The 113,174-nt window shown below is 71.8% G+C and carries 101 protein-coding genes and 4 pseudogenes (1 of these 105 running past the window's edge); 47 read left to right on the forward strand and 58 right to left on the reverse strand.

The genetic code is table 11. The features are described 5' to 3' along the window. Window positions 1-41: 41 nt before the first annotated feature. A complete protein-coding gene (locus ACFXI4_RS18710) occupies window positions 42-1,022 on the reverse strand; it encodes a TauD/TfdA family dioxygenase (RefSeq protein WP_266637744.1) in 981 nt (326 codons plus the stop codon). 371 nt (window positions 1,023-1,393) lie between these two features. Here ACFXI4_RS18710 and ACFXI4_RS18715 point away from each other — a divergent pair, with 371 nt between their 5' ends. The 9 genes from ACFXI4_RS18715 (at window position 1,394) to ACFXI4_RS18755 (ending at window position 13,186) form a co-directional block, all read left to right on the forward strand. Continuing rightward, complete coding sequence (locus tag ACFXI4_RS18715) at window positions 1,394-3,256, forward strand: amino acid adenylation domain-containing protein (protein ID WP_384991997.1); 1,863 nt, start codon at window positions 1,394-1,396, stop codon at window positions 3,254-3,256. Further along, a complete protein-coding gene (locus ACFXI4_RS18720) occupies window positions 3,253-4,548 on the forward strand; it encodes a cytochrome P450 (RefSeq protein ID WP_384992000.1) in 1,296 nt (431 codons plus the stop codon). The genes ACFXI4_RS18715 and ACFXI4_RS18720 overlap by 4 nt, the downstream gene beginning before the upstream one ends. A gap of 49 nt (window positions 4,549-4,597) precedes the next feature. Next, a complete protein-coding gene (locus tag ACFXI4_RS18725) occupies window positions 4,598-5,380 on the forward strand; it encodes a thioesterase II family protein (RefSeq protein WP_384992005.1) in 783 nt (260 codons plus the stop codon). Continuing rightward, window positions 5,374-6,948 carry a carbamoyltransferase C-terminal domain-containing protein gene (locus ACFXI4_RS18730; RefSeq protein WP_384992008.1) on the forward strand — a complete coding sequence of 525 codons (1,575 nt, stop codon included), beginning with the start codon at window positions 5,374-5,376 and terminating at the stop codon, window positions 6,946-6,948. The genes ACFXI4_RS18725 and ACFXI4_RS18730 overlap by 7 nt, the downstream gene beginning before the upstream one ends. Before the next feature lie 72 nt (window positions 6,949-7,020). Further along, window positions 7,021-7,857, forward strand: a complete 837-nt coding sequence (locus ACFXI4_RS18735) for a hypothetical protein (protein ID WP_384992011.1) — start codon at window positions 7,021-7,023, stop codon at window positions 7,855-7,857. Window positions 7,858-8,011: 154 nt separating this feature from the next. Beyond that, window positions 8,012-9,394, forward strand: a complete 1,383-nt coding sequence (locus ACFXI4_RS18740; protein ID WP_384992014.1) for a cytochrome P450 — start codon at window positions 8,012-8,014, stop codon at window positions 9,392-9,394. Window positions 9,395-9,740: 346 nt separating this feature from the next. Continuing rightward, window positions 9,741-10,856 (forward strand): AMP-binding protein, encoded by a 1,116-nt coding sequence (locus ACFXI4_RS18745; protein ID WP_384992016.1) that lies wholly within the window; start codon window positions 9,741-9,743, stop codon window positions 10,854-10,856. 38 nt (window positions 10,857-10,894) lie between these two features. Then, window positions 10,895-11,674, forward strand: a complete 780-nt coding sequence (locus ACFXI4_RS18750) for a thioesterase II family protein (protein WP_384992018.1) — start codon at window positions 10,895-10,897, stop codon at window positions 11,672-11,674. Between the two features lie 147 nt (window positions 11,675-11,821). Continuing rightward, on the forward strand, window positions 11,822-13,186 hold the full coding sequence (locus ACFXI4_RS18755; protein ID WP_384992392.1) for an FAD-dependent oxidoreductase: 1,365 nt from the start codon (window positions 11,822-11,824) through the stop codon (window positions 13,184-13,186). A gap of 10 nt (window positions 13,187-13,196) precedes the next feature. On the opposite strand, the pseudogene ACFXI4_RS18760 reads toward ACFXI4_RS18755, so the two are convergent. Further along, a pseudogene (locus ACFXI4_RS18760) lies at window positions 13,197-13,696 on the reverse strand (transposase); the annotation flags it as partial. Between the two features lie 190 nt (window positions 13,697-13,886). Here ACFXI4_RS18760 and ACFXI4_RS18765 point away from each other — a divergent pair. The 5 genes and pseudogenes from ACFXI4_RS18765 to ACFXI4_RS18785 form a co-directional block, all read left to right on the forward strand. Beyond that, window positions 13,887-13,979 (forward strand): annotated as a pseudogene (locus ACFXI4_RS18765) (alkylphosphonate utilization protein); the annotation flags it as partial. Window positions 13,980-14,132: 153 nt separating this feature from the next. After that, a complete protein-coding gene (locus ACFXI4_RS18770) occupies window positions 14,133-14,474 on the forward strand; it encodes an ArsR/SmtB family transcription factor (RefSeq protein WP_384992021.1) in 342 nt (113 codons plus the stop codon). Beyond that, window positions 14,471-16,204 carry a SulP family inorganic anion transporter gene (locus ACFXI4_RS18775; protein WP_384992023.1) on the forward strand — a complete coding sequence of 578 codons (1,734 nt, stop codon included), beginning with the start codon at window positions 14,471-14,473 and terminating at the stop codon, window positions 16,202-16,204. The genes ACFXI4_RS18770 and ACFXI4_RS18775 overlap by 4 nt, the downstream gene beginning before the upstream one ends. Then, window positions 16,201-16,608 (forward strand): pyridoxamine 5'-phosphate oxidase family protein, encoded by a 408-nt coding sequence (locus tag ACFXI4_RS18780; RefSeq protein WP_384992026.1) that lies wholly within the window; start codon window positions 16,201-16,203, stop codon window positions 16,606-16,608. The genes ACFXI4_RS18775 and ACFXI4_RS18780 overlap by 4 nt, the downstream gene beginning before the upstream one ends. Next, on the forward strand, window positions 16,608-17,039 hold the full coding sequence (locus ACFXI4_RS18785; RefSeq protein ID WP_384992029.1) for an ATP-binding protein: 432 nt from the start codon (window positions 16,608-16,610) through the stop codon (window positions 17,037-17,039). The genes ACFXI4_RS18780 and ACFXI4_RS18785 overlap by 1 nt, the downstream gene beginning before the upstream one ends. Window positions 17,040-17,495: 456 nt before the next feature. Here ACFXI4_RS18785 and ACFXI4_RS18790 read toward each other — a convergent pair whose 3' ends face one another. Then, the gene (locus tag ACFXI4_RS18790; protein WP_384992031.1) at window positions 17,496-18,191 is read right to left on the reverse strand and encodes a 2-phosphosulfolactate phosphatase; all 696 of its coding nucleotides are present in this window, start codon (window positions 18,189-18,191) and stop codon (window positions 17,496-17,498) included. Between the two features lie 460 nt (window positions 18,192-18,651). On the opposite strand from ACFXI4_RS18790, the gene ACFXI4_RS18795 reads away from it, so the two are divergent. After that, window positions 18,652-19,002, forward strand: a complete 351-nt coding sequence (locus ACFXI4_RS18795; RefSeq protein WP_384992034.1) for an ArsR/SmtB family transcription factor — start codon at window positions 18,652-18,654, stop codon at window positions 19,000-19,002. Window positions 19,003-19,173: 171 nt separating this feature from the next. Further along, complete coding sequence (locus ACFXI4_RS18800; RefSeq protein ID WP_384992038.1) at window positions 19,174-19,473, forward strand: hypothetical protein; 300 nt, start codon at window positions 19,174-19,176, stop codon at window positions 19,471-19,473. Between the two features lie 15 nt (window positions 19,474-19,488). Here ACFXI4_RS18800 and ACFXI4_RS18805 read toward each other — a convergent pair whose 3' ends face one another. The 3 genes from ACFXI4_RS18805 to ACFXI4_RS18815 form a co-directional block, all read right to left on the reverse strand. Further along, on the reverse strand, window positions 19,489-19,674 hold the full coding sequence (locus tag ACFXI4_RS18805) for a DUF6126 family protein (protein ID WP_362724277.1): 186 nt from the start codon (window positions 19,672-19,674) through the stop codon (window positions 19,489-19,491). Between the two features lie 280 nt (window positions 19,675-19,954). Beyond that, window positions 19,955-20,293: a metalloregulator ArsR/SmtB family transcription factor gene (locus tag ACFXI4_RS18810; protein WP_362724283.1), complete on the reverse strand. Its 339-nt coding sequence runs from the start codon at window positions 20,291-20,293 to the stop codon at window positions 19,955-19,957. A gap of 5 nt (window positions 20,294-20,298) precedes the next feature. Next, a complete protein-coding gene (locus ACFXI4_RS18815) occupies window positions 20,299-20,481 on the reverse strand; it encodes a hypothetical protein (RefSeq protein ID WP_384992042.1) in 183 nt (60 codons plus the stop codon). An 827-nt stretch (window positions 20,482-21,308) separates the two neighbouring features. Here ACFXI4_RS18815 and ACFXI4_RS18820 point away from each other — a divergent pair. The 3 genes and pseudogenes from ACFXI4_RS18820 to ACFXI4_RS18830 all read left to right on the forward strand — a co-directional run bounded on the left by ACFXI4_RS18820 (window position 21,309) and on the right by ACFXI4_RS18830 (window position 23,586). Beyond that, on the forward strand, window positions 21,309-22,226 hold the full coding sequence (locus ACFXI4_RS18820) for an endo-beta-N-acetylglucosaminidase H (RefSeq protein ID WP_384992045.1): 918 nt from the start codon (window positions 21,309-21,311) through the stop codon (window positions 22,224-22,226). A gap of 292 nt (window positions 22,227-22,518) precedes the next feature. Next, window positions 22,519-22,736: pseudogene (locus ACFXI4_RS18825) on the forward strand (IS3 family transposase); the annotation flags it as partial. A 130-nt stretch (window positions 22,737-22,866) separates the two neighbouring features. Next, window positions 22,867-23,586 (forward strand): phosphatase PAP2 family protein, encoded by a 720-nt coding sequence (locus tag ACFXI4_RS18830; protein WP_384992047.1) that lies wholly within the window; start codon window positions 22,867-22,869, stop codon window positions 23,584-23,586. Between the two features lie 7 nt (window positions 23,587-23,593). Here the strand turns inward: ACFXI4_RS18830 and ACFXI4_RS18835 are convergent, their stop codons facing one another. The 25 genes and pseudogenes from ACFXI4_RS18835 to ACFXI4_RS18955 all read right to left on the reverse strand — a co-directional run bounded on the left by ACFXI4_RS18835 (window position 23,594) and on the right by ACFXI4_RS18955 (window position 56,732). Next, on the reverse strand, window positions 23,594-24,928 hold the full coding sequence (locus ACFXI4_RS18835) for a glutamate-1-semialdehyde 2,1-aminomutase (RefSeq protein ID WP_384992050.1): 1,335 nt from the start codon (window positions 24,926-24,928) through the stop codon (window positions 23,594-23,596). A gap of 7 nt (window positions 24,929-24,935) precedes the next feature. Then, window positions 24,936-25,487, reverse strand: coding sequence for a dTDP-4-dehydrorhamnose 3,5-epimerase (gene rfbC / locus ACFXI4_RS18840; protein ID WP_362724295.1), 552 nt, complete (start codon window positions 25,485-25,487; stop codon window positions 24,936-24,938). Next, window positions 25,484-26,716: a polysaccharide pyruvyl transferase family protein gene (locus ACFXI4_RS18845; protein WP_384992052.1), complete on the reverse strand. Its 1,233-nt coding sequence runs from the start codon at window positions 26,714-26,716 to the stop codon at window positions 25,484-25,486. The genes rfbC and ACFXI4_RS18845 overlap by 4 nt, the downstream gene beginning before the upstream one ends. After that, the gene (locus ACFXI4_RS18850; protein WP_384992054.1) at window positions 26,713-27,660 is read right to left on the reverse strand and encodes a glycosyltransferase family 2 protein; all 948 of its coding nucleotides are present in this window, start codon (window positions 27,658-27,660) and stop codon (window positions 26,713-26,715) included. Before ACFXI4_RS18850 ends, ACFXI4_RS18845 begins: the two co-directional genes overlap by 4 nt. After that, window positions 27,657-28,964: a hypothetical protein gene (locus ACFXI4_RS18855; protein ID WP_384992057.1), complete on the reverse strand. Its 1,308-nt coding sequence runs from the start codon at window positions 28,962-28,964 to the stop codon at window positions 27,657-27,659. Before ACFXI4_RS18855 ends, ACFXI4_RS18850 begins: the two co-directional genes overlap by 4 nt. Beyond that, window positions 28,961-30,214, reverse strand: a complete 1,254-nt coding sequence (locus tag ACFXI4_RS18860; protein ID WP_384992394.1) for a DUF4910 domain-containing protein — start codon at window positions 30,212-30,214, stop codon at window positions 28,961-28,963. Before ACFXI4_RS18860 ends, ACFXI4_RS18855 begins: the two co-directional genes overlap by 4 nt. 17 nt (window positions 30,215-30,231) lie before the next feature. Then, window positions 30,232-31,257 carry an NAD-dependent epimerase/dehydratase family protein gene (locus tag ACFXI4_RS18865; RefSeq protein ID WP_384992059.1) on the reverse strand — a complete coding sequence of 342 codons (1,026 nt, stop codon included), beginning with the start codon at window positions 31,255-31,257 and terminating at the stop codon, window positions 30,232-30,234. 3 nt (window positions 31,258-31,260) lie between these two features. Then, entirely contained in the window at window positions 31,261-31,908 is a 648-nt protein-coding gene (locus tag ACFXI4_RS18870; RefSeq protein WP_384992062.1) for a PIG-L deacetylase family protein, read from the reverse strand. Next, window positions 31,905-32,699: a glucose-1-phosphate cytidylyltransferase gene (locus ACFXI4_RS18875; RefSeq protein ID WP_362726456.1), complete on the reverse strand. Its 795-nt coding sequence runs from the start codon at window positions 32,697-32,699 to the stop codon at window positions 31,905-31,907. Before ACFXI4_RS18875 ends, ACFXI4_RS18870 begins: the two co-directional genes overlap by 4 nt. Further along, window positions 32,696-33,931 (reverse strand): methyltransferase domain-containing protein, encoded by a 1,236-nt coding sequence (locus tag ACFXI4_RS18880; RefSeq protein WP_384992066.1) that lies wholly within the window; start codon window positions 33,929-33,931, stop codon window positions 32,696-32,698. Before ACFXI4_RS18880 ends, ACFXI4_RS18875 begins: the two co-directional genes overlap by 4 nt. Beyond that, a complete protein-coding gene (locus ACFXI4_RS18885) occupies window positions 33,928-35,169 on the reverse strand; it encodes a glycosyltransferase (RefSeq protein ID WP_384992069.1) in 1,242 nt (413 codons plus the stop codon). The genes ACFXI4_RS18880 and ACFXI4_RS18885 overlap by 4 nt, the downstream gene beginning before the upstream one ends. Before the next feature lie 2 nt (window positions 35,170-35,171). Next, window positions 35,172-36,416, reverse strand: coding sequence for an O-antigen ligase domain-containing protein (locus tag ACFXI4_RS18890; RefSeq protein WP_384992071.1), 1,245 nt, complete (start codon window positions 36,414-36,416; stop codon window positions 35,172-35,174). A 1-nt stretch (window position 36,417) separates the two neighbouring features. Then, window positions 36,418-37,953, reverse strand: a complete 1,536-nt coding sequence (locus ACFXI4_RS18895; protein ID WP_384992074.1) for a right-handed parallel beta-helix repeat-containing protein — start codon at window positions 37,951-37,953, stop codon at window positions 36,418-36,420. Between the two features lie 9 nt (window positions 37,954-37,962). After that, on the reverse strand, window positions 37,963-39,930 hold the full coding sequence (locus ACFXI4_RS18900) for an alginate lyase family protein (RefSeq protein WP_384992077.1): 1,968 nt from the start codon (window positions 39,928-39,930) through the stop codon (window positions 37,963-37,965). Continuing rightward, window positions 39,927-42,122 (reverse strand): bi-domain-containing oxidoreductase, encoded by a 2,196-nt coding sequence (locus tag ACFXI4_RS18905; protein WP_384992079.1) that lies wholly within the window; start codon window positions 42,120-42,122, stop codon window positions 39,927-39,929. Before ACFXI4_RS18905 ends, ACFXI4_RS18900 begins: the two co-directional genes overlap by 4 nt. Window positions 42,123-42,138: 16 nt before the next feature. After that, window positions 42,139-44,073 (reverse strand): asparagine synthase (glutamine-hydrolyzing), encoded by a 1,935-nt coding sequence (gene asnB / locus ACFXI4_RS18910; RefSeq protein ID WP_384992081.1) that lies wholly within the window; start codon window positions 44,071-44,073, stop codon window positions 42,139-42,141. 3 nt (window positions 44,074-44,076) lie between these two features. After that, window positions 44,077-45,630 carry a Wzz/FepE/Etk N-terminal domain-containing protein gene (locus tag ACFXI4_RS18915; protein WP_384992084.1) on the reverse strand — a complete coding sequence of 518 codons (1,554 nt, stop codon included), beginning with the start codon at window positions 45,628-45,630 and terminating at the stop codon, window positions 44,077-44,079. Then, complete coding sequence (locus ACFXI4_RS18920) at window positions 45,627-46,997, reverse strand: Wzz/FepE/Etk N-terminal domain-containing protein (protein WP_384992087.1); 1,371 nt, start codon at window positions 46,995-46,997, stop codon at window positions 45,627-45,629. Before ACFXI4_RS18920 ends, ACFXI4_RS18915 begins: the two co-directional genes overlap by 4 nt. Further along, window positions 46,994-48,259: a glycosyltransferase family 4 protein gene (locus tag ACFXI4_RS18925; RefSeq protein WP_384992090.1), complete on the reverse strand. Its 1,266-nt coding sequence runs from the start codon at window positions 48,257-48,259 to the stop codon at window positions 46,994-46,996. Before ACFXI4_RS18925 ends, ACFXI4_RS18920 begins: the two co-directional genes overlap by 4 nt. Then, window positions 48,249-49,574, reverse strand: a complete 1,326-nt coding sequence (locus ACFXI4_RS18930; protein ID WP_384992093.1) for a nucleotide sugar dehydrogenase — start codon at window positions 49,572-49,574, stop codon at window positions 48,249-48,251. Before ACFXI4_RS18930 ends, ACFXI4_RS18925 begins: the two co-directional genes overlap by 11 nt. 73 nt (window positions 49,575-49,647) lie before the next feature. Continuing rightward, on the reverse strand, window positions 49,648-51,126 hold the full coding sequence (locus ACFXI4_RS18935) for a sugar transferase (protein WP_384992096.1): 1,479 nt from the start codon (window positions 51,124-51,126) through the stop codon (window positions 49,648-49,650). An 801-nt stretch (window positions 51,127-51,927) separates the two neighbouring features. Then, on the reverse strand, window positions 51,928-53,454 hold the full coding sequence (locus ACFXI4_RS18940) for an FG-GAP repeat protein (protein WP_384992397.1): 1,527 nt from the start codon (window positions 53,452-53,454) through the stop codon (window positions 51,928-51,930). A 291-nt stretch (window positions 53,455-53,745) separates the two neighbouring features. Then, a pseudogene (locus ACFXI4_RS18945) lies at window positions 53,746-54,523 on the reverse strand (phosphotransferase); the annotation flags it as partial. Then, window positions 54,520-55,491: a D-2-hydroxyacid dehydrogenase family protein gene (locus tag ACFXI4_RS18950; RefSeq protein ID WP_384992400.1), complete on the reverse strand. Its 972-nt coding sequence runs from the start codon at window positions 55,489-55,491 to the stop codon at window positions 54,520-54,522. The pseudogene ACFXI4_RS18945 and the gene ACFXI4_RS18950, both read right to left, overlap by 4 nt. 329 nt (window positions 55,492-55,820) lie before the next feature. Continuing rightward, window positions 55,821-56,732 carry an MMPL family transporter gene (locus tag ACFXI4_RS18955; RefSeq protein WP_384992098.1) on the reverse strand — a complete coding sequence of 304 codons (912 nt, stop codon included), beginning with the start codon at window positions 56,730-56,732 and terminating at the stop codon, window positions 55,821-55,823. Between the two features lie 175 nt (window positions 56,733-56,907). On the opposite strand from ACFXI4_RS18955, the gene ACFXI4_RS18960 reads away from it, so the two are divergent. The 3 genes from ACFXI4_RS18960 (at window position 56,908) to ACFXI4_RS18970 (ending at window position 60,403) form a co-directional block, all read left to right on the forward strand. After that, on the forward strand, window positions 56,908-58,428 hold the full coding sequence (locus ACFXI4_RS18960) for a glutamate decarboxylase (RefSeq protein ID WP_384992101.1): 1,521 nt from the start codon (window positions 56,908-56,910) through the stop codon (window positions 58,426-58,428). 153 nt (window positions 58,429-58,581) lie between these two features. Further along, the gene (locus ACFXI4_RS18965; RefSeq protein ID WP_384992104.1) at window positions 58,582-59,688 is read left to right on the forward strand and encodes an NAD(P)/FAD-dependent oxidoreductase; all 1,107 of its coding nucleotides are present in this window, start codon (window positions 58,582-58,584) and stop codon (window positions 59,686-59,688) included. A 91-nt stretch (window positions 59,689-59,779) separates the two neighbouring features. After that, window positions 59,780-60,403, forward strand: coding sequence for a DedA family protein (locus tag ACFXI4_RS18970; protein WP_362727676.1), 624 nt, complete (start codon window positions 59,780-59,782; stop codon window positions 60,401-60,403). A 235-nt stretch (window positions 60,404-60,638) separates the two neighbouring features. Here the strand turns inward: ACFXI4_RS18970 and ACFXI4_RS18975 are convergent, their stop codons facing one another. Both ACFXI4_RS18975 and ACFXI4_RS18980 read right to left on the reverse strand, forming a co-directional pair. After that, on the reverse strand, window positions 60,639-61,091 hold the full coding sequence (locus ACFXI4_RS18975) for a MarR family winged helix-turn-helix transcriptional regulator (protein ID WP_384992107.1): 453 nt from the start codon (window positions 61,089-61,091) through the stop codon (window positions 60,639-60,641). 50 nt (window positions 61,092-61,141) lie between these two features. Beyond that, a complete protein-coding gene (locus ACFXI4_RS18980; RefSeq protein ID WP_384992109.1) occupies window positions 61,142-62,131 on the reverse strand; it encodes an Lrp/AsnC family transcriptional regulator in 990 nt (329 codons plus the stop codon). Between the two features lie 190 nt (window positions 62,132-62,321). On the opposite strand from ACFXI4_RS18980, the gene ACFXI4_RS18985 reads away from it, so the two are divergent. Next, entirely contained in the window at window positions 62,322-63,911 is a 1,590-nt protein-coding gene (locus ACFXI4_RS18985; protein ID WP_384992112.1) for an MFS transporter, read from the forward strand. Window positions 63,912-63,993: 82 nt separating this feature from the next. Here the strand turns inward: ACFXI4_RS18985 and ACFXI4_RS18990 are convergent, their stop codons facing one another. Beyond that, on the reverse strand, window positions 63,994-65,325 hold the full coding sequence (locus ACFXI4_RS18990; protein ID WP_384992115.1) for an enolase C-terminal domain-like protein: 1,332 nt from the start codon (window positions 65,323-65,325) through the stop codon (window positions 63,994-63,996). A 329-nt stretch (window positions 65,326-65,654) separates the two neighbouring features. Between ACFXI4_RS18990 and ACFXI4_RS18995 the strand changes: the two genes are divergently transcribed. From ACFXI4_RS18995 to ACFXI4_RS19005, 3 genes are all read left to right on the forward strand, one after another. Continuing rightward, window positions 65,655-66,032, forward strand: a complete 378-nt coding sequence (locus ACFXI4_RS18995; RefSeq protein ID WP_384992417.1) for an FtsX-like permease family protein — start codon at window positions 65,655-65,657, stop codon at window positions 66,030-66,032. A gap of 187 nt (window positions 66,033-66,219) precedes the next feature. Beyond that, window positions 66,220-66,585, forward strand: a complete 366-nt coding sequence (locus tag ACFXI4_RS19000) for a DUF779 domain-containing protein (RefSeq protein ID WP_362732696.1) — start codon at window positions 66,220-66,222, stop codon at window positions 66,583-66,585. 143 nt (window positions 66,586-66,728) lie between these two features. Then, window positions 66,729-67,901, forward strand: a complete 1,173-nt coding sequence (locus ACFXI4_RS19005) for a phosphodiester glycosidase family protein (RefSeq protein WP_384992117.1) — start codon at window positions 66,729-66,731, stop codon at window positions 67,899-67,901. A gap of 71 nt (window positions 67,902-67,972) precedes the next feature. Here the strand turns inward: ACFXI4_RS19005 and ACFXI4_RS19010 are convergent, their stop codons facing one another. The 6 genes from ACFXI4_RS19010 to ACFXI4_RS19035 all read right to left on the reverse strand — a co-directional run bounded on the left by ACFXI4_RS19010 (window position 67,973) and on the right by ACFXI4_RS19035 (window position 73,220). Further along, window positions 67,973-68,167, reverse strand: coding sequence for a hypothetical protein (locus ACFXI4_RS19010; RefSeq protein WP_362733110.1), 195 nt, complete (start codon window positions 68,165-68,167; stop codon window positions 67,973-67,975). 102 nt (window positions 68,168-68,269) lie between these two features. Beyond that, entirely contained in the window at window positions 68,270-69,133 is an 864-nt protein-coding gene (locus tag ACFXI4_RS19015) for a phosphatidylinositol-specific phospholipase C/glycerophosphodiester phosphodiesterase family protein (protein ID WP_384992121.1), read from the reverse strand. 185 nt (window positions 69,134-69,318) lie between these two features. After that, on the reverse strand, window positions 69,319-70,410 hold the full coding sequence (locus ACFXI4_RS19020; protein ID WP_384992124.1) for an acyl-CoA dehydrogenase family protein: 1,092 nt from the start codon (window positions 70,408-70,410) through the stop codon (window positions 69,319-69,321). Next, on the reverse strand, window positions 70,407-71,588 hold the full coding sequence (locus ACFXI4_RS19025; protein ID WP_362731691.1) for an acyl-CoA dehydrogenase family protein: 1,182 nt from the start codon (window positions 71,586-71,588) through the stop codon (window positions 70,407-70,409). Before ACFXI4_RS19025 ends, ACFXI4_RS19020 begins: the two co-directional genes overlap by 4 nt. Next, window positions 71,585-72,553, reverse strand: coding sequence for an NADPH:quinone oxidoreductase family protein (locus ACFXI4_RS19030; RefSeq protein ID WP_384992127.1), 969 nt, complete (start codon window positions 72,551-72,553; stop codon window positions 71,585-71,587). Before ACFXI4_RS19030 ends, ACFXI4_RS19025 begins: the two co-directional genes overlap by 4 nt. A 91-nt stretch (window positions 72,554-72,644) precedes the next feature. Next, entirely contained in the window at window positions 72,645-73,220 is a 576-nt protein-coding gene (locus ACFXI4_RS19035; protein WP_384992130.1) for a helix-turn-helix domain-containing protein, read from the reverse strand. Window positions 73,221-73,297: 77 nt separating this feature from the next. On the opposite strand from ACFXI4_RS19035, the gene ACFXI4_RS19040 reads away from it, so the two are divergent. The 8 genes from ACFXI4_RS19040 (at window position 73,298) to ACFXI4_RS19075 (ending at window position 81,336) form a co-directional block, all read left to right on the forward strand. Continuing rightward, a complete protein-coding gene (locus tag ACFXI4_RS19040; RefSeq protein ID WP_384992132.1) occupies window positions 73,298-74,227 on the forward strand; it encodes an NAD(P)/FAD-dependent oxidoreductase in 930 nt (309 codons plus the stop codon). Between the two features lie 29 nt (window positions 74,228-74,256). Beyond that, window positions 74,257-75,795: an ATP-dependent DNA ligase gene (locus ACFXI4_RS19045; protein WP_384992135.1), complete on the forward strand. Its 1,539-nt coding sequence runs from the start codon at window positions 74,257-74,259 to the stop codon at window positions 75,793-75,795. Continuing rightward, window positions 75,792-76,259 carry an NUDIX domain-containing protein gene (locus ACFXI4_RS19050; RefSeq protein WP_384992138.1) on the forward strand — a complete coding sequence of 156 codons (468 nt, stop codon included), beginning with the start codon at window positions 75,792-75,794 and terminating at the stop codon, window positions 76,257-76,259. The genes ACFXI4_RS19045 and ACFXI4_RS19050 overlap by 4 nt, the downstream gene beginning before the upstream one ends. Window positions 76,260-76,334: 75 nt before the next feature. Further along, entirely contained in the window at window positions 76,335-77,720 is a 1,386-nt protein-coding gene (locus tag ACFXI4_RS19055) for an NADP-dependent succinic semialdehyde dehydrogenase (RefSeq protein WP_362715985.1), read from the forward strand. Between the two features lie 24 nt (window positions 77,721-77,744). Then, window positions 77,745-77,981, forward strand: coding sequence for a DUF6213 family protein (locus tag ACFXI4_RS19060; protein ID WP_362715983.1), 237 nt, complete (start codon window positions 77,745-77,747; stop codon window positions 77,979-77,981). 505 nt (window positions 77,982-78,486) lie between these two features. Continuing rightward, on the forward strand, window positions 78,487-79,551 hold the full coding sequence (locus tag ACFXI4_RS19065) for a type III polyketide synthase (protein ID WP_362715980.1): 1,065 nt from the start codon (window positions 78,487-78,489) through the stop codon (window positions 79,549-79,551). A 5-nt stretch (window positions 79,552-79,556) separates the two neighbouring features. After that, the gene (locus ACFXI4_RS19070) at window positions 79,557-80,807 is read left to right on the forward strand and encodes a cytochrome P450 (protein ID WP_384992404.1); all 1,251 of its coding nucleotides are present in this window, start codon (window positions 79,557-79,559) and stop codon (window positions 80,805-80,807) included. A 7-nt stretch (window positions 80,808-80,814) separates the two neighbouring features. After that, window positions 80,815-81,336 carry a cupin domain-containing protein gene (locus tag ACFXI4_RS19075; RefSeq protein ID WP_384992143.1) on the forward strand — a complete coding sequence of 174 codons (522 nt, stop codon included), beginning with the start codon at window positions 80,815-80,817 and terminating at the stop codon, window positions 81,334-81,336. A gap of 27 nt (window positions 81,337-81,363) precedes the next feature. On the opposite strand, the gene ACFXI4_RS19080 is transcribed toward ACFXI4_RS19075, so the two are convergent. Then, window positions 81,364-82,590 (reverse strand): acyl-CoA dehydrogenase family protein, encoded by a 1,227-nt coding sequence (locus ACFXI4_RS19080; RefSeq protein WP_362715975.1) that lies wholly within the window; start codon window positions 82,588-82,590, stop codon window positions 81,364-81,366. A 172-nt stretch (window positions 82,591-82,762) separates the two neighbouring features. Between ACFXI4_RS19080 and ACFXI4_RS19085 the strand changes: the two genes are divergently transcribed. Next, entirely contained in the window at window positions 82,763-83,407 is a 645-nt protein-coding gene (locus ACFXI4_RS19085; protein WP_362715972.1) for a TetR family transcriptional regulator, read from the forward strand. A 64-nt stretch (window positions 83,408-83,471) separates the two neighbouring features. Here ACFXI4_RS19085 and def read toward each other — a convergent pair whose 3' ends face one another. Next, window positions 83,472-84,011 (reverse strand): peptide deformylase, encoded by a 540-nt coding sequence (gene def / locus ACFXI4_RS19090; protein ID WP_384992147.1) that lies wholly within the window; start codon window positions 84,009-84,011, stop codon window positions 83,472-83,474. 150 nt (window positions 84,012-84,161) lie between these two features. Here def and ACFXI4_RS19095 point away from each other — a divergent pair, with 150 nt between their 5' ends. From ACFXI4_RS19095 to ACFXI4_RS19115, 5 genes are all read left to right on the forward strand, one after another. Then, entirely contained in the window at window positions 84,162-85,400 is a 1,239-nt protein-coding gene (locus ACFXI4_RS19095) for a MurT ligase domain-containing protein (RefSeq protein WP_351499380.1), read from the forward strand. 23 nt (window positions 85,401-85,423) lie between these two features. After that, the gene (locus tag ACFXI4_RS19100) at window positions 85,424-86,152 is read left to right on the forward strand and encodes a glutamine amidotransferase (RefSeq protein WP_362715965.1); all 729 of its coding nucleotides are present in this window, start codon (window positions 85,424-85,426) and stop codon (window positions 86,150-86,152) included. A gap of 180 nt (window positions 86,153-86,332) precedes the next feature. Beyond that, window positions 86,333-87,358, forward strand: a complete 1,026-nt coding sequence (locus ACFXI4_RS19105) for a 6-phosphofructokinase (protein ID WP_384992151.1) — start codon at window positions 86,333-86,335, stop codon at window positions 87,356-87,358. A 164-nt stretch (window positions 87,359-87,522) separates the two neighbouring features. Continuing rightward, window positions 87,523-88,473 (forward strand): cytochrome c oxidase assembly protein, encoded by a 951-nt coding sequence (locus ACFXI4_RS19110; RefSeq protein ID WP_384992153.1) that lies wholly within the window; start codon window positions 87,523-87,525, stop codon window positions 88,471-88,473. 92 nt (window positions 88,474-88,565) lie between these two features. Beyond that, on the forward strand, window positions 88,566-88,745 hold the full coding sequence (locus ACFXI4_RS19115) for a hypothetical protein (RefSeq protein WP_362715958.1): 180 nt from the start codon (window positions 88,566-88,568) through the stop codon (window positions 88,743-88,745). A 12-nt stretch (window positions 88,746-88,757) separates the two neighbouring features. Here ACFXI4_RS19115 and ACFXI4_RS19120 read toward each other — a convergent pair whose 3' ends face one another. From ACFXI4_RS19120 to ACFXI4_RS19135, 4 genes are read right to left on the reverse strand one after another with little or no spacing between them, the layout of a single operon-like run. After that, complete coding sequence (locus ACFXI4_RS19120; protein WP_384992156.1) at window positions 88,758-89,963, reverse strand: sensor histidine kinase; 1,206 nt, start codon at window positions 89,961-89,963, stop codon at window positions 88,758-88,760. Then, the gene (locus tag ACFXI4_RS19125; RefSeq protein ID WP_384992159.1) at window positions 89,960-91,672 is read right to left on the reverse strand and encodes a cation acetate symporter; all 1,713 of its coding nucleotides are present in this window, start codon (window positions 91,670-91,672) and stop codon (window positions 89,960-89,962) included. The genes ACFXI4_RS19120 and ACFXI4_RS19125 overlap by 4 nt, the downstream gene beginning before the upstream one ends. A gap of 22 nt (window positions 91,673-91,694) precedes the next feature. Continuing rightward, complete coding sequence (locus tag ACFXI4_RS19130) at window positions 91,695-92,063, reverse strand: hypothetical protein (protein WP_362726096.1); 369 nt, start codon at window positions 92,061-92,063, stop codon at window positions 91,695-91,697. A gap of 2 nt (window positions 92,064-92,065) precedes the next feature. Beyond that, on the reverse strand, window positions 92,066-92,815 hold the full coding sequence (locus ACFXI4_RS19135) for a LytTR family DNA-binding domain-containing protein (protein WP_362726099.1): 750 nt from the start codon (window positions 92,813-92,815) through the stop codon (window positions 92,066-92,068). 120 nt (window positions 92,816-92,935) lie between these two features. Here ACFXI4_RS19135 and ACFXI4_RS19140 point away from each other — a divergent pair, with 120 nt between their 5' ends. From ACFXI4_RS19140 to rocD, 3 genes are all read left to right on the forward strand, one after another. Continuing rightward, the gene (locus tag ACFXI4_RS19140) at window positions 92,936-93,442 is read left to right on the forward strand and encodes an Lrp/AsnC family transcriptional regulator (protein WP_351933319.1); all 507 of its coding nucleotides are present in this window, start codon (window positions 92,936-92,938) and stop codon (window positions 93,440-93,442) included. A gap of 144 nt (window positions 93,443-93,586) precedes the next feature. Next, window positions 93,587-94,396, forward strand: coding sequence for a dimethylargininase (gene ddaH / locus ACFXI4_RS19145; protein WP_384992163.1), 810 nt, complete (start codon window positions 93,587-93,589; stop codon window positions 94,394-94,396). Between the two features lie 19 nt (window positions 94,397-94,415). After that, window positions 94,416-95,636, forward strand: coding sequence for an ornithine--oxo-acid transaminase (rocD, locus tag ACFXI4_RS19150; protein WP_384992166.1), 1,221 nt, complete (start codon window positions 94,416-94,418; stop codon window positions 95,634-95,636). 134 nt (window positions 95,637-95,770) lie between these two features. Here the strand turns inward: rocD and cobT are convergent, their stop codons facing one another. The 7 genes from cobT to ACFXI4_RS19185 all read right to left on the reverse strand — a co-directional run bounded on the left by cobT (window position 95,771) and on the right by ACFXI4_RS19185 (window position 105,595). Then, complete coding sequence (gene cobT, locus ACFXI4_RS19155) at window positions 95,771-99,403, reverse strand: nicotinate-nucleotide--dimethylbenzimidazole phosphoribosyltransferase (RefSeq protein WP_384992169.1); 3,633 nt, start codon at window positions 99,401-99,403, stop codon at window positions 95,771-95,773. Window positions 99,404-99,796: 393 nt separating this feature from the next. Next, window positions 99,797-101,029, reverse strand: a complete 1,233-nt coding sequence (gene cbiE / locus ACFXI4_RS19160) for a precorrin-6y C5,15-methyltransferase (decarboxylating) subunit CbiE (protein WP_384992171.1) — start codon at window positions 101,027-101,029, stop codon at window positions 99,797-99,799. Between the two features lie 114 nt (window positions 101,030-101,143). Next, window positions 101,144-101,773, reverse strand: a complete 630-nt coding sequence (locus tag ACFXI4_RS19165; protein ID WP_384992174.1) for a GNAT family N-acetyltransferase — start codon at window positions 101,771-101,773, stop codon at window positions 101,144-101,146. A 175-nt stretch (window positions 101,774-101,948) separates the two neighbouring features. Then, window positions 101,949-102,785: a MetQ/NlpA family ABC transporter substrate-binding protein gene (locus tag ACFXI4_RS19170; protein WP_384992177.1), complete on the reverse strand. Its 837-nt coding sequence runs from the start codon at window positions 102,783-102,785 to the stop codon at window positions 101,949-101,951. Window positions 102,786-102,861: 76 nt separating this feature from the next. Further along, the gene (locus ACFXI4_RS19175; RefSeq protein ID WP_362727494.1) at window positions 102,862-103,572 is read right to left on the reverse strand and encodes a methionine ABC transporter permease; all 711 of its coding nucleotides are present in this window, start codon (window positions 103,570-103,572) and stop codon (window positions 102,862-102,864) included. 20 nt (window positions 103,573-103,592) lie between these two features. After that, window positions 103,593-104,627, reverse strand: a complete 1,035-nt coding sequence (locus ACFXI4_RS19180; RefSeq protein ID WP_384992180.1) for a methionine ABC transporter ATP-binding protein — start codon at window positions 104,625-104,627, stop codon at window positions 103,593-103,595. A 320-nt stretch (window positions 104,628-104,947) separates the two neighbouring features. Continuing rightward, window positions 104,948-105,595: an HAD family hydrolase gene (locus tag ACFXI4_RS19185; RefSeq protein ID WP_384992183.1), complete on the reverse strand. Its 648-nt coding sequence runs from the start codon at window positions 105,593-105,595 to the stop codon at window positions 104,948-104,950. 69 nt (window positions 105,596-105,664) lie between these two features. On the opposite strand from ACFXI4_RS19185, the gene ACFXI4_RS19190 reads away from it, so the two are divergent. Continuing rightward, window positions 105,665-106,024: a hypothetical protein gene (locus ACFXI4_RS19190; protein ID WP_362714324.1), complete on the forward strand. Its 360-nt coding sequence runs from the start codon at window positions 105,665-105,667 to the stop codon at window positions 106,022-106,024. Between the two features lies 1 nt (window position 106,025). Further along, the gene (locus tag ACFXI4_RS19195) at window positions 106,026-106,439 is read left to right on the forward strand and encodes a hypothetical protein (RefSeq protein WP_384992185.1); all 414 of its coding nucleotides are present in this window, start codon (window positions 106,026-106,028) and stop codon (window positions 106,437-106,439) included. Between the two features lie 70 nt (window positions 106,440-106,509). Here the strand turns inward: ACFXI4_RS19195 and ACFXI4_RS19200 are convergent, their stop codons facing one another. The 3 genes from ACFXI4_RS19200 to ACFXI4_RS19210 form a co-directional block, all read right to left on the reverse strand. Beyond that, on the reverse strand, window positions 106,510-107,007 hold the full coding sequence (locus ACFXI4_RS19200; protein WP_384992188.1) for a GNAT family N-acetyltransferase: 498 nt from the start codon (window positions 107,005-107,007) through the stop codon (window positions 106,510-106,512). Between the two features lie 44 nt (window positions 107,008-107,051). Then, entirely contained in the window at window positions 107,052-107,558 is a 507-nt protein-coding gene (locus ACFXI4_RS19205) for an RNA polymerase sigma factor (RefSeq protein WP_384992191.1), read from the reverse strand. Window positions 107,559-107,632: 74 nt separating this feature from the next. Continuing rightward, window positions 107,633-108,817 carry a glycerophosphodiester phosphodiesterase gene (locus ACFXI4_RS19210; RefSeq protein ID WP_384992193.1) on the reverse strand — a complete coding sequence of 395 codons (1,185 nt, stop codon included), beginning with the start codon at window positions 108,815-108,817 and terminating at the stop codon, window positions 107,633-107,635. Between the two features lie 320 nt (window positions 108,818-109,137). On the opposite strand from ACFXI4_RS19210, the gene ACFXI4_RS19215 reads away from it, so the two are divergent. Both ACFXI4_RS19215 and ACFXI4_RS19220 read left to right on the forward strand, forming a co-directional pair. Continuing rightward, window positions 109,138-109,809: a lysophospholipid acyltransferase family protein gene (locus ACFXI4_RS19215; protein WP_362714317.1), complete on the forward strand. Its 672-nt coding sequence runs from the start codon at window positions 109,138-109,140 to the stop codon at window positions 109,807-109,809. A gap of 161 nt (window positions 109,810-109,970) precedes the next feature. Further along, the gene (locus ACFXI4_RS19220) at window positions 109,971-111,605 is read left to right on the forward strand and encodes a multicopper oxidase family protein (RefSeq protein ID WP_384992196.1); all 1,635 of its coding nucleotides are present in this window, start codon (window positions 109,971-109,973) and stop codon (window positions 111,603-111,605) included. Between the two features lie 16 nt (window positions 111,606-111,621). On the opposite strand, the gene ACFXI4_RS19225 is transcribed toward ACFXI4_RS19220, so the two are convergent. Both ACFXI4_RS19225 and ACFXI4_RS19230 read right to left on the reverse strand, forming a co-directional pair. Continuing rightward, window positions 111,622-113,154, reverse strand: a complete 1,533-nt coding sequence (locus tag ACFXI4_RS19225; protein WP_384992199.1) for an MFS transporter — start codon at window positions 113,152-113,154, stop codon at window positions 111,622-111,624. Continuing rightward, a protein-coding gene (locus ACFXI4_RS19230; protein ID WP_384992202.1) for a TetR/AcrR family transcriptional regulator crosses the window boundary here: on the reverse strand, window positions 113,151-113,174 show its end. 528 nt of this gene lie beyond the right edge of the window; only the last 24 of its 552 coding nucleotides appear in the window; its start codon lies beyond the right edge, outside the window; the stop codon is at window positions 113,151-113,153. Before ACFXI4_RS19230 ends, ACFXI4_RS19225 begins: the two co-directional genes overlap by 4 nt.

Consider the following 113,174-nt stretch of genomic DNA (forward strand, 5'->3'; position numbering starts at 1 on the left):
GCACACATGTGTGCGGCCCCCGTCTCCCGATCCGCGACCGGTCATCCGGCGTGGGCGTCGACCTGTTCCTGGTCGTATCCGTGCTCCTGCCGCTCGCGGGCCGGGCGCGGCCGTGGTGATCGCACCAGGACGCGTTTGAGCCAGCGGTCCGTGCCGTCGTACCGGGGCGTGAAGGCCAGCCTGCCGTGCACCACGGCGTCGTTGTCGATGATCAGCAGGTCGCCCGGTTCCAGCGGGACGACATGGCCGTTGGCCTCCAGAGCGTGACCGAGCCGGTCGAAGGCGGCGATGAAGTCCGGGTCGTCGGTGAGCCGGTGCATGTAGGAGGGGTCGTAGCGGATGCCCAGAGCGCCGTACTCGCGGTGCCAGAGCGTGGCGATCCCGATCTGCCGGCGCAGCTCCGCCTCCCGGTCGGCATAGCTGTCGTCGGGCAGCACGACGGTCAGGGGCCGTTGCAGCTGTGCGACGTCGGCTGCCGTCAGGGACGCGCTGGTGGCGCTGGAGAGTCTGCTGCCGACGTCGTCCGGGTTGCGCACGCAGGCCAGCAGCAGGATGTCGGCCCGGTACGGGTGGAAGGCGTCCTCGGTGTGCCAGGCGAGCGGGACCACGCTGCCGGCGCCGACCTGGAGACGCTCCTGACCGGGACTGGGCAGGATGTTGTGGACGATCCGCCCGTCCTGCTGGTTGCGCCAGCCGAACACCCGCCCGAGACGGGAGGCGACCAGGGCCAGAGCGATGTCGAGGTCGGCGCTGCGCCGAGGGTCGCTCGCCCGCCAGTGCAGTGGCGTGGGGCCCGGGTCACCGCAGTCCAGCAGTCCTTTGACGACGCGGTGACCGATGTGCGGATCGGGAGGCCGGACGAGTTCGTCGAGGCCCGCGGTCAGACTCTGCGGGAGCCGCCTCGCCTCGGGGGCGGACAGCACGGTGTCGCCGGTGGCGCCGCCCGCGGCCAGCGTCCGCGCCACTCGCAGAAGGTCCTTCCCGAGCTCCCGGTCCGCGCGATTCATATCCTGCACCGGCATACGGTCTACCTTTCAGGGACCTTTCAAGAAATGGCGGCCGCTCCGGCAGGAGCCGACCGGTCGGTGAACCGGTGATGAGGCCGGTTCGACCTTGCTTCAGGCGACAGCTTCCGGTCCCGGCGATACACCGGTCAAGGGATCTGAGACTATTCCGCACTTTGTCATCGCCGCCCTCGCAAATTCAATGCAGCCATACCAACAAAATAATGATGAGGGGTCATCGAAAAATGTGTGCCGGGTTCGTTCGTTCCACGGATTTCCGGGCTGTCGGCGGCGCCTAGAGTCGTTTCGCGGAAGCCGGTTCCGCGGGAACGGCACCGGGTCGTCCCGCTGGCGGACACGCTCTTCGGAGGGTGAGAGGTGGTCTGGAGTTGATCGACAGCACTGTGGCCGACACCCCGGCGGAGTCACGCTCCGTGTCCAGTGGCTCCGGCCCGCACGCGGCGGACGCCGGCGAGGCGTTGCTCCACGAACGCGTCGCCGCACACGCGCACCGCGTACCGGACGCGCCGGCAGTGACCTGTGACGGGCGGACGCTCACTTACGGAGACCTGGACGCCCGCGCCGAGCGGCTCGCCGCCGGCCTGCGAACCCGGGTGCACGAGGACGCCGTCATCGCGGTGTTGATGGACCGCTCGACCGACCTGATCGTCACGCTGCTCGGCGTGCTGAAGGCGGGCTGCGCGTATCTGGCGCTCAACACCGCCGACCCTGACCGGCGTCTGGCGGAGCTGGTCGCCGACGCCGGGGCACGTCTGGCCGTGGCGGCACCCGAGCACGCCGGACGGCTGCCGGACACCGTCGAGACCCTGACCCCGGCCACGGCGCCCGCGCGCACCGGCCCGGCGCACGTCTCCTCGGCCGCCGCACGGACCGACCGCACGGCCGACGACCTGGCCTACGTCTGTTACACGTCGGGCTCCACCGGTGCGCCCAAAGGCGTGGGCGTGACCCATCGCGGCGTGCTGCGTCTTGTGGTGTCGCAGGACTGGTTGCGGCTGACACCCGAGGACACCGTGCTCCAGGTCTCCCCGGTGTCCTTCGACGCGTCGACGCTGGAGATCTTCGGCGCGCTCTGCGCGGGCGGTCGCCTGGTGGTGCACCCCGGCGGGGGACGGGTCGATCTCGACGCGCTGGCCGCCACCGTCACCGGCCACGGGGTGACCGTGGTCAACCTGGCCACCGGCCTGCTCCACCAGTTGATCGAGAGCCGGCTGTCCTTCTTCGCCGGTCTCCGGCACGTGGTGACGGGAGGCGACGTCGCCTCGCCCGCGCTCGTGGCCCGACTCCTGGACGCCTGGCCGGGTCTGACATTCACCAACGGCTACGGCCCCACGGAGAACACCACGTTCACGACGTGCTGGACCACCAGCGGACCGCCGCCGGACGCCGTTCCCATCGGTAGGGCCGTCACCGGCACCGGGGTCGCCGTCCTCGACGACGCGCTGCGCCCGGTGACAGCCGGCGGCACCGGCGAGATATACACCTGGGGCGGGGGCCTGGCACGGGGCTATCTGGGCCGGCCCGCGGCCACCGCGGAGCGCTTCCTGCCCTGCCCGTTCGGGCCGCCGGGGTCGCGGATGTACCGCACCGGCGACCTGGCCCGGCTGCTGCCGGACGGGAACCTGGAGTTCGCCGGACGCACCGACCGGCAGGTCAAGGTGCGCGGTTACCGGGTGGAACCGGGTGCCGTCGAGGCGGCCCTGGCCCGGCAGTCCGGTGTCGACCGGGCGGTCGTCGTGGTCGAACAGGACGGCGCCGGCCGTAAACGCCTGGTCGGCCATGCCGTTCCGAGCGGCACCGCGGACGAGGGGCTGGGCGCACGGCTGCGCGCCTCGCTGGCAGCCGAACTTCCCGGCTACGCCGTCCCGGACACGATCCTGGTGCACACCACGCTGCCGGTCACCGCGCACGGCAAGGTGGACCGTTCGGCCCTCGCGAGCGCGGGCCCACGGCCGCGCGCGGTGGCCAACGCCTACGTTCCGCCGGCCACGCCGCTCCAGCGGCGCCTCACCGAGCTGTGGAGCGCCCTGCTGGACACCGCGCCCGTCGGGATCGACGACGACTTCTTCGACCTCGGCGGCCACTCGCTCCTGGCCGCCGAACTGCTGGACGTCATGCACCAGGAGCTGGGCGTCGAGATACCGGCCACCGCGCTGTATCTGCGCTCCACCGTCGCCGAGCTGAGCGAGGCCGTGGGCGAGACCCTTGCCGGACGGGAGATCCGATCGTGACCGTCTCACCGCACCACACGCCGGCCCCGCCCCTCGCCGCCGGATGCCCGGTACACCAGGGCGGAGCAGGCCCGGAAGCCCTCGCCGACCTGGCCGATCCCGCGCTCTACAGCGACCGCGACCCCCATGCGGCGTGGACCGAGCTGAGGCGCCGAACGCCCGTCGCCCTGCACGAGAAGGACGGCCACCCGTACTGGTCGGTGACCCGGTACGCGGACATCGACCGGGTGCTGCGCGACCACGCCACGTTCACCTCCCAACGCGGCACCCTGCTCTACCTCCTCGGCCGGGGCGACCCGGCGGGCGGCCACCAGATGGCGGCGACTGATCCGCCGCGGCACACGTCGCTGCGCGAACCGCTGCAGCGGGCACTGGCCGTCAAGCCCACCATGGAGCGGCGGGAGCAGTTCCGCACGGTGGTGACGGACCTGCTGGCGCCGCTGGCCGACGGAGGCCCCTACGACCTCGCGGCCCACGCGAACCAGCTGCCGATGGCCGTGGCCGGCGTGCTGATGGGGCTGCCCAAGGAGGACTGGGGCCGGCTGGTCGACCTCACCACCGCGTCCGTGGCACCGGAGGACCCGCGCCACCGCGACGAGCGCGGCATCGACCGGGTACTCAACATGGCCCATCGCGGCCTGTTCGCCTACTTCCACGAAATCGTCCACGAGCGGCGCACGCACCCGGGTGACGACCTGATCAGCCTGCTGCTGAGGATGGAGATCGACGGTCGCCCGCTCACTGCGGGCGAGGTCATCTCGAACTGCTACAGCCTGCTGCTCGGCGCCAACGTAACCACGGCCCAGGTCCCGGTGAGCACCCTGGCGGAGCTCATGGGCACACCGGCCCTCCAGGAGTGGGCCGACCGGCCGGACCTGATCGTCGGCGGAGTGGACGAGGCGCTGCGCTGGGCCACGCCCACCACGCACTTCATCCGCTACGCCACCAGGGATGTGGAGCTGGGCGGCACCCGTGTCGCGGCGGGCGACGCGGTGGCGGTGTGGCTGCCGTCCGCCAACCGCGACGAGGACGTCTTCCCGAACCCGTTCACCTTCGACGCGGCCCGTCGCCCCAACAAGCATCTGGCGTTCGGTATCGGCCCGCACTACTGCGTGGGCCACACCGTGGCCAAGGTGACCCTGCGGCTCTTCTTCGCCGAGCTGTTCAGCCGGTTCACCGACATCGTCCCGGTCGGCCCGGGCAAACGCCTGTACTCCAACACGATCTACGGCTGGACCGAGATGCCGATCACCGCCCGCACCCGGCCGCGGGCTCGCCCGGCCGCCTATTGACCCGTGGCCGCCCACCGTCAGCCGAACCGAAGGTGAGGTCCACCAGCCGATGCCGACCGCCGGCCGACCCCCACGCTGGTTTCTGAGAGAACCGCTTCCCGACGCCCGAGCCCGAGTGTTCCTGCTGCCCTATTCGGGATGCGGCGCGTCCATGTACCGCCACTGGCCGTCCGAGTACCAGGGCGTCAACTTCGTACCGGTGCAGCTGCCGGGACGCGAGAACCGGCTGCGGGAGCGGCCCTTCGAGACGTACCAGGAGCTGGGCCACGTCCTGTCCGAGGTCCTGAAACCCCATCTGGACGTCCCCTACACCCTGTTCGGCCACTGCAGCGCGGCGCTCGCGGCCTACGAGACCGCGGTGCACGCCGTCGGCCGCGGCTCGCGACCGCCGCAGCGGCTGTTCGTCTCCTCCGAGGTGGCCCCGCAGGACGGGCCGTACGGCCGTCATCTCCAGATGGACGACGAGGAGCTGGCCGAGGAGCTGCGCGGGCTGATCGTGCAGTTGGGCGGCAACCCCCTGCCCACGTTCGTCGGCATGACCCTGGGTGTGCTGCGGGCCGACATCGAGGTCAACCGCCGCTACCACCTGGCCGATCCGCCGAAGCTGCCCTGTCCGATCACCGCGATCGGGTGGAGCGGAGATGTCGGGATGGAGCCGGAGCGGATGACCGGCTGGGCGGCCTGCGGCGAAATGGATCAGGTCGTCTTCGACGGCGGCCACTACGGCTTCATCAAGGGCCCCGAGAACCTGCTGCGGCTCTTGACCGACGGCGTCACCGCAGACCGGCCGTCCACAGGACCAGCCGGCGGAAGGAGTGCAGAGGCATGTTGATCCTGTCGTTCAAGGAAGGACACGACAGCGCGGTCACGGCGATCGACGACGGCCGCCTGCTGTTCTCGCTGGAGGCGGAGAAGGACTCCTTCCCGCGCTACGACTCGCTGACCGCGGACGTGCTGCTGGCCGCCGCGGAGCGGCTGGACCGCCTGCCGGACGTGGTGGCCGTCGGCGGCTGGGTGAAGGGAGCGTATTCCGACGAGCCGCCCTCGCGCACCGGCTACTTCGGCGTCGGCGAAGGGTCGGTGTCCGACCAGACGGGCAGGTTCTTCGGCAGGGACGTGCGGGTCTTCTCCTCCACCCATGAGCGCTCGCACATCATGACCGCCTACGGGCTCTCGCCGTTCCCCGCCGGGCAGCCTTACTACTGCCTGGTGTGGGAGGGCAACATCGGCTCCTTCTACCGCATCGACGAGAGCGGCGGCGTCACCCACCTGCGGCACGTCATGTCCGACCCGGGCAACAAGTACGCCTACCTGTTCGCCCTGGCCGACCGGAAGTTCACCGCCAACAAGGGCGTCCTGCGGCTCCAGGACGCGGGCAAGCAGATGGCTCTGACGGGCTTCGCCCGACGCACCGGGACCAGCGCGGAGGAGCGGGAGCTCATCGACTTCCTGCTCGCGCAGGAGCGGATCATCACGACCCTGGGCAAGGACGAGATGGACTGGACGCCGTTCCGGAACATCGGAGTGGAGTCGCAGGAGTACAAGGACCTGGCGGCGAAGTTCTCCGACGCCATCTTCGACCGGTTCCACGCCTATGCCGCGGAGCACCTGACCGAGGGGCTGCCGCTGCTGATCTCCGGGGGCTGCGGGCTGAACTGCGAGTGGAACCGCCGCTGGTCCGAATGCGGCCTGTTCCCGGAGGTCTTCGTGCCACCGTGCCCGAACGACAGCGGCTCCTCGCTGGGCACCGCCATCGACGCTCAGCTGCACTACACGGGCGTGGCGGCCGTGGAGTGGGACGTGTACGCCGGCGACGACTTCGTGGAGGACGCCGACTTCGACCCGGAGCACTACGAGACCCGGCCGCTGGACTACGGCGAGGTGGCACGGTTCATCGCCGACGGAGGCATCATCGGCTGGGCCCGCGGCCGGTGGGAGATGGGCCCCAGGGCACTGGGCAACCGGTCGATCCTGGCGGCGCCGTTCAGCGCGGAGACCACCGCCCGCCTGAACAAGATCAAGCAGCGGGAAGGCTACCGCCCCATCGCTCCGCTCTGCCTGGAGGAGGACGCCGAGCGATGGTTCGAGGGCTCCCTCCCGGACCCCTACATGCTCTACTTCAGCACCGTCCGCTCCGAGGCCCTCAAGGCCGTGACACACGTCGACGGCACGGCACGCGCCCAGACAGTGACCCGCGAGCAGAACCCGGCCGTGGCCTCCTTGCTGACGGCCTTCCGTGACGTCACCGGGTTCAGCGTGCTGTGCAACACCTCGCTCAACTTCTCCGGCCGCGGCTTCATCAACCGCACCAGCGACCTGATCCGCTACGGCGAGCAGCACGACCTCGACGGCTATGTGGTCGGGGACACCTTCGTCACCCGGCGCGTCCCGCGGCCCTGAGCCGGGACCGCCCGGTCCGGGACGCCGCGCCCCTGTGAGAGCACTCGTGTACGTGTGAAAGAGGGAACCCCCATGCAGCAGAGCAAGGTAAGGCTGAGCGGACGACAGGCCGATCCGGAGTTCTTCCGCTTCGAGGAGCGCAGCGAACTCGACTACGGGCTCGTCCTGGACGTCCTGCACGGACGCAGGCTCGGAGTGATCTTCCGGGACGTCATACCTCCAGCCGCGCGTAAGGAACTGACTGAGCGGTTCTGGGCCAGTCCCGCACGCCAGCACCGCGAGGGCGAGCCATCGCACTATGTCGGCGCCTACCACTGGAACAAGAGCGCCGACACCTACCTCCGGGAAGCCGCCGAGGCAGCCGACCACGTACAGGAGGTGATCGACGCTCCTGGTTCGCCCTGGCACACTTTCCGGCAGGGCGTGAACAAGGCCCTGCGGCAGGAGGGCGCCGCACTGAGAGTCGCGGAGATGGACGGCCGCTCCGCGTCCGCGGCACTCATCCGCGCGTGGGACAAGGAGGGCGACTTCTCCCTGGACCCGCACGAGGACGAGGCACAGTGCAAGGATGCGCGCCAGGCCGGCTTCGAGATCCAGCGCGTCCTGGAGCACGACATCTGCGCGGTGAACATGTGCACCGAGCACACCGCCGGAGGACGGCTGGTGATCTGGAACATCCGCCCCGACGACGCGACGCGGCAGGCCCTGGGCATCGAGCAGACCGGCCTACCGTACACGGCCGAGGCCCTGGCCGACTTCGAGGAACTGCGTCTGGACATCCGCGAGGGCGACGTCTACGCCTTCAACGGCGCCTTCGTGCACGCGGTGGACGCCAACACCGGCAACCGCACCACGGTGTCCTTCATCATGGGCTTCACCGACGCCCACACGGTGGTGAGCTGGACCTGAGGCCGGCACGGCCGACGGCGCGCACCGGACGTCCAGGGCCCGCCTTCCTGAGCGTGCGCCGACTCCGCGCGGCGCCGTTGATGCCCCGACGGGGAGGGCGGGCCCTGGCGATGTCCGTGGCCCTGAGACCAAGGGGAGGTAGGGAGAGGTGGACGTGGACGACCAGTTCGGGTCGTACCGGGGTGACCGGCCGGGCCCGATTGCCGGTTCCGGTTCCGGTGTCGAGGGAGCGTACGGCAGCGGGTGTCCGTACAGCGGCGCGCAGGCCGGGAGCACCGGCGCTGCCGGGCAGGCCGGCGGTGAAGACCCGGGCACCGAGGACTTCGACAGCCATGACCCGGCCTTGGCCGAGGACCCCTTTCCCGCCTATGCGCGCCTGCGGTCGCGGTGCCCTGTCTCCTGGAGCGGGGCCTGGGGTGGCTTCTGGGTCGCGACACGGCATGCGGAGGTCTCGGAGGCTGGGCGCGACGGAGTGTTCCGCACCGGGCACCTGCTGGCCGACGGGACGCTTCAGGGTGTGACCATTCCGCCTCTGGGACAGACCGGCAGACTGGTGCCGCTGGAGGAGGACGCACCGCGGAACCTCAAGTTCCGCAAGTTGCTGTCGTCGTTCTACTCCGCGGGCAGGGTGCGAGAACGGATGCCGGAACTACGCCGGTTGGCCCGGGAGAGCGTCGACGCCGTCATCTCCGAGGGCGCCTGCGATCTCGTCACCGCGCTGACGCTGCGGGTGCCGGGCGTCGTCACCATGCGCGATCTGGGGCTGCCGGACGACCGCTGGTTCGAGATCGACTCGTTGGTCCACCAGGCTCTGCTGGCCGCACCGCACGATCTCGCCGGGGCCCGCGACCACGCGCAGCGCATCACGATGGCTCTGGTGGAGGAACTGGACGTGCGCCGCGAATACGGCACCGACACCACGGACCGCAGTCTGTTCCCGCTTCTCCTGGCGGGCAGAGTGGACGGCGAGCCTGTGTCCGACGAGGACATCCTGTCGATGCTGTACCTCATCCTGCTGGGCATCGACCCGGTGTCCTCCCTGACCGCGACGGCGCTTCTGCACCTGGAGGAGCATCCGTCGCTCAGGGCCCGTCTGATCGCGGACCCGGCCCTCATCCCGCGGGCCGCGGACGAATTCCTCCGGTGGATGTCGCCGGTGCAGGGCACCGCCCGCACCGTCGCCGAGCACGTCGAGCTCGGGGGCCGTACGCTGCGGGCGGGCGAGAGGGTCTTCGTCAGCTGGGCCTCGGCCAACCGCGACGAGGCGGTCTTCGCCGACCCCGACACCGTCGACCTCGACCGCGACATCTCAGGACACCTCGCCTTCGGCGCCGGCTCGCACTACTGCCTGGGCGCCTCCCTGGTGCGGGCCCTGTTCACCGTGATGCTGGAAGAGGTGCTCATCCGGATTCCCGACTACCGGGTGAGCGACCGTGGGGCCGTCACCTGGTTTCCCGACATCACGTCCTTCTACGGCGTCACCTCGCTCCCGGTCCGTTTCACTCCACGGTCCGGCTGTACTCCGACCGGGTCCTGATGCGGTGACTCGTGACGACGGCCGCACGAGAGCACCACCGGGTCGGAGAAAAGCGGCCCGGCGTCGCACGCTGTGCGGAGCCACAGGTCAACAGACCGGTGACGTGGAATCCGCGTAATTCCAACGGCTCTTCGAATTCAAGGCGATTGATACTCATTCCGGCGGCACCGCAGGACATGGACGGACACGGCGATGCCGGGCGGCCTTCGGGTCTGCGGAAATCCGGTCCACGAAAGCCGGTTCAGCGTAATCCGTTCCTGGCAAATGTCGGCGGCCGTGACGAACGGCATGACCGCTGCCTGTTCGGCGGCCGAAATCCCTGATTCCTCCCTCGACAAGGACGCCCATGCCCGAACTCATGAGCCGGACGGCCGTACCGCGGCGCCTGACGGCGCCGCACGCGCCCGCCTCCTTCGCCGCGGTGGTCCACCGGCGCGCCGGCCGGGACGACGTCACCATCGGCTGCCACGTCTCCGGCGACGGCACCGCGGGCACCGGCGTCGTCACCGTCGAACCGGGCGACGCTCCCTCGTTCTCCGTGCTCGCAGACCGGACAACGGCCGCCCTGGACGAACTTCCCGAGGCATCGAGTGCCGGCGCCGAGGAGCAGGAGGACGTGCCGGAGACCGACTACACGTTCGCGTACGAGGCAGACAACCTGACACTCCTGGCCCATGACGCCCGCGCCCCCGGTCCGGAGGCCGCGGCACGTACCGACTCGCGGTGCGGGACCCACGACCCGGCCCGCCGTGCGGTGTCGGCCCTGAACCCGGCCACGGAGGCGGAGAACCGCGGACTGCGGGTCCTCGGCCACGACGACGGTACGCCGCCACCACCACCGCGCTGCGTGCACGAACTGGTTGCCGAGCGGGCCGCCGCCACACCCGAGGCGCCCGCCGTCAGCCGAGCCGGCCGAGTGCTGACATACGGAGAACTCGACGCGCGCGCCGAGCAGCCGGCCGTACGCCGTCGAGCGGCCGGACTCGGACAGCAACGCTCACCCGAGCTCGTCGTCACCCTCCTGAGCATCCTCGAGACCGGCGGGGCCTACCTGGTGCTCGACCCGGAGGACCCGGCCGAGCGGCAGGCACGGCTGGTCCGCGACGCCGGCGCGGTACTCCTCATCGCCGAGGACGGGTTGGGCGACCGCGCGCTGGCGGATCTGGGCGGCGAACAAGTACCGAGCCTCATCGATCTCACGCTCGGCATCCTCCACGAGGACATCGAGGCCAAGCGCTACCACCTGCCCGATCCACCGCGTCTACCGGTGGCGATTCCGGCCATCGGCTGGTCCCGCGACTTCGAGGTCCCCTACCGGAGCATGGGCGGGCGGGCCGACTTCGGTACCACCGACTTCGAGGTGCTGGAGGATGAGCGCTACACCTTCACCGAGGCGCATGCCGCGCTGCCCGGAGTGTTCTCGGCGGGTCTCCTGCCCACGGCCGCGGAGCACCTGCGGTGAGCGGCGCGGCTTCCGCCGGCGCCCGGCAGGACCGTTGGGTGCGGCGACTGAGTTCCGGCGACGATCCGCGCTGCCGGCTGTTCTGTCTGCACTGCGCGGGCAGCGGACCAGGCATGTTCCGGGACCTGCCGGACCATCTGCCCGACGACGTCTCCGTCGCAGCGGTGCTGCTGCCCGGCCGCGAGAACCGGATCGCAGAACGCCCCTACGACCGGATGGGACCCTTGGTGGAGGCACTGGCCGAGGCGCTCGGCCCGCGGTTGGACCTGCCCTATGCGTTCTTCGGCTACAGCATGGGCGCCCAGGTGTCGTTCAACCTCACGCACGCGCTGCTCGGTCGCGGACTGCCGCTTCCCATGGGCCTGTTCGTCGCCGCGAGCCCGGGACCCTACCTGCAACGTGAGGTGCCCGCCTGGAACGAGTCCGACGACCGGCTGGTCGAATACCTGCGCGAACTCGGCGGCACGGCACCGCAGGTGCTCGACGACCCGGACCTGCTGGACCTCCTGCTGCCCACCCTCCGAGCCGATCTGACCGTGGTCGCGACCTGGCCCTACCGCGCGCGGCCGACACTGCCGGTCGCCGTCCGGGCGTTCTCCGGAGCCGAGGACGGACCCGCTTCTCCCGAACGGATGGGGGCGTGGCGGATGGAGACACACGGCGTCTTCCGGCAGAGCGTCCTGCCCGGCGGCCACTTCTTCATCAACGACGCACTGCCGACCATCGCCGGCGTCATCACCGCGGACCTGATGGAGATGCTCGGCCCGCCCACCGCGAGTACCGCCCGGACAGGCACGGGCAGACCGCCCCACCCCTAGAACCCGCCTCCCGTCCTCCTCGTACAGACGTCTGGAGCCACCATGAGCGCACAGCCGCCCGCCTTCTCGCTGACCGAAGCCGAGTTGGAACCGTTCCACCGCGACGGCTATCTCGGCCCCTTCGACCTGTACGAGGAGCCGCGCCCTCTGCGGGTAGCCGTCGTCGGAGCCGGCCCGGCCGGGATCTACACCGCCGACGCCCTGCTCAAGTCCGAGGTGGCCGCCGGTCCCGGTGTGTCCATCGACCTCTTCGAGAGGATGCCCGCCCCGTTCGGCCTGATCCGGTACGGCGTCGCCCCCGACCACCCGCGTATCAAGGGTATCGTCACCGCTTTGCACCAGGTCCTGGACAAGCCGCAGGTCCGGCTCTTCGGCAACATCGACTATCCCACCGACATCAGTCTGGACGATCTGCGCGCCTTCTACGACGCGGTGGTCTTCTCCACCGGCGCGACGGCCGACCGCGAGCTGCCGATCCCCGGTATCGACCTGCAGGGTTCCTACGGCGCCGCCGACTTCGTCTCCTGGTACGACGGGCATCCGGACGTGCCGCGCACCTGGCCGCTCAACGCCGAGAGGGTCGCGGTCCTCGGTGTCGGCAACGTCGCGCTGGACGTGGCCCGCATCCTGGCCAAGAGCGCGGAGGAGCTGCTGGCGACCGAGATCCCGCCGAACGTCTACGACGGTCTGAAGGCGAACAAGGCCGTGGAGATCCACGTGTTCGGCCGCCGCGGCCCGGCGCAGGCGAAGTTCTCCCCGATGGAGCTGCGCGAGCTGGACCACTCCCCGAACATCGAGGTCGTCGTCGATCCCGAGGACATCGACTACGACGCGGGCTCGATCGAGACCCGGCGCGGCAACAAGCAGGCCGATATCGTCGCCAAGACCCTGGAGAACTGGGCGATCCGCGATGTCGGGAAACGTCCGCACAAGCTGTTCCTGCACTTCTTCGAGTCGCCCACGGAGTTCCTCGGCGAGGACGGCCACGTCGTCGGCCTGCGCACCGAGCGCACCGCCCTGGACGGCACCGGCAACGTCAAGGGCACCGGTGAATTCAGGGACTGGGACGTCAGCGCGGTCTACCGCGCGGTCGGCTACCTCTCCGAGAAGCTGTCCAAGCTGCCTTGGGACACCGAGACCGGCACCGTCCCGAACGAGGGCGGTCGGGTCATCGACGAGGCCGGCAGCCATGTGCAGTCCACCTACGTCACCGGCTGGATCCGCCGCGGCCCCGTCGGCCTGATCGGCCACACCAAGGGGGACGCCAACGAGACGGTCGCCAACCTGCTCGACGACCACGCCCACGGCCGGCTGCACACCCCCGCCACGCCCGACCCCGAGGCCGTGGACGCCTTCCTCGCCGAGCGCCGGGTCCACTTCACCACCTGGGCGGGCTGGTACAAGCTGGACGCCGCCGAGAAGGCCCTGGGCGAGCCGCAGAGCCGCGAACGCGTGAAGATCGTCGACCGCGAGGACATGCTCCGCGAGAGCGGGGCCGGGATCCGGTCTTGAGGAGGAAGGAACGCCGCTGAAGGTGACCAGTCCCGAACCGGCGGCGCAGATGGACGGTGTTCTCCGCCTCCTGATGTGGGCTGAGATGCATCTGCCCACGCCGTTTGCGGTGCGGGATGAGCAAGCCGAGTTCCCTGGTGGCCGCCATCGGCTAGGACCGGGGCTCCACGGCAGGCCCGGTCGACGCCGGACTCCGTGAACGCCCGGCAGTCTTTGCGGCTGCCGGACAGCGGGAGGCCGATCGCCACGGCCAGGCGGCTGTTGGCATCGATGACACTTGCAGGTTCGTCGAGTACCGATAGTTCTTGCCGGACGCGGCGACCCTGCGGTCGCGGGTAGGCACCAGGGTGCCGTCGACGATGTAGACGGTTTCCTTGCCTGGTCGGCGCTCCGGCGAGATGGCCAGCAAGGGCGCCAGGTGATCGAGGATGCGGTCAGCCGCAGATTCGAGACCCCAAACAGCGGCGACACCTGCCGCAACGTGAGGTGTGTGCGCCAGTACGTTGCCACTCCAGTTCCAGCGTCGTGTGAGTAACCACACTCTGGAGTGACCCCTTGAGGTCCGACACACTGGTCCCACCACGCGGCGCAGGTCCGTAATCCGTCGGCATCCGCCGCGTACACGACCGGCGTCCAGAGTACGGAGGTGCTGGTGGGCACCCCGGGCAGCGAGAGCACGAATTCGGCCTCCGGGCATCCGGCCGTCGACGGGGTCGACGGCCATGACATCGCCTGCGAGATCGACGGTTTCGGTGCGATGCAGCTGAGGTCGAGCGTGGTCAGGACGGGCTGACCTCGCCCGGAGGATTCCTCAGCGTGCGCAGCTGATGCTGAATTGCAAAATTTCGCAATTGATTAGATGCTGTGTTTACCGTGTCCGCAGGTACCCGCTTGAACAGCCGTCGCCTGGCCCCGGGTGGGGCGCTGTCGGGGAAGTCGAGGTGTCGTGTCCGTTCCGCTGAACCACGCCAAGGCCGAGTTCTTCCGGATGCTGGGGCATCCGGTACGGATCCGGGTGCTGGAGCTGCTGCAGGACGGACCGGTGCCGGTACGCGGACTGCTGGCCGCGATCGAGGTGGAGCCCTCCAGCCTGTCGCAGCAGCTGGCGGTGCTGCGCCGCTCGGGCATCGTCACCGCGACGCGGGAGGGCTCGACGGTCGTCTACGAGCTGGCCGGCGGGGACGTCGCCGACCTGCTGAAGGCCGCGCGACGGATCCTCACCGAGATGCTGGCCGGGCAGAACGGACTGCTGGCCGAGCTGCGGGAAGTCGAGGTCGCCGCGCGATGACGTCCGCCCTCACCCGGGTCCATGGCCGGATCGCCGCGCTGCTGCCTGGCCGTGGCGATCTGACGGAGATGGGCCGCGACCCGCGCCGGGACCTGCTCGCGGGCCTGACCGTGGCGATCGTCGCGCTGCCGCTCGCGCTCGGTTTCGGCGTCTCTTCCGGGCTCGGCGCCGAGGCGGGACTGGCGACCGCGGTCGTCGCCGGCGCGCTCGCCGCCGTGTTCGGCGGCTCGAATCTGCAGGTGTCCGGGCCGACGGGCGCGATGACGGTGGTGCTGGTACCGATCGTCGCCGCACACGGTCCGACCGGGGTGCTCACGGTGGGGCTGATGGCGGGCGTGATACTCGTCGCGCTCGCCCTGCTCAAGGCCGGCAAGTACATGCAGTACGTGCCCGCGCCCGTGGTCGAGGGGTTCACCCTCGGCATCGCCTGCGTGATCGGTCTGCAGCAGGTCCCCAACGCGCTCGGGGTGCCCACGCCCGAGGGCGACCGCGTCCTCGTGGCGACCTGGCGCGCACTGGAGGAGTTCGCGAAGGACCCGAACTGGACCGCCGTCGCCTTCGCCCTGGCCGTTGCCGCCGCCATGCTGGCCGGAGCCCGCTGGCGGCCCACGATCCCCTTCTCCATTCTCGCGGTGATCGCGGCCACCGCCGTGGCGCAGGTCGCCGGCCTGGACGCGGCTAAGCCGATCGGTGACCTGCCGTCCGGCCTGCCCGCGCCGTCCTTCTCCTTCCTGGACCCGGGCGCTCTCGGCTCCCTGCTCGCTCCCGCCGTCGCGGTGGCGGCGCTGGCCGCTCTGGAGTCGCTGCTGTCGGCCTCGGTGGCCGACGGCATGACGGTCGGTCAGAAACACGACCCGGACCGGGAGCTGTTCGGTCAGGGCCTGGCCAACATCGCCGCCCCGCTGTTCGGCGGTGTCCCCGCGACCGGAGCGATCGCCCGCACCGCGGTCAACGTCCGTACCGGCGCAAGTTCCCGACTGGCCGCCCTCGTCCACGCCGCGGTTCTCGCGGTGATCGTCTTCGCGGCCGCGCCCCTCGTCTCCAGGATCCCCCTCGCCGCTCTCGCGGGCGTGCTGCTGGCCACCGCGATCCGCATGGTCGAGGTCGGCGCGCTCAAGGCGACGGTGAAGGCCACCCGCTCCGACGCTCTGATCCTCGTTCTCACCGCAGTCGCGACCCTGGCCCTGGATCTCGTGTACGCCGTGATCATCGGCCTGGTCGTCGCCGGCGCCCTCGCCCTGCGTGCCGTGGCCAAGCAGGCCCGCCTGGACCAGATTCCCCTCGACCGCGGTGACCACAGCGCCGAGGAGCACGCGCTGCTCGCCGAGCACATCGTCGCCTACCGCATCGACGGCCCGCTGTTCTTCGGCGCCGCCCACCGCTTTCTCCTGGAGCTGGCCGAGGTCGCCGACGTACGCGTCGTCATCCTGCGTATGTCCCGGGTGACCACCATCGACGCCACCGGAGCCCTCGTCCTCAAGGATGCGGTCGAGAAACTCAACCGGCGCGGCATCGTCGTCATGACCTCCGGGATACGCCCCGGCCAGCGCCAGGTCCTGGACTCGGTCGGCGCGCTGGACCTGCTGCGCCTGGAAGGGCGCGAGTACGCCACCACGCCCGAGGCGATCCAGGGCGCCCGCGCCCATCTGGAGTGCGCCGGAGTCATGCCGGCCCGCCCCGTCCGGACGGCCCGGTCCACCAGCGAGGAAACAGGGGAAACCGTCGGATGAGCACTCCGTCCGCGTCGCTGCGCATGGTCCAGGTCTCCGGTGCCGAGGCCCTGTGGCTGCTGGAGGGCAGCGCGCTGGGGCGGCTGGTGTACCCGCAGCGGGAGGTGGCGGTCCTGCGGCCCGGCCGGCACACGTGGGAGTGCGGCCGACTGGTGGTACGCACGCCCGCCCCGGCCGCCGCGATCCCCGCCACCGCGACGTACCACGTGGATGAGGTCCGCGCGGCGACCGGCACCGGCTGGAGCATCACCGTCGCCGGACCGGTCGGCGTGATCACCGATCCCGACGAGGCCGCCCACTACCAGCGCACGCTGACGGGCTGGTCCCACGGCCCGCACGACACCCTGCTGCGCCTGCACCCCAAGACGGTGAGCGGATTCCGCCTCGCCCGTGCGGAGCCGTGATGAGCATCCGTCTCGAAGCCCTGCCCCACCGGCATGTGCTGACGCTGCCCGCGATGCCGTGCGCGGTCCGCACCGCCCGTCAGACCGCCGAGCAGGCCCTGGCCGAGTGGGGCATCGACCTGCGCCATCCCAGCGTCGGGCCGGCCCTGCTGATCCTCAGCGAGCTGGTCACCAACAGTGTCCGGCACGCCGCGGTGCTCTCCCCGCAGGTGACCGTCGTCTACGCGGCCGGAGCGGACTGTCTGGCATTCGCGGTGCACGACCGCCACCCCTACCAGCCGTCGCTGTACGCGTCGGTCACCAGCACCGGCAGCGGGCCGAGCGGTCTGGCCACCGTCATGGAGCTGGTCCTCGGCCTGGGCGGCACTGCGGTCGTCCGGGGTGACGCCGACGGCAAGGGCAAGAGCATCTGGATCACCCTCCCGCTCTGAGCCCGCCTCCTGTGAACCGACGGGCCGACCGCGCAGGGAAGCTGACGACCATGACCATCGAGTGGCGCTACACCGTCGAGCAGGACCTCGGCGTCCTGTCCGTCTCCGGTTGCCTGGGGCCGGACGCCGTCCACCGCTTCGCCGGTGCGGTTGGCTGGGTGACGGGACGCGGGAGCGGTCCGGTCATCGTCGACCTGACCGGTCTGCGCAGCTGGCCGGCCGAGGGGCAGCTGGCCGGTCAGCGAGGCCGCCCGCCGTCTTGCCGAAGCGGGCCGCGGCCCGGAGCTGGCCGCGATCCCCGCCGACGGGTCCCTCGTCCCCGACGGGGTCCGTCCGCCCACCTCCGTGCACGCCGGCCTGGCCGGCGCGCTCGCCGCACACCGCCGGAAGGCCGCCACGAGGGGCGGACGACAGGATGGCCGGGGTGGGGACGGCGCGGGAGAGTGACGCCGCAGTTCAGCCGGCGGCGGAGGCTTGGCCGGGATCCCGTACCGGTACGACAGCGCTGATGTCCTCTGCCGTGGCGATGGCCAGGTCCTCGGCGAAGCCCACCGCAGCCAACTGACGGCCGGAGGTGCATGCGGCGATGGCGCGAGTGAGGTCCGCGGTGCCCTCGTAGGCCGCTTTCGCGGCGGCGCACTCCGCCGATAGTGGCCCCGGGCCCAGGGCGTACAGGTCGCAGATGAGGGCGCAGGAGCCCAGAAGGTCCTCCGGCGCGGGGCGCAGGCTCCCGTCCCCCCGTTGCTCGCCCGGGGCGATCACGGCCACCGGATGCTCGGGCGTGCCCCAGCCGCGGGTTGTGAGCCAGTTGCCCACCGCGGTGATGTTGTGCAGGCAGGCGGCGACCACCCGCACACCTGCTGGTGCGGCGGCCGCGATGGCCGCGCCGTTCGGGGACGGCAGCACCAGGCGCGCCACGAACGGGGCACGGCGCAGGTGGGCCGGAGAGAGGGACCAGGGACTGTCCGGTGTGACGGCATTGCGGGCGACGGCCAGCCGCGCGCCGGACTGCCGCGCGCAGACGGCTGCCGCCTTCTCCGCCGCGGCCCGCTCGGACGCGGTGGCGGGGCCGTCCGGCAGCCAGAACGGCAGAACCCGGATGCCCTGCTCGACGGCGATGCTCATCGCCGTGGTGAAGGACAGCACGTCCACGACGACCCCACAGGCTGCCTTCCGGCGCGAGGCGCCCCCGCTCGAACCGGACCCCGCAGCCGGACCGGACACCCCAGTCACCCACGACCCGCGCCCCTGCGGGTCAGCGGGTCAGCGTCGGTCGCCGTCCGATGCGGACCTGGTGGTCCGGCCACCGAAGGAGAGCCTCGTCATGCGGGTGTGCCCGCACCACGGGCACCGGCCGTCCGGGCCGACGGCGGTGGGCCGGCACTTGAGGCGGCACGCAGGCCTCCCTCACATGCCGTATGGACTTGCTAATCTTGGCAATTGTTGAGGTCGTCACCGTTGAATTCGGGCAGTCGGGTTCTCGTACGCGCTTTCGGCGCGGCCACCCTCGACAGGCGAGGATGGGCCGCATGTGTGTGACGAGTGGGTGGATGCGATGCACCGAGGACCGGCCGGTACGGCCGTGCCGCACTGCCGGGAAGGAGGCGGCACGATGACTACCCCGCTGTACCAACTGAAGGCCGAATTCTTCAAGACGCTCGGCCATCCGGCGCGCATCCGGGTGCTGGAGCTGCTGAGCGAGCGCGAGCACGCGGTGGCGGAGATGCTGCCCGAGGTGGGGATCGAGGCTGCGCATCTGTCGCAGCAGCTCGCCGTGCTGCGCCGGGCGAATCTGGTGGTGACCCGTAAGGAGGGCTCGACCGTGTACTACTCGCTGACCAGCCCGCAGGTCGCCGAACTGCTCAGGGTCGCCCGCACCATCCTCTCCGGCGTGCTCGCCGGCCAGGCCGAACTGCTCGCCGACCTGCAGGCCGCCCGGACGCAGGGGAAACCGCCGTCGTGACGACGGCCCTCGAACGGCGGCCGCCTGCCGAGAGTTGACAGCGCTCTGTACCGGGAGGGGGCCGCCTTCATCCCGCGGATCTCGGCCGTCGAGTACCGACAGGACATCACAAACGTGGCATAGAGCGGCAAAAGTGACGTGACTCTGGCTTCGGGAGAGCCCGTTGGCCACGTGTGGAAGCGAGTCCTCACCAGCGACGGAGCCCGCCCCGCCCGGACCAGAGGGTGGACACCGCCCGCGGCCAGGGAGTTCGGCGGCTCGGTGCAGGTGCGGTGCGTGGATGCGGGCTCCTGCAACGGCTGCGAGATCGCCGGCGCCTTCAACCCGGTCTACGACGCCGAGCACTACGGCGCCCGCCTGATGGCCTCCGCCGGCCGGGCCGATCCACAGCTTCACCGATGCCCGAGTGGTGGCATAGGGCCGTTCGGCCCCGAGCACGGGGCGATGACGCGTTTCTCTGGAGCGCCCTGAACCCCGGCGACGTGGTTACTTGTGCGCGTGCTCGCCGAGGTAGAAGAGCAGCCACACGAACCCGGCGAACAGATGGGTGCCGAAGATGTAGAAGCCCGCCCGGATCGCGACCCCACGCTCGATCCGCCACTCGCGGTCCTTGTCCTTACCTTTGCGCGTCGTGTTCGCCGGCTGCTCGGCCGCCTCGGCTCCCTCACTCACGATGTCGTCTCCCTGTCCTGCGATCTCCACGTTCACCTGGCCTGTGACGGCATGCGGAACCTGCCGAGGACCACTTTGCCGTCATGGTCGACGGCCGGTTCGAGGCCGGGCAGGCACGGCTCGGCTTCGGCGAACGCGGAACCCGGCGCGACGCCCACCTCACCGAATCCACCGGCCACCGCCTCATGGGCCGGCCGCACGGGCGACGGCAGACACGCTGTCGCCGCTGTCGCCGCCGCGGGCCGCCGTCTGCGCCACGGCCGGAACGGGTGCCCGCCCTTCACCGGGCTGCGTCCGTGGAACGCAGCTCTTCCAGCAGCTCCTGCCGGCCCGCCAGCAGCACGGACAGGATCCGGCGCGCCGCGGCCAGCAAGTCGGCCACGTCCCCACCCGCCAGCTCGTACATGACGGTGGAGCCGTCACGGGTTGCGGTGACGATCCCGGAGCGGCGCAGCACCGCCAGCTGCTGCGACAGATTCGACGGCTCGACCTCGATGGCAGACAGCAGGTCGCGCACCGGCTTCGGCCCGTCCTGCAGCAGCTCCAGCACCCTGATCCGCACCGGATGCCCGAGCATCCGGAAGAACTCCGCCTTCGCCTCGTACAGCGGAACCGGCATCCCGATCACTCCTCGTCCGGCTCTGTCGCCTCAACATCGAGCCCATGCCTGCGGGCAAACCTCACCGCGTCATCCAGCTCGTCCTGCGCCACCGCGACGGCGTAGGGGTCTTCGGCCTCCCGGGCGGCCGCCAGAGCAGCCCGGGCCGCCCGCACCCGCGCCAGCAGCGCCTCAACGACTGTTCCCACCCCGACCTCCACGCCGTGATCATCTGCGAGTCAAAGCAACTGACCAATTGAAGAACTCTTCAATTATAGACCGCGCGAACCACGGCCGTGGTCTCCCGCGAGGGCGCTCTGAGGCTCTGACGTCGCCAGCTGTGCACAGAGGCAGAACTCGCGCTCCCGAGCACGCCGAGCCACACAGCCGAGCGGCTGACCGGACCCGCCTCCGCCTCGCGGCGTGGGCGCGAGATTTCCCCCATGGCCACGGGCCGGTGCCGGATGCCTGCACCTGCGCCAGGAGCACGGACGCCTCCCCCACGCGGTACTGCTGCGTCAGTCCGGCCACCGCCCAGCCGGCCGGCAGGCCGCCGCCACCATTCTCCGCTCCGGCGTTCCCTGCGGCCGGGCCTCGCGGAAGGCTCCGGCGCTCGCCGTCACGCCGGAGCCGTGGAGCGCTTGCGCGGGGACACCGACAGCGGATGGCGCCGCTGCCGGCAAGGGGGTGCGGACCGGCGGCGAGGGCGGGACGCTCGAAGGTGCGGCTGCGGCGGTGAAGTCGCCACCCGCTCAGGCGGCACAGCGACGTCCTCGAAGCCTTCGACCTGCTCACCGCTGGTGTCCTGGCACCGGCAGGGGGACTCGTGGCCGGCCTGGGCCGGCGCAGAAGCGCGGCATTCCGGTAACTACCATGCGGGGCCCAGGGTCACCGTGCGACGTGCGTAGGCGGCAGTCGCGAGAAGTTCCCGGATGGTTCTGGGGAGTCGGCCGTGGGAACGGAAGGATCCGGGGGGCTTTCCCGGCGCCCGCGAACAGGTCGGACGCCGCTCCATGCGATGGGAGACCGATCAACGATGTTCACTCCGGTACGGAGCAGAATACGGACGGCCGCGCTCGCGCTCTCGGCCGTTGCGGCCCTCACCTTAGGTGCGACCGCCACGACCGGCGCGGCAGCGGCCCCCGCTCCCGCGAAACAGGGACCAACCTCGGTGGCGTACGTCGAGGTCAACAACAACAGCATCCTGAACGTCGGCAAGTACACCCTCGCCAACGGCGGCGGCAACGTCTTCGACGTCGCCGTGATCTTCGCGGCGAACATCAACTACGACACGGGCACGAAGGCAGCGACCCTGTACTTCAACGAGAACGTGCAGCACGTCCTCGACAACGCCGCCACGCAGATACGGCCGTTGCAGCAGAAGGGCATCAAGGTCGTCCTCTCGGTGCTCGGCAACCACCAGGGCGCGGGCTTCGCCAACTTCCCGTCCCAGCAGGCGGCTTCGGCGTTCGCGAAACAACTGTCGGACACCGTGGCCAAGTACGGCCTCGACGGCATCGACTTCGACGACGAGTACGCCGAATACGGCAACAACGGCACCGGCCAGCCCAACGCCAGCTCGTTCGTGTACCTGGTGTCGGCACTGCGCGCCGACATACCGGGCAAGATCATCAGCCTCTACAACATCGGGCCGGCCGCGTCACGCCTGTCCTACGGCGGCGTCGACATCTCGTCCAAGTTCGACTACGCCTGGAACCCGTACTACGGCACCTGGCAGGTTCCCGGCATCGCACTGCCCAAGTCGAAACTGTCACCCGCGGCCGTCGAGATCGGCAGGACCTCGCAGAGCACGGCAGCCGGCCTCGCCCGCCGCACGGTCAGCGAGGGGTACGGCGTCTATCTGACGTACAACCTCGACGCCGCCGATCGCAGCGCCGACGTCTCCGCGTTCACCAAGGAGCTGTACGGCAGTGCCGCCCACTACACGCCGTAGACCGGCCACACTCGGCGTCCGGCACCCCCTCGGGGCCTGCCGCATCCCGTAGGGCCGTGCCTCGGGCGGGCCGCGCTTCCGACAACGATGTCGGACGCGCGGTCGCCGCGGGAGAGCTTCCCGACGACGCGGGTGAGTACGTGTGCGCCCCCGCGAAGCACGCGCCTGGGTACGTCGCCGAGTGGATCTACGCCGTACTCGCACGCGCGGGATTCGACACAAGTCGGCGTGGCATTCAACGAGCAGCTACTCCTGCGCCAAGCCGGTGTCGCAACGACCGGTTGAATCCGGGCAGTTCCGCTCCCGGAAGTTCGTCAGGGCGCTGGACCGCCACCGGATGGCCGGCTCGGCAGGGAGGGGCGGAGCTGCCGGCGACAACGCGGCCGTGGAGTCCTTCCTCAGCCTGCTGCAGAAGAACGTCCTCGACCGCCGCGTACGGGCCACCCGTGGAGAACTGCGGATCGCGATCGTGACCTGGATCGAGCAGACCTCCACCGGCGCCGCGGACAGGCCTCGGGTTCTTCTGGAGCCGAGCTGCAAGTCCGCTGCCCCGGCGGCCTCCTGGACGACCCCGACCACCGGCTAACGGTTAGGGTGACAAGCGGAAGCCGGGGGCGGACACGCAACGGGGGGGCTCACGTTGGATCGCCGGGCAGGAGCGCACCTGGAGGTCGGCCCGGCCCGGTCCGTGGCGCGCGCGGTGCTGCCCCCGTCACTGCACGCGTGGCTCGCGCCCGTCGCGGCGCTCGCCACCCTGGTGGTCGTCGCCCTCGGGTTCCGGTACGCCGGTCACGGCGAGCCCGGCCGGGTGGACCGGTGGATCGCCCCGCCGACGGCGGACAGCGTGCGGGGGCCGTGGCGCCACGTCGCCCTGGCCCTGGACTTCCTGGGGGAACCCGCGGGATCGGCGCTGGTGATCGGGGCCGGGGTGGTGGGCTGTCTGCTGCTTCGGCGTCCCCGCGCCGCGCTGCTCGTCGTGGCCGGCGCCGGCACGACGGTGGGGACGACCACGCTCCTCAAGCACCTGGTGGGGCGCACCATCCACGGCCCCGGCAACCTGTCCTACCCGAGCGGGCACACCGCCTTCCTCACCGCCCTCGCCCTCATGGCGGCGCTGCTCGCGACCGGCCGGTTCGGTCTCGGCAGGGCGGCGGGCGCCTCACTCGTGCTCGCCGCGACGCTGGTCGCCGGTGCCGTCATGGGCTGGGCTGAGGTCTCCCTGGGTGCCCACTACCCGAGCGACGCCCTCGGCGGCTGGTGCACCGCGCTGGCGGTGGTACCGCCGACCGCGTGGCTGGTCGACCTGACGGCCGACCGGACGGCCGCGCGCATGACCGGCCCTGCCCGGCGGCACCGCTGACGTCACGTCACGCCAGGCGGCGGAAGACGGGCTTCACCGCGCGGCCGCCCAGCCAGGGGGTGGGGTCGGCCGCGTCCAGTGCCTTCCGGTACTCCGCACAGGCCTCGGCCACCACGTCGACGGTGCGGTCGATGTCCGTGTCGTCCAGTGCGCTGCTCACCACGAACGACGGGGCGAGCACCCCGCCCGCGAGCAGCCGGCGCAGGAACAGGGTGCGGTACGGCTGCGACGGCTGCAGGTCCTGGTCGAGGGTGGCGAAGACCAGGTTGCTGGCCCGGCCCCGGACGACGACGTGGTCGCCGACGCCCATGGCGGCCGCGGCGTCGCGGACCCCGGCGGCCAACCGCTCACCGAGCGCGTGCAGCCGGGCGGTGACGCCCTCCTCGACGTAGACGGTCTGCACCGCCATCGCGGCTGCCAGGGAGTGCGTTTCCGCACCGTGCGTGGTGGACAGCAGGAACACCCGGTCTCCCGAGTCGCGCAGTCCGCCCCGCTCCATCAGGTCACGGCGCCCGGCCAGCGCGGACACGGCGAACCCGTTGCCCAGCGCCTTGCCGAACGTGGAGAGGTCGGGGACGACGCCGTACAGGCCCTGGGCACCCGCCTCGGACCAGCGGAAGCCGGTGATCATCTCGTCGAAGACCAGCACGCAGCCGTGCCGGTCGGCCAGCTCACGCAGGCCGGCGAGGTAACCGGGCGGCGGCTCGGTGTGCGAGGCGGGTTCGAGGATCAGGCACGCGACCTCGTCCTGGTACCGGGTGAGCAACTCCTCCGTGGCGGCGAGGTCTCCGTAGGGGAAGGACAGGGTGAGTTCGGTGGTCGCCGGCGGGATGCCGGCGGACATCGGGGTGGTACCGATGAACCAGTCGTCCACGGAGAAGAACGGATGGTCGCCGCAGAGGGCCACCCGCTGCCGTCCGGTGACGGCGCGGGCGAGGCGGACCGCGGCGGTCGTGGCGTCGGAGCCGTTCTTCGCGAACTTCACCATCTCGGCGGTCGGCACCGTGGCCAGGAAGCGTTCCGCGGCCTCGACCTCGACGATCGACGGCCGGACGAAGTTGCTGCCGCGGTCGAGTTCGCGCCGCACCGCCTCCAGCACGCGCGGATGGGCATGGCCGAGGCTGACCGACCGCAGGCCGGACCCGTACTCGATGTAGCGGTTGCCGTCGACGTCCCACACGTGGGCACCCCTGCCGTGGCTGATGACCGGGGCCAGGTCCTCGGGGTACTGGTCGTCGCCCTTGGCGTAGGTGTGCGCGCCTCCTGGGATCAGGGCGTGCAGCCGCTCGTTGGCCTGCCGCGAGCGGGACAGGAGGAACCCCTCGGTGTCTTGGGTGTGCACGCCGACCTCATCTTTCTTGGTGCTTCTGGACTTCGGCGAGGCTCGGCGCCTCCCGGTCCCGTCGAGACATCGAGGTGACCGGGAGTGGCCACGGAATGGCGAGTTCCGGGTCGTCGAAGGCGATCGTCACGTCCTCGGCCGGATCGTGCTGACGGTCAATACGGTAAGAGGTGTCCGCGATTTCGGTAAGAGCCTGGAAGCCGTGCGCGCAGCCCGCCGGGATGTACACGGTCTTCTGCGTCTCGCCGGACAGCTCGAAGCAGGCCCGGCCCAGGTACGTCGGCGAGTCACGCCGCAGGTCCACGACGACGTCGAAGATCTGCCCGTACGAGCACCGCACCAGCTTGGCCTCGCCCGCGCCGGAACGCAGGTGCAGGCCCCGCAGCACGCCGCGGACCGAGCGGGAGACGCTGTCCTGGACGAAGGCGTCCGGGTCCAGGCCCACCGAGCGGACCACCTCGGCGTCGAAGGTGCGGCAGAAGAAGCCGCGTTCGTCGGCGTACGGCGTCGGCTCGAACAGGAACGCGCCGGCGATCTCCGGGACTTCGGTCGCTTTCATGAAGCCTTCCGTGGGGCGAGGGCGTGGTCGTTCGGCGGGAACAGGGTCGTGGTCAAGGCGGTGAACTGCTGGGCGAGTTGCTGTGCGGCGGCCTGGTTCCGCTCGGCGAGGGTCCGCCGCAGCTCGGCCGAGTGCTTCTCCAGCGCCCGGAACTGTTCGAGCAGCCGGTCGGCGTCGACCTCGCGCGCCGGATGGCAGTACGCGCCGAGACCCATCCCGGCCATGAGCGCGTCGCTCTTGGCCGCATAGCTGAGTGCGAGCACGGGGGTACCGGTCTTCAGTGCGCAGATCAGGTTGTGGTACCGGACCGCCACCACGGTGTCGGCAGCCGCCATCTCCTCCATCAGGTCCGCCAGTGAGGCCGGATCGGCGGCGGTGACCAGCGGCGAGTCCACCGCGTCGAGGACCGCGGCGACCACCGGGGCGTCGCACCGGTCGCCGGTGAGCAGCCGGACCGACCTGCCCTCCTCGGCCAGCACACGGACGAACCGGATCGTCCCGTCGAGGTAACGCCGGTAGATCTCCCCGGCCCGGGCGCGGTCGTCGTTGCCGCCGTGGAAGTCCATGACGCCGAGGCAGACGGGGCCCGGCGTGCCGGTGGGCGCGCTCGCCCGTGGTGCCGGGAGGGAGAACGCGAGGTCGGGGTAGACCTCGTCGCGTGCGGTGTCCACGCCCATCGCCCGCATCGCGTCCCTGGACTGGGCGTCCCGGTACGACCGGTAGGCGGCCAGCCGTGCCGACCAGCGCACCAGGGCCCGGGTGGGCCGGTCGCCGATCCAGGCGGCGCCGACACTGACCAGCGCGACCCGGGTGCCCAGCAGCCGGCCGCTCGCACACAGCAGGAACAGCGAGTAAGGGAAGCCCCACGGGCGCAACGGCAGGGTGGCCTCCAGGACGCCCATGCCCGGCACGATCACCACCTCGTGCCGCCGCACCCAGGCGGCGGTGCGGAAGACGTCGACGAGTTTGCCGAGCCCCTTCGCCGCGATCGAGCCCGCACGGGAGGCGGTCCGGTACTCCGCGCGGTTCCAGTGCAGCCGCGTGGCGGGGATCCCGAACCGGGCCGTGACGGCTTCGGGGCCGCCGCACAGCGCGTCCACGTCCGCGTCCGGGTGCTCGGCGCGGAGGTAGGCAAGGACGGCCTCCAGCGACCCGTCGTTGCCGAGGTTGCCGGAGCCGAGCAGCCCGAACAGCCCGACGCGCACCGGCGCTCGGGTCCCGGACGTCACGCCTGCCTCCCCTCACGGCCGGCGACGAGCGCGTCGACGCAGACCGTGAGCAGGGCCGGGTCGACGGGCGCGCGGTCCTCGACCCGCTCGCCGGCGCCCGGCCGGACCCGGCTGGTCAGCCACTCGCCCAGGTGCCGGAAGCAGGCGCGCCGGTCGGCCGGGGACAGGGGCGCCCGCCGGATCGCCGAGGCGAACCCCCAGACGTACTCGGCGAGCAGCCGGGGCGTCGGGTGCAGCGGGCCGGCCCGGCGCGGGTCCAGGTTGACGCACCGGGAGCGCTTGGAGGGGTTGGCCCGCTCGGCGCGGGTGGGGTGGTCGCGGCGGAAGTACAGCAGCTCCGGCACCTGGTGGAAGGGCCCGTGCAGGGTGATCTCGGCGACGTACGTGCGGTCCGCGTGGTGGTAGCTGTCCATCGGTTTCACCCGGCGCAGCGTGTCGGTCCGCATCACCCCGTAGAAGTCGTCGCCGCCCGGCTCGAACAGCAGGCTGCGGAAGCGCTCCGGCGCGTGCGGCGAGTCGGTGGCCAGCGTGTAGTCGTAGGGGACCGTCACCTGGCCGTCGCCGTCGATGACCGCCTGGCCGGTGTGCGCGAGGATCACGTCCGGCCGCTCGTCCAGCGCCTCCACGCAGCGCCGCAGCAGGTCACGGCCGTACAGGTCGTCGTGCGAGGCCCACTTGAACAGCTCACCGCGGGACTCGGCCAGCACGTGGTTGTGGTTCGGCGTGGCACCGATGTTGCGGGGCAGCCGCAGGTAGCGGATGCGGGAGTCCTGCGCGGCGTACTTGCGGCAGATGTCCTGGGTCCCGTCGCTCGAGGCGTTGTCGGAGACGACCAGTTCGAAGTCCTCGTAGGTCTGGCCCAGCAGGGCGTCGAGGGACTCGGCCAGGTACTCCTCGCCGTTGTACACGGGCAGGCCGATGCTCAGCCTGGGTCGGGCGGTCATGAGGTCCTCACTTCGGGAATGGGTTCGCGGTGGTGCTCGCGCAGCGCGGAGCGCAGTTGCAGCCACCACACGGCCGAGCCGCTGAGGGTCGCGGCGGCTACGCCCCAGGCCGAGCCGGCCGTACCGGCGACGGCCGCTCCGCCGAGCCCGCCGCCGACGTAGCAGGCGGAGGCGAACAGCTGGCAGCGCAGGCTGCGCCGGGCCGCCCCGAGTGCGCGCAGTCCGGCCGCCGCGCCGGTGCCGAGGCCGGCTCCCGCGACACTGAGGGTGATCTGCACGATGAGGTGCGAGGAGGAGTGCCAGACGTCGCCGAGAGCCAGTTCACCTAGCCGGCCCGGCATCAGCAGCAGCGCCGAGCCCCAGAGCAGCGCTCCGGCGGCCTGCCCGCCGCCCAGCAGCAGGCAGAACCTGCCCAGTTGGTGCGGGGCCCGCCGCAGCACCCGTGCCGCTTCCGGGACGGTGACCAGCGAGAGCCCCATGAGTACGGCGAGGAACGGGCCGAGCAGGAGTTCGGCGCCGCGTACCGCGCCCACCGCCCCGACCCCGACGATCACGCCGAGCCCGTACGCCCGTACCTGGCTGGCGCCGCTGAGGCTGACGTTCTCGACCAGGTACCGGTAGCCGAGGTCGCGCTGTTCGCGCAGCCAGCCGCGCGCCTCGGTCGTCCGGGGCCGGATGCCGGACTGGAGGCAGCCGTACCCGGCGGCCACCGTGGCGGACGCGCCCCAGGCGAGCACGAAGGCGGCCACGGTGTCCACGTGGGCCGCCACCACCATGGCCGGGACCAGCGCGATGCCCCACACGACGTCGTTGACGAACGCCTTCCGCCCGGTGCCGGCGGCGAAGAACGAGAACCGCCAGGCGTCCTGGAGCAGCAGCCCCGGCAGCATGAGTCCGAGGGCCGCGAAGGCGGGTCCCACCCGGCCGCCGAGGCCGAGCCCGGCCGCCAGGCACAGCACGCCGAGGACCGAGCCGACGCCGAGCGCGGTGCCCGTCGAACGGGCCGTCGCCCCGCGCCAGGACACCTCCGGCACGCCGCTGAAGCGCACCACGAGCGGGTCGGTGGCGAGGCCTCGGGAGACGTTGAGCACCACGCCGTAGGTCACCCAGGCCAGGCTGAACACGCCGAACGCGGTCACGCCGAGCGAGCGGGCCACGTAGATGCCCACCGCGAAGTTGCTGATGCTGGAGGCGGCCTGGTCGGCCAGTCCCCAGGACAGCCGGCCGACCAGGGCCCGCTTGGCGGACCCGGCCGGTGGCGCCGTCGTACGCGGATTCTCCCCCTGGGTGGTCATGGGCGTCATTCCTTGACCAGGTCGGCGCCGCGCAGGGCATCGGCCGCGGCGGCGACGGTGTCGAACGGCAGCCCGGACCGCTCGGCGACGTCCAGCAGACTGTGCTCGCCGTCGGAGAGGCTGAGCACCCAGAGCATGGCCATCTGGGCCTGCTTGGTGTCGCTGCGGCCGCCGACCGCGTCGTACAGCCCGCGCCGGCCGAGCTGCGGTTCGCCGCAGGGGCTGAGGTTGACGTACCGCCGGTTGCGGTCGAGGACGGCGAACGCCTCCCGGCACACCGCCAGGGTGTCCGCCATCGCCGCCGGGGAGACGAACTCCAGGTTGTCCGCCGAGGTGTGGTACTCGGGGTAGCCGGCGTACGGCGTCCGGGTGAGCGAGCCGACGCCCAGGTTGAAGCCGGGCGAGCAGAACTGCCTCTCGTCGTAGCCGTAGGGAGTGAACTCGGTGATGCGGTGCGGGCGTTCGGATGCGGTCAGCACATGCCGGAGCACCCGGTCGATCTCCGCGTCGCCGCGCCTGCTCCGCTTGTACGTCAACCGGCCCGGGTCCCCGGCACAGGCGAGGACCAGGCCGTGCTTGACCCGGTCCACCCGTTCCGCGTTGCGGGCCAGCCAGGTGATCGCCCCGATGGTGCCGGGCGCGAACAGGAACCGGTAGGTGTAGTAGGTCGGTTGCTCGGCCAGCGCCCGGGCCAGGAACGTCGCCACCGCGATGCCGGCCAGGTTGTCGTTGGCCAGCGACGGGTGGCAGACGTGGCAGGAGACGATCACCTCGTCGGCGACCTGCCCGGGGACCACGTACTCGGCGTAGGTGAGGTGGCCGTCGGCCAGGGTGGAGTCGATGCGCACCTCGTACTCGCCGTCCGGCAGCGCGTCCAGGGTCTCCTGGGCCAGGCAGAACCCCCAGTCCGGCTTGTAGTAGCTGGTGCGGTACGGCACCCAGGACGGGTGCTCGGGCAGGGTGTGCAGGTGTCCGCGCAGCTCGGCGAGGGGCATGGTCGCCGACACCGGCACGCTGTAGCCGAGTACGTGCAGGCTGGACGCGGCGAAGTCGACGACCCTGCGGCCCGTGGTGTCGGCGACGTACGCGTCCCGGATGTTCCACTCCTGCGGCACTGTCCAGTCGAGCACCTGCGTACCGGTCGGCACCTCGTGCACCTGCAGCGGGATGTACTCGGCGACGATGTCCAGGGTGGCGCGCACACCGTCGCCGGTGATGCTCCGGCAGAGCGGGTACATCCGCTCCACCAGCCCGTACATCTCCTCGCTCACGTCGGTCACCGGCGCCGCCGCAGGGTGTCGTCGACGCTGCCCGCCTCGGATGCCGCACGCAGTACGGCCAGCCGGGTGAAGCGCTGCTCGAAGTCCTCCCGGGTCAGCCCGAACTTCCGGTAGGCGTCGGCGAGTTCGAGCGCGCCCTGCTTCACCGTCCACTCGCAGTCGAAGCCGGGGACCGCGGCGCGGAACCGGGCGAAGTCCACCCGGTAGGACCGCGGATCGGCCCCGTTCTCCCCGGTGATCACCACCTTCGCGCCGGACACCGCCTCGGCGACCTGTTCGGCGATCTCGGCGACCGTGACGTTGTTGACCTCGCTGCCGATGTTGAACGCCCGGTCGTGCACCGCCCGGCGCGGCGCGGTCAGCGCGGCCGTGAAGGCCCGGGCGATGTCGGCGGCGTGCACCAGCGGCCGCCAGGGGGTGCCGTCGGAGAGCACGAGGACCTCACCGGAGAGGAGCGCGTGGCCCACGAGGTTGTTGAGCACGATGTCGGCGCGCAGCCGGGGCGAGAAGCCGAAGGCGGTGGCGTTGCGCATGTACACCGGGGTGAAGTCGCCGTCGGCGAGTTCGTGCAGGTCGTCCTCCACCCGCACCTTGGACTCCGCGTACGGTGTCACCGGGCGCAGGGGGGCGTCCTCTGCCACCAGGTCGTCACCGCCGGCGGCGCCGTATACGGAGCAGGTCGACGCGTACAGGAAGCGCTGCACTCCGGCGTCGCGGGCCAGCCGGGCAAGGTGCACGGACGCGTGGTGGTTGATGTCGTAGGTGAGCTCCGGGGCCAGCGAGCCGAGCGGGTCGTTGGAGAGCGCGGCCAGGTGGATCACGGCGTCCACCCCGGCCACGTGGTCGGCGGTGACGTCGCGCAGGTCCACCCGCTGCCCCGGCGGGTCGGCGGGCCGCGGGCCCAGCACGCAGTCGGCGAACAGGCCGGCGTCGAGGCCGACGACCTCGTGGCCGGCGGCCTCGAGGACCGGGGCCATCACGGTGCCCAGATAGCCCTGGTGTCCGGTCAGTAGTACGCGCAAGGTTCAACCCCCCAGGTTGAGCGTGAGTTTGGCGACGGCGAACGCCTCGGCGTAGCGCGCGTGGCATTCGATGCCGCGGATCCGGGCGAGGCCCAGGAAGGCCTCCCGGTCGTACCAGGGCCGGTGCCGCTGCGAGGGGTAGTGCTCCTGCAGCAGCCGTACCTTCTGTTCTGCGGTCTTCGCCTCCAGCGGCTGGTATGCGGCCGGCCGGCCGAGGTCGCCGTCCCACTTGACGATCTCGTAGCCGAGTACGAGGTGGTCACGGAACGCGGTGGTCATCAGCTGCGCCAGGCCGCGGTGGTCCTGGTGGGCGTCGTCGGTGCGCGGTGCGAGGACCAGGTCCGGGTCGGTCCGCTCGCGCAGTTCCTCGACCGCGGACTTGGCCTCCTCCCAGTGCGCCGGGAACCGGCCGTCCGGCAGCTTGTGCACGGTCAGCCGCAGGTCGGCGCCCGGGCAGAAGGCGGCGAGCGCCGCCTGCTCCTCCTGCTCGCGCCCGCTGCCGCCGCCGGTGAGCACCAGCGCGTCGACGCGGATGCCCGGCCGCGCCTGGCACAGCGTCAGCAGCGTGCCGCCGGCGCCGATGGCGATGTCGTCGCAGTGCGCGCCCACCGCGACGATCCGGTCCAGGGGCCCGGCCCCGAGCCGGATCACGCTCCCACCCCGGCACGGTCCCGTTCCCACACGGCCCACGGACGGTCGCCCCGGGTGTAGGCCTCGTCGAGCGCGGCCCGCTCCTTCACCGTGTCGGTCGGCTTCCAGAAGCCGCGGTGCTGGTGCGCCACCAGCCGCCCCTGCTTGGCCAGTTGGGCGCATCCGTCGGCGACCAGGTCGCCGTTCTCCGGTATGTGGTCGAAGATCTCCTGGCGGAGCACGAAGTAACCGCCGTTCTCCCACAGCGGCAGTTCGCTCACCGCGGTGATGCCTCCCACCAGGCCGTCCTCGCCCAGCTCCACACAGTGGAAGGACGACTGAGGCGGGACCACCATCATGGACGCCCCGGCGTCGCGCGCGGCGAACTTGTCGATCATCTCCGGCAGCGGGGCGTCGGTGAGCACGTCGGCGTAGTTGGCGAGGAACATCTCGTCGCCGTCCAGGTGCTCCCGCACCCGGCGCAGCCGCTCCCCGATGGGGGACTCGATGCCGGTCTGCACGAACGTGATCGTCCAGTCGGCGATGTCGGTGGAGAGCAGCTCGGTGCGCCCGCCGCGCAGGACGAAGTCGTTGGACGTCGTCTCCTCGTAGTTGAGGAAGAAGTCCTTGATGTGGTGGGCCCCGTAGCCGAGGCACAGGATGAACTCCGTGTGCCCGAAGTACGCGTAGTAGCGCATGACGTGCCAGATCAGCGGGCGCGGGCCGACCATCGCCATCGGTTTGGGCACGTCGTCGGAGGCGCCGTTGCGCATCCGCATCCCGTAACCGCCGCAGAACAGGACGACCTTCATGACTTCACCTCGACGACGCTCAGTTCCGGGATGGGAAAGACCAGCCGTCCGCCCCACTCGTGCACGAAGGACAGCTGCTCGACCAGTTCGGCCCGCAGGTTCCACGGGAGGACGAGGACGTAGTCCGGCTTGTCGGCGGCTATGCGCTCGGGCGACAGGATCGGCACGCGGGTCCCCGGGGTGAACCTGCCGTGCTTGTAGGGGTTGCGGTCGACGGTGTAGGCGAGCAGGTCGGGGCGGATGCCGCAGTGGTTGAGCAGGGTGTTGCCCTTGCCCGGGGCGCCGTAGCCGACGACCCTCTCACCGCGCTCGGCGGCCTCGATGAGGAATCGCAGCAGGTCCCGGCGCACCTTGGCCACCCGGGCGGAGAACTCGGTGTACCCGGACAGCTCCTGCAGCCCGGCGGCCTTCTCCCGGTCCAGTACGTCGGCCACCCGCCGGCTCGGCTCGGCGGCCGCCTCGGCCGGCCGGGCCCACAGCCGGATGGAGCCGCCGTGCGTGGGCAGCAGCTCGACGTCCACGAGGGTGAGTCCGCCGCTCGCCAGCGCCTGGATCGCGGACGCGACCGTGTAGTACTGGAAGTGCTCGTGGTAGATGGTGTCGTACTGGTTCTCCTCGATCAGGGTCAGCAGGTGCTGCACCTCGATGGAGACCCAGCCGTCGTCGGCGACCAGGGCGCGCAGCCCCTGGGTGAAGCCGACCACGTCGGGGATGTGCGCGTACACGTTGTTGGCCACGACCAGGTCCGCCGGGCCGTGTTCGGCGCGGACGGCGGCGCCGGTCTCCGGGGAGAGGAACTCGGTGAGTGTGGGCACGCCCGTCTCCCGTGCCGCGGCGCCGACGTTCACCGACGGCTCGATGCCGAGGCAGCGGATCCCCCGGTCCACCACGTGCTTCAGCAGGTATCCGTCGTTGCTCGCCACCTCGACCACGAAGGAGTCGGGGCCGAGCGCCAGCCGCTCCGCGGCGCCGGCGACGAAGGTGCGCGCGTGCTCCACCCAGGACGTCGAGTACGAGGAGAAGTAGGCGTACTCCTTGAAGGTCTCCTCCGGTGTGATCAGCGGCGGGATCTGCGCGAGCCAGCAGTCGGTGCAGACCCGCAGGTGCAGCGGGTACGCGGGCTCCGGATCGTCCAGTTGGTCCGCGGCGAGGAAGCTCTCGCACGGCGGTGTCGCCCCCAGGTCGACGACGCTCGCCATCGCTTCCGAGCCGCAGAGTCGGCATCGTGTCATGTGCTGTCCCCATCCCCCCTGCTCGCGCGGGTGTCCCCGCCACGAGCCTGTGCCGACCGCTCCGCGATCGCGGTGCGGTACTCCTCCAGCAGGCGCTCCAGGCCGACGGCCGGGCTGAATCCCTGCTCGTAGCGGCGGCGGGCCGCCTGGCCCATCGCCCGGTTGCGGTCCGGGTCGGCCGCGACCCGGCGTATGCAGGACGCGAGCGAGGCGGGCTCGCCCGGCCGGTGCAGCAGCCCGGTGACGCCGTCCTCGACGAGTTCGACGAAGGCGCCGTGGCCGGCGGCGACGGCCGGCACCCCGGCCGCCATCGCCTCAACGACCACCAGCCCGAACGCCTCCAGCCAGGTCGAGGGAGCCGTCACGGCGACCGACCGGGCGATGAACTTGCGGCACTCCGCGGTGTCCAGCAGGCCGACGCAGCGCACGTCGTCCCGGCCCGCGGCCCAGGCGGTCACCTCGCGCTCCAGCGGCCCGGTGCCGGCGATCACGAGCGGCACGCCCACCCCGCCGACCGCCGCGATCTCGTCCCACGCGGTCATGAGCAGCCGGACGCCCTTGGCCTCCACGAGCCGGCCGAGGTAGAGCACGTGCTCGCCCTCGGCTTCCCGGCAACTGCCCGGATCGGGCACGAAGTTGTGCTTCACCGTCAGCCGCTCGGCCGGCATCCCGGACCGGACCAGGACATCGCGCTGCGCCGCGGAGATGCAGAGGAACCGCTCCACGCCGGACCACCACCGCCGCCGGTTGACCGACAGGCTGACCGCGAGCGGCACCGTCGCGAGGCGGGAGCCGCGGTAGCAGCCGTGCCGGACGGCGGGCAGCGGCGCGGAGCCGACGCACTCGGTGCACGGCCGGCCGGCCCGCTGGAGCGTGCCGGGCGGGCAGACCTGGGTGTAGTTGTGCAGCGTGGCGACGGCGGGCACACCGGCGTCGGCGCACGCGGCGAGGACCGCGGGCGACAGGAGCGGGAAGACGTTGTGGACGTGCACCACGTCCGGCGGCTCGGTGCGCAGCAGGGCGGCGAGTTCGGTGCGGACCGCCGGGTTCCACGGCACCAGGAGCGGCACCGCGGCCTTGCCGAGGAGGGACCGGTCGGCGATGTCGTCGCTGCGCCGCTCGAAGACCTCGACCCGGTGGCCGGCCGCGCGCAGCAGCTCCACCTCCTGGTCGACGACCTTGTTCTCTCCGCTCGGCTGCGCCGAGCCGTAGCGGTTGTGCACCACGAGGACGTGCATGCTCAGGTCGCCTCCGTTCCCTGGGCGAGTCGGCGGGGTACTCCGGGCGGCGAGGGGGAAGCCGCCACGGCGGGTGCCGCCAGCAGCGAGGCGGCCAGGGCGAGATGCAGCAGATACGGCGAGGCGTCGCCGAGTCCGGCCTCGGTGTACGAGGCGACCGCGCAGTAGCTGATCAGGAAGATCGCGCAGGCCCGCTGCAGCGACGGCGGCCGCAGCAGCGCGACGCCGCCCAGCACGATGATGATCACCGCGACCAGGGTGACGCCGATCAGACCCTGCTCGTTGTAGACGGCCAGCCAGCTGTTGTCGATCGGCAGCCCGCCGTAGGACTTGTCGCCCAGGCCCACGCCCAGGAACTTCTCCGAGGTGGACCGCGGTGCGGACAGGAGAGCGTCCCAGACCTTGGCCCGTCCGGTGAGGCTGGAGAAGTTCTCCTTGCTCTGTCCGCGCAGGAACCACGTCTGCAGTGCGGAGGCGAACCCCACCACGGCCACCACGGCGCACAGCACCGCCCAGGTGAAGAAACGGCGGGCGGCGGCGCTGGTGAGGACGAGCGAGCCGATCGCCAGGGCCAGTCCGATGAACAGGCCGAGCGTGGCCGTCCGGGTATGGGTCAGGGCGAGCAGCACGAAGGACGGCACGATGACCGCCACGGCGCTGGTCCGGTCGGTCCTGCGGCCGAGGACGAGCAGTACGGTGAGCCCGATGATCACCGCCGCGTACTGCCCGATCTGCGGTGGGGTCAGCGGCCACAACGCGCCCACCAGGCGTCCGCCGTAGAGGTCGGGCAGAGCCGCGCCCGGTGAGACGAGCAGGCCGGCGGCGACCGATCCGAGCACCGCGAAGTACGCCCTGATGTGGTGTCGGACGAACGTCAGGCTGCCGTCCCACCAGCGGCTGAGCAGCCACAGGGTGCCGACGAACAAAGCCAGCCGGGCACAGCGGAACAGCGCGCCGAACCCGGACTCCAGGTTCGCGCTGGAGATCACGCTCGTCACCAGCAACAGGGTGAGCAGCAGCAGGTAGGCGCTGGGGCGGACGCGGAGACGGAGGTTGACCGCGAGCGCCAGCCCGAACGCGGCGACCAGGGCGCCCATGGTGACCATCTGGATGAGGGAACGGGGCAGCGGGACGATGGTCTTCGCCCCGGCGGAGCCGAGCGTGTTGAGGACCAGCAGCCCCCAGACGACCCCGACGAGCCTCGGGCCGCCGGCGGGGCCCGGTGCGATGCCGGACCGGGTGTCCATCTCAACCACCGGCCCGGATGTCGAGGGTGCTGCCCGCGTCCTGCCGGTAGTCCATGCCCTGCCACTCGTCGAAGTCGAGCACCCGGCTCGGGTCGTAGGCGACGAACTTCCACGGTCCGAGGTAGACGTTGTCGTGCCAGCGGTTGTCCTGTTTGTGGGTGATCGCCTCAGCCACCTTCTCGCCCTTGTACGGCGACCAGTCCGGGTAGGTTCCGTAGTTGGACAGCACCGCCATGCGGTCGCACATCTCCGTGCACTCGACCACGGACTTGTCGAGCACGAAGCGGTTGTCGTGGATGTCCACGCGCTGGGTCTTCCACCGGCAGTCGGCGTAGAGCGGCGCCTTGTCGATCGCCGGCTTCACGCAGCGGCCGGTGTCCTTCACCAGCAGCGTGCAGTCACCGGACGAGGTGTTGGCCGGACTGTTGCAGAAGCGGTCGGCGTTCTCCCACAGGGTGATCCCCGACCAGTTGTTCTCCAGCACGTTCCGGTAGATCTCGATCTTGTCGGTGCGGGCCCGGATCCGCGGTTCACCGCCGGACTCCGACAGGTAGACGGTCGCGTACGGGAAGGTGTCGCCCCGGTCGGCGTACCTGCGGCCCTCGACCCGGTTGTTCCGCCGGATCGTGTTGTTCCGGATGATCGCGTTGTAGCTGGTCTCGTAGATCAGCGCGGGACCGGCGTTGGCGTCGAGCACGTTGTTCTCGATGACGAAGTCGTTGTTGTCGGTGTCCGCCCACAACCCCGCTCCGTGGTTGTCGTGCACCCAGTTGCCGCGCACGTCCGCGCCGTCGACGGCCCAGAACTTGACGCCCCCGGTGCAGCCGCAGCCCTCCTGCCGCCGCTCCCAGTCGTCGGTGTTGTTGCCCACGATCTCGTTGTCCTCGACCACCAGGTCGCTGATACCGCCACCGCCCTTGTACGCGTTCAGTCCGTACTGCCCGTTGTCGCGCAGGCAGTTGGCGACGACGCGCTGGCGGGCACCGGCCATCAGCGCCGCCCCCGAGTTGTTCTGGATCGTCGCGTGCTCGATCACCCACCCGTCGGCCGAGTCGTGGTTGACCACGCCCTCGTTCTGCGGCGCGACGAAGTGCTGCACCGTCAGATAGCGGATGGTGACGTCGCGGGCGGTACCCGCGAACGCGTACTGGTTCTTCCTCCCGCCGTCGAGCACCGCGCCCGGCGCACCGAGATAGCGGTCCCCCTTCTTGGGCACCACCTGGGCGTACCGGTCCGGGTCCAGCCGGTGCTTGCCCGGCCGGAGCCAGAAGGTGGTGTCCGGCGGGCTGTTCCTGGTCTTCGACGCCAGGTCGCCGACGACCGCCGGGTCGACCGGCACCGCGCCCGCCGGGGCCTTCGCCGGCCCGGCCCCGGGGTTGGCGCACGCCCGGGCCACGGACCGGGCCGCGGACGTGGACGGTGCGGCGGTCGGCTCCGTCGCCGGGGCGTCCGGCGTGCTCTCACAGCCGGTCGCCGTCAGCAGGGCCAGCGCCAGCAGTGCCGCCCCCGGCGCCCAGTGCCGCCTCTTGTTCCCCACGTGCCCCCCCTAGCGGCCGAACCTGAGCACAGTGGTGAACCCCATGACGCCGTCGGCGGTGGTGCCGGTGCCGGTACCGATCAGCGTCGTGGTGGGTTCCTTGCGCCCGAATCCCGCGGAGTACCAGCCCAGCGGCGGGTCGGTCTCGCCGCGGTGCGCCCGCCAGGACAGCTCTCGGGGCAGGTCGAGCACGGCGGACCGCCCCTCGCCGTCCCGGATCCAGGTGAGCACCGCCCGGTTCCCCACCAGGTCCGCGGCGATCGCCGGGCCGAGGTGGAACGCCAGCTCCACCGCCCGGCGCGGGCCGCGCACCTCGTCGACCACCGTGAGTTCCCGGCTCGCGGCCGTCAGCTCCACCCGCCGGCGGTGCACGGAGCCCTGGTACCCGTCGTGCTCGGCCGACCAGCGGGCGACGCCGTCGCCGGACGGGTCCGCGGTCAGGACGCGGGTGCGGGCATGCCGGGTCCACAGGAACGGGCCGCCGGAGACGGACTGGTCGGCGCCGTCCAGCCGCAGCGTGTTGTGGCCGAGGGTGGACCGGAAGTACTGCCGCCACGCGGGCTGCCCGTGGTAGCAGAACGTCCCCGGGTCGGCGAGCACGTCGACGCCGTCGTGCCGGACCTCCACGGCGAGCGCGTCCGCGTGGGCGTGCGCGGCGATGGACAGGAAGCCGTGCGGACCACCGTCGCAGCGGCACCAGATCTCTCCCGGACCGCGCAGGATGGTGAGTCCCGCGTCGGCGAAGTGGTCCGGCCGGCCGGCCGGCCGGGACACGGCCGGTGCGACGGCGCCCTTCGGGTACGGCCGGACCAGCGCGGACAGCAGCGGGGTGCGCACATCGGTGCCGGGCACCTCCGGCCACCAGTCGAGCCGTCCGAAGACGGCGTCGCCGGTGGCCAGCAGGGAGCCCCAGCGGTCGGTGCCCGCGCCGTCCACGACCAGGCCGTACCCGTCGTCCGCGTCCCCCTGGCGCGGCGGCCGCAGCCGGCTGTCCACGACGGCCGCGAGCGCGTCGGTCATCCGCAGCAGCACCAGACGGACGGACGGCGGGACCGCTACGCCCGCGGCGTCGGCCTCGGCCACCGCGGCCAGGCCCAGTTCCAGCACGAGCCCGTGGTACTCGGTGGCCAGCTCGCGGTTGAGGCCGGAGGCGAAGGTGTTGCCGCGCAGGTGCCGCTCCAGCGACCGCAGCGCGTCACCGCGCCAGCGCCCCGAGGACGGGAACCAGCCGAACGCGCACGCCGCCGCGAGCTGCCCGGCGGCCTCGGCGATGACGTGGTTGTTGGCGGACGACCCCCGGCTCGGGAAGGCGGCCAGCCAGCGCTGGTGGTGCCAGATCTGGTCGAGCGCCACCGGGTTGTCCTCGAACAGCCCGGCCGCGCCCGGCCAGTCGTCGAGCAGCCGGCGGATCCACACCCAGGACAGCAGCCGGATGCCCAGCTCGATGCCGCTGATCCAGTGCACGCCCCGCAGCGGCGGGTTGGCCGCCCACCACGACCGCAGATGTTCGGCCACCCGCTCGGCGTACCGCTCGTTCCCGGTGACCGCGTAGGCGGCGGCGAGCACGGTGAGGTACTGGTGCCGGGACAGCTCCCAGATCTGCTTGATGTCCCCGACCGCGTCCTCGTTCCGGTAGGGCACGTCGAAGGCGTAACCCCCCGGCGCCCGGCGTCCGGTCTTCGGGTCGCGCCACCAGTCCGGGTCGACGAGGTCGTCGCGGACCACGCCGAAATACTCGACGTGCCCGTACATCAGCAAGTCCGCCTCGGCGACGAGACGTTTCGCGGCTTCCGGTGGCACCGCGGCGAGCGTCCCGGCGGGCAGCACAGCGGTGAACCGGGCGCCGGTCACGGCCGGGCCCTCCGGCCGGTCGGACCGCCACCGCCGCCTGCGCACCGCGTCACCGGCCCGGCCCGCGACCTCCCGCGGCCCCATCCGGGACAGCCGGCGCAGGTACCAGCCCGCGCTCATGGTCATCGCGTCCTCGCCAACGTCACCGGCGCGCCGCCGGCCAGGCCGGCCTGTACGGCGAGGGTGGCCGCCGTGGTCGCGACCAGCGACTCGAGCGGCACCGGCATCGGCCCACCGGTGCACACGGCCTTGATGAACGCGGCCAGCTCGGCGTTCTGGCCCTTGTCCCGGGCCTTGGGCAGCCGTGAACTTACCCAGCGCTTGCGGCCGTAGACCGAGGCCCGGACGAAGTCGTCCAGCCGCAGCACCTTGCCGTCCGCGACCAGGTCCAGCGTCTCCTTGGGGAAGCCGGGCGCACCGGTGGTGACGTAGCTGATGGTGGCCGTGGACCCGTCCGGGTAGCGCAGCACGACCTGCAGGTCGTCGTTGCCGGACGTGGCCACCGCGTAGACGGAGACCGGGTCGGCCTCCAGCAGCCAGCTCGCCGTGTCGATGAAGTGGCCGCCCTCGCCGGCGAACCGCGAGCCCTCGGTGCCCTGTTGGAGGTACCAGCTGCCGTGCTGGAGCCGGCCGGCGTTGACCAGGTAGCGGAGGTTCGCCGGACCGGTGCGGACGCCGAACCGGTCTCTGGCCTCCTGAAGCAGCGGCGCGAAGCGCCGGTTGAAGCCGACCTGCAGCCGGTCGTTGCCGGACTCCTCCACCGCCGCGAGCACGCCGGCCAGTTCGTCCTCGGTCAGGGCCAGGGGCTTCTCGACGAACACGGTCTTGCCGGCCAGCAGCGCCTTGCGGGTCAGTTCGGCGTGCGAGCTGTGCCGGGTGACCACGAACACCGCGTCGACGGACTTGTCGCCGAGCACGGCGTCGAGGTCGGTGGTCGCCTGGGCGAAGCCGAACTTGCGCTGTGCGTTGGCCGCGGAGAGCGCCGTGGTGGTGACGACGGTCGACAGCTCGACGCCGTCGCGCTGGGCCAGGTGCGGCAGCAGCATCGACGTCGCGTAGTTCCCCGCGCCCACGAACGCGAGGCGTACCGGCACGGTGGCGGCCCGGCCCGGGGTGGCCGCTCCCCCGCCGCGGCGCACCGCGGGTACGGCCACCGACGGGGCCTGCGCCTCCCCTTCCTTCGCTTCCGCCGCCTGTCCGGGGTAGCGGAACAGCACGGCCACGGCCTTCAGTTCGCCGTCCTTCAGACGCCGGTACGTCTCGACCGCGTCGTCGAAGTCGGCGACGTGCGAGACCAGGGGCTCCACGTCGACGCTGCCGCGGGCGACCAGGTCGAGGAAGCACGCGAGGTTGCGGCGCTCGGTCCAGCGCACGTAGCCGATCGGGTAGTCGCGTCCCTCCAGTTCGTACTCCGGGTCGTAGCGCCCGGGACCGTAGCTGCGCGAGAACCGGACGTCGAGTTCCTTCTCGTAGTACGCGTTCCACGGCAGGTCCAGGCGGCACTTGCCGATGTCGACGACCCGGCCGCGGTCCCGGCAGAGCCGGGCGGCCAGCTCGACGGGCTGGTTGCTGCCGCCGCCCGCGGCCAGATACACCTGGTCCACGCCGTGTCCGTCGGTGAGTTCGGCGACGGCGGCCTCCACGGCCGCGGACGCGGGGTCGCCGCAGGCCGCGGCGCCCAGGCGTTCGGCGAGCTCACAGCGCGTCGGGTCGGGGTCGGCGCCGACGACGCGGACCCCGGCGGCGGTCAGGAGCTGGACCACCAGCTGCCCGATCAGGCCGAGGCCGATGACCAGGGCCACCTCGCCGAGCTGCGGCTCGCCCTGGCGGACGCCCTGCATCGCGATCGACCCGACGGTGCCGAAGGCGGCGTGGCGTGGCGCGAGCCCGTCCGGCACCGGCGTGTAGAGGTTCTTCGGGACCCAGTTCAGCTCGGCGTGCAGCGCGTGCTCGTTGCCGGCGCAGGCCACGAGGTCGCCCACCTTCACGTCGTCGACGCCGGTGCCGACCTGCTCGACCACCCCGCACAGCGAGTAGCCGAGCGGCGTGTAGGAGTCCAGCTTGCCCATCACCTTGCGGTAGGTGGCGGGCACCCCGTTGGTGGCCACGCTCTGCATGACCTTGGCCACCTGGTCGGGGCGGGAACGGGCCTTGCCCAGCATCGACATGCCGGCCTCGGACACCTTCATGAGCTCGGTGCCGGTGGAGATCAGCGAGTAGGCGCTGCGGACCAGCACACCACCCGGCTTGCACCCCGGCACCGGAACGTCGAGCACCGCCAGCTCGCCGCTCTTGTAGTTCTGTACGACCTGCTTCACCGAAGTCCCCTGATTCCTAAGCCGTCAACCGAGTGCTCTGGCCGGACCCGGAGGTCGCGTCGCGATACCAGTACTCGAGGGTCAGTACGTGCCACAGATGCTTGGAGTAGTCCCGCTGCCCGGCGGCGTCCTCGGCGACGAGCCGCGCCAGTGCGTCGCGGCGCAGGAATCCGGACCGGACGAGCTCGCCGTCGTTGACCACCTCTCGCACCAGCGGTGCCAGGTCCCGGCTCATCCAGGCCCGCAGCGGGGCGCTGAAGAGGCCCTTGGGCCGGTAGACGATCTCCCGGGGCAGGATCGAGGCGGCCGCCTCCTTGAGGGCGGCCTTGCCCTGCCGTCCGACGATCTTGCGGTCACCGGGCACGGCGAACGCCGCCCTGACCACCTCGACGTCCACGTACGGCACCCGGACCTCGGTCGAGGCGGCCATGCTGGAGCGGTCCGTGTACGTGAGGTTCAGTCCCGGCAGGAACATCCTGGCGTCGGTGAGGCACATCCGGTTGACGAAGTCGTCGAGGTCGTTGTCCTGGTAGACGTCCGCGTGCTCGGTCAGGACGTCCTCGACCGTCCCGGCCAGGTCCGGATCGAGGAGGGCGAGCAACTCGTCCTGGTCGTACATGGTGTAGCTGCGCCTGAAGGCGGTCTCCTCCGGCAGACCGGCGAAGGAGAGGAACCGCTTCGCGAAGCGCACCGACCGGTACCCCCGGCGGCTCGTCGCGACCGGAAGCCGGTCCACGGCCCCGGACACCCCGCGCCGCAGGAGCCGCGGGACACGCTGGTACCGCAGCGCCATCAGGTTGGCCAGGTGCTTGCGGTAGCCGGCGAACAGTTCGTCCGCGCCCATCCCCGAGAGCATCACCTTCACCCCGGCCTCCCGCGCGGCCGAGCAGATCAGGTACGTGTTGATCGCGGCGGGGTCGCCGATCGGCTCGTCCAGGTGGTACGTCATCCGCGGCAGCAGGTCGAGGACGTTCGGCGCGATCTCGATCTCGTGCAGGTCGACGCCGAACCGCTCGGCGACCTGCCGGGCGTAGCGCAGGTCGTCGGGCATCGCCTCGAACCTGGCGTCCTCGGCGCGGAATCCGATCGTGTAGGCGGAGATCCCCGGCTGGTGGCGGGCCGCCAGCGCGGTCAGCCAGCTGGAGTCGAGGCCACCGGAGAGGAAGGTCGCCACGGGGACGTCGGAGAGCAGGTGACGCCGGGTCGAGTCCTCGACGACGGCGGCCAGGTCCGGCTGTTCGCCGCCGCGGATCCGCTCCTGGCCCTCGGCGGCGACGTCCTTCAGGTCCCAGAACCGGCCGCGCTCCACCCGGCCGTCGGGCCGGCACCTCAGCCAGCTCCCCGGCGGCAGCTTCTCCGCCTCGCGGAACGCGCACCGGGAGTCCGGCACCCAGTAGTAGAGCAGCGAGGCCACCAGCGCCGCGTGGTCCACCTCCAGCGACCTGCCGGTCGCGACGGCGAGCGCCTTGAGCTCGGAGGCGAACACCAGGCCCCGGCCGCGCCGCAGCAGGAACAGCGGCTTGATGCCGAGCTGGTCGCGGGCGAGCACCAGTTCGCCGGTGCGCTCGTCGAAGACGCCGAACGCGAACATGCCGCGCAGCCGGGGCAGGCAGTCGGTGCCCCAGCGCCGCCAGGCCTCCAGGAGCACCTCGGTGTCGGAGGTGCCGCGGAAGCGCACCCCGCCGGCGGCCAGTTCGGCACGCAGCTCGGGGGCGTTGTACAGCTCACCGTTGTACGTCAGGACGAGGCCGTCGGAGACCATCGGCTGGGCGCCGGTGTCGGACAGGTCGATGATGGCCAGCCGGCGGTGCCCGAGGTGCACTTCGCCGTCGCCCACGGGGTGGCTGTACCGGCCCGCCCCGTCCGGGCCGCGGTGGGCGAGGGTGTCGGTGAGCCGGTCGGTGACCGCCTTTCCGTCCGGCCAGCGGTAGGTGCCCGCGATGCCACACATGTCCTACCGCACCTCCTGGTCGTTCTCCGGGCCCCGGGCAGCCCACACCGGCCGCCGCTCCGCCCGCCGCTGGCCCTCCCCCACTGCCTGAACGGCGTGCGAGGTACCCCCGCCCGTCTGCCGGGCCGGCCACTCGCTCCGGCCGCGCAGCGCGGTGTGCAGCCCGTCCCACAGGGTGCCGTCGGTCCGGTCCCGCGGGTCCGGGTCGATCAGCACCACGCCGATCACCGGGATGCGCTGGTCGGCGAGCTGCCGCGCCACTGTGTGCAGCCATGCGGCGCTGCCGTGTCCGGCCCGCACCACGAGCACGGTCTGGGTGCCGAGGTACTGCAGGTCGGTCCACGCCGTTCCGGGCGCCACCGAGCCGAGCCCGATGCGGCGCTCCTGGGGCGGCACGGTCGCGGCGCGCTCGCCGCCGACCACGGTCGGGTCTCCCGGCTTCGGGCGGCGGCCCGCCAGGTACGGGCGGGGCAGAGCGTCGATGACGGTCACCGGTCCCTCCGCCGCCATGGCCCTGGCGAGGTCCAGGGCGATCACGCTCGTGCGGCGCGCACAGCCCAGCTCCAGCAGCGACACCGGTTCCGTGGAGCCGCGCGCGGTGCGGGCCAGGGAAGCGGTGAGCCGTTCCCGGGTGAGCCGGATGCGGCGGCGCCGCCACGGTCTGCCCGAGCGGCGGGGCAGTTCGGCGATGACCGAGGCTCCCAGGTTCGCCGCGATGTCCCGGCGCAGCACCGGGCGGTCCGCCACCACCACGCCGATCGCGGCCAGCGCGAGCCCGAGGACGAGCCCGAGGACGAGGCCGATCGCGGCGTCGGTGACGACGGCCTTGGGCAGCGAGTGCCGCAGCGCGCGCGGGAGGTCCACGATCTCCGTGCCGGCGACGACCTGCGGTGTTCCGGTCCGCGCGTCCGCGGCGCGTTCGTCGAAGTCGGCGATGCGGGAGTTGAGTTCGGCGCGGCGGGCGAAGAGCGATTCGAGGCTCGCCGACGCCTTCGGGTCGCTGTCCGCCGACTGGCCTCCGATCTCCTCGTTGACCTGGGCCAGTTCGTCCCGCATGCGGTCACGCTGGTCGAGCAGGGCCTGGGCCTCGGCCTGCGCGGTGTTCTTCATGCGCTGCACGTGGTCCGCGACGAACGCGTCGGCGAGCGCCTTGGCGCGGGCCACCGCCTGGGCGTCGCTGTCGCCCGTGACGGTGATCTGCAGCAGGTTGTTGGTCAGGCCGGTCCCCCGGTAGTCCGCCATGAAGTCCTCCGGTTTCTCCGGGGACTTGAGGGACCGCAGGGCCTTGTCGGCGATCTTCGTGGTCTGCAGCAGCTGCACGTCGGTGCGGATCAGCGTTCCGGTGTCGTTGGGCTGGTCCTCGGCGTGCGCGACCAGCACGGTGGTCACCGCGGTCGGCGACGGCGGCACCAGGACCGCCAGTCCGGCGCCGGCCAGCAGGCCGAGGAGCGCCGTGGCGGACCACAGGCGGCGGCGTCGGCGCACCGCCACCACCAGTGCCTGCAGATCGAGGAGCGGAGTGGCCGCCGGCGACTCCGCGGTCGTGCTCGTCGTCATGCCGGACCTCCCGTCGCGCGGCCGGGGACCGCGAGCGCCAGAGTGGCGTCGTCCGGAGGGGGTCCGGCCGGCCGGGTCTCCCGGGCGCGGACCGTGTCGGCGACGACGATGCCGACGAGTTCGTGGCTGCCGTCCGCGCACGCCTCGGCGATTCCGGCGAGTTCCTCGGTGGTCCAGCTTCCCGGGCTGAGGACGACCAGGGCCCCGGACTCGGTGTCGCGGTCCGGCACGATCGGCCGGTCCACCGAGACCTCCACCACCCGCAGCTGCGGATCGCTCTTGGCCTCGGCGGCAAGCTGCCGCGCGGCCCGGCGGGCGATCTCGTCGCCGTCCGGTACGACGACCAGCAGCCGCCGGGAGGAGGGCAGTTCGTCCCGGAGGCGAGCGCACACCCGCCGGTAGCGGATCCGCCGGCCGGCCTCGTCCTCGGATCTGCGCGGGGTGGGCAGGTCCCACCGGGCGTCGACGCCGAGGAGCCTGCGGAGCCGGCGCGGCCGGCCGCCGCCGTCGGTCCGGTGCTCACCGCGCCGTGCGTCGGGCACGTCGACGGTGCCCAGCAGCGCCGAGCCCAGCGCCGCGGCGATCTCGGGTTCGGTGCGCAGCCGGCGGTTCATCCGTGCGGCGATGAGATGGCCGATGACCGCGAGCAGCAGGAACAGCAGCGCTCCCGCGACGGTGAGCTGCATCCTGGTCGGCGGCGCCTCGCCGGTGGGCCGGGCCGCCTGCCCCATGACGACCATGCCGGCCTTGTCGGTCGCCGGGTCGGCCTCGTCCAGTTTCGTCATGGCCTCCTCCAGCGAGGTGCTCAGTTTCTCGAGCTCGGTCCGGGCCTGCACGCTCTCCACGGTCTGTCCCGGGTCGGCCGCGTTGGCCAGGGCGGTGATACGGCGGTTGGTGTCCTCGACCTGCTTCCGCAGCGCCGCGGCCTCCGTGGCCGTCGCGGAGTCCGTGCCGCCGCCCGCGATCCGCGAGGCGAACTTGACGAACTGCTGGGCGACCTGGTCGGAGAGCTGCTGCGCACGCTTCGGGGTATCGGCCGTACCCGAGACCCTGATGATGTTCCCGTCGGCGGCCGTGGCGGTCACGTGATCGCGCAGTTCGGCGGCGCTGACGTCCTGCCAGCCGAGCGTCGAGGCCGCGCGGTCGACCACCGTCGAACTGGTCGCGATGTCGACCTGGGTCAGCAGTTCACGTTCCTCCCACTGCCCCGGCAGCAGGACCGACGCCGAGGTCGTGTACCGCGGCGGGAACACCACCGAGGCGCCGTACCCGACGAGCCCGCCCACGACGGCGAGGACGGCGAGAAGCCGCCAGCGCCGTCGGAATATCCGTCCGATGGTGACCAGACGTATCGTGTCCTCGCTCAACTGCCCTGCCTCTTCCCTGTGCGGACCTGATCGCCCGCCGCCACCGGAGTGCGGTCACGGCAGGCAGCGGCGTAGGCGGCGAGCAGCGACGCCTGTGAGTTCTGCCAGGAGAGCGGCCCGCTGACCCGCTCCTGGCCGATCTTGCCCATCCGCGCCCGCCGGTCCGGGTCGTCCAGGAGCAGCGCGATGAGCCGGGCGAACTCGGCCTCGTCGTCGTCGGGCGCGTACACGGCGGCCTCACCGGCGGAGACGCGTGCCTCCTTCAGGTCGAAGGAGACGATCGGCCGGCCCATCGCCATGTACTCGAGGACCTTGTTCATGGTCGACACGTCGTTGAGCGGGTTGCGCGGGTCGGGGGAAAGACAGACGTCCGCGGTGGACAGGTAGCGCACCAGTTCGGCGTCCGGAATCCGCCCGGTGAACTGCACCTGGTCCCCGAGTCCGAGCCGCCCCGACAGCTCCACCATCGCCTCGAAGGCGTCGCCGGAACCGACGAACACCGCGTGCCAGTCGGTCCGTCCGAGCCGGTCGCGGAGCTCCGCGAGGGCCCGTAGGGCGTAGTCGACGCCGTCCTGCGGGCCCATGACACCGAGATAGCACAGCAGATGAGGCTTGCCGCGCTTCAACTCCGCCTCCGGCGGCACCGGTTGGAAGCGGTCGATGGCGGGCGCGCTGCGCACCACGAAGACGTCCTCCGGCCGCCGGCCGCCACGGCGCACGGCGACGTCGCGGTAGCTCTCGTTCGTGGCGAGCACGATGTCCGCGGCCCGGTAGGTCCGCCGTTCCAGCGCGCACACGGCGCGGTAGAGCAGGTCCTCACCGCGGTCGAACCGGGAGAGGTACAGCTCGGGTACCAGGTCGTGCTGGTCGAAGACGAACCGGGCGCCGCGCCGCTTCAGCCACAGGGCCGGCAGGAACAGCAGGTCGGGCGGGTTGCACGCGTGGACCACGTCGACCGGACCGACCTTGCGGGCCAGCCGTGCCGTGTGCCAGAGCGCCGATCCGTACTCCTTCAGGTAGCCGGCCGGCCCCCCGGTGGCCGCGCGCAACGGGTAGCGGTGGATCCGCACCCCGTCGATCTCCGTCTCCGGTTCGGTGTCGCGCTTGGTCCCCTGCGGGCAGATGACGTCCACCGTCCAGCCCGCGTCGCGCAGCGTCGTGCACTCCTGCCACACCCGCCGGTCGAACGGCACCGACAGGTTCTCCACCAGGATCAGCGCGCGCCGGCCGGAGCCGGCGCCGCCGGCTGTGTTACCAAGCAAGGCCCACGTACCCCGGTTCGGTCCGGCGCGTCTCGGCGTCGGGAAGGCGGATGAGGTCGACGATCACCGGTCCTTCGCCATGGGGCAGCGCCGACAGCACGGCCGCGTCCCTGGTCCCGACCAGGCACACCTCGGCGTGTTCGAGCACCTCGTCGACGGAGTCCGCGAGCAGCTGCGCGAGGTGCGGCAGCCGGCTCTCGATGTACTCGCGGTTCGCGCCGAGCAGCCGGGAGAGGCTCACGTTGGCGTCGTAGATCTTGATGTCGTAGCCCTTGCCGAAGAGTCTCTCGGCCAGTTCGACGAGCGGGCTCTCGCGGAGGTCGTCGGTGCCGGGTTTGAAGGACAGCCCGAACAGCCCCACCCGGCGTTTGCCGGTGCGCTCCACCAGGTCCACCGCGCGCTGGAGGTGGTCGGAGTTGGAGGTCAGGACGTGGGCGAGGATGGGTACCGAGACGTCGGCCCGCTGGGCGGCGTGGACCAGGCTGCGCAGGTCCTTGGGCAGGCAGGAGCCGCCGAAGGCGAAGCCGGGCCGCAGGTAGGCGGGGCTGATGTTCAGCTTGCGGTCGGCCAGGAACACGTCCATCACCTGGTGCGAGTCCACGCCGAGCGCCTGGCACACCGCGCCCAGCTCGTTCGCGAAGCCGATCTTGAGGCCGTGGAAGGCGTTGTCCGCGTACTTGATCGCCTCGGCCGTCGGGACCGGCACCCGGAACACCTCGCCGGGCAGGCCGTCGTACAGCGCCAGCACCGCGTCGCCGCTGGCCGGGTCGAACTCGCCGACGACGGTCTTGGGCGGGTCCAGGAAGTCCCGCACGCTCGTGCCCTCGCGCAGGAACTCCGGGTTGACCGCGACCCCGAAGTCCACGCCGGCCGTGCCGCCGGTGTTCTTCTCCAGGATCGGCACCAGCAGGTTCAGGCAGGTGCCCGGGAGCATGGTGCTGCGGAACACCACGGTGTGGCGGCGCCCCTGCTCGATCTCCTCGGCCAGCGCGGCACCGATCTGCTCGGCGACCCGCTCCAAGTACGTGGTGCACAGGCTGCCGTTGGGCTCCGACGGCGTGCCCACGCAGACCAGCGACACCTCGCTGCCCAGGACCGCCTCGCGGACGTCGCCGGTGGCGCGCAGCGCTCCGGTCCCCACGACCTCGGCGAGGAGCTCGCCGATACGCTCCTCGACCACGGGGGCCTTGCCGTCGTTGACCAGGTCGACCTTCACCTGGTTCACGTCCACCCCGATGACCTCGTGGCCCATGCCGGCCAGGCACGCGGCTGACACGCAGCCCACGTAGCCGAGCCCGAAAACACTGACTCTCATGACCCGTCTCTCCCCCCAGGCAGACCCTTGTGGCCTGCGTTCCGCGTGCCGGCCGGACGGCGCTCCCCGCGCATCAGTAGGCCCCCTGCCCGTGGAGGACCGCACGCATGGTCTTCCACAAGATCACCGTGTCGAGGGCGAGCGACCAGTCCTCCACGTACCGCAGGTCGAGGCGGACCGCCTCCTCCCACGGCAGGTCGCTGCGTCCGCTGATCTGCCACAGGCCGGTGAGCCCGGGCTTGACCAGCAGCCTCCGCCGGATGTCCGGGTCGTACGCGGCGCACTCCTCCGGCAGCGGGGGCCGTGGGCCGACGAGCGACATCGCTCCGGTGAGGACGTTGAACAGCTGCGGGAGTTCGTCCACCGAGTACCGTCGCAGCACGGCTCCCACCCGGGTCACCCGCGGGTCCCGGCGGACCTTGAACAGCAGCCCCGAGCCCTCGTTGCGGTCGGCGAGCTGGGCACGGGTCCCGTGGGCCCCCGTGACCATGGTGCGGAACTTGAGGATCGTGAACTCCCGGCCGTCCTTGCCGACCCTGCGCTGGCGGTAGAAGGCCCCGCCCCGGCTGTCCGCCAGCACGAGCAGTGCGACGAACGCCATCAGCGGCGCGAACAGCATCAGCAGGACCGCCGAACCCACCCGGTCGACGACCTCCTTGATCGCCCGGCGGCCGCCGGTGAAGGTCGGCAGGCTGACCCGCAGCAGCGGGATCCCGAGCACCGCGTCGACGTGCAGCCGCGGACCGGCCACCTCCATCAGCACCGGGGCCACGACCATCTCGGCGTCGCTGCCTTCGAGGTTCCATGCCAGTCGCTGCAAGCGGTCCGGGGTCCAGTGCGGGTCCGGTGTCACCGCGACGACCCGGTAGCCGTCGTGGCGCACGTGCTTGGCGACGTCCGTCATCCGGCCGACGACCGGCACTCCGTCGAGTTCGTCCCCGTCGGTCCCGCGCCCGTCCGTCGTGCACACCGCCTCCACCCGCCAGCCGATGTGCGGGTACTTGCGGGTTCGGTTGATCAGGTCGCGCACGGTGTCCGGGCTGCCCGCGGCGAGCACCGGTCTCAGGCACCGGCCGTCCTTGCGCCGTCTGTGCAGGAACAGGCGGAGCACGTACCGCGCGGTCATGGTCACGAGCCCGATCGCGGGGATCGCGACGAAGATCCAGAGCTTGATGTTGCGCGAGGTGAGGGCGATCCCGCCGAGCGCCAGGATGACGGTCGCCGCGAACAGTGCGCGTCCGAGCCGGCGGAACTCCTCGGCGCCCTGGCCGAGCACCGCCGGCGCCCACGACCGGCCCACCACGAGCGCCGCCAGCACCAGCAGCTCGGTGCCGAAGGCGAGAATCCCCCATTTCTCATGCCAGTTGGCCGCGTCCCGGGCCCCGAAGAATTCACCGATCCCCGCCACCACGAAGGCGGTGGCCACGGTGTCGCTGATGATCACGGTACGTCGGTACCGCTGCTCCCACTCGATCGCCGGCCGGCTGATCGCCCCGTCCGCCAGACGCTCACGCGCCGGCGAAAAAGAGCCGACTAGTCCCCCCTGCCGCACAGAAACCCCCCGGTCCCCAGTGGTTCGACATGGTGCCCTGACACGGTTCCTCCCCCCGGGAGGCCCCCGCCTCCCGCACGCGTCCGTCCCGGGAGGCCCCCCGGCTCCCCGCGCCGCGCTGTTCCTCTCGCAGGAGGCCCCCGCCTCCCGCGCATGACATCCCGGCTGCTTCGGCGCTACTTGAACAACCCGCTCATGGCGCAGCGGACTCGCCTGGTCGGCCAGGCTCTCCAGGTGCACGGGATACGCCGCCGCCTCGGGTGCTCCCCTCACCCAAAGCCCATCGCAGCAACAGGAGTTGATCACCCCCACGGCCGGCGCCGGAGACGCCGGCACGGGTCGTCAGCACCGACCGACCCATAGATCATCATTTGTCGCCTCGTGTCCCAGCATGCGAAGCACGGTCAATCTAGACCATCAAGGGCCGTCTGAAGAGAGGGCCGTGTGGAATTTGTGCTCAAGATTTGAAGGCTGGTCAGCGGGCGGGCGGCGGTACACGGGTGTTCCTGTGAGCGATGATCTGCCGGGTGACCTCGCAAGACGCGAGTCCCCCGGGCCGTCGGCACCGGCTGTTCCGAGGCATCCGGACACTACCCAACTAAGTCGCAATCAGGCCCTGTTCGGCGCATTCTCGACCTGTGAGCACAAGGTGGCGGCCGCAGAAGCGGTCGGTCGGCCGGCCCGGGGGAACGGATCTTCACTGTTACGCGGAAGCAACTCTTCGGGTTCCGCGGAGGAGGTGGCCTCCCGGGAACGCGGCACGGGAGGCCACCTCGTCGCACGTGCGGCGGGCCGCCGCCGCTACGGGGCCAGGGTCTCGCCGAAGCGGGCGTCGGGCACGGGGGCGCTCAGGCTGCCGCCGTTGAAGGACCAGGATCCGCTGCCGGAGGGGCCGTTGCCCGTGCCGGGAAAGACCCAGGCGGCGCCGTCGTCGGTGTCCTCGCCAGGGGCGGAGGCGATCAGCTCGGCCCTGCCGTCCTTGTCGGCGTCGATGAGCCGGAGGGCCGCGCCGAACCGGTCGCCGTCCTCGTTGTCCCCGGGGACGGACGGCGTGCTCCGGCTGTAACTGACGAGGCCACGTGGGGTGAGTCCGTTGCCGGTACCGCGCATCACCCAGGCCGTGCCCGGGTCGGTGAGGCCGTTGATGTCGTTGCCGGGAGCGCCGATCGCGGCGTCGGCGTAGCCGTCGCCGTTCACGTCCGCCACGGTGACGGCACCGCCGAAACGGTCACCCACCCTGTCGTCGCCGGAGGCGCCGATGGTCGTCTGGTCGAAGTGCTGGTCGGCGTCCGGACCGCCCAGGCCGCCGGGGCCGCCGGGGCCGCCGAGGAAGACGTCGAGGTTGCCGCCGTCGACCAGGGCCTCGTTGAGGTCGTCGGTGTCGGCCGGGGAACCGAAGACCACGTCCGGGTAGCCGTCGTGGTCGATGTCGCCGGAGGCGCCGACCGGGCCGCCGCGCAGTCCGTGGCCGTACGTCAGCCCGTCGGGACCACCGGGCAGGTAGCTGGCAGCACCGAACGTCTCGACGGGATTGACCGTCTCGTAGACGGTGAGGGTGCCGAGCAGGACGACGTCGTCGGAGCCGCTCCTGTCGTAGTCACCGGAGGTGAGCCCGGTGGGGGTGAAGTCCTCCGCCCACTTCCAGTCCATGGGGGTGGCCTGGAAGATGCGGGTGCCGTCGGCGCCGGCCTCGAAGCCGTAGGTCCGCAGGGACTTGCCGCTCAGGAGGGCGAGTTCGGTGCGGGAGCCGTGGAAACGGCCGGTGGCCAGGCCCAGTCCGACGTGTCCGCGTGCCGTCGGCGCGCCGTCCTGCAGCAGGAGAGCGCCGGCGGCCCGCAGCCCGTTCGCGGAGCCCCACAGGACGACCGCCGCTCCCGCGTCGGCCGTGGTCCCGGTGTCCCTGCCGGGCATGCCGACGACGAGATCGGCGTAGCCGTCACCGTCCAGGTCTCCGGAGGTGGTGGTCCGTCCGAAGCCGTCGCCGGTCTGGGCGAGACCCGGTATGCCGGGGGTGCTCAGGCTGAACGTCGCCCGGCGGGAGGTGGACAGGCCGCTCGCGGACCCGTACAGCACGGCGACGTAGCCGGCGCCCTTCCGTGCGCTGACGGTGCCGCCGGGGGCGGAGATCACGGCATCGGGGTAGCCGTCGCCGTTGAAGTCGTCGTGGGCCGCCTCCACGGCCGCGGGAGCGGCGGGCGCAGGGGCGGCGGTCACGGTGATCGTGGCGCCGACGGTCAGCAGCACGGCTGCCGCGGCCGGCCCGGACAGCAGGCCCGGTCGGCCGCGTAGGGTTCTGGACGTTCGCGTGGTGGAGCGCGTACTGCGCACTTCGTGGCTCCTGGGATCTCGGCACGGCCGGTCGGGGAGGGAGTCGCGGAGGCAGGGCGGGGTCCGTTCCCCGCCGCCGCGCTGTTGGACCGGAGAGCGAGCCCAAGGGTTGTGCCCTGTCGTGCCGAGGATCCGGAACCGAAGCCTCACCCGACCCGCGCCCGCCGGGGGCGGAAGCGGATGTTCGCATTCGTGCCAAGCGAACGTGACACCGGATCCGCGCGGGACCACGGCCCGGCGGGGATGGCTACCGGCTCCGGAGCACACGGTCGGGCGCCGCCCCGGCCGGCGGGGTCCCCACGTCGGCCTGCCACCGGGCCGGGCCCCGGTCGCCGTTGCGGCCCATGAGCATGAGGAACAGGCTTTTCATGGCGGCCGGCCCGCGGGCGCGCCGGACAGTCGGCTGGTTCGCGTGCGCGTACACCTCGAAGAACCCGGCGGCGGCGCCCGCGGGAAGGACCACCCACCCGGCCGCGGGGTCCCACGCCGGATCACCGGCGAACAGGGCACCGAAGTCGATCACGCCCGAGAGCGTCCCGTCCGGGACGACCACGTTCGCCGGATGCAGGTCGCCGTGCACCCGGAGCGGCGGGCCCCCACAGAAGTGGTCGAAGCCGTCCGGACACCTGTTGGGGGCCGCCGCGGTCCTCGCCGGTCGGCGATGCGGCGGGGGCCGCCACGTGGAGCGCCCGGAGGAAGTCCGCCAGGGTGCCGGACACGTGGTCGCCGCGGCGGAGCGAGCTGCGGTCCAGTGGCTCGCCCGGAACCCACGTCATGACGGTCCAGGGCTTCGGGAGGCGCGCGGACGGTTCACCGGTCCGAACCGGGTCCGGGACCGGACGCGGCAGGGCCGGAGCGGCGGGGGCGGCCACCGGCACTCCTTGCGCTGGAGGTCCGGGGCCTGTTCCGTCCGCGGCATGCGCACGGCCGGCTCGTCCCCGAGGCGCCGCATCCGGTTGTCCCACCCGCCCGCCACCTCGCGGACGGCCGGCCCCGCGAGGTCCGGATGCTGGTCCCGCAGCAGGTCGTGGACCAGCTCCGCGGTGTTCTCGGTCTCGGGTCCGGTCATGCGGCGCCGTGCGTCAGCTGTCGGACGGGGGCGCCGGCGAGGAAGGCGGTGATGTCCTCCACCGCCTGGGTGTAGAAGGTGCGGTAGTTGCGCTCGCTGACGTAACCCAGGTGCGGTGTGGCGAGCACGTTCGGCAGGGACCGCAGGGGGTCGTCGGCGGGGAGCGGCTCGGTCTCGAAGACGTCCAGCCCCGCCCCCGCGATCCACCTCTCGCGCAGGGCGCGCAGCAGCGCCGGCCCGTCGACGATCCCGGCGCGGGAGGTGTTGACCAGGTAGGCGTGCGGCCGCATGGCACGCAGTTCCCGCTCGCCGAGCAGACCGCGCGTCCGCCCCGACAGCACCAGGTGGACGGAGACGAAGTCGCTGCGGCCGAGCAAGTCCTCCTTGCTCGGGGCGAGTCGCGCGCCCGCGTCGTCGGCACGCTCGGCCGTGAGGTTCTCGCTCCAGGCGAGGACCTCCATGCCGAAGGCGGTGGCGATCCGGGCGACCCGCGTGCCGATCTTGCCGAGTCCGAGCAGGCCCACGGTCCGGCCGTGGAGATCCTGACCCACGGTGGACTGCCAGGGGCCGCCCGCGCGCAGGGACCGGTTCTCGGCCGTGACGTTCCGGGCCAGGCCGAGGAGCAGGGCCCAGGTCAGTTCGACGGGCGGGGTGGGGCTGCTGGCCGTACCGCAGACCGTCACGCCACGGGCCGCCGCGGCCGCCAGGTCGACGGAGGCATTGCGCATTCCGGTCGTCACCAGCAGCCGCAGCCGGGGCAGCCGTTCCAGCAGGCCGGCGTCGAACGGGGTGCGCTCGCGCATGATCACGACGATCTCGCAGTCCGCGAGTTCGGCGACGAGCCTGTCCCGGTCGGCGATGTGCTCGCGGACCGTCCGTACCTCGACACGGCCGTCGAGGGGGCTCCAGTCCGCCAGGGCGAGAGCGGCGCCCTGGTAGTCGTCCAGTACGGCACAGCGAAGGGTCATGCGGACGTTCTGCCTTTCGTGCGGGGCGAGCGGGCGCACCGCCGGGCGAGGAGTGCCGCCCGCGAGCACGGCGGGGCCGGACGTCCGGACGGCGTCGGCGGCTCCACCGGAGAGCGTGCCGAAGGCGATGACCTGCGCGGCGATCAGGGTACCCACCGCCCACGGGCGGACCGGGCCGGGTCCGCGCGGTCACCCGCGTCGACTCGCGGTGCTGAACGGCCCGTTCACCGAGGCCCCGGCACCGAGCGGAGCACTGACCGCGCGCGGTGCGCGGGACCACCCCCAGCGCGGGCCGGAGTCCGGAGCGGGCCGCGCGCCCCCGGTGCGGATCAGCCCGCGGCCACCTCGTGCTCCTTGCGCTCCGGCTCCGCCGGTGCGGGTCGCGGCAGCTTCGCCCCCTCGATGTCCACGTCGGGCGTGACGCGGTCCAGCCAGCCGGGCAGGCCCCAGGCACGGCCGCCGAGCAGGGCCGTCACCGCCGGGACGAGCGTCATGCCCACCACGAACGCGTCGACCAGCACGCCGAACGCCAGGGCGAACCCGATGGACTTGATGATCGGGTCGTGGTTGAAGACGAACCCGCCGGATACCGCGACCATGACAAGGGCGGCGGCACTCACCACCCGGCCGCTGCGGGACACGCCCTGGGTGACCGCCTCGGCCGCGTCACCGGTGTGCTCGTGGTGCTCCCGCATGCGGCTGACCAGGAAGACCCCGTAGTCCATGGCCAGCCCGAAGAGCACGCCTATGAGCAGGACCGGCAGGAAGCCGGTGACCGGGCCGGCCGAGGGGATGCCGAGGACGCCGTTGAGGTGGCCCTCCTGGAAGACCCACACGGTGGCGCCCAGGGAGGCGGCGACCGACAGCAGGAAACCGAGGGCGGCCTTGACGGGGACCAGCAGGGACCGGAAGGCGATGGTCAGCAGGAGCAGTGCCGGGATCACGATGATGGCGACGAACAGCGGCAGCGCGGCGGGCAGTTTGCCCGCGACGTCGATCGCGGCGGCCGTCGTACCCACGATGTGGAGGGTGCCGCCCTCCTCGCCGACGGTCGGCGCGTTCGCGCGCAGCCGGGGCATAAGGTCGGTGGTCGCCTGGGCGTCGGGACCGGTTCCGGGGACCACGGCGACGACGGCGAGGGTCGCGTAGGCGTTGGTGACCGGCGGCGCGACGACGGCCACTCCGCGGTCACCGGCCAGGCTCCTGCTCAGCGACTTCACGGTGGAGGTGCGGTCGGCCACGCCGGACCTCTGGGGGCACGCCGCCGGCCCGGCCAGTATGTGGATGGGAAAATCCAGTTCATCAGTCCGCAAATCGATCACTGGATCGGTGTAATCGACACCGATGCCGGACCGAAAAGCGATCTAGCTTCGGAGTGCACGGGGCCGTACGGACCAGAAAGGCATCGAGGCACTCATGCCCATCCCGCATACCGACGTCATGACCGCACCCGAGTTCGACACCCTGACCGTCGCACCGGAGTCCGGACCCGAGACCGACCCGGAACCGGAACCCGCGACCACCCGTCCGTCCGCCGACCACCCGCTCCAGCCCGTCGGCCAACCGCACCCGCCCGCCGCCCCCCCGCTCCCCCAGCCCGACCTCCCGCTGCCGCCCGCCGACCATCTGCTCCTGCCGGTGGACGAGTTGCCCGCGAACGCGTCCTCGCCCGACCTGGTCGGCCGCCGGGTGCGCGACGAGCTCATGCTCGACGGCAACGCGCGGCTCAACCTCGCGACCTTCGTGACCACGTGGATGGAACCGCAGGCACGGCAGTTGATGGCGGAGACCGCGGAGAAGAACCTCGCGGACCGCGCGGAGTACCCGCAGATCACCGCCATGGAGGAGCGCTGCGTACGGATGCTCGCCCGGCTCTGGCACGCGCCGTTCCCGGAGCAGGTCCGCGGCTGCTCCACCACCGGTTCGAGCGAGGCGTCCATGCTCGGCGGCCTGGCGCTCAAGCGCCGCTGGCAGGACCGCCGGCGGGCCCAGGGCAAGGACACCGCCCGCCCGAACATCGTGATGGGCGCGAACGTCCAGGTGTGCTGGAAGAAGTTCGCCAACTACTTCGAGGTGGAGCCGCGTTACGTCCCGATGGAACCGGGCCGGTACCACCTCACGCCGGACACGCTCACCGCCTACTGCGACGACAACACGATCGGTGTCGTCACGGTCCTCGGGTCCACCTTCGACGGCTCCTACGAGCCCGTCTCCGACATCTGCCTGGCCCTGGACGGATACCAGGCCGCCACCGGCACCGACATCCCCGTCCACGTGGACGGCGCGTCCGGCGCCATGGTGGCCCCCTTCCTCGACCCCGGGCTGCTCTGGGACTTCCAGCTGGAACGCGTCGCCTCCATCAACACCTCCGGGCACAAGTACGGGCACGTCTTCCCGGGCCTCGGCTGGGCGCTGTGGCGCAACGCCGAGGCACTCCCCGACGACCTGGTCTTCGAGGTCGACTACCTCGGCGGCTGCTCCCCCAGCTTCACCCTCAACTTCTCCCGTCCGGGCGCGCATGTCGTCGCGCAGTACTACAGTTTCCTGCGGTACGGCTTCGAGGGACTGCGCAACCTCGCGGCCCAGAACCGCGCGACGGCCCGCGCCCTGGCCGCCCGCATCCAGGCCATCGCGCCCTACACGCTGGTCACCGACGGCTCCGAACTGCCCGCCTTCGCCTTCCGCGTGGCGCCCGGCACCGAGGGCCTGACGGTCTTCGACGTCTCTCAGGCGATGCGCGCCCGCGGCTGGCACCTGCCGGCGTACACCTTCCCCGCGCCCTGCCAGGACGTCTCCGTGCTGCGTCTCGTCGTACGCACCGGGTTCACGGCCGAACTCGCGGCCATGTTCATCGCCGACCTGACCGAGGTAACCCGCCGGCTGCACGACAGCCGGCCGACGTCCCCACCTGCGCTGAGCGCGCCGGCCGCCCCCTGACGGCGGCTCCGCGGGCCGGGCGGACGGCGCCGGAGAGTCCGACCGCACGGGCCGCACGCGTCTTTACAGCACTCTCACAGAACCCGCCCTGCGCTTGATGTTTCAAATGTTACGCTCGCCGCCATTCCCCCCACCTGGCTCAGGAGAATCACTGTGCGGGACGGCAACGTAGTGGTGATCGGCGGCGGTTACGCAGGGATACGACTGGCGAAAAAGCTCGACACGGCGGCACATGTCACGCTCGTGGACCGCAAGGAGGTCTTCTTCCACCGCATCGCCTCCCTGCGGGCGGGGGTCCGCCCGGAGTGGACGGGCGCCCCCTTCATCCCGTACGACAGGCTGCTGGCCAACGGCCGTGTGGTGGTGGGCAAGGCGGTCCGCGTCGACACCGTCGAGCGCCAGGTCACCCTCGCTACGGGCGACCGGCTGCCGTACGACGTGCTGGTCGTCGCCACCGGCGCGGACTACCCCGAACCGGCCCGCTTCGTCGGCTCCAGCCCCGACGAGGCCGCGAAGGCCTTCGCCGAGCACCAGCACAACATCGCCGCCGCCGACCACATCCTGGTCGTCGGCGGCGGCCCCTCCGGTGTCGAACTGAGCGCCGAGATCCGGCTGGCCCGGCCGGACGCACGGGTCACCCTCGCGCACTCCGGGCAGGAACTGCTGCACTCCACGGGCAGCGCCCGGGCCGGCCGCAGGGCCCGGACCTGGCTGACCGCCCACGACGTGACCGTCCGGCTGGACTCCTTCATGGCGCCCGGTGCCGACTTCGGCACCTACCGCGACGCCCACGGCGAGGTCCTCGCCGCCGATCTCTCCTTCTGGGCGACCGGCACCACGCCCAACACGCTCTGGCTGCGTCTGGCCGGGCACGGCGACTGGCTGAACGAGACCGGACACGTCAGGGTCGACCGGACGCTCCGCATCGAGGGCCACCCGGACGTGTTCGCGGTCGGTGACGTGAACGATGTCAGCGAGCTCAAGGTCACCCCCGCCGCGCTCGCCCAGGCCGAGGTCGCGGCCCACAACATCCTTTCCTACCTGCGCAGTTCGGGGCGGCACAGCAAGAGGTCGCGCGCCTACCGGGCCGTCCGCCGCACCCCGCTGATCGTGCCCTTCGGCCCGGCCGACGGGGTGACCGTGCTGCCCGTGCCGCTCGGCGAGAGCGCGGTCCTCGGCACCCGGGCCACCGCCATGGCCAAGGCGAAGACGCTCATGACCCCGTACATGAGGCGCCAGCTCGGCTACCCCTCGACCTGACCGCACCCGGGTGTCACGGGCCAGCGCCCCGGCGGCCGGCACGTGACACTTGAGGCAAGCGACCGGCGTAAGGGACGGGGAGGTGACGACGGTGATCGCCGTCAATCCGACGGACAGTGCCTCGTTGCTCGCCGCCTTCGGCGCGCTCGCCGTGCTGGTGGTGATCTTCGCCGAGTCGGGTCTGCTGGTCGTCGGCTTCTTCCTGCCGGGTGACACCCTGCTCTTCCCGGCCGGTGTGCTGTGCGCGGCGAACGCGGACCGCGCTCCCCGGCTGGAGCTGTGGCAGGTGCTGGTCTGTGCGGCCGTCGGGGCGGTGGCGGGCGGCCAGGTCGGATATCTGATCGGGCGGCACGGCGGGCGCCCGCTGCTGGCCCGCACCTCCAGTGCACGGGTGAAGGCCGGCGCGGCCCGGGCGGAGCGGCTGCTGTCCCGGTACGGGTACGGCAAGGCACTGGTGATCGGCCGCTTCGTGCCCCTGCTGCGGTCGGTGCTGCATCCGGCGGCCGGGGCGCTCGGGGTGCCGGTGCGGCCCTTCACCCTCTGGCAGACCGTCGGCGGGGTGCTCTGGTCGCAGACCTTCGTCCTCGCCGGGTTCGCCCTCGGGTCGTCGGTCTCGCACATCGACCGCTACCTGCTGCCGCTGATCGGGGTGGTCGTCGTGGTGTCCCTGCTGCCCGCGGTGGCCGAGGCGCGCCGGACGCGGGGTGACCGGTGACCCGGCTCAGGCTTCCCAGTGGGCCAGGCTGTGCTGTGCAGGGCCGCGGCGGTGTCGCTGAAGCGGTCGGCGCCGAGCAGGGCGCGCAGCTCGGCGGTGAAGCGGTCGATCTCCCGCCGGGCCGCGTCGACCACGGCGGTCCCGCGTCCGGTCAGTTCCAGGACGACGGCGCGGTGTTCGTCCGGGTGCCGGCCCCTGCTGACGAGGCGACGGCCACTGCCGACCGGGGCCGGGGTCAGGCGAGCTTCTCCACCACCGCTTCGAACTGCCGGGCCATGGCCGGCACCGATCTGCCGTCGAGGAGATCCAGCACCCGCTTGCGGGCGCTCGCCAGATGCACCGGGTAGGCGGCCTGGAGACGCTTGAGCCCCTCCGGGGTGAGGGTCGCGACATTGCCGCGGGCGTCGCCCTCGTAGCGGCGCTTGACGACCTGGCCGCGGTTCTGCAGCGCGTCCACGACACGGGTGATGCGGCTCGCCGACAGGGCGGTGGCCGAGGCGAGGTCCGTCATCCGGAGCTCCTGGTTGTCGGCCTCGGAGAGGTTCATCAGGACGACGTACTCGGTGAGCGTGAGCCCCGTGGACCGCAGCAGATCGTCGTCCAGCGAGCGCGGCAACGCCACGATCACGCGCATCAGGGCACGCCAGAGGAGCTCTTCGTGGACGGTCAGCGGCGCCTCGTCACTCATCACCTCACAATAGCGTGCTCAAGCAAGGAGTTTCAATCCTGCGGACCACGTCAGGAAGGGGGCACCAGCCGGCCCCGGGAGATGAGGGAGGCCGCCTTCTTGAGGTGGTGGACGCTGATGCTGACGCCGTAGCCGTCGATGCCCGGGGTGGCGGCGATCCGGGTGGTCAGGAACCGGTAGAAGTCCTCGGGATCGCGGGCGATCACGGTGACCATCAGGTTGTGCTCCCCGCTGATGGCGCCGACGAAGGGGACCTCGTCGTACCGGGCGGCCTCCGCGCCGACCCGCTCGAGGCGGACGGGCGCCACCCGCAGCCACAGGATGGCCTGCAGCCGGTGACCGAGCCGTTCCGGGAGCAGCTCCACCTCGTATTCGAGGGTCCTGGCGCTCTCCAGCGCCTCCAGCCGCCGGGCCACCCGGGAAAGGGACCAGCCGGTGAGTTCGGCGAGGTGGGTGTGGGTGGTACGGCCGTCCTGGGCCAGGGCCTCCAGCAACGGGGCGTCCTCCTCGGCGGGCGGGAGCGGGGGCCCGGGGGTGAGCGCCGGCCGCTGCGAGGTCAGCTGCCGGACCTGCTCGGGGTCGAGGTTGTCGCCGTAGCCGGTCCAGCCGGAGGCGTCCGGGGTGTCGTAGTCGTGGATGATCAGGTCGACGCTGACGTCCAGGACGGAGGCGGACCTCGGCAGTTGCCGGAGCAGCACGTCCTCGCGGGGCATGTCGAGCGGCGCGCGGATGACACAGATGATCTCCGTGCCACCCGAGGCCAGATGGGCCCAGGAGATGTCGGGGCGGCGGGCGAGTGCCTCGGCGAGCGGGGCGACCCGGTCGGGGCGGCAGCGGATGCGGGCGACCCACTCCGCGGCGCCGTACACCCGCCGGTTGACCAGTCCGACCACCCGGAGCGCGCCGCTGCGGCGCAGCGTCTGGTAACGGCGGGCGGCGGTCTGCTCGGAGACGCCCGCCACCTCGCCGATCCGGCGGAAGGACAGCCGGGGTGCGCACTGCAGAGCACGGAGGATCTTCCTGTCCACGACGTCGATCATGATGGAAGTGTGCCATGCGCGAGCCGCGATCTGGAGGATTGTTCCGCCTGAGCGCGGGATGGTTGGCGGTTTCGCGGGAGGAACCGGATGCTGTGGCGGCGGGTTTCCCCCCGGACGCCCGTTCGACACAGGCCGCCGGGTTCGCCGGGGGCCGCTACCGCGGTGCGGTGCGCCGCGAAGGAGTATCTCCGTGAACGTCACGACACCGGCGAGCGCGCCGGTCGAGCGGCGGGCGGCCACGATCGTCATGGCCTGCCTGGGCGTCTTCGTCGCCTATCTTCCTGTCACCACCGTCGCCGTGAGCCTGCCGGCCCTGCAGGGGGCGCTGAACGCGTCGACGGCCCAGCTGTCCTGGGTGCAGGACGCGTTCGTGCTGCCGATGGCCGCGTTCATCCTGACCGCGGGAGTCTTCGGGGACGTCCACGGACGCAAGAAGGTCTTCCAGGCCGGGCTGCTCTTCTCGGCGGCGGGCGCGGTCACCGCCCTGTGCGCGCACTCCATCGAGGTCGTCTGGGCCGGGCAGGCGCTGGCCGGTGTCGGCGCGGCCGCGCTGCTGCCGACCACGCTGGCACTGATCAGTCACGTGGTGCCCGACCACCGGGAGCGCGGTAGGTACATCGGCATATGGGCGACCTGCCTGATGGCCGCCCTGGCGATCGGACCGGTGATCGCCGGAGTGGTCGTCGCGCACTTCTCGTGGCGATGGATCTACCTGCCGGCCGTTCCGGTCGCGCTGATCGCCGTCGTCGTCGCGGCCGGACGGCTGACCGACTCCCGGGCTCCGCACGGCCGCCGGCTGGACTGGCCCGGCCAGCTCACCGCCACGCTCGCGATCACCGCCCTGGTCTACGGCGTGATCGAGGGCGGCGCGGACTCGTTCACCGACGCCAAGGTGATGGTGGCGCTGTTCGCCGCGGTGGCCGCCGGTGTCGCCTTCGTCCTCGCGGAACGGCGCAGCGACAGCCCGATGCTGGACCTGAGCCTGTTCCGCAGCCCCGCCTTCACCGCCACCACGCTGGTGGCGATGATCAGCTTCCTGGCGCTGATCGGGTTCTTCTTCGTGCTCAGCCTCTACTTCGGCATGGTGCAGCGGCTGGACACCCTGGACGCCTGCTGGCGGCTGCTGATGGTCACCGGGGCGTCCCTGCTGGTGGGCGGACCGGCGGGGTGGCTGATGCACCGGATCTCCGCGCGCTGGATGATCACCGGCGGTCTGCTGCTCGTCGCCGCCGCCCAGTTCGCGCTGACCGGGCTGGCCGCCGACACCTCCTTCGCCTCGGCCGCCTGGCGGCTCGCCCTGCTGGGCCTGGGGATGGGGCTGGTCGTGACCCCCATGACGGCGACCGCGGTGGCCTCCGTGCCGCACCACCTGGCCGGCATGGCCGCCGCGGGAAACAACGCCTTCCGGCAGGTCGGCGGTGCCCTCGGCCCGGCCGTCCTGGGCGCGCTGCTCACCACCCGGGCGGTCGGCGCACTGCCCGGGCACCTCACCGACGCGGGGGTCACCGGCGCCACGCGGGACCGTGTCGTCCCGGTCGCGCAGGCGGACGGCCTCGGCGCGGTCGCCCATCTGGACCTGGGAGGACAGACCGGGCAGGCGCTGGGGGCGCTGAGCGATTCCTTCCTGGACGGGATGCGGCTGTGCCTGATCACGGCGGGGAGCCTCAGCCTGCTGGCCGCCCTGGTCGCGGTGGTCCTGCTGCGTACCCCGCGGCAGCGGCCGGCGCTCCGGGCGGGAGACACCGCCGGCGAGAAGGCGTCGGCCGTACGGGGAGCCTGACGGGGAGCCGGTCCCGACCGGACTCGTCCTCGCACGCGCCGGCGTGCCGGTCGGGCCGGTCGGAGCGGCGGCCCGCGCTTGGCTAGCGCACCAGGCTGGGCCGCTTGGCGTCGAAGGTCCAGCCGTCCACCAGGTAACGCATCCCGGTCGCGTCGTCGCGGCCCGCGCCGAGGCCGAGTTCCTCGTGGAGGGCGTGGGCCGCGAGCAGCCGGTCCGGGTCGAGCCGGATGCCGAGGCCGGGGGCGTCGGTGACGGCGACCTCGCCGTCGACGATCCTCGGCGGTGCGACGGTGAGGCGCTCCCGGCCCTCCTGCCAGATCCAGTGCGTGTCCAGGGCGTTGTAGTCGCCGGGGGCCGCGGCTCCGCAGTGCGCCATCATGGCCAGCGAGATGTCGAAGTGGTTGTTGGAGTGGCACCCCCAGGTCAGCCCCGCCTCGTGGCAGAGCTGCGCCACCCGCACCGAGCCGCTCAGGGTCCAGAAGTGCGGGTCGGCGAGCGGGATGGAGACCGACTGCAGCGCCAGGGCGTGGGTGAGCTGCCGCCAGTCGGTGGCGATCATGTTGGTCGCGGTGGGCAGGCCGGTGGCCCGGCGGAACTCGGCGAGGATCTCGCGCCCGGAGTAGCCGCCCTCGGCTCCGCAGGGGTCCTCGGCGTAGGCCAGGGTGCCGAGCAGCGGCCGGCACAGTTCGACGGCTTCCCGCAGCGACCAGGCACCGTTGGGGTCGAGGGTGATCCGGGCCCCGGGGAAGCGTTCCTTGAGCGCCCGTACGGCCTTGACCTCCTCGGCGCCGGGCAGGACCCCGCCCTTGAGCTTGAAGTCCCGGAAGCCGTAGTGGTCGTAGGCCGCCTCCGCCTGCCGGACGATCGACTCCGGGGTCAGTGCCTCCTCGCGGCGGATGCGGTACCAGGCGACGTCGGCGTCGGGTTCGCGGAGGTAGTCCAGGTCGGTGCGGTCGGGGTCGCCGACGTAGAAGAGGTAGCCGAGGACGCGCACCGAGTCGCGTTGTCTGCCGTCGCCGAGCAGGGCGGCGACGGGCACTTCCAGGTGCTGACCGAGCAGGTCGAGGAGGGCGGACTCGACGGCGGTGACGGCGTGCACGGTGGTCCGCAGGTCGAAGGTCTGCTCGCCGCGGCCGGCCGAGTCCCGGCCGCCGAAGGCCTCGCCGACAGCCCTCAGCACCCGCTTGTGGTCACCCAGCCGTGAGCCGACGACCAGGGGCTCCGCGTCCCGCAGGGTCCGGGTGATCGCCTCCCCGCCGGGCACCTCGCCCAGCCCCGTCCGCCCCTCGGAGTCCTCGAGGACCAGGACGTTGCGGGTGAAGTACGGGGCATGGGCGCCGGAGAGGTTGAGCAGCATGGAGTCCCGGCCCGCCACCGGATACACGGAGAAGCGGGTGACGACGGGCTGGCTCATGGGGGAACGTCCTTACACAGACACGACATCTACATATGGAGACAGAGATTAAGGATGCAGACGCTCCCAGGTCAATGGGGCGCGGGAGCACACGCCGGCCGCACCCCGGACGGACGGCCGCGCCACTGTCCGCCGCCGAGACCGCCGACCGGGCCCGGACGTCGGCGGCGGCAGGCGCCCGGCAGGCATGCGCCACGGAAGGGCACCGGACGCCGCCGGCCTGGCAGCGTCACGACCGGGACCGAGGTCACCGGGATGACGGGCGGCGCGCCGGTGTTCGCCTACGAGGGCGAAGCGTCCTGGGGCGGGTTCACCATGGTCTCCGGCGGGTGGCACCGCTCGGCGCCACCGCCACCGCCACCGACGCCAGGACGGTCAACGGCAGCGACGGCGCGGCCGTGATCGACACCCTGACGAGGGCGCTCACCCTGATCCTGCTGGCGGTGGCCGGAGTCGGGGTACTGGGCGGGGTCGTGCTCGAGACCCATGAGCGCATCCGGGACCCCGGCGTCCACAAGGCGCTCGGGACGGCACCTCTGCAGACGGTGACGCTGGTGCTCGTCTCGGTCGTGCTGCCGGGGCTGGCGGGCGGGGCGCCGGGGGTCCCGCCGGGTCTCGCCGTGCACCGCGCGGTCATGCCCGCCATGGGCGACAGCGCCGGGCCGCCCCTGCCCGAGGTGGTGCTGGACGTCCACCGGACGCCATGAACTGCTCCTCCTCGCCCTGGGCGGTGCGGCGACCGCGGTCCTCGGCGCGCTGCTCCCGGCGGGCTGGGCGGCCCGGGTCCGCACGGCCACCGCACTGCGCGGCGAGCAGTCAACGACCGCTTCTGGACCGGCCGGTGACAAGGGGTGAGACTGAGGGGACCCGACACCCGGCCCCAGGAGGGTGACCATGGACGACCAGACAGCGCCTCCGCGCGTCGAGCTCACCCCGCAGGCCGCCGAGCTGGTGCGCCGGCTGCGCGCCGAGCACGGCCCGTTGATGTTCCACCAGTCCGGCGGCTGCTGCGACGGCAGCGCGCCGATGTGCTACCCCGACGGGGAGTTCCGTACCGGCGGCTCGGACGTGCTGCTGGCCGAGCTGGCGGTGGACGGCGTCGAGGAGCCGGTCACGTTCTGGATGTCCCGCAGCCAGTACGAGGCGTGGAGCCACACCCGGCTGATCGTGGACGTGGTACCCGGTCGGGGGAGCGGTTTCTCACTGGAGGCACCCGAGGGGGTGCGTTTTCTCACCCGTTCTCGCGTAGTCGACGTCTAGCAGCCCCGCCGGTCATTCCCGTCTGCTGCACTTCCCTGAGTCCTGAGGCACTTGACGAGACATCAGGGGGTGCGGTGACGCATCGTCGGACACGATTTGCAGCGACGACCCGAACTCTGTTCACGATTCTCACGTCGTCCGGCGTGCTGGCCGGTGCTGCCCTCGCGGGGGCTTCACCGGCCGCAGCCGTGCCGGGCGCCGGACGGCTCGCGTCCGGGGTCACCTACCGGGAGTTCGACGTCCCGGCGCACAGGGGCACGGTCCACGCCCATCTGCTGACCGTCGACCTGACCGATCCGCACGTCCGGGTGGACCTCCTCACCGCGGGCTCGGTGGCCGCCCGGTCGCGGGTGTCCACGATGGCCGACGCGGCGGGCGCGGTCGCGGGCGTGAACGGCGACTTCTTCAACATCTCCGAGACCCAGCATCCGGGCGTCGACGTGACCGGCGCGAGCGTCGGACCGGCGATCGCCCACGGCCGGGTGCTGAAGGCGGCGGTGCCGACGGCCCAGCGGTTCGGCCCGTCGCTGCCGCCGGGCGCCGACACCACCGACGTGCTCGGCGTCGGCGTGGACCGCAGGGCCCGGCTGGACCGGCTGAGACTGGTCGGCAGCGTCCGCACCCGCGACGGGAGCCTCGTGCTGCGCGGGCTCAACCAGTACGCGCTGGCACAGGACTCCGTCGGCGCCTACACCGCCGCCTGGGGACCGGCGTCCCGCAAGCGCGCCACCTGTGGCTCGGACACCAGCCGGGCGGCCGGATGCAGCACGGACACCTACGAGGTGCGGATCCGCGGTGGCAAGGTCGTCGCCACCGCCGCCACCCCGGGCAGCGGCACGATCGCGCCGGGCACGACCGTCCTGCTGGGCCGGGAGGCCGGGGCGGACAGGCTGCGCGAACTCACCTTGGGTGAACGGGTCACGCTGCGCAAGCAGATGGTGGCGTCCGCCTCCAAGGTCCCGTACCGCTTCGCGGTCGGCGGCTATCCGGTGCTGCGCGGCGGCGTGCCCGCGGCCGGGCTCGACGACACCACCACGGCCGTCCGCACCGCCGCGGGTTACACGAGCGGCGGACACCGACTCCTGCTGCTCGCGCTGGACGGGGCGGTGGCCTATCGCCGCGGCATGACCATTGCCGAAGTGGCCGACGAGATGCGCGCGTTGGGTGCGGTCGACGCGTTCAGCCTGGACGGCGGCGGCTCCACGACGTTGGTGGCCCGCACCCCGGGTGACAGCGCGGTGAGCGTGCTCAACCACCCGACCGACAGCCCGGAGCGCGCGGTGGCCAACGGGATCGGGGTCTTCTCGAAACCCTGACCCGTGACCCCGCGCCACCCCGTGGCACCCGCCGAGCCGGCGGCACCCGGCCGCCGGCTCAGGGACCGGGCTCAGGGGCGCAGGGTGCTCACCAGGTCGGCTGTCGCGGTGAGCCCGCTGCTGATGGTGGGCGCCATGCTGGTGCTGGCCAGGTAGAACCCGAGCAGCATGCAGACCAGAGCGTGCGAGATCTTCAACCCGCCCTGGCGCATGAAGAGCACGGCCAGCAACAGGAGCAGCAGCACCACAGAGATGGAAACGGCCATCGCGAACCTCCTCCGCCACGCCCGTTTCGGGGCGTTCGGCCGCAAGTGTGGCGCAGCGGAGGGGAGGCCCGTGCCGTCGACACGTCCCCCGATCGGGTGGTGTTACGACGGCCGGTGGCTGTCCAGGAAGGCTTCCAGGCCGGCCAGGTCGTCGGTGTTGAAGTAGTCGGCGCCGGCGGCGAGCAGTTCACTCCAGAGTGCGTCGCGCGCCGGTCCGGCCACGTCCGGAGTGGCCCAGAACCGGACTTTCTGACGGTTGGCGTGCGCCTCGCCGATGACGGCCCGCAGCTTCTGCCGCTCGGCCCGCGGGAAGTCGCCCTCGCCGAGCCAGGTGAAGTTGAGGGTCCAGTTGTCGCTGATCAGCGGGACGAAGGAGGCGGGCGCCGGGGTGCCGAGGTCGGTGAGCCGGCCGTCGTAGAAGGCCCGGCGCACGGTCTGTGCCTCCATCGGCGAACGCGCGGCGCGGTCACCGGAGACAACGTTGGTGACGGCGCCGGGAACGACCCGGCCGTGGGCGTACGTCGTGAACAGGTGCGGGTAGCGCCGCAGATGCCGGTCGAGTTCGAGGTACGTCGACGATCCCTCGGTCTTGATGTCGATGAGCAGCTGTACCGGCTCGCGCCTGCCCCGGTACACGGACCCGTGGTTCGCCTTCACGATCCGGGCCAGCGGGTCGAGGTAGAGGGACTCCAGCGTACGGCTCGGGTCCAGGTCGTCCTCGGTGTGACCGACGAGCAACTGGTCACCGACGAGGAAGATGTCGGCCTCGACGCTGCCGAAGCGATGGCCGAGGGCGTCGAAGAGCGGGTGGGTGTGCTCGTAGTCGTTGTGGGCGTGGGCACGCCACAGCGGACGGGGTCCGCGGTGGCCGCCGCCCGCCCAGGCCTGCGCGCCGGGCAGCGCGACGGCTCCGGCGAGGGCGGCACCGAGTGTGGTGAGGGCTCCGCGACGGGTGGTGAGGGCCATGTGCTCTGCCTCCCTTGTAGGGCCTTGCGGGACCCAAGGGAGTATGCGTTCAGACAGAGCCCGACTGCCCTGTATGTGCGCGAAGTTGGCTGGACCGCCGTCCGCGGTTCACTTCAGGCGCCCCGCCGGGGGGCGCGGGGAACCGCGCGACCAGCCCCCTCGCGCCCGCCGTCGGCGACCGGAACTCACGGCACCTGAAGATCGACCAGTGCTGCCAGGGCTTCCCGGTGCGCCCCCGCCGTACCGAAGGCGGTCGCATCCGCCTTGGCCCGCTTCAGGTACAGGTGGACCGGATGTTCCCAGGTCATCCCGATGCCCGCGTGCAACTGCAGCGCCTCCTCGGCGGCGTGCACGGCGACCGGCCCCGCGTAGGCCTGCGCCACCGCCACCAGCACGTCGGCGTCCTCACCGGAGGCCAGCGCGTCGGCGGCCCCCCGCGCGGCGGCCCGGAGGTTGACCACCTCCAGCCACAGCTGCGCCAGCCGGTGCTTGAGCGCCTGGAACCCGCCCACCGGCCGGTTGAACTGCTTGCGCTCCTTGAGGTACCGCACGGTCTCGGTCAACGACCATTCGGCGACTCCGAACTGCTCGGAGGCCAGCAGCCCGGCCCCGGCCCGCAGGGCGCGCCGGACGGCGGGTCCGGCATCGCCCACCCGGCGGCCGGCGGCGCCGTCGAGGGTGACGGTGGCGAGCGGCCGGGTCAGGTCGAAGGCGACCTGCGGAGCGATCCGTGCCGCGGCCGCCTCGACCGCGTACAGCCCGCCGTCGTCCCCCGGCACCAGCAGCACGTCCGCGGCGACCGCGTCCGCGATCCCGGTCAACTCGCCGTGCAGACGGCTCGCTTGGACGCGTACGGCCCTGAAGCCGCAGTCCGGTGCGACATGCAGCCCCACCGCCAGCACGCCGATCGTCCGCCCCGACGCCAGCTTCCCGAGCAGTTCCTCGTCTCCGCAGGCGAGCAGCGCCTCCGTCGCCACCACGGCACTGGTCAGATACGGAACGGGAGCCACAGCCCGCCCCAGCTCCTCCAGGACGACGGCGGCCTCGCGGGCGGACGCACCCTGGCCACCCTGCTTCTCCGGCACCAGCAGCCCGGCGAGCCCCATACCCTCGGTGAGGGCTTTCCAGGCGGCCAGGTCGTGCGGTGCGTCCGACTCGGTGCGGGCGATGACGCCCGCCGCGTCGCAGTGGTCGGCCAGCAGGTCGCGCACCGCGGCCCGCAGCGCCTCTTCCTCCTCCGAGTACAGCAGGTCGGGCTGGGTGTGCGGTGTCGTCATCGGGCGAGGTCCTTCCACGCGACGTCCTTGTCGGTGCGCGGCTCGGACGGCAGGCCCAGGACGCGCTCCGCGACGATGTTCAGCAGGACCTCGCTGGTCCCGCCCTCGATACTGTTGCCCTTGGCGCGCAGGTAGCGGTAGCCGGCGTCCCGGCCGACGAAGTCCACCAGTTCGGGCCGGCGCATGGTCCAGTCGTCGTACAACAGGCCTTCCTCGCCGCGGAGTTCGACCTCCAGGCCACTGATCTCCTGGTTGAGGCGGGCGAAGGCGAGCTTCATTCCGGCGCCCTCGGGGCCGGGCTGTCCGGCGACCAGCTGCTGGCGCAGCCGCTCCGCGGTGAGCCGGGCGACCTCGGTCTCGACCCACAGTTTCAGCAACCGCTGGTGCAGGTCGTGGGTGCGCAGCTCGGGGCGTTCGCGCCAGGTCTTCACGACCGGGCCGATCATGCCGCCCTCGCGGGGCAGCCGCATGCCGCCGATGGCGACGCGCTCGTTGTTCAGCGTGGTCTGCGCGACCCGCCAGCCGTCGCCGGTCCCGCCGAGACGACGGGTGTCGGGGATGCGGACGTCGGTGAGGAACACCTCGTTGAACTCGGCCTCACCGGTGATCTGCCGCAGCGGCCGGACGTCGACGCCCGGGTCGGTCATGTCGCAGATGAAGTAGGTGATTCCGGCGTGCTTGGGCACGTCCGGATCGGTGCGGGCGATGAGGATGGCCCAGCGGGAGTTGTGCGCGCCGGAGGTCCACACCTTCTGCCCGTTGACGACCCACAGGTCACCCTCCCGCACCGCGCGGGTGCCGAGCGCGGCCAGGTCGGAGCCGGCGCCCGGCTCGCTGAACAGCTGGCACCAGACCTCCTCGCCGGTCCACAGCGGTCGCAGGTAGCGCTGCTTCTGCTCCTCCGTGCCGTACTTGAGGACGGTCGGCGCGGCCATGCCGAGTCCGATGCCGTTGCGGCGCGCGTCGTTGTCGGGGGCGCCGGCGGCCTCCAGCGCGGCGTCCACGACGGCCTGGAGGGAGCGCGGGGCGCCCAGACCGCCGAGGCCCTGCGGGTAGTGCACCCAGGCGAGTCCGGCGTCGAAGCGGGCCTTGAGGAAATCCAGCCTGTCGGTGGTGGCGGGCGGGTGGGCGGCCAGCAACTCGGCTGTGCGGCGGGTGAGTTCGGCGGCGTCGGTCATGCCCCGGCTCCCTTCGGTACGACGGTGACCCGGCCGGTGGTGACACCGTCGCCGAGCCGCTGCACGGCCCCCGCGGCCTCGGACAGCGGCACCCGCTCGCTGACCAGCGGCTTGATGGCACCGCTCGCGGCCAGTTCGGTGAGCCGCTCGTGACAGTGCAGGATCAGCTTGGGGTTCTTGGTGGCGTACAGCCCCCAGTGCAGGCCCAGGATCGAGTAGTTCTTCACCAGGGCGTGGTTGAGCGCCGGGCTCGGGATGGTGCCGCTCGCGAAGCCGACGACCACGATCCGGCCCTCGAAGGCGACGGTCTTGGCCGACTGGGTGTACGCCTCGCCGCCGACCGGGTCGTAGATCACGTCGGCGCCCCGGCCGCCGGTGGCCTCCTTCACGGCGCCCACCACGTCCTCGGCACGCCGGTCGATGACGACGTCACAGCCCAGCTCGCGGGCGACGGCGGCCTTGCCGGCACCGCCGACCACGCCGATCACGGTCGCGCCGGCGGCCTTGCCGAGCTGTACGGCCGCGCTGCCGACCCCGCCGGCGGCGGCGTGCACGAGCAGCGTCTCGCCGGCCTGGAGTCCGGCCCGGCGGTGCAGGCCGAACCAGCCCGTCTGGTACCCGATGTGCAGGGCGGCGGTCTCGGCGTCGTCCAGCGCGTCCGGCGCGGGCAGCAGGGCGGCGGCGTCCGCGACCGCGTACTCGGCGAAGCCGCCGTACGGCAGCACGGGGTTGGCGATCACCCGGCGTCCGTCCTCGGTCTCGCCGCAGATCTCCACGCCGGGTGTGAACGGCAGTGGCGGGCGCACCTGGTACTGGCCCCGGCACATCAGCACATCGGGGAAGTTGATGTTGGCCGCACGCACCTTGAGCAGGACCTGGCCGTCGCCGGGAGTGGGCCGCTCCACCTCCGTCAGCCGCATCACCTCGCTCGGCTCGCCGTTCTCGTGCACTTGCCATGCCTGCATGCGGTGCCTCCACAGACTGCTTCGTCGGGGTCACCCGCATACTAAGCGGTCGCTTGCCACCGAGGGAACAGCCGGCGGCCCAGCGGACGCGTCACGTCGCCGTTCTCGGCCGTGCCCGTACGTGCATCCGCTCCCCCTGCGGCCCGAACAGGCTGAGGAACTCCACCGGCCCCTCCCCCGTCGACCCGAACCAGTGCGGCACCCGGGTGTCGAACTCGGCCGCCTCCCCCGGAGCCAGCACGACGTCGTGCTCGCCGAGCACCAGCCGCAGCTTGCCGGACAGCACGTACAACCACTCGTAGCCCTCGTGGGTGCGCGGCTCGGGTTCGTCCTTCCGCTTCGGTTCGACCACCTTGAAGGCCTGCAGGCCGCCGGGCTGCCGGGTCAGCGGCCAGAAGGTCCGGCCGTGCCGCTCCATCGGCTTGGCGCGCACCCGGGGGTCCCCCACCGGCGGTGCGCCGACCAGTTCGTCCAGGGGCACCTGGTGGGCCTGTGCGATCGGCAGCAGCAGTTCCAGGCTGGGCTTGCGCAGCCCCGCCTCCAGCCGGGAGAGGGTGCTGACCGAGATGCCGGTGGTCTCCGAGAGAGCGGCGAGGGTGACCTCACGCTCCTTGCGGAGCCGGCGCAGCCGGGGGCCCACCCCGGCGAGAACGTCGTCCGTCGTCATGGTCGTATTGCAGTTTCGGCAAAGCCGTTTGTCAATCTGTCCCCGGTGCGCGACCGTCGCCGGCGGAGGTGGTCACCATGACCGATACGTACGAAGTGATCGTCGTCGGAGGCGGTGCGGCCGGGCTCTCCGCCGCACTGGTCCTCGGCCGGGCCCGGCGCCGCACCCTGGTCGTCGACGCGGGCGAACCGCGCAACGCCCCCGCCGCCCACATGCAGGGCTTCCTGTCCCGGGACGGCATGCCGCCCGGGGAGTTCCTGGCCGCCGGCCGCGAGGAGATCGCTCGCTACGGCGTCGACCTGGTGCGGGACCGGGCGGTGAGCGCGGCCAGGGACGGTGACTTCACCGTGTCGCTGGCGAGCGGCCGGCAGGTCCGGGCCCGGCAGCTGGTGGTCGCCTCCGGACTGAGGGACGAGCTGCCGCCCGTGCCCGGGGTGGCCGAGCGGTTCGGCCGGGATGTCCTGCACTGCCCGTACTGCCACGGCTGGGAGGTCCGCGACCAGGCCTTCGGTGTCCTGGCCACCACCCCGACGAGCGTGCACCAGGCGCTGATGGTCACCCAGTGGTCCCAGGACGTGACCCTCTTCCTCCACCTGGTCGAGGAGGCGGAACTGTCCGAGGACGACCGGCGGCGGCTGGCCGCGGCGGGGGTGCGGGTGGTGTCCGGCGAGGTGACGGGGCTGTGTGTCGAGGACGACCGGCTGACGGGGGTGCGGCTCGGGGACGGCACCGTGCACGAACGGCAGGCGCTGTTCGTCGCCCCTCGCCCGGTCCCCCGCACCGGCCTGCTGGTCGGGCTGGGCGCGGAGCTGGCGCAGACCCCCTTCGGCGCCTACCCGGTCATCGACGAACAGGGCCGGACGACCGTGCCCGGGCTGTGGGCGGCCGGCAACGCGAGCGGCTTCGCCGAGCAGGTGGTCAACGCGGCCAGCCGGGGCTACCGCGCCGGTGCGGCGATCAACGGCGAGCTGCTCTTCGCGGACCTGGACGCCGACGTGCGGGTGTAGTCCGGGCACACTCGTTGCACCATGGCTGCATGCTGCTGAGCCGGCTCGCCGAAGTGTCCCGGGAGGTCGCCGCCACCGCGGCCCGCTCCCGCAAGACCGCACTGCTCGCCGGCCTCTTCCGGGAGACGGCCCCGGACGACGTGCCGGTCGTCATCCCGTATCTCGCCGGCCGTCTCCCCCAGGGCCGTCTCGGCGTCGGCTGGAAGGTGCTGAGCCGCCCGGTGCCGCCGGCCCCCGAGCCGTCCCTCACGGTCCTCGAGGTCGACGCCCGGCTGACCGGGCTGGGCAAGGTCGCCGGGCCCGGTTCCCAGGCCGAACGCTCCCGGATCGTGGGCGAGTTGATGGGCGCGGCGACCGCCGAGGAGCAGCGCTTCCTGCTGGGGCTGATCACCGGCGAGGTACGGCAGGGCGCCCTGGACGCGGTGGCCGTGGAGGGACTCGCGCAGGCGACCGGCGCGGACGCTGCCGACGTGCGCCGGGCGGTGATGCTCGCCGGGTCCCTCCAGAAGGTGGCCGAGGCCCTGCTCGCGGACGGCCCGCCGGCCCTCGCCCGGTTCCGGCTCACCGTCGGCCGCCCGGTGCTTCCGATGCTGGCGCACAGCGCCTCCTCGGTCGCCGAGGCGGTCGGCAAGCTGGGCGCCTGCGCGGTCGAGGAGAAGCTCGACGGCATCCGTGTCCAGGTCCACCGGGACGGCGGGACGGTACGGATCCACACCCGCACCCTGGACGACATCACCGACCGGCTCCCCGAAGTCACGGCCGCCACGCTGGAGTTGACGGGCGACCGGTTCATCCTGGACGGCGAGGTGATCTCCTTCGGCGCCGACGGCCGCCCCCGCTCCTTCCAGGAGACGGCGGGCCGGGTCGGATCCCGGACGGACGTGGCGAAGGCGGCGCGGGAGGTGCCGGTCTCCCCCGTCTTCTTCGACGCGCTCTCGGTCGGCGGCCACGACCTCCTCGACCTGCCCTTCGCCGAACGGCACGCGGAGCTGGCCCGGCTGGTCCCCGAGCCGATGCGGGTCCGCCGGGCCCTGGTGGCCGGTCCCGAGGACATGGCGGCCGCCGAGGAGTTCCTCGCCGCCACCCTGGAACGCGGCCACGAGGGCGTGGTCGTCAAGGGGCTGGACGCCCCCTACAGCGCGGGCCGGCGCGGTGCCTCCTGGCTGAAGGTCAAGCCGGTGCACACCCTCGACCTGGTCGTCCTGGCCGCCGAGTGGGGGCACGGCCGGCGCACCGGCAGGCTCTCCAACCTCCACCTCGGCGCCCGCACCACGGACGGCGGCTTCGCCATGCTGGGCAAGACCTTCAAGGGCATGACCGACGCGATGCTCAGGTGGCAGACCGCCCGGCTGAAGGAACTGGAGGTCTCGGACGACGGCCGGGTGGTGACCGTACGCCCGGAACTCGTCGTCGAGATCGCCTACGACGGCCTGCAGAGGTCCTCCCGCTACCCGGCCGGCGTCACCCTGCGGTTCGCCCGGGTGGTCCGCTACCGCGAGGACAAACGGCCGCGGGAGGCCGATACGGTGGAGACCCTGCTGGCCGCCCATCCGGAGGTACGGCGTTGACGGAGCCGAAGCGAAGCGCCGGACTGCTGCTGTTCCGCCGTACCGGCCAGGGCGTCGAGGTACTGCTCGGCCATATGGGCGGCCCCTTTTTCGCGAAGAAGGACGCGGGCGCGTGGAGCGTCCCCAAGGGCGAGTACGAGCCCGGCGAGACCGCCTGGGCGGCAGCCCGCCGTGAGTTCCAGGAGGAGCTGGGCCTGCCGGCGCCGGACGGCGAGGCGGTCGCCCTCGGCGAGGTCCGGCAGAGCAACGGCAAGATCGTGACGGTGTGGGCGATCGAGGCGGACCTGGATCCGGCCGCGGCGGTTCCCGGCACCTTCACGATGGAGTGGCCGCCGCGCTCGGGCCGGATCCAGGAGTTCCCGGAGCTGGACCGGGTGGCCTGGCTCTCTCCCCACCGGGCCCGTGAGGTGATCGTCAAGGCACAGGCCGCGTTTCTCGACCGGCTGGCGGAGCACACGGACTGAACAGCGGCGCACGCGTTGCGGTCCACGGGACCGCGCGCGAAGGTCGAAGCAAACCCGCTCCCAGGGAGGTCAGCCATGCCCATCGCGACGGTGAACCCGGCGACCGGCGAGACGCTCGAAACGTTCGAGGCCATGGACGAGGACGAACTCGAGCGCCGGCTCGAACTCGCCGAGGCGACGTTCCGGACCTACCGGACGAGCTCCTTCGCCGAGCGCGCCCGGCTGCTGCACCGGGCCGCCGACCTGCTGGACGCGGACCAGGACGACATCGCCCGCACGATGACCACCGAGATGGGCAAGCCGCTGGCGCAGGCCCGCGCGGAGGCCGGGAAGTGCGCGAAGGCGATGCGCTGGTACGCCGACCACGCGCAGGAGCTGCTGGCCGACGAGGAGCCGGCGGAGGCGGACGTGAAGGACTCGGGCGCGACCCGGGTGCGGGTGCGCTACCGCCCCATCGGGCCGGTGCTGGCCGTGATGCCGTGGAACTTCCCGCTCTGGCAGGTCGTCCGGTTCGCCGCGCCGGCCCTGATGGCGGGCAACGTCGGTCTGCTCAAGCACGCCTCGAACGTGCCGCAGACCGCCTTGTACCTGGAGGATCTCTTCCACCGGGCGGGCTTCCCCGAGGGCTGCTTCCAGACCCTGCTGATCGGCTCCGGGGCGGTCGACGACCTCCTGCGTGACGAGCGGGTGCGGGCGGCCACGCTCACCGGCAGCGAGCCCGCGGGCCGCGCGGTCGCCGCCACCGCCGGCGAGATGATCAAGAAGACGGTGCTGGAACTGGGCGGCAGCGACCCCTTCGTGGTGATGCCGTCGGCGGACGTCGACCGCGCCGCGAGGACCGCGGTGACCGCGCGGGTGCAGAACAACGGGCAGTCGTGCATCGCCGCGAAGCGGTTCATCGTGCACACCGACGTCTACGACGCCTTCGCCGAGCGGTTCGTGGCGGCCATGGCGGCGCTGCGGACGGGCGACCCGATGGACGAGGGGACGGACGTCGGGCCGCTGTCGAGCGAGCAGGGACGGGCCGACCTGGAGGAACTCGTCGAGGACGCGAAGCGGTCGGGTGCGCGGGTGCTGTGCGGCGGACAGCGGCCTCAGGGGCCCGGCTGGTTCTACCCGCCGACCGTGCTCGCCGGGATCCACCGCGACATGCGCATCCACCGCGAGGAGGCGTTCGGGCCGGTGGCCACGCTCTACCGGGCCGGAGACCTGGACGAGGCTGTTCTCATCGCCAACGACTCTCCTTTCGGGCTGAGTTCGAACGTGTGGACGCGGGACGAGGCGGAGGTGGACCGGTTCGTGCGGGATCTGGAGGCAGGTGGCGTGTTCGTCAACGGCATGACCGTCTCCCACCCGGCGTTCCCGTTCGGCGGTGTGAAGCGGTCCGGCTACGGACGTGAGCTGTCCGGGCACGGAATCCGGGAGTTCTGCAACATCACCACCGTTTGGCACGGTGCGTGACGGTTGCGCGGCTACGATCCGGGTGTGAACCGGGAAGTGACTCTGCCTCTGATCGTCGACGACCGCGGAAACTTGCAGGTGACCGCCGCCGACGTGAGTAAGTTGTTGCGGACCATGGGTGGGCGGTGGGTACGCCTGGTGGAGGCCGGGGAGAGCGGGCTGGACGAGGACACGGTGGCCGCGCTGACCATTGAGCTGGCGAAGCTCGCGGACCGGATCGACGTGGCGTGTATCGCCCACAGCAGCGGGCAGCAGGGCTAGTTCGGCGGCTGCGGGTGAACGGGGGCCCGTCGCGCCCGCGCGGCGGCATCGGCACCGCCCCGCGCCCCTCCGCGTGAGTGCGGCCGACGACGTCAAGGACTTCTCCTCGTACGCTGCGCCGCGACCCGGACGGCGCACTGCGCCAGATGCAGGAACGCACGTCGGCGGGCGGGATCACCCGGTGTTTTCCGGAGCATGTGCGGCACGTTTCTCCCGACTCGCCCGGCCACTGGTCACCTGCGGGGCCCTGGATCGGTGTTCGCCTCGGGGAAAAGCTCTGACCTGGCCGTTCTCGGCATTTTCGCAATCGTGTCCGGCGCCGTGTCCTCCTGACCGGGACAACTCTGCGCCGATCCGTCCCTGACACGGGGTCACCGGTTCGGAGTAGTCCGGCGCGAGATCGTCGCCCTCACGGGTGATCGTGAGGGAACCACCTCCTGAGGTGAACCACCTCTCTGACCGGTCGGGGCCAAACCCGCCGGAAGGCTGAAAGCAGGCACGGTTCATGGCGACTTTGTGCAAACCCTCAGTGTCGGTCCCGGAGTACGTGATCACGATGGAGGAGACGCTGGAACTGGCGCGCTCCCACCACGAGAACCACCCGCAGCTGCCACTGGCGCTGAGACTGATCGAGAACACGGGCGTTCGCACCCGGCACATCGTGCAGCCGATCGAGGAAACCCTCAAGCACCCCGGCTTCGAGGAGCGCAACAAGCTCTACGAGGTCGAGGCCAAGGCCCGGGTCCCCGCAGTCATCCAACGAGCGCTGGACGACGCAGAGCTGCTCACCCGCGACATCGACGTGATCATCTACGTCTCGTGCACGGGCTTCATGATGCCCTCGCTCACGGCGTGGCTGATCAACGAGATGGACTTCGACTCCACCACCCGCCAGATCCCCATCGCGCAGCTCGGCTGCGCGGCCGGCGGAGCGGCTATCAACCGGGCGCACGACTTCTGCTCGGCGTACCCGAACGCCAACGCGCTCATCGTGGCCTGCGAGTTCTGCTCGCTGTGCTACCAGCCGACCGACCTCGGCGTCGGCTCGCTGCTCTCCAACGGCCTCTTCGGTGACGGCATCGCCGCCGCCGTGGTCCGCGGCAAGGGCGGTACCGGCGTCGAGCTCGAACGCAACGGCTCGTACCTGATCCCCAAGACCGAAGAGTGGATCATGTACGACGTCCGGGCCACCGGATTCCACTTCCTGCTGGACAAGCGGGTCCCGGCGACCATGGAGCCGCTCGCGCCGGCCCTCCAGGACCTGGCAGGGCTGCACGGCTGGAACGCATCCGACCTGGACTTCTACATAGTCCACGCGGGCGGGCCCCGCATCCTGGACGACCTGAGCAAGTTCCTCAAGGTCGATCCGCACGCGTTCCGGTTCAGCCGGTCCACGCTCACCGAGTACGGCAACATCGCGAGCGCCGTCGTCCTGGACGCACTGCGCCGGATGTTCGAGGAGGGCGGTGCCGAGCACCAGGCACGCGGCCTGCTGGCCGGATTCGGTCCCGGCATCACCGCGGAGATGTCGCTGGGTCGCTGGCGGCGTGCGGGCGAAGAGGCGGCTTGACCGCGATGGCGCTCACCGAACCGCTCGGCCCCGCCGACGAGGCCGCGGACCGGTCCTCCGGCGCGGCCGCCTGCCCGGTCCGGCACTGGGAGGTGCCGGACCTGGCGGGAGTGGACTTCGACCCCACCCTGGCCGAGCTGATGCGGGAGGGTCCGGTCACCCGGATCCAACTGCCCAACGGCGAGGGCTGGGCCTGGCTGGTCACCCGGTACGACGACGTACGGATGGTGGCCAACGACCTCCGGTTCAGCCGTGAGGCGGTGATGGAGCGGCAGGTCACCAGGCTCGCCCCGCACTTCATCCCGGACCGTGGGGCGGTCGGTTTCCTGGACCCGCCCGACCACACGCGGCTGCGCCGCTCGGTGGCCTCCGCGCTCACCTCCAAGGGCGTGGAGCGGGTCCGGGACAAGGCCCGCCGCATGCTGGACGAGCTCGTCGACGAACTCGTCCAGGACGGCCCGCCCGCCGATCTCACGGCGACGGTCCTGAGCCCCTTCCCCATCGCGGTGATCTGCGAGGTGATGGGCGTTCCGGCCGCCGACCGGCACACCTTGCACATCTGGACCCAGCTGATCCTGTCCTCCAGTCACGGCAAGGAGGTCAGCGAGAAGGCCAAGCGCGAGATGGGCGCCTACTTCGCCGACCTCATCGCCCTGCGCGACAGCAGCACGGGCGAGGACGTGGTCTCGCTGCTGGGCGCGGCCGTGGGCCGCCGCGAGGTCACCCTGGCGGAGGCCGTCGGTCTCGCCGTCCTCCTCCAGATCGGCGGCGAGGCGGTCACCAACAACAGCGGGCAGATGTTCTACCTGCTGCTGACCCGCCCCGACCTCCTGGACCGGCTGCGCACCGATCCGGCGGTCCGCCCCCGGGCGATCGACGAGATGCTGCGCTGGATCCCGCACCGCAGCGCGGTCGGGCTGTCCCGGATCGCCCTGGAGGACGTGGAGATCAGAGGCGTGCGAATCCGTGCGGGAGACGCGGTCTACCTCAGCTACCTGGCCGCCAACCGGGACCCGGACGTCTTCCCGGACCCCGAGACGGTCGACTTCGCCCGCACTCCCAACCCGCATGTGTCCTTCGGGTTCGGCCCGCACTACTGCCCCGGCGGCCAGCTCGGCAGGCTGGAGGAGGAACTCCTGGTCGACGCACTGGTCGACCGGCTCCCCGGGCTGCGGCTCGCCGTGCCCGCGGACCAGGTTCCCTTCCGGAAGGGCGCGTTGATCCGGGGACCCGAGGCACTACCGGTGAGGTGGTGAGTGGCCCATGACGACCACCGAGGGACTCCTCGTACCGCCGGGACACGGACGCGTGGTCCACACGCCGGCCCAGCGCGTCACCTTCAAGGTGACGGGCACGCACTCGATGGCGGCCTCCACCTTCGAGGTGGAGGTCCCGCCGGGCTTCGACGTGGGCGCCCATGTGCACACCCGCAGCGAGGAGCTGTTCTACGTCCTCGAAGGCGAGCTGGACGTTCTCGCCTTCGAGCCGCGCATCCGCACTCCCGACAACTGGCAGAAGTGGGAGTCGACTTCGGGCACGCGGGTGGTGCGGGCGACCCCGGGCACGCTGATCGCCGTACCCCCCGGCTGTCCGCACGCCTTCGCCAACCCGACGGACACCCCGGCGCGGATGTTCTTCCAGTCGTCCCCGCCGCCCGACCACGAGCGCTACTTCGAGGAACTCCTGGAGATCCTCGGCAGCGGCGGTCCACCCGACCACGAGGCGATCGGGCAGCTCCGCAAGCGCTACGACATCGAGCAGCTGACACCTTTGAAGCACCGGTGAGCCGAGCGCCCCGTCAGGGGCGCCGCGCTACCGGATCGGCATCCCGGACAAGGTACGGGCGATCACCAGCCGCTGCACCTCACTCGTGCCTTCGAAGATCGTGTAGATCGCCGCGTCGCGGTGCATCCGCTCCACCGGGTACTCCCGCGTGTACCCGTTGCCGCCCAGGATCTGGATCGCCTGGGCGGTGACCTTCTTCGCGGTCTCGCTGGCGAACAGTTTCGACATCGAGCCCTCGGCGGCGGTGAACGGCTTGCCGTTCACCGCCATCCACGACGCACGCCACACCAGCAGCCGGGCCGCGTCGATCGACGTACGCATGTCCGCGAGCTGGAAGGCGACACCCTGGTTGTCGATGATCGGCCGCCCGAACTGCTCACGGGTCTTGGCGTAGTCGAGCGCGACCTCGTAGGCGGCGCGTGCGGTACCGACGGCCATCGCGCCGACGGCGGGGCGTGAGGCCTCGAACGTCGCCATCGCCGCGTTCTTGACCCGCTCGCCGCCCGCCCTGGCCCGCTCCCGGGCACGGGCGAGGCGCTCGTCGAGCTTCTCCTTGCCGCCGAGCAGGCAGGAGCCCGGCACCCGGGCGTCGTCCAGGACGACCTCGGCGGTGTGCGAGGCACGGATCCCGTGCTTCTTGAACTTCTGGCCCTGGCTGAGCCCCGGCGTCCCCGGCGGGATGATGAAGGACGCGTGGCCCTTGGACCCGAGGTCCGGGTCGACGACCGCGACGACGACATGGACGTTGGCGATGCCGCCGTTGGTCGCCCAGGTCTTCGTGCCGTTGATCACCCACTCGTCCTTGGCCTCGTCGTACACGGCCCGGGTGCGCATGGAGGCCACGTCGGAGCCGGCGTCGGGCTCGGAGGAACAGAACGCGGCGACCTTGACGTCGTTGGCGTCGCCGTACATCTGCGGGATCCAGGTGCCGATCTGCTCCTCGGTACCGTTGGCGAGGACGCCGACGGCGGCCAGGCCCGTGCCCACGATGGACAGCGCGATGCCCGCGTCGCCCCAGAACAGCTCCTCCATCGCCATCGGGATGCCGAGGCCGGTGGTGTCGAAGTACTGCTGGGCGTAGAAGTCCAGGGAGTAGATGCCCACCTTGGCGGCCTCCTGGATGACTGGCCAGGGAGTCTCCTCACGCTCGTCCCATTCGGCGGCCGCGGGGCGGATGACGTCGGCGGCGAAGCCGTGCAGCCAGTCCCGGACCTCCTTCTGTTCGTCGTTGAGCTCCATGGTGAACTCGGCCATGACCCCTCCAGCGGCAGCGCATAATGTGTTACTAGCGGTAACCAAAGTCTGTTACTCGTCGGTAGGAAAAGTCAACTCCCAAGGTCACCTCGGCAGCCAGTTCGAGATGGGTCGGCTGTCAGGTGTTAGTTTGCGCAGGCGTCACCGAAACAGCACGGGGTGGGGAGAGCACATGGACACCACACAGCGGACGGAACAGCAGCGATCCGCCGACCGCCGACGGCGGGAGCTGTTGGAGGCCGCCGACCGGGTGGTGCTGCGCGACGGCCCGCAGGCCTCGATGAACGCGATCGCGGCGGAGGCCGGCATCACCAAACCCATCCTCTATCGCCACTTCGGCGACAAGGGCGGCCTCTACGCGGCCCTCGCCAAGCGGCACACGGACGCGTTGCTGAACTCCCTGCGGGCCGCGCTGGACGCACCCGCGGAGCGCCGTGAGCGGGTCGAGGCGACCTTGGACACCTACCTCGCGGCGATCGAGGCACGGCCCCAGGTCTACCGGTTCCTGATGCATCCCGCGGAGGGCAGCACCGGGTCCGACCAGGGGTTCGACGTGGGGAAACATTCGGCTCCGCTGTTGCGCCGGATGGGTGAGGAGCTGGCCCAGGTCATCGAGGACCGGCTGGATCTCGGGCCCGGGAGTCAGCAGCTGGCACGGGTCTGGGGGCACGGCATCGTCGGGATGATGCACGCGGCCGGGGACTGGTGGCTGGGGGAACGGCCCTGCACTCGTGCGGAATTGGTGAAGGGTCTGGCGGACCTCCTGTGGGGCCGGCTGGCGGCCGCCGGGGACAAAGTGGGCGGTCCGGGGTTCTGAGGGGTCCGGTTTCCCGCTGTGCGCCCGGTGCGGGCCCGTCGCGCCGCCCGCCGGATACGTCCGCTCACCGGCGCCAAGGAGACCTGGCCACCTGTCGCACGAGTCTGCGCTTGCGCCAGCCCGTCACGTGGTCGGCGTACACGCGGCCCTCGAGGTGGTCCGTCTCGTGCTGGAGGCAGCGCGCGAAGAAGCCCGTGCCGTGGATGGTGACCGGCTCCCCCGCCGCCGTACGGCCCTCCACCACCGCGTGGTCGTAGCGTTCCGTCCCCGCCTCCAGGCCCGGCAGGGACAGGCAGCCCTCCGGGCCGCGGATCGTCACACCGTCGGTCGCCACCAGGCGGGGGTTCACCACATGGCCCAGATGCCGCACGTCCTCGTCGTCGGGGCAGTCGAAGACGAACACCCGCAGCGGCTGACCGACCTGGTTCGCCGCCAGGCCCACGCCCTGCGACGCGTACATCGTCGCGAACAAGTCCTCCACCAGACGAGAGAGTTCGGGACCGAAATCGGTGACCTCCGCGCAGCGGGTGTGCAGCACGGGGTCACCGAGCAGGGTGAGGGGCCGGACCCGCCCGCGGGCGCCCGGAATGGAACCTTGTCGCATGGCCGCAAGGGTACGGTTCGATCAGCCCCCGCCCGCCGCGCAGGCGAGGGCCGGAATTCGGGTGTGCGAATAGATCTCGATAGGCTGAGGTGCACACCACGTTGCCGGATGGCTGATGCGCGGCGCGTAGTCAAGGAGGATCGAGAACTGATGGCAGGCAACTCGGACCCGCTCACGCCGCGGGCCAAGATCGCCGTGACCGCCGGCAAGGCGGTCGCGGCGGCGTCCCGTGCCGCGGGACGCGGCAGCGGATCCGTGATCGGCGGCCGGGTCGCACTCAAACTCGACCCCGACCTTCTCGCCCGGCTCGCCCAGAACCTGGACGTCACGCTCGTCTCGGCGACCAACGGCAAGACGACGACCACCCGGCTCATCGCCGAGGCGCTCAAGGCCGCGGGGCCGGTCGTCTCCAACGCGCTCGGCGCCAACATGCCCGCCGGCATCACCTCGGCGCTGGCCGGCGGCTCCGACTCCAAGTTCGGTGTCATCGAGGTCGACGAGAAGTACCTCGCCGGGGTGGCCCGGGACACCGACCCGAAGTGCATCGCGCTGCTGAACCTCTCCCGCGACCAGCTCGACCGGGCCGCCGAGACCCGGATGCTCGCCGAGAACTGGCGGGAGGGCCTGGCCGGCTCGAAGGCCGTCATCGTGGCGAACTGCGACGACCCGCTGGTGGTGTGGGCCGCGTCCTCCTCCCCCAACGTGGTCTGGGTCGCCGCCGGGCAGATGTGGAAGGACGACGCCTGGTCCTGCCCGTCCTGCGGCGGTGTGATGCAGCGCCCGGGCGACGACTGGTTCTGCGGTGAGTGCGGGTTCCGGCGGCCGACCCCCAGCTGGGTGCTGTCCGGGGACCACGTCCTCGACCCGCACGGGTCCGCCTGGCCGATCCACCTCCAGCTGCCGGGACGCGCCAACAAGGCCAACGCCGCCTCCTCGGCCGCCGTCGCCGCCGTCTTCGGGGTGCCGCCGCAGGTCGCCCTGGAGCGCATGTACCAGGTGCAGGCCGTCGCGGGACGGTACGACGTCGTGCAGTTCCAGGGACGTGACCTTCGGCTGCTCCTCGCGAAGAACCCGGCCGGCTGGCTGGAGACCTTCTCGCTGATCGACCCGCCGCCGGCCCCGGTGATCCTCTCCGTGAACGCACGCGGCGCGGACGGCACCGACACCTCCTGGCTGTGGGACGTCGACTACACCCGTCTCACCGGCCACCCGATCTTCGTGCTCGGCGACCGCAAGCTCGACCTCGCGGTGCGGCTGGAGGTCGCGAACCAGCACTTCCAGGTCTGCGACTCCCTCGACCAGGCCGTGCAGATGTGCCCGCCGGGCCGGATCGAGGTCATCGCGAACTACACCGCGTTCCAGGATCTGCGCCGCCGCGTCGGCAACTGACTGACCCCGAAGGACGATCATTGATGAGCGACAACCAACTGCGGCTGGTGTGGATCTACCCGGATCTGCTCAGTACCTACGGCGACCAGGGCAACGCGCTTGTCGTGGAGCGCCGGGCCCGGCAGCGCGGTCTCGACGTGGCCCGCCTCGACGTGCGCAGCGACCAGCCGATCCCGACCTCCGGCGACATCTACCTGATCGGCGGCGGTGAGGACCGTCCGCAGCGGCTCGCCGCCGAGCGGCTGCGCCGCGACGGGCACCTGTACCGGGCCGTGGAGAACGGCGCGATCGTGTTCTCGGTGTGCGCCGGCTACCAGATCCTCGGGCACGAGTTCGTCAACGACCTGGGCCAGCGCGAGCCGGGCCTCGGCCTGCTCGACGTGACGACCGTGCGCGGCACCGGGGAGCGGTGCGTCGGGGACGTCCTCGGCGACATCGACCCGCGGCTCGGCCTGCCCCCGCTGACCGGCTTCGAGAACCACCAGGGCGTCACCCAGCTCGGTCCCACCGCCCGCCCGCTCGCCCGGGTCAGGCTGGGCAAGGGCAACGGCACCGGGGACGGCACCGAGGGCGCGTACAACGACACCGTCTTCGGCACGTACATGCACGGGCCGGTACTCGCCCGCAACCCTCTCATCGCCGACCTGCTGCTGAAGCTGGCACTCGACGTGAACGCGCTGCCGCCGATCGACGACCGGTGGTACGAGGCGCTCCGCAACGAGCGCATCGCGGCCGCCGAGCAGCCCGCCTGAGCTGTACCGCAGAGGTGGATTCCGGGCCCGCCTGACAGGGTGTCCGCTCACATGTGCGGGCGCGTCCAGCAGGCGGACGCCCGGTACGGCGGGACCCCCTCCCGCCGGTAGGGTGACGGCGATGTCAGCCGGACAGCGTGGTCCGGTCTCCGGCCCACGTGAAGAAGGTTGTTTCGGGCTATGCGCATTGGTGTCCTCACGTCCGGCGGCGACTGCCCCGGCCTGAACGCCGTCATCCGGTCCGTCGTGCACCGCGCCGTCGCCGACCACGGCGACGAGGTCATCGGCTTCCGGGACGGCTGGAAGGGCCTCCTGGAATGCGACTATCTCAAGCTCGATCTGGACGCGGTGGGCGGCATCCTGGCCCGTGGCGGCACGATCCTCGGCTCCTCACGCGTCCAGCCCTCGCACCTGCGGGACGGCGTGGAGCGGGCCAGGGGCCATGTCGCCGAGCTGGGCCTCGACGCGATCATCCCGATCGGCGGTGAGGGCACGCTGAAGGCGGCCCGGCTGATGTCCGACGCGGGTCTGCCGATCGTCGGCGTGCCGAAGACCATCGACAACGACATCGCCGTCACCGACGTCACCTTCGGCTTCGACACGGCCGTGGGTGTGGCCACCGAGGCACTCGACCGGCTGAAGACCACCGCCGAGTCCCACCAGCGGGTCCTCGTCGTCGAGGTCATGGGCCGGCACACCGGCTGGATCGCCCTGCACTCCGGCATGGCGGCCGGCGCCCACGCCATCGTCGTACCGGAGCGCCCCTTCGACATCGAGGAGCTGGCCCGCCGGGTCGGCGAGCGGTTCGAGGCCGGGAAGCGGTTCGCGATCGTGGTGGCGGCGGAGGGTGCCAAGCCGAAGACGGGCACGATGGCCTTCGACGAGGGCGGCAAGGACATCTACGGCCACGAGCGGTTCGCCGGGATCGCCCGGCAGCTCTCCGTCGAGCTGGAGCAGCGGCTCGGCAAGGAGGCGCGGCCGGTCATCCTCGGGCATGTGCAGCGCGGTGGCACGCCGACGGCGTACGACCGGGTGCTGGCGACGCGGTTCGGGTGGCATGCGGTGGAGGCCGTGCATCGCGGGGAGTTCGGTCACATGACCGCGCTGCGGGGGACGGACATCGAGATGGTGCCGCTCGCCGAGGCGGTGGAGACGCTGAAGACGGTTCCCGTGGAGCGGTACGACGAGGCGGAGACGGTGCTGTAGGGCTCACGGCCGCGTGCCGGGTGCGGGTGAGTTGTGGCAGGTCGCGCAGTTCCCCGCACCCCTGACGGGACGATGTGGTGCCCCCGGTCGTAGCGGTGCCCGCGGCCGGTTCTAGTCTTGGGGCGGCAGAAACGTACAACCCCCCACGAATCAGGAGCCGCCGGATGGATCACAGCGGGCACGGCATGACCATGGACTTGCCGCCGTTCACGCTGGGGCGGGGGCTGGAGTGGTCGGCGGATCCCTTCTTCCTCGTGGCCTGTGTCGCGGGGCTCGCCCTGTACGGGTGGGGTGTGGTGCGGCTGCGGCGGCGCGGGGACGCGTGGTCCGCCGGTCGTACGGTGTCGTTCGTCGTCGGCGTGCTCACCATCATGCTGGTGATGTGCACCGGGCTGAACGACTACGGGATGGTCATGTTCAGCGTGCACATGGTGCAGCACATGGTCATCAGCATGCTCTCGCCCATCCTGATCCTGCTGGGCGCGCCGGTGACCCTGGCGCTGCGCGCGCTGCCCGTCGCCGGGAAGGGGCGGAAGGGACCGCGTGAGCTGCTGCTGGCCCTGCTGCACAGCCGGTACATGCGGATCATCACCCATCCCGCCTTCACGATCCCGCTGTTCATCGCGAGCCTCTACGCGCTCTACTTCACCCCGCTGTTCGACTTCCTGATGGGGTCGAAGGCCGGGCACGTCGCGATGATGGTGCACTTCCTGGCCGTCGGCGTCGTCTTCTTCTGGCCGATCATCGGCGTCGACCCGGGACCGCACCGGCCGGGATATCTGATGCGGATGCTGGAACTCTTCGCGGGCATGCCGTTCCACGCCTTCTTCGGTATCGCGCTGATGATGGCGTCGGAGCCGATGGTCGAGACCTTCAAGAACCCGCCCGCCTCGCTCGGTATCGACGCGCTCTCCGACCAGACCGCGGCCGGCGGTATCGCCTGGGCCTTCAGCGAGGTCCCCTCCGTGCTGGTGCTGATCGCCCTGCTGTTCCAGTGGTACGGCTCCGAGCAGCGGCAGGCACGGCGCACCGACCGCGCCGCGGACCGGGACGGCGACAAGGAGCTGGAGGCCTACAACGCGTATCTGGCCTCGCTCAACACGCGCAAGACCTGAGCCGCCGCGCGCACTGTTCTCAGCCGCCCCGTCCCGCCCGGAGCGGAACCGGGGCACCATGGAGGGAGTCGGACCACGAGGAGGGTGTCGCGATGCCCGGTTCTGCGAACGGCTCGAACGGTTCCACCAAGGCGATGGGGGTCCTGACCGTGAGCGGGCTGGTGGTCGTCACGGCCTACACGGTGGCGCTCGGCAGCAACGGCTGGCTCTGGTTCGGGTGGGTGGTGCTCGGGCTGCTGACGCTCGCGATGGTGGTCACCCAGAGCGGCTGACGGGCCGAGCGGTCACTCGGGGGTGAGGCGCGCCGCCGGGTGCACGCCGGGCTGGTACTTGGGCAGCCGGGCGGTGATCCTCATGCCGGCGCCGGGGGCGGTCTCGATGACGAGGCCGTGGTCGTCGCCGTACACCTGGCGGAGCCGGTCGTCGACGTTGGACAGGCCGATGCCGCCGGACGGGCTGGTCTCGCCCGCGAGGATGCGGCGCAGCAGTCCCGGGTCCATGCCGCTGCCGTCGTCCTCGATGACGACCAGGGCCTCGGCGCCCTCGTCCTGGGCCGTGATCTGGATGTGACAGGTGCCGGTCTTGCCCTCCAGGCCGTGCTTGACGGCGTTCTCGACGAGGGGCTGCAGGCAGAGGAAGGGAAGGGTCACCGGCAGCACCTCGGGGGCGATCTGGAGGGTGACGGTGAGGCGGTCGCCGAAGCGGGCCCGGACCAGCGCCAGGTAGTGGTCGATGGCGTGCAGTTCGTCGGCGAGGGTGGTGAAGTCGCCGTGCCTGCGGAACGAGTAGCGGGTGAAGTCGGCGAACTCCAGGAGGAGCTCACGGGCCCGCTCGGGGTCGGTGCGCACGAACGAGGCGATCACCGCGAGTGAGTTGAAGATGAAGTGCGGGGATATCTGGGCGCGCAGGGCGCGGATCTCCGCCTCGATGAGCCGGGTGCGGGAGCGGTCCAGGTCGGCCAGTTCCAGCTGCACGCTGACCCAGCGGGCGACCTCGCCGGCCGCGCGGACCAGCACGGCTGACTCGCGCGGGGCGCAGGCGACCAGGGTGCCGTGGACGCGGTCGTCGACGGTGAGGGGCGCGACCACCGCCCACCGGACCGGGCAGTCGGGCTGCTCGCAGTGCAGGCGGAAGGCCTCGCCGCGGCCGGACTCCAGCGGTCCGGCGAGACGCTCCATGATCTCGGTGCGGTGGTGGCCGCCGACCCCGTCCCAGACCAGCAGGTTCTCGTGGTCGGTGAGGCAGAGGGCGTCGGTGCCGAGCAGGGTGCGCAGCCGGCGGGCCGAACGGCGGGCGGTCTCCTCGGTCAGGCCAGCGCGCAGCGGGGGCGCGGCGAGGGAGGCGGTGTGCAGGGTCTCGAAGGTGGCGTGTTCGACGGGGGTGCCGAGGCCGCCGAGGCTCTCGGGGCGTGCGGTGCGCCGGCCCAGCCAGAAGCCGGCGGCCAGCAGCGGGAGGACGGCCACCAGGAGGCCGGCCAGGAACCCGGTCACGCCTTCACCTCCGCGCGCAGTTCCTCGGGGAGGTGGAAGCGGGCCAGGATCGCGGCCGTGCCCGCCGGGACGCGGCCCGGCGTCGCCAGGGAGACCAGGATCATGGTGAGGAAGCCCAGCGGCACCGACCAGAGGGCGGGCCAGGCGAGCAGGGCGTGCAGGTTCCCGGCGCCCGGGAAGTCCGCCATGGTCGCGGCCACCGCGCAGAACGCCGAGCCGCCCCCCACCAGCATCCCGGCGGCCGCGCCGGGCGGGGTCAGCCGCCGCCACCAGATGCCGAGGACCAGCAGCGGGCAGAAGGAGGAGGCGGACACCGCGAAGGCGAGCCCCACGGCGTCCGCGGCCGGCAGCCCGCCGACGATCACGCTGGCCGCGAGCGGTACGGCCATGGCCAGCACGGTCCCGAGCCGGAAGTGCCGTACGCCGCGCGCCGGGAGGACGTCCTGGGTGAGGACGCCGGCGACCGCCATGGTCAGTCCGGAGGCGGTGGACAGGAACGCGGCGAAGGCGCCGCCGGCGACCAGGGCGCCGAGGAGGTCCCCGCCGAGGCCGCCGATGATCCGGTCGGGCAGCAGCAGGACGGCCGCGTCCGCGTTGCCGTTGAGGGTGAGCTCGGGGGTGTAGAGCCGGCCGAGGGCGCCGTACACGGGCGGCAGCAGGTAGAAGAGGCCGATCAGGGCGAGCACGGCGACCGTGGTGCGGCGGGCGGCGACGCCGTGCGGGCTGGTGTAGAAGCGGACGACGACGTGCGGCAGCCCCATGGTGCCGAGGAAGGTGGCGAGGATCAGCCCGTACGTGGCGTACAGCGGGCGCTCCTCGCGGCTCTCGGCGAGCGAGGTGGACATGCCTCCGTTGGTGCCGCGGTCGGTGGCGGGCACCCGGGTGCCCTTGGCGAAGGTCAGGCGGGTGCCGGCGGTGATGTGGTGGGTGCCCTCGGGGAGGGTGACCCTCGCGTCCCGGTGCGGGCGGCCGTCGACCTTGCCCGTCACGGTGACCGTGAGGGGGCCGTCGAGCTTCAGGTCGAGCGTGTCCTGGACGGCGACGGTGCGCTGGTCGCGGAAGGCGGCCGGTTCGTCGAAGGCGTGCGTGGGGGCGCCGTCGCCCTGCCAGGCGAGGACGAGGAAGAGCGCGGGGACCAGCAGGGCGGTGAGTTTCAGCCAGTATTGGAAGGCCTGCACGAAGGTGATGCTGCGCATGCCGCCGGCGGCGACGGTGGCCACCACGACCACGGCGACGATCAGCCCGCCCAGCGCGTCCGGGGCGCCGGTGAGTACCGTCAGCGTCAGTCCGGCGCCCTGGAGTTGGGGCAGCAGATAGAGCCAGCCGACGCCGACGACGAACGCCCCGGCCAGCCGTCGTACCGGCTGCGAGGCGAGCCGGGCCTCGGCGAAGTCCGGGAGGGTGTAGGCGCCGGAGCGGCGCAGCGGGGCGGCGACGAAGAGCAGCAGGACCAGATAGCCGGCGGTGTAGCCGACCGGGTACCAGAGCATGTCCGGGCCCTGTACCAGGACGAGTCCGGCGATGCCCAGGAAGGAAGCCGCGGAGAGGTACTCGCCGCTGATCGCGGCCGCGTTGAGGCGGGGGCCGACGGTGCGGGAGGCGACGTAGAAGTCGGATGTGGTCCGGGATATGCGCAGGCCGAAGGCGCCGACCAGGACGGTCGCGACGACCACGAGGGCGACGGCCGGGACGGCGTAACCGGAGTTCATCCGGCCTCTTCGGGACGGGAGTTCATCGGTCCTCGACGAGGCGGACGAAGTCCTCCTCGTTGCGTTCGGCGCGGCGCACGTACCAGCGGGCCAGCAGGATCAGCGGGGCGTACAGGCAGAAGCCGAGCACCAGCCACTCCAGGCGGCGGGTCTGCGGCGCGGCGGCGAAGACCAGCGGAAGCGGGCCGACGAGCAGCACGAGGACCGTGAACACGACCACGGCGACGCGCAGTTGGGAGCGCATGAGGGAGCGGACGTAGGTGTGGCCGAGGGTGGTCTGTTCGTCGATCTCGGTGCGCGCGCGACAGTAGTCGGAGCCACGGCGGGCCCGGCGGCTGCGGCGGGGCGGGCCGGTGACGGTGACCCGGCGCTCGGCGGGGTCGGTGGGCACCGTCAGACCCTCCTCATCAGCAGGTCCCGCAGCTCGCGGGCGTGGCGGCGGCTGACCTGGAGTTCCTCGCCGCCGACCAGCACGCTCACCGTGCCCGCGTCCAGGCGGAGTTCGCCGATGTGGCGCAGGGCGACCAGGTGACGGCGGTGGATGCGGACGAAGCCGCGGGAGCGCCAGCGGTCCTCCAGGGTGGAGAGCGGGATGCGCACCAGGTGGCTGCCGCGTTCGGTGTGCAGGCGGGCGTAGTCGCCCTGGGCCTCGACGTGGGTGATGTCGTCGACTGCCACGAACCGTGTGACACCGCCGAGTTCGACCGGCAGCTGGTCCGGGTCGGGTTCGTGCACGGGTATGTGCGGTGCGGCTCCGCGCAGTTCGGCGACCCGGCGTACCGCCTCCGCCAGGCGTTCCTTCCGCACGGGCTTCAGGACGTAGTCGACCGCCTTGAGGTCGAAGGCCCGCACCGCGAAGTCCTCGTGGGCGGTGACGAACACGACCAGCGGGGGCCGGGCGAAACCGGTGAGCAGCCTGGCCATCTCCAGGCCGTCCAGGCCGGGCATCTGCACGTCCAGGAAGACGACGTCGACGGCCTCGGGGCCGTGGGGCCCGGACTCCAGGGCGCGGGTGATGCGGCGCAGCGCCTCGGTGGCGTCCCCGGCGCCCTCGACGCTGCCGATGCGCGGATCGGCGTTCAGCAGATAGAGGAGCTCCTCCAGCGAGGGGCGTTCGTCGTCGACGGCGAGGGCGCGCAGCATGAACGGAGTGTAGGCGGCGGACCGGGGCGCTGGACATGTACCGGACGTGGCCGTCCGCGTCCCGGGGACCACCGGAGGTGGCGCTCCTGAAGTGCTCCGTGCCGTGGATACAGTGCGGACATGAACAGCGGCACCGCCCCCTTCGACGATCTCGACCGGAAGATCACCACCGCGCTGATGGCGAACGCGCGGACCAGTTTCGCCGAGATCGGCGCGGCCGTCGGACTGTCCGCGACGGCCGTGAAGCGTCGGGTCGACCGGCTGCGCGAGACCGGTGTGATCACCGGGTTCACGGCCACCGTCACCCCTTCGGCCCTCGGCTGGCGGACGGAGGCGTACGTCGAGGTGTACTGCGAGGGCGCGGCCCCGCCCCGGCGGCTCGCCGAGGTGGTCCGCAACCATCCGGAGATCACCGCGGCCATGACGGTGACCGGCGGAGCGGACGCCCTGCTGCACGTCCGCGCCCGGGACGTGGACCACTTCGAGGAGGTGCTGGAACGCATCCGGGTGGAGCCGTTCATCCGGAAGACGATCAGTGTGATGGTGCTGTCGCACCTGCTCCCGGAGAGCCCGGAGGCCGGCGCGACCCACGCGGCACCCCAGGCGCCCGGGGGCGGACCCGGGTAAACGCACCGATGCTGCGTTCGTATGATCGAAGACGCAGCATTCCTGCGCAGACACGCAACATCCATTGCTTGTCCACCGTATCCGACGCTTTCTACCTTGGTTTCACCCCTCGTCGACACCGCAGGAAAGCGGAGGAACACCTCTGTGGCCGAAACCCGTGTGCCGCGCGTCCGGCGCTTTCTCGTCTGCGAACCCAGACACTTCGCCGTGCAGTACGCGATCAATCCCTGGATGAACCCCGACACCAGGGTCGACGTCGACCTCGCCCATGAGCAGTGGACCGCGCTCATCAGCGCCTACCGCGCCCACGGCCACACGGTCGACCACCTGGAGCCGGTCCCCGGCCTGCCCGACATGGTCTTCGCCGCGAACTCCGCGGTCGTCGTCGGCGGCCGGGTCTTCGGCTCGCTGTTCCACGCGCCCGAGCGGCGCCCCGAGTCCTCCCACTACGACCTCTGGTTCAAGACCGCCGGCTATGACGTGTACCGTCCCGGCTCGGTGGTGGAGGGTGAGGGCGACCTGGTCTGGACGGGCCGCTACCTGCTCGCCGGCACGGGCTTTCGCACCACCCGGGAGGCGCACCGCGAGGCGCAGGAGTTCTTCGGCCACCCGGTGATCAGCCTGACCCTGGTGGACCCGTACTTCTACCACCTGGACACCGCGCTGTTCGTCCTGGACGACGAGAACGTCTGCTACTACCCCGAGGCCTTCTCCAGCGGCAGCCGCGAGGTGCTCGGCCGGCTCTACCCGGACGCGGTCCTCGCCACCCGCGACGACGCCATGGCCTGGGGGCTGAACTCCGTCTCCGACGGCCACCGGGTCTTCATCGCGCCGCAGGCCGAGGTGCTGGCCTCCCGGCTCGCCGACCACGGCTACGAACCGGTCCCCGTCGACCTGTCCGAGTTCCACAAGGCAGGCGGCGGCATCAAGTGCTGCACCCAGGAAATCCGCTGAGGTCCGAGGAGAGTCATCGATGACCGCACCCGCGCACACCCGTACCTCCGCCGAGCTGATCGAGGCCGAGGGGCCGGTCCTCGCGCACAACTACCACCCGCTGCCCGTGGTCGTCGCCCGCGCCGAGGGCGCCTGGGTGGAGGACGTCGAGGGGCGCCGCTACCTCGACATGCTGGCCGGTTACTCGGCGCTCAACTTCGGCCACCGCCACCCGGCTCTGATCGAGGCCGCCCACCGCCAGCTGGACCGCCTGACCCTCACCTCCCGGGCCTTCCACAACGACCGGCTCGCCGGGTTCGCGGAGCGGCTGGCCGCGCTGACCGGCATGGACATGGTGCTGCCGATGAACACCGGCGCCGAGGCGGTGGAGAGCGGCATCAAGGTGGCCCGCAAGTGGGCCTACGACGTGAAGGGCGTCCCGGCCGACCGGGCCACGATCGTCGTGGCGGCGGACAACTTCCACGGCCGTACGACGACGATCGTCAGCTTCTCCACCGACGAGACCGCCCGCGCGGGCTTCGGCCCGTTCACGCCGGGCTTCCGGATCGTGCCGTACAACGACCTGGCCGCGCTGGAGGCGGCGGTCGACGAGACGACGGCCGCCGTGCTGATCGAGCCGATCCAGGGCGAGGCGGGGGTCGTGATCCCCGACGACGGCTATCTGGCCGGGGTCCGCGAACTGACCCGGCGGGCGGGCTGCCTGTTCGTGGCCGACGAGATCCAGTCCGGCCTCGGCCGCACCGGCCGTACCCTCGCCGTCGACCACGAGGGCGTCGTCCCGGACGTCGTACTGCTCGGCAAGGCGCTGGGCGGCGGGATCGTGCCGGTGTCGGCGGTGGTGGCCCGGCGCGAGGTGATGAGTGTGCTGCGGCCGGGCGAGCACGGCTCGACGTTCGGCGGCAACCCGCTCGCCGCCGCGGTCGGCACGGCCGTGGTCGAGCTGCTGGAGGGCGGCGAGTTCCAGCGCCGGGCGGCCGAGCTGGGCGTGGTGCTGCGGGAGGGTCTGACGGAGCTGACCGGCCGGGGCGTGGTCGGGTTCCGCTCCCGCGGACTGTGGGCGGGCGTCGACGTGGACCCGGCGATCGGCACCGGGCGCGAGATCAGCGAACGCCTGATGCGCGAGGGCGTCCTCGTCAAGGACACGCACGGCTCGACGATCCGGCTGGCCCCGCCGCTCACCGTCACCGCGGAGGAACTGCGCTCGGCGCTGGGGGCGTTGGAGAAGGTACTGGCGGCCTGAGCCGGTGGGGGCGCGCCCGCGCGCGCGCGCCCCCCCCCCCCACCACCACCGCTCAGCCACCAGGGAACCGGCATGGCCGTCCCGCGGCCACCGGCCCCGTGGCCGGGCCCCGGAACCGCGGTGCCCGGCGGCCCCTACTTCTCGGTCACGCCCGCCGAGTCGAACGTGGCCACCTCGTGCATGGCCCTCGCGGTGCTCTGCACCAGCGGCAGTGCCAGCAGCGCGCCGGTGCCCTCGCCGAGGCGCAGGTCCAGGTCGACCAGGGGGCGCAGGCCCAGCTTGTTGAGGGCAGCGACATGGCCCGGCTCCGCGCTGCGGTGGCCGGCGATGCACGCGGCCAGGACCTCGGGGGCGATCGCCCGGGCCACCAGGGCGGCGGCGCCGGCGCTGACGCCGTCCAGGATCACCGGCGTACGCAGGGACGCGCCGCCCAGCAACAGGCCCACCATCGCCGCGTGTTCGAAGCCGCCGATCGCCGCGAGGACGCCGATGGGGTCGGCCGGGTCCGGCTGGTGGAGGTCCAGGGCACGGCGGACGACCTCGGTCTTGCGGGCGAGGGTCTCGTCGTTGATGCCGGTGCCGCGGCCGGTGACCTCGGCGGGGTCGGCCCCGGTGTAGACGGAGATCAGCGCGGCGGACGCCGTGGTGTTGGCGATACCCATCTCACCCGTGAGCAGGGCCTTGTTGCCGGCCGCCACCAGATCGCGGGCGGTCTCGATGCCCACCTCGATGGCCTGCTTGGCCTCCTCGCGGGTCATGGCCGCGCCGGTGGTCATGTCGGACGTGCCCGCACGGACCTTGCGGGGCAGCAGGCCGGGCGTCGCGGGGAGTTCGGAGGCGACGCCCACGTCCACCACGCACACCTCGGCGCCCACCTGGGAGGCGAACGCGTTGCAGACCGCTCCGCCGCCGAGGAAGTTGGCCACCATCTGGGCGGTGACCTCCTGCGGCCAGGGGGTGACGCCCTGGGCGTGCACCCCGTGGTCGCCGGCGAAGATCGCGACGGCCGCGGGCTCCGGGATCGGCGGCGGGCACTGCCGGGACAGACCGGACAGCTGGGCGGAGATGATCTCCAGCATGCCGAGCGCTCCGGCCGGCTTGGTCATCCGCTTCTGCCGCTCCCAGGCCTCGCCGAGCGCCTTGGCGTCCAGCGGGCGGATCCCGGCGACGGTCTCGGCGAGCAGGTCGTGCGGGTCCTCGCCGGGCAGGGCACGACGGCCGTAGGTCTCCTCGTGGACCACCCAGGACAGCGGGCGCCGCTTGGACCAGCCGGCCTGCATCAGCTCCGGCTCGTCCGGGAACTCGTCGACGTACCCCACGCACAGGTAGGCAATGACCTCGAGGTGCTCGGGCAGGCCCAGCGCGCGGACCATCTCGCGCTCGTCGAAGAAGCTGACCCAGCCGACGCCGAGGCCCTCGGCGCGGGCGGCGAGCCAGAGGTTCTCGACGGCGAGGGCCGCGGAGTACGGCGCCATCTGCGGCTGGGTGTGCCGGCCGAGGGTGTGCCGGCCGCCGCGGGTCGGGTCCGCGGTGACCACGATGTTGACCGGGGTGTCGAGGATGGCCTCGATCTTCAGTTCCTTGAACTGCTTCGCGCGGCCCTTGGGCAGGGACTTGGCGTACGCGTCGCGCTGGCGCATGGCCAGTTCGTGCATCGAACGGCGGGTGTCGGCCGACCGGATCACCACGAAGTCCCAGGGCTGGGAGTGGCCGACGGAGGGCGCGGTGTGGGCCGCCTCCAGGACGCGCAGCAGCACCTCGTGCGGGATGGGGTCGCTGCGGAAGCCGTTGCGGATGTCACGGCGTTCGCGCATGACCTTGAGCACGGCCTCGCGCTCGGCGTCGTCGTAGGCGGGCGCGGCCGGGCCGGTGGACTGGGGTGCTTCTGCCACGGCGGCCGTGCTCTCTTCCTGGTCGGCGGCCCTGGTCTCCAGGTCCTCCGCGTGCTGTACGACATCGAGCGGGTGCTCCGCCACCGGACCGGGCTCGGCCTCGCGGGGCGCGGGGACGGTGGCCGTGGGCTCCGGCACGCTCTCGCCCTGGTCCTGGGCGGGCAGGACCAGCGGGTGCGGCGGGGTCGGGGCGAGGTGCGGTGTGGTCGGCACCTGGCCCTCGACGGCGACGAACTCACCGAAGGACTGGTCCGGCGCGGGCTCCGGCGAAACGTCCCCGGCCAGTGCCTCCTGGGCCGCCGGGGTCTCCTCCGGCTGGGCCGCGGGGCTCGGCGGGGTGCCCTGGATCTGGGGGCCGGCGAGCGGCTGGGCGGGCAGCGGTTCAGTCGGCTCGGGGGCGGCGGGGGTCTCCGCCTGCGGTACGACGGCCGCCTCGGGAAACCCGCCGGGGGCCTCGGTCGTCACGGCGTCCGGCGCGGGCCGCTCCGTCCCGGGGGCGGCGAACGGCTCCGGCGGCTGCGGGGCGTCGGCGACCGCAGCGGGGGCCGCGGCGGCGGGCGCCTCGGCGGCGGCCTCCTGCGGCTGCGCCGGCGCGGCCGCGGGGGTGACCACCGGCTGACCGGCCTCGGCCGGGACGGCTTCCGGGGCGGCGACCGGGTGGGCCCCGCCCGCCTCCGGCATCGGGACGGACTCGGAGGCGACGGTCTCCACGGCGTGCTCGGGCCCGACAGGCTCCGGGACCCGCGGCTCCGGCGCGACCGGCGGCACGTGCTGGACCACTGCGGGCTGCGCCGGCTCGGCCGCGGCGTCCGGTTCCGGTGGTACCGCGTCCACGAGCTGGCCCGGAGCCTGAGCGACGGGCCCGGACCCGGGCCCGGCCACCGGGTCGACAGCCGCACCGGGCGCGGGCGCGGTCTCCTGCGTCTGGGAAACCTCCGGGATCTCCGGAGCCCGTGGAGCGTGCACGGCCTGCGGGACCTGCGGGGCCTCCGCGATCACCGGCGCGGCCTCCGGAGCCGGTCCCTGGGCACCGCCCGGAGCCCCAGCCCCGGCGGCCCACGGATCCACCGGCTCGGCCACGGGCGCCGGAACGCTCCCGTCGACCGGCTGGGCCGCGCCCTGCGGGCCGTACGCGTTCTCGGGCCACGTCCCGGGGCCCGCCGGTGCCTGCTGCTGTGCGGTGAAGCCCGCGGCGTCCGCCGCCAGGTGCTCGTGCGCGAAGGCCGCGGGAGCGGCGACGGCGGCGGCCATGGAGGCCACTGCCTCCGGTGCCGGAACAACCGTTTCGGCAGCCTGCGCCCGTGCGGCCACCTGTGCCACCGGCGCCGCCTGCGGGACCGTCTGCGGTGCGCCCCAGGGCGCGGCGGGCTGCGGCGTGGCCTCGCCCTGCGGCTGGGCGTCCAGGTACTCGGGCCCGGCCGTCGGCAGGCCGGGCTGCCGGGTCGCCGGCGCGCCGGCCGGGCCGCGGTCGGCGAGGGAGCGGACCGGGCTGGCGGAGGTGTCGGGGATCGGCGGACCGAGGTGCAGCGGGCGGCGGGGGGCCGGGGTCGCGGTCGGGTCGTGCGGGACGGAGAGGATCGGGGACGCCGGTACCGAGCTGGGCAGCCGGACGGCGGTGAGGTCGACCGAGCCGCTGTCGCGGCCGTCCGTCTCGTGCGGGCCGGGCTCGTGGACGGTCTCGACGACCGGTTCCGGGGCCGGTGGCGGCACCTCGTTGCCCCAGGCACCCTGGGCGCCCGGGAGCAGCAGGTCCTCGTCCTCGGCGGGCGACTCGGAGAGGTAGGTGTACGCGCCGTGCTCGGGAACGCCCGGCTGTTCCACCATGCCTGCGCTCTCCGGCAGTCCCTCGCCCGGGACCTGGCCGGTGTCCGTCATGCGTACCCCTCGCCCATCGGTTAGTGCCTTCTACGACCAGCTCGCTCGGGGCGGCGCACCGACCGTCCCGCAGTGAAGAACGAGCGTGCGTGCCCAGCGGCACGAACGACCCGCCGGAAAAGGCGACAAAGCCATTCAGTGCCATTGTCCCGGCCGTTCGACCGTCACGGCAGCGTGATCCGCGACAGCCCGCTGTGGACTGCGCCACGTTGCGCGTCCCCGGTTTCTGCAGTACCACACCCGCCCCAAAAGGAGCGCGTTTTCCGGATATTGACGAACGAATGTCCGGGCCACCGGTGCGGTGCAGCGATCGGCCAGCCTACCGCGCGCTGTACGACAACAGGATCACGGGGCGCGCTCGGACAGGCCCGCCCCTCGCCCGGCCACCGCCTCTCAACGAGACGCTTCGCGCTGCGGCAATGTCCCGCTGAGCAGGAACGCGACGTTCCGCTCGGTCTCCGTCCAGGCCCTGGTGTCGAGTTCGACGGACTGCAGCAGGGCGCATTCGACCTGATACCCGTGCTCGGTCAGGTCGCGCCCGATGAGTTCGGCCGCGTCACGGGTGGCGGCGTGGGTGACGATGCGCTGCGGGCGCCGGTCGGCGACCGCGGTGACCACGGCCGCTCCCCCGCCGCCGACCCGGACGACGTCGGGCTCGGGCAGGTTCTCCAGCACGTGGGGCGCGCCGCCGTGCACGATCTGGAACTGGACCCCGAACTTGCGGCCGGCCGCGTCGCTGCGGACGCAGGCCGCCAGGTCCCGGTCGACGGCGATGACGGCGGCCCCGGCACGCGCCGCCTCGGTGGCGAACGCGCCGCTGCCGCAGCCGATGTCCCAGACGAGGTCCCCTACCCGCGGGCCAAGCCGGGCGAGTTGGGCGGCCCTCAGCAGATCCGTTTCGCCTTCGCCGAGCGCGGCTCCCTCGCCGTACTCCGCGTCGGGCTGCACCCAGCCGCGCGGGCCGGCCGACGGGTCCCGGCCGGCGATCCAGCCGCCGCCCTCGCCCGCCGGCACCGGTGCGGACGGCCCGCCGATGACGATGACGACGTTGGGGTCGCGCCAGGTGTGGTCGGCGGCCTTGTCGGAGGTGACGACGCTGACCTGCTCGCGGTCGGTGCCGAGTTCCTCGCAGATGACGAAGGTGCGGTGGACACCCTCCATCAGCAGACCCAGTTCGGCAGGTCCGGCGCCGGGCGAGGTGAGGACGGCGACCTTGGTATGGGCGCGGCACACGTTCACCGCGCGTCGCAGGGTGCGCCGGTGTGCGACGACCACCTGGGCGTCGTCCCAGGGCATCCCGGCACGGGCGAAGGCGGCGGCCACGGAGGACACCGCGGGGACGACCTCGACCTCCAGGCCGAACTCGGGCGCGCGCAGGGTCCGTACGACACCGAAGAAGCCGGGGTCGCCGTCGGCGAGCACCACCGCGGTGCCGCGGTGGCCCGCGATACGGCGGGCGGCGAGGGCGACGCTGCCGAGGCGGACGCGCTCGGCGGCCGGTGGCACCTCGGGGAGAGCCAGATGGTGCGCCGCGCCCGCGACGAGTGTGGCGGCGCCCAGCGCGCCGCGTCCCGCGGCGGTCAGCGGCGAGCCGTCCCAGCCGATCACCGTGACCCGGTCGGCCATCGTCGTCAGTCTCCAGGGATGTCGCAGGTCGTCAGGGTCCAGGGCCCGTGCGCGGGCTCCGTGAGGGTACCTGGTGGAGCTGTCCGGCGGGTGACGGGAGGAGTCCCGCCCGCGTCAGTTCCAGGAGGTGAAGCCACCGCTCTCGGCGAACTCCTCGCCGGCGCCTTCCAGGTCCTCCGGGAGCAGGCTCCACACGATGAAGTCGGTGCGCACGTCCGACCACGTGCCGTCGTCGGCGCGCACGTGGACTATGCAGGCGTTGCGCAGCACGCCCTCGCTGATACCGCCGATCTTCTGGGCCACCTGCTGGGAGGCGGTGTTGTCCGCGGCGGTGCGGATCTCGATGCGTTCGAGCTTCTGGTCGCCGAAGAGCCAGTGGGCGGTGGCGAGCGAGGCTTCGGAGGCGTAGCCCTCACCGCGGGCCCAGGGGGCGATGATGTACGACAACTCGGTCGACCGGATGTGCCAGTTGGTCTTGGTGAGCTGGATGACGCCGACCAGGCGCTGGGTGAGGAACTCGGTGACCGCGAGGTCCAGGCCCCGGCCGTCGGTGCGTTCGGCGGGGGCGTAGTCGCTGATCCAGTGCCGGGCGGCGTCCTCGGTGAACGGCTGGGGCACGTCGGTCCAGGCCGCGACCTGCTCGTCGTTCATCATCTCGGCCAGGGCGGGCACGTCGTCCTCGTCGAGGGGACGCAGCACCAACCGCTCCGTGCTGATGGAGATGTTGGGGAAGGTGCTAGTCATGCGCCACTCCGTAACCTTCGGAAATCCTGCAGGGCGTGCGAACTGCCCAGCATGCAGCATGAAACCACTGAACGGCACGACGGGGTCCGCCCGCGGTGAGCGAGTGGACCCCGTGCGTGGCGTTACGCCGTATACGTGCCGTCGGACAGACGTACACCGCCCGTCGGGAAGACGGTCAGAAGGACGGGATGACCGAGCCCTGGTACTTGTCCTCGATGAACTTCTTGACCTCCGGCGAGGTGAGGAGCCTGGCGAGCTTCTTCACCCGCGGGTCCTTCTCGTTGCCCTCCTTGACGGCGAGGAAGTTGCCGTAGGGGCTGTTCTTCGCGGACTCCAGGACGAGGGCGTCCTTGGCGGGCTTGATACCGGCCGAGATGGCGTAGTTGCCGTTGATCACCGCGGCGTCCACGTCGTCCAGGGAGCGTGCGGTCTGGGCCGCCTCGACCTCCTTGAACTGGAGGTTCTTCGGGTTCTTGGCGATGTCCTGCGGGGTCGCCTCGCTGCCGGCGCCGTCCTTGAGGGTGATGAGCCCGTTGGCGGCCAGCAGCTTGAGGGCACGCGCCTCGTTCACCGCGTCGTTCGGGACGGCGACGGTCGCTCCGCTCTTCAGCGCGTCGGCGCTCTTGACCTTGTGGGAGTAGAGGCCGAGCGGCTCCAGGTGCACCGTGACGACGGGCACGATGTGGGTGCCGCGCTTCTTGTTGAAGTCGTCGAGGTACGGCTGGTTCTGGAAGTAGTTGGCGTCCACCGAGCCGTCCTCGGTCGCCGTGTTCGGGACGATGTAGTCCTGGAACTCCTTGACCTCCAGGTCGAGTCCGGCCTTCTTCGCCAGGTTGTCCTTGACGTAGTTCAGGATCTCGGCGTGCGGGGTGGGGCTCGCGGCGACGACGAGCGGTCCGCTGTGGTCGGCGGAGCCGGAGGCGGAGTCGTTGTCCGAGCCGCAGGCGGTGAGCCCGAAGGTGAGGGCTCCGGCGGCGAGGACGGCAGTGGTGAGTTTGGCGGTGTTACGCACGAAAAGTGCCTTTCCTTAAGGGTGGAGCGACCCCGCGTGGGTGGTGCGGGGAAATCTGGCGGGACGCCGAAGGCGCTCAGGCGGCCTCGCCGTCGACCGCGGCGGCCTTCAGCAGCCGCAGTCTCGGCGCCGGCCCGGACTGCCCGCCGCGGCGGTGCAGGGAGCGGGCCGTGTAGTCGCCGGCGAACTGGATGAGCGAGATGACGACGGCGAGGATCGCCACCGTGATCCACATCAGCTGGGTCTCGAAGCGCTGGTAGCCGTAGCGGATCGCGATGTCGCCGAGACCGCCGGCGCCGACCGTGCCGGCCATGGCCGAGTAACCGATGAGCGCGACGATCGTGGTGGTCGTGGAGGAGATCAGCGAGGGCAGCGACTCGGGCACCAGGACCTTGCGTACGACGGTCCAGGTGTTGCCGCCCATCGCCTGCACGGCCTCGACGAGTCCGCCGTCCACTTCGCGGACAGCCGTCTCGACCAGCCGCGCGAAGAAGGGGATCGCCCCGATGGCGAGCGGCACGATGGCGGCCTCACGGCCGATGGTCGTCCCGGTGACGGAGCGCGTGAAGTTCATCAGCGCGACCATGAGGATGATGAACGGCATCGAGCGGGCGATGTTCACGACCTGCCCGATGACCTTGTTGGCCAGCACGTTCTGGAGCAGCCCGCCGCGGTCGGTGAGGACCAGCAGGACGCCGAGCGGGAGACCGCCTACGACGGCGATCAGCGTGGACCAGCCGACCATGTAGAACGTGTCCCCACACGCCTGGGAGAGCAGCGGCTGCATCGCAGACCAGTCCGTCCAGGTCACTTGGCACCTTCCTTCACCAGCACGGGCTCCTGGCCCACCACGTCGATCTGCAGGCCCTGTTCGCGCAGGAAGCCGATCGGCACCACGTTGTCCTCGTAGCGGCCGGGCAGTTCGATGCGCATCCGGCCGATCTGGAGGCCACCGACGGTGTCGATGGCGGCACCGAGGATCGATATGTCGATGTTGTAGGTGCGGGAGAGCTGGGAGATGACCGGCTGGGTGGCGGCCTCGCCGTGGAAGGTGACGTCGAGGACGGTGCGGTCGTCGCCGGAGGCCTCCCCGCCGACCGGGAACAGCGCGGCGGCCAGCTCGGAACCGGGGGTGCCGAGCAGCTCGCTGACGGTCCCGGACTCCACGACACGTCCCTTGTCCATGAGGGCGGCCGAGTCGCAGATCGACTTCACCACGTCCATCTCGTGCGTGATGAGCAGGACGGTCAGGCCCAGCTGCCGGTTCAGGTCGCGCAGCAGCTGCAGGATGGAGCGGGTGGTCTCCGGGTCGAGGGCGCTGGTGGCCTCGTCGGAGAGCAGCACCTTGGGATCGCCGGCGAGGGCCCGGGCGATGCCGACGCGCTGCTTCTGGCCGCCGGAGAGCTGGGCGGGGTAGGACTTCGCCTTGTCGGCGAGGCCGACCAGGTCGAGCAGCCCCAACGCCTTGCGGGAACGTTCCTTCCCTGACGTGCCGAGGATTTCGAGCGGCAGCTCGACGTTGTCCTGGACGGTCCGGGAGGAGAGCAGGTTGAAGTGCTGGAAGACCATGCCGATACGGCTGCGCGCCTGCCGCAGCTCCCGGCCGGCCCGCGGGCCGCGTCCGGCGAGGGCGGTGAGGTCCCGGCCGTCGACGGTGACGGTGCCGGCGGTGGGGCGCTCCAGGAGGTTGACGCAGCGGATGAGTGAGGACTTGCCGGCGCCGGACTGGCCGATCACGCCGAACACCTCGCCCTCGCGGACGTGCAGATCGACGCCGTCGAGGGCGGTGACCTCGCGGCCGCGGGTGCGGTAGACCTTGGTCAGGCCCGTTGTGGTGATCACTGGGATTCCATCACTGTTGAGTACGCGGGCGTGGGTGTGCCCTGGTACGGGAGGGAAAATGTGCGCGGGGCAGCCGGGTCACATACGGCGCAGGGCGTACGGACAGGCCACGGCGGCGGCTCGCTTCGGGGCGCGAGGCTCTGGGGTGGTGCGGGGGCCCTCTAGAAGGCGCACATTCGACACATACAACGAGCACCGGGCGTCATGGTCGCCTCGGTCGCAGGGGTGCGGTCGCTCGTCGTGGTCATGCGATCAGTAAACCAGACCGATGGTCCTGACAAGCCGCCGCTGTCCGCATCCTGGACAGCGGCGGACACGTGTCAGCGGCGCGCGGAGATCTCGACGACGTGGTCGGTGACCAGTGCCGACAGGGCCGAGAGGTCGCGCACCACGAGGTCCGCCTCCAGCTCGTGCGCCGGGTGGGTTGTGGCCAACGCCACGGTCGCCATTCCGGCTGCCCGGCCCGCCTGGAGTCCGGCCGGGGCGTCCTCGAAGACCACGCAGCGGGCCGGGTCGACGCCCAGCCGGCGGGCGGCGAGCAGGTAGGGCTCCGGGTCGGGCTTGCCGCGGGTGACGTCGTCGGCGGCTATCAGCGTCTTGGGCCGTATCGCGACCGCCTCCAGACGGGCCTCGGCGAGCCGGCGGGTGGCGGAGGTGACGACGGCCCAGCGGTCGGCGGGCAGGGAGTCGAGGAAGGCGGTGGTGCCGGGCAGCAGCCGGACCCCGCCGTCCGGCACGTCCTCCACCTCCAGCTGCTCGATCCGGGCGACGGCCTCCGGGACGAGGTGGGCGGGGAGCAGGTCGGCGACGATGGCCACGGCGGTCCTGCCGTGCAGTTCGACTCGGGCGTACTCCTCGGTGACGCCGTACTCCGCCGCCCAGCGGGTCCAGCAGCGCTCCACGGACTCGAGGGAGGAGACCAGGGTGCCGTCGTTGTCGAAAAGCAGGGCTTGTGCGTGGATCGTCATGGTCCAGACCCTACGGCGTAGGGCAGGGGCGACGGCGGGGGCCCGTTTACGCCGTAATAGGGTCACCGCATGCTCAATGCCCTGCTGCTGGTGACCGCGGTCGCCGCACTGCTGCTCGCCGCCTGGTGCGGCTGGGCCGCGTACCGGGACCAGCCGACCAAGGACTGGCACTTCATCGGCATGGCCGTGGTGTCGGTGCTGGCGGTGATCCAGCTGGTGGCCGGGATCGTCCTGCTGGCCGGGGGCGACAAGCCGGCCCAGGGTACGACGATCTTCGTGGCGTATCTGCTGGGCGCCTTCGCGTGCGTCCCGGCGGCGGGGTTCATGTCGCTGGCCGAGCGGACCCGGTGGGGCTCCGTGACGGTCGCCGCGGGCGGTGTGGTGCTGGCCGTGCTGGAGGTGCGGCTCTATGACATCTGGGGAGGGTGAGATGACGACCGTGGAGGAGAAGCCGAGGCGGCTCACCAGCGGGCCGGGCACGCTTCTCGTCTGGTTCTACGGCGTGATGGTCGTCGGGGCGGTGTCGCGGTCCGCTTACCAGATCGCGACCGAGTTCGACCGGGCGCCGCTCGCGTACGCGCTGTCGGCGGTCGCGGGTCTGGTGTACGCGTTCATCACGTACACGCTGGTGCGGGGCGGCGAGACCGCGCGCAGGGCGGCGCAGGTGTGCTGCGCCGCCGAACTCGCGGGGGTGTTGGTCGTGGGTACGTGGACCCTGGTCGACTCGTCCGCGTTCCCGGACGCGACCGTGTGGTCGGACTACGGGATGGGATACGTGTTCATTCCGGTGCTGTTGCCGGTCTCCGCGTTGTACTGGTTGCGGAGGAACGCCAAGGGGGCGTGAGCCGGGGCGTGCGCGACCACCGGTGACTCGCGGCTTGTCGCGCAGTTCCCCGTGCCCCTCAGGCCAGCGATCAAGCCGTCGTCGCGTACGTGCCGGCCGGCTTCTCCAGGACGATCATCGGGACGCCGTCCGCGCCCTTCGACGTGCCTACCGTTTCGTAGCCGACCCTGCGGTACAGGCGGAGGTTGTTCTCGCTGCGGTGACCCGTGAAAAGGCGGAACCTCTTGGCGCCGCGCTCCTCCTGCAGCGCACCCTCGGCCGCGCGCAGCAGCCGCGCGCCGATGCCGTGGCCCTGGAGGCGGGGGTGGACGCAGAGCTTGCCGATGGCGGCGGCGCCGTCCTCGGTGACCGAGCCGCGGACCGAGCCGACGACCTCCTCGCCGAGCCGGGCGACGAAGACGCAGTCGGACACGAGCTCCTGACGGACCGACTCGAGACTCTGGACGAGCGGGTCGATGCGGTAGTTGCCGTACAGCGCCGCCTCGCTCTGGAAGCACAGGTACTGGAGCCTGAAGATCTGCTCTGCATCCTGCTCGGTCGCCACCGAGATGGTCACGCTCATGCCCATGTGCGCACGCCTCCCGCTCACCTGATCGCCTGTCGTCCTCACTCCTATCCCCGCGCTTCGCGGGGCGCAACCTCCGGCGTCAACAATCGGCGCAGACAACCAAGACATCTGGAACGTTCCGGTCCCAGACTGCCCTGTGAGATACCCAACTCCCCCGCGATCTCCCGGTATGTCAGGTCTTTCGGGGAGAGCAGCGCCTGCACCAGACGGGGGCAGCGGCCGGGGAGGCGGGCGACCGCCTCGCGCAGGGCGCGGTGACGGGCGTCGGCGAGGGCGAGCAACTCGGGCGTGGGGGTGGCCCGGTCGGCCGGTTCGGTGCCGTAGGGACGTTCGCGGCGGGTCGTACGGCGGGTGCGGCGGGACTCGGCGCGGACGGCTCTGCGCAGCCAGTCCTCGGGTGCCCGGGGCGGCCCGTGGGTCTCCAGGTGCTCCAGGAGGCGGAGCCAGACGGTCTGTTCCAGGTCGCCCGGGTCGCTTCCGCAGGCATACGCCTCGGCCGCGGCCTCGGCGGTGAGCAGGGGGCCCAGGGCGGCCACCAGGTCGTCCGTCATACGCGGAACGACGCGGCCGCCCCGGGACAGGTTGCCGGGGCGGCCGGAACACCCCCCGAACGAGGGGCGGGCGCTCAGTCGTTGACGAAGGCGTCGCGGGCCAGGATCGCGGTGTCCGCGTTGTCCGAGAAGACACCGTCGATGCCGGTCTCGAAGTAGGCCTGGAAGACCGGGAAGACGTTGCCGTACGCGGTGACGTCGCCGCCCTTGCGGTAGGCGGGCGGCAGGAAGGGGTTCTCGTTGCGCATGGTGTAGGGGTGCAGGACCAGGCCCACCTTGTGCGCGTCCGCGACCAGCGTGCTCGGCGTGGTGAAGTCGCCCTTGGCGTCCTTCGGGATGATCAGGTCCAGGGTCGGGCCGATGCCCTGCGCGTAGCCGGCGATCTCCCGCAGGCCCTTCGGCGTGATCAGGTCCGCGACCGTGCGCGGGTCGCCGGTCGCGACGAAGTCGTAGGGCTGGGTGTTCGCCGCGGAGAGCAGGACGACCAGCGGGTTGTCGACCAGCGTGTTCAGGCGCTGGATGCTGGTCGGCTCGAAGGACTGGAGGATGACCGGCGAGTTCCGCCTGTCCTTGCCGTACTTGCGCAGCAGCTTGGCGACCCGCTCCTCAAGACCGAGTCCCAGCTTGCGGAAGTAGGTGGGGTGCTTGGTCTCGGGGTAGATCCAGACCTGCTTGCCGCGCTTGCGGGTCTGCTCGTCCTGCCACTTGAGGACCTCCTCGAAGGTCGGGATCTCCCAGTGGCCGTTGTAGAGCGTGTTGTGCGGGCGGTTGGCCGGGATGCGCTCGATCGCGCGCAGCCTCTTCAGCTCGGCGAGCGTGAAGTCCTCGGTGAACCAGCCGGTGGTGGGGACGCCGTCCAGGACCTTGGTGGTCCTGCGGTCGGCGAACTCCGGGTGGTCGGCGACGTCCGTGGTGCCGCCGATCTCCGGCTCGTGACGGCAGACCAGGTGACCGTCCTTGGTGGGGACGAGGTCGCCGGCCTCGACTATGTCGGCGCCGAGGTCGAGGGCCAGGTCGTACGAGCCGAAGGTGTGCTCCGGGCGGTAGCCGCTGGCGCCGCGGTGACCGATGATCGTCGGCTTCGGCAGGCTCTTCAGGCCGCCGTGGGCGTGGCCGGACTGCTTCGCCTCGGCCGCTCTGGCGGCACCGGGCAGTCCGAGGACCGCTCCGCCGGCACCGAGCACCGCGGCGCCGAGCAGGGCCCGCCGTCCGGTCGTACCGTTCACCTGTATCCGCTCGTTCGAGTCGTTCGTGTTCATGAGCGCTCTCCTGACCTTCGCCCTTGGATGCCGGCCGATCGTAGGGCTGCGGTGGTGACCGACGGGAGACCGCCGGCCCAACGGCCGGGTGACGCCGTATGGCTGATGGGCGGCGCGCCATGACGGTCCGTCGGCGACTTCCGTCACATCGCCGCGGCCCGGCCGCAAGCTGTCCCGCGGGCGGCACCGCAGGTAAACCAGCGTCAACAGTGCGTAAGACCTCGGTGAACCGGCCGTAGCCGATGTGCGCTCCCCACGGACCCGCGAGTAAAGTCCTCACCTGCACAGACTCATATCGCCCCTCGACATCGGAGGACCCGTTGTCCCGCTTCGCGCTCATCAAGGCAGTGCTCGGACCGATCATGCGCCTGATGTTCCGCCCCCAGGTGGAGGGCGTGGAGCACATCCCGGGGGACGGTCCGGTCATCCTGGCGGGCAACCACCTCACGTTCATCGACTCGATGATCCTGCCGCTGGTCAGCAGGCGGCAGGTGTTCTTCATCGGCAAGGACGAGTACGTCACGGGGAAGGGCTTCAAGGGCCGGCTGATGGCCTGGTTCTTCACCGGCGTCGGCATGATCCCGGTGGACCGGGACGGCGCGAGCGGTGGTGTCGCCGCGCTGATGACCGGCAAGCGGATCCTGGACGAGGGCCGGATCTTCGGGATCTACCCGGAGGGCACCCGCTCCCCCGACGGCCGGCTGTACCGGGGCCGTACCGGCATCGCGCGGCTGACGCTGATGACCGGCGCGCCGGTGGTGCCGTTCGCGATGATCGGCACCGACAAGCTGCAGCCGGGCGGCGCGGGCATCCCGCGGCCGGGCAAGGTCACCGTCCGCTTCGGCGAGGCCATGGAGTTCTCCCGGTACGAGGGCATGGACCGGGACCGCTACGTGCTGCGGGCCGTGACCGACTCGGTGATGGCCGAGGTCATGCGGCTGTCCGGGCAGGAGTACGTGGACATGTACGCCACGAAGGCGAAGGCCGCCTGACACCCTTTCGGCGCAGGGCACGGACCAGGCGTCCGTGCCCTTCTGTCTGCCATCCGCCTGACATCCGTCCACGTCCGCCTGGCGGTGGAATCTGGGCCGACACTCCGGTCGTTCCTTCACATTTACCGGCCATATGAGCACACAGCATGTCTTATTCAGACATGCAGAAACCTTCTCGGCGTACCCTGCTCCGTGCTCCGTTCGCTGCCGCCGGCGCGGGGCTACTGGCCTCTTGCTCCGACTCCGACTCGCCGTCCCGCTCCGGCCCGCAGCAGACGGCCGGGACGACGGCGTTCGTCCCGCAGGGGCCCAAGGGGTTTGTCAATCCGTCGGGTCCAGAGGTGCTCGCGACCGAGCGGAAACGCGGCTCCGGGCCCGTCCGCATGGTCACCTTCACCGCCGCCGAGAGCATGCTGGACCTGGGCGGGCGGTCGGTGCACAGCTGGGCGTACAACGAGTCGGTTCCGGGTCCGCTGGTGCGAGTCACCGCCGGTGACGTCCTGAGCCTGACCCTCAAGAACCGGCTGAAGGACAAGACCACGCTGCACGCGCACGGGGTGCGGCTGCGCTGCGACATGGACGGCGTTCCGGACCTGACCCAGGCGAGCATCGCGCCGGGGACGGACTTCATCTACCGCTTCGTCGCCGCCCACCCCGGCACCTACCTGTTCCACTCGCACGTCGGCATGCAGCCCGACCGGGCCCTGTACGCGCCGTTCGTCGTCGACGACCCGAAGGAGACCCTCGCCTACGACCAGGAGTGGATCGTCGTCCTGGACGACTGGGTCGACGACATCGACGGCTCCAGCCCCGAGCACGTGCTCGACCAGCTCAAGCCCGGCGGCTCGATGGCGATGAACATGCACATGGGCATGGGCCCCGGCCCCGGCAGCCCGGGCCCGCACCGGTCGGCGAGCGTGCCCCCGGCATCGCCGAAGTCCAAGAAGGGCCTGGGCCCCGACCGGGTGCTGCGGGACTCCCACAGCAGCCTGCTGCACGGCGAGGGCGGCAACGTCGCCTACCCGCACTACCTGATCAACGGGCGGCTGCGCACCGACCCGTCCGTCTTCCGCTGCCGTCCGGGCGACCGCATCCGGATCCGGCTCATCAACGCGGGCTCCGAGACGGCCTTCCGGGTGGCGCTCGGCGGGCACCCGATGACCGTCACCCACACCGACGGCTACCCCGTGCAGCACAAGACGACCGACGCCCTGCTCATCGGCATGGCCGAGCGGTACGACGTCCTGGTCACCGCCAAGGACGGCGTCTTCCCCCTCGTCGCGCTCGCCGAGGGCAAGCCGGGCAAGGGACTCGCGATCCTCCGTACGGACAAGGGGAAAAACCTTCCGTCACCGGATGTCCGCCCGGCCGAACTGGACCGTGTGATCGTGCCGGCCCGCCAGCTGCTGCCGGCCGACTCGGTCCGCCTGGACGAGCGCAAGCCGGACCGCGAACTGCGGATCAGGATCACGGGCTCGATGCAGCGCTACGACTGGGGATTCGACCACAAGGCGTACGACGTGCGGCAGCGGCACGCGGTACGGGCCGGCGAGCGGGTGCGGCTGACGCTCGTCAACGCGACCGACATGTGGCACCCGATGCACCTGCACGGGCACACCTTCGCCGTCGGCGGACTGAACTCGGAGCGGGCCCGGAAGGACACGACGGTCGTACTGCCGCACCGCAAGCTGGTGCTCGACTTCGACGCCGACAACCCCGGGCTGTGGATGCTGCACTGCCACAACCAGTACCACTCGGAGAGCGGGATGATGACGGTGCTCGGCTACCAGAAGTGAGGCGTCAGATGAGGCGTCACACGGACTGGGTGTCTTCCAGTTCCTGCCCCCTCAGCAGGAACCAGGCGGCCACCGCCGTCGCCAGGAGGACCGCGGCGCCCGCGCCCGAGGCCAGGTGCAGGCCGTGGACGAAGGAGTCCCGGGCCGCCGCCAGCATCTCGTTCGCCGTCCGCGGGGGCAGGGCCGCCGACGCCTGCACCGCAGCGCCCAGGGATTCGTGGGCGGCGGCCGGGGTGCCCGCCGGGGCCGGGAAGCCGCGGTAGACGCCCGTCACGATCGAGCCGAGCAGGGCGATGCCCAGGGCCGCGCCCAGTTCGTACGCCGTCTCGGAGACCGCCGAGGCGGCGCCGGCCTGGTCCCTGGGAACGCTGGAGAGGATCACGTCCGCCGTGACCGTGAAGGAGAGGCCGGCGCCGACACCGACCACCAGGAGGGCGGTGCCGAGGACCGGGTAGCCGGTGGACTGCGAGAGCGTGGTCAGGGCCGCGAGGGCCACGCCGACGGCCGCCAGGCCGCCGGAGACCACCGCCCGTACCGAGTGGCGGCGGGCCACCCGGCCGGCCACCAGGCCCGCCGCCACCGCGCCGACGGCGGCGGGGAGTTCGGCCAGGCCCGCCTCGAACGGGTGTCTGCCCTGGACCAGTTGCAGGTACTGGGAGAGGAAGAACACCAGGCCCGACATGCCGAGCACGGTCAGCAGGTCGGCGAGGACCGCGCCGCTGAAGCCGCGCCCGCGGAACAGCCTCATGTCCAGCAGCGGCTTGGGCAGGGTGAGCTGGCGGCGGACGAAGCCGTAGAGGGCCGCGGCACCGAGGAGGGCGGTTCCCGCGGTGACTCCGGTGAGGCCGTGGGTCGCGGCCTCCTTCACCGCGTACACGACCGCGATCATGCCGACCAGGGACAGGACGACACTCGTCAGGTCCCAGGGACCGGGGTCGGGGTTGCGGGACTCGGGCAGCGTGCGGATGCCGACGAGGACCAGGACCACCATCACCGGCAGGTTGATCAGGAAGACCGACCCCCACCAGAAGTGTTCGAGCAGGAAGCCGCCCGCGATCGGGCCGACGGCGGTGCCGGCGGAGGCGGTGGCGCCCCAGATGCCGACGGCGAGGCTGCGCTCGCGCGGGTCGTGGAAGAGGTTGCGGATCAGGGCGAGGGTGGCCGGCATCAGGGTCGCGCCGGCGACGCCCAGCAGGGCACGGGCCGCGATCATCGTCCCGGGGCTCCACGCGTACGCGTTCAGGACGGATATCGCACCGAACGCCGTCGCACCGCCGAGCAGGATCCGCTTGCGCCCGATGCGGTCGCCGAGGCTGCCCATGGAGACCAGCAGGCCCGCGATGACGAACGAGTAGACGTCACCGATCCAGAGCAGCTGGGTACCGGAGGGTTCGAGGTCTTCGCTGATGTAGGGGGTGGCGAGGCCGAGGACGGTCGCGTCGACGGCCACGAGCAGCACGGCGAGCACGAGGACGGAGAGCGCCAGCCAGCGGCCCGGGCGCTTCCCCTCCGTCTCCGTGGCGAACGCCGGCCGCACGGTGCTGGTCATGATTCCTCTCTTCGTCGTGC

It is taken from the genome of Streptomyces sp. NPDC059224 (assembly GCF_042754285.1).
Classification (GTDB): Bacteria; Actinomycetota; Actinomycetes; order Streptomycetales; family Streptomycetaceae; genus Streptomyces.

Excerpts from the sequence above, each read along its gene's own strand:
- ACFXI4_RS18710 (WP_266637744.1), bottom strand. The coding sequence starts at position 1,022 with ATGCCGGTGCAGGATATGAATCGCGCGGACCGGGAGCTCGGGAAGGAC.
- ACFXI4_RS18725 (WP_384992005.1), top strand. The coding sequence starts at position 4,598 with ATGCCGACCGCCGGCCGACCCCCACGCTGGTTTCTGAGAGAACCGCTT.
- ACFXI4_RS18730 (WP_384992008.1), top strand. The coding sequence starts at position 5,374 with ATGTTGATCCTGTCGTTCAAGGAAGGACACGACAGCGCGGTCACGGCG.
- ACFXI4_RS18735 (WP_384992011.1), top strand. The coding sequence starts at position 7,021 with ATGCAGCAGAGCAAGGTAAGGCTGAGCGGACGACAGGCCGATCCGGAG.
- ACFXI4_RS18745 (WP_384992016.1), top strand. The coding sequence starts at position 9,741 with ATGCCCGAACTCATGAGCCGGACGGCCGTACCGCGGCGCCTGACGGCG.
- ACFXI4_RS18775 (WP_384992023.1), top strand. The coding sequence starts at position 14,471 with ATGACGTCCGCCCTCACCCGGGTCCATGGCCGGATCGCCGCGCTGCTG.
- ACFXI4_RS18780 (WP_384992026.1), top strand. The coding sequence starts at position 16,201 with ATGAGCACTCCGTCCGCGTCGCTGCGCATGGTCCAGGTCTCCGGTGCC.
- ACFXI4_RS18785 (WP_384992029.1), top strand. The coding sequence starts at position 16,608 with ATGAGCATCCGTCTCGAAGCCCTGCCCCACCGGCATGTGCTGACGCTG.
- ACFXI4_RS18795 (WP_384992034.1), top strand. The coding sequence starts at position 18,652 with ATGACTACCCCGCTGTACCAACTGAAGGCCGAATTCTTCAAGACGCTC.
- ACFXI4_RS18810 (WP_362724283.1), bottom strand. The coding sequence starts at position 20,293 with ATGCCGGTTCCGCTGTACGAGGCGAAGGCGGAGTTCTTCCGGATGCTC.
- ACFXI4_RS18820 (WP_384992045.1), top strand. The coding sequence starts at position 21,309 with ATGTTCACTCCGGTACGGAGCAGAATACGGACGGCCGCGCTCGCGCTC.
- rfbC (WP_362724295.1), bottom strand. The coding sequence starts at position 25,487 with ATGAAAGCGACCGAAGTCCCGGAGATCGCCGGCGCGTTCCTGTTCGAG.
- ACFXI4_RS18850 (WP_384992054.1), bottom strand. The coding sequence starts at position 27,660 with ATGACCGCCCGACCCAGGCTGAGCATCGGCCTGCCCGTGTACAACGGC.
- ACFXI4_RS18855 (WP_384992057.1), bottom strand. The coding sequence starts at position 28,964 with ATGACGCCCATGACCACCCAGGGGGAGAATCCGCGTACGACGGCGCCA.
- ACFXI4_RS18860 (WP_384992394.1), bottom strand. The coding sequence starts at position 30,214 with ATGTACGGGCTGGTGGAGCGGATGTACCCGCTCTGCCGGAGCATCACC.
- ACFXI4_RS18875 (WP_362726456.1), bottom strand. The coding sequence starts at position 32,699 with ATGAAGGTCGTCCTGTTCTGCGGCGGTTACGGGATGCGGATGCGCAAC.
- ACFXI4_RS18880 (WP_384992066.1), bottom strand. The coding sequence starts at position 33,931 with ATGACACGATGCCGACTCTGCGGCTCGGAAGCGATGGCGAGCGTCGTC.
- ACFXI4_RS18885 (WP_384992069.1), bottom strand. The coding sequence starts at position 35,169 with ATGCACGTCCTCGTGGTGCACAACCGCTACGGCTCGGCGCAGCCGAGC.
- ACFXI4_RS18890 (WP_384992071.1), bottom strand. The coding sequence starts at position 36,416 with ATGGACACCCGGTCCGGCATCGCACCGGGCCCCGCCGGCGGCCCGAGG.
- ACFXI4_RS18900 (WP_384992077.1), bottom strand. The coding sequence starts at position 39,930 with ATGACCATGAGCGCGGGCTGGTACCTGCGCCGGCTGTCCCGGATGGGG.
- asnB (WP_384992081.1), bottom strand. The coding sequence starts at position 44,073 with ATGTGTGGCATCGCGGGCACCTACCGCTGGCCGGACGGAAAGGCGGTC.
- ACFXI4_RS18915 (WP_384992084.1), bottom strand. The coding sequence starts at position 45,630 with ATGACGACGAGCACGACCGCGGAGTCGCCGGCGGCCACTCCGCTCCTC.
- ACFXI4_RS18930 (WP_384992093.1), bottom strand. The coding sequence starts at position 49,574 with ATGAGAGTCAGTGTTTTCGGGCTCGGCTACGTGGGCTGCGTGTCAGCC.
- ACFXI4_RS18950 (WP_384992400.1), bottom strand. The coding sequence starts at position 55,491 with ATGACCCTTCGCTGTGCCGTACTGGACGACTACCAGGGCGCCGCTCTC.
- ACFXI4_RS18960 (WP_384992101.1), top strand. The coding sequence starts at position 56,908 with ATGCCCATCCCGCATACCGACGTCATGACCGCACCCGAGTTCGACACC.
- ACFXI4_RS18975 (WP_384992107.1), bottom strand. The coding sequence starts at position 61,091 with ATGAGTGACGAGGCGCCGCTGACCGTCCACGAAGAGCTCCTCTGGCGT.
- ACFXI4_RS18980 (WP_384992109.1), bottom strand. The coding sequence starts at position 62,131 with ATGATCGACGTCGTGGACAGGAAGATCCTCCGTGCTCTGCAGTGCGCA.
- ACFXI4_RS18990 (WP_384992115.1), bottom strand. The coding sequence starts at position 65,325 with ATGAGCCAGCCCGTCGTCACCCGCTTCTCCGTGTATCCGGTGGCGGGC.
- ACFXI4_RS19000 (WP_362732696.1), top strand. The coding sequence starts at position 66,220 with ATGGACGACCAGACAGCGCCTCCGCGCGTCGAGCTCACCCCGCAGGCC.
- ACFXI4_RS19010 (WP_362733110.1), bottom strand. The coding sequence starts at position 68,167 with ATGGCCGTTTCCATCTCTGTGGTGCTGCTGCTCCTGTTGCTGGCCGTG.
- ACFXI4_RS19015 (WP_384992121.1), bottom strand. The coding sequence starts at position 69,133 with ATGGCCCTCACCACCCGTCGCGGAGCCCTCACCACACTCGGTGCCGCC.
- ACFXI4_RS19020 (WP_384992124.1), bottom strand. The coding sequence starts at position 70,410 with ATGACGACACCGCACACCCAGCCCGACCTGCTGTACTCGGAGGAGGAA.
- ACFXI4_RS19025 (WP_362731691.1), bottom strand. The coding sequence starts at position 71,588 with ATGACCGACGCCGCCGAACTCACCCGCCGCACAGCCGAGTTGCTGGCC.
- ACFXI4_RS19030 (WP_384992127.1), bottom strand. The coding sequence starts at position 72,553 with ATGCAGGCATGGCAAGTGCACGAGAACGGCGAGCCGAGCGAGGTGATG.
- ACFXI4_RS19035 (WP_384992130.1), bottom strand. The coding sequence starts at position 73,220 with ATGACGACGGACGACGTTCTCGCCGGGGTGGGCCCCCGGCTGCGCCGG.
- ACFXI4_RS19040 (WP_384992132.1), top strand. The coding sequence starts at position 73,298 with ATGACCGATACGTACGAAGTGATCGTCGTCGGAGGCGGTGCGGCCGGG.
- ACFXI4_RS19045 (WP_384992135.1), top strand. The coding sequence starts at position 74,257 with ATGCTGCTGAGCCGGCTCGCCGAAGTGTCCCGGGAGGTCGCCGCCACC.
- ACFXI4_RS19055 (WP_362715985.1), top strand. The coding sequence starts at position 76,335 with ATGCCCATCGCGACGGTGAACCCGGCGACCGGCGAGACGCTCGAAACG.
- ACFXI4_RS19065 (WP_362715980.1), top strand. The coding sequence starts at position 78,487 with ATGGCGACTTTGTGCAAACCCTCAGTGTCGGTCCCGGAGTACGTGATC.
- ACFXI4_RS19070 (WP_384992404.1), top strand. The coding sequence starts at position 79,557 with ATGGCGCTCACCGAACCGCTCGGCCCCGCCGACGAGGCCGCGGACCGG.
- ACFXI4_RS19075 (WP_384992143.1), top strand. The coding sequence starts at position 80,815 with ATGACGACCACCGAGGGACTCCTCGTACCGCCGGGACACGGACGCGTG.
- ACFXI4_RS19080 (WP_362715975.1), bottom strand. The coding sequence starts at position 82,590 with ATGGCCGAGTTCACCATGGAGCTCAACGACGAACAGAAGGAGGTCCGG.
- ACFXI4_RS19085 (WP_362715972.1), top strand. The coding sequence starts at position 82,763 with ATGGACACCACACAGCGGACGGAACAGCAGCGATCCGCCGACCGCCGA.
- def (WP_384992147.1), bottom strand. The coding sequence starts at position 84,011 with ATGCGACAAGGTTCCATTCCGGGCGCCCGCGGGCGGGTCCGGCCCCTC.
- ACFXI4_RS19095 (WP_351499380.1), top strand. The coding sequence starts at position 84,162 with ATGGCAGGCAACTCGGACCCGCTCACGCCGCGGGCCAAGATCGCCGTG.
- ACFXI4_RS19100 (WP_362715965.1), top strand. The coding sequence starts at position 85,424 with ATGAGCGACAACCAACTGCGGCTGGTGTGGATCTACCCGGATCTGCTC.
- ACFXI4_RS19105 (WP_384992151.1), top strand. The coding sequence starts at position 86,333 with ATGCGCATTGGTGTCCTCACGTCCGGCGGCGACTGCCCCGGCCTGAAC.
- ACFXI4_RS19110 (WP_384992153.1), top strand. The coding sequence starts at position 87,523 with ATGGATCACAGCGGGCACGGCATGACCATGGACTTGCCGCCGTTCACG.
- ACFXI4_RS19115 (WP_362715958.1), top strand. The coding sequence starts at position 88,566 with ATGCCCGGTTCTGCGAACGGCTCGAACGGTTCCACCAAGGCGATGGGG.
- ACFXI4_RS19125 (WP_384992159.1), bottom strand. The coding sequence starts at position 91,672 with ATGAACTCCGGTTACGCCGTCCCGGCCGTCGCCCTCGTGGTCGTCGCG.
- ACFXI4_RS19135 (WP_362726099.1), bottom strand. The coding sequence starts at position 92,815 with ATGCTGCGCGCCCTCGCCGTCGACGACGAACGCCCCTCGCTGGAGGAG.
- ACFXI4_RS19140 (WP_351933319.1), top strand. The coding sequence starts at position 92,936 with ATGAACAGCGGCACCGCCCCCTTCGACGATCTCGACCGGAAGATCACC.
- rocD (WP_384992166.1), top strand. The coding sequence starts at position 94,416 with ATGACCGCACCCGCGCACACCCGTACCTCCGCCGAGCTGATCGAGGCC.
- cobT (WP_384992169.1), bottom strand. The coding sequence starts at position 99,403 with ATGACGGACACCGGCCAGGTCCCGGGCGAGGGACTGCCGGAGAGCGCA.
- cbiE (WP_384992171.1), bottom strand. The coding sequence starts at position 101,029 with ATGGCCGACCGGGTCACGGTGATCGGCTGGGACGGCTCGCCGCTGACC.
- ACFXI4_RS19165 (WP_384992174.1), bottom strand. The coding sequence starts at position 101,773 with ATGACTAGCACCTTCCCCAACATCTCCATCAGCACGGAGCGGTTGGTG.
- ACFXI4_RS19175 (WP_362727494.1), bottom strand. The coding sequence starts at position 103,572 with ATGCAGCCGCTGCTCTCCCAGGCGTGTGGGGACACGTTCTACATGGTC.
- ACFXI4_RS19185 (WP_384992183.1), bottom strand. The coding sequence starts at position 105,595 with ATGACGATCCACGCACAAGCCCTGCTTTTCGACAACGACGGCACCCTG.
- ACFXI4_RS19190 (WP_362714324.1), top strand. The coding sequence starts at position 105,665 with ATGCTCAATGCCCTGCTGCTGGTGACCGCGGTCGCCGCACTGCTGCTC.
- ACFXI4_RS19195 (WP_384992185.1), top strand. The coding sequence starts at position 106,026 with ATGACGACCGTGGAGGAGAAGCCGAGGCGGCTCACCAGCGGGCCGGGC.
- ACFXI4_RS19200 (WP_384992188.1), bottom strand. The coding sequence starts at position 107,007 with ATGGGCATGAGCGTGACCATCTCGGTGGCGACCGAGCAGGATGCAGAG.
- ACFXI4_RS19205 (WP_384992191.1), bottom strand. The coding sequence starts at position 107,558 with ATGACGGACGACCTGGTGGCCGCCCTGGGCCCCCTGCTCACCGCCGAG.
- ACFXI4_RS19210 (WP_384992193.1), bottom strand. The coding sequence starts at position 108,817 with ATGAACACGAACGACTCGAACGAGCGGATACAGGTGAACGGTACGACC.
- ACFXI4_RS19220 (WP_384992196.1), top strand. The coding sequence starts at position 109,971 with ATGCAGAAACCTTCTCGGCGTACCCTGCTCCGTGCTCCGTTCGCTGCC.
- ACFXI4_RS19225 (WP_384992199.1), bottom strand. The coding sequence starts at position 113,154 with ATGACCAGCACCGTGCGGCCGGCGTTCGCCACGGAGACGGAGGGGAAG.